Annotated in this window: 86 protein-coding genes and 1 tRNA gene (2 of these 87 running past the window's edge); 52 read left to right on the top strand and 35 right to left on the bottom strand. The window is 35.2% G+C overall.

All coding sequences use genetic code 11. The features are described from left to right. A protein-coding gene (radA, locus tag ACQ76T_RS18925; RefSeq protein ID WP_431344808.1) for a DNA repair protein RadA crosses the window boundary here: on the bottom strand, nt 1-539 show its start. 811 nt of this gene lie to the left of the window's left edge; 539 of the gene's 1,350 nt are visible here — the first part of the coding sequence; its start codon is at nt 537-539; the stop codon falls past the left edge of the window. Between the two features lie 130 nt (nt 540-669). Between radA and ACQ76T_RS18920 the strand changes: the two genes are divergently transcribed. Beyond that, nucleotides 670-1,239: a YceI family protein gene (locus tag ACQ76T_RS18920; RefSeq protein WP_431344807.1), complete on the top strand. Its 570-nt coding sequence runs from the start codon at nt 670-672 to the stop codon at nt 1,237-1,239. Nucleotides 1,240-1,333: 94 nt separating this feature from the next. Here the strand turns inward: ACQ76T_RS18920 and ACQ76T_RS18915 are convergent, their stop codons facing one another. The 6 genes from ACQ76T_RS18915 to ACQ76T_RS18890 form a co-directional block, all read right to left on the bottom strand. Next, on the bottom strand, nt 1,334-3,034 hold the full coding sequence (locus ACQ76T_RS18915) for a bifunctional alpha/beta hydrolase/class I SAM-dependent methyltransferase (RefSeq protein WP_431344806.1): 1,701 nt from the start codon (nt 3,032-3,034) through the stop codon (nt 1,334-1,336). After that, nucleotides 3,031-4,329, bottom strand: a complete 1,299-nt coding sequence (locus tag ACQ76T_RS18910; RefSeq protein ID WP_431344805.1) for a phosphatase PAP2 family protein — start codon at nt 4,327-4,329, stop codon at nt 3,031-3,033. Before ACQ76T_RS18910 ends, ACQ76T_RS18915 begins: the two co-directional genes overlap by 4 nt. Next, the gene (locus tag ACQ76T_RS18905; RefSeq protein ID WP_431344804.1) at nt 4,311-5,066 is read right to left on the bottom strand and encodes an SDR family NAD(P)-dependent oxidoreductase; all 756 of its coding nucleotides are present in this window, start codon (nt 5,064-5,066) and stop codon (nt 4,311-4,313) included. Before ACQ76T_RS18905 ends, ACQ76T_RS18910 begins: the two co-directional genes overlap by 19 nt. 226 nt (nt 5,067-5,292) lie before the next feature. Continuing rightward, nucleotides 5,293-6,333 carry a patatin-like phospholipase family protein gene (locus ACQ76T_RS18900; RefSeq protein ID WP_431344803.1) on the bottom strand — a complete coding sequence of 347 codons (1,041 nt, stop codon included), beginning with the start codon at nt 6,331-6,333 and terminating at the stop codon, nt 5,293-5,295. 4 nt (nt 6,334-6,337) lie between these two features. Continuing rightward, a complete protein-coding gene (locus ACQ76T_RS18895; protein ID WP_431344802.1) occupies nt 6,338-7,141 on the bottom strand; it encodes a phosphatidate cytidylyltransferase in 804 nt (267 codons plus the stop codon). Beyond that, on the bottom strand, nt 7,131-7,733 hold the full coding sequence (locus ACQ76T_RS18890) for a CDP-alcohol phosphatidyltransferase family protein (protein WP_431344801.1): 603 nt from the start codon (nt 7,731-7,733) through the stop codon (nt 7,131-7,133). Before ACQ76T_RS18890 ends, ACQ76T_RS18895 begins: the two co-directional genes overlap by 11 nt. Before the next feature lie 153 nt (nt 7,734-7,886). Between ACQ76T_RS18890 and ACQ76T_RS18885 the strand changes: the two genes are divergently transcribed. Together ACQ76T_RS18885 and yidC are read left to right on the top strand one after the other, a co-directional pair. Continuing rightward, nucleotides 7,887-9,494: a CTP synthase gene (locus tag ACQ76T_RS18885; RefSeq protein WP_431344800.1), complete on the top strand. Its 1,608-nt coding sequence runs from the start codon at nt 7,887-7,889 to the stop codon at nt 9,492-9,494. Between the two features lie 178 nt (nt 9,495-9,672). Continuing rightward, entirely contained in the window at nt 9,673-11,472 is a 1,800-nt protein-coding gene (gene yidC / locus ACQ76T_RS18880) for a membrane protein insertase YidC (protein WP_431344799.1), read from the top strand. Between the two features lie 170 nt (nt 11,473-11,642). Here yidC and ACQ76T_RS18875 read toward each other — a convergent pair whose 3' ends face one another. Then, nucleotides 11,643-12,227, bottom strand: coding sequence for a ribonuclease HII (locus ACQ76T_RS18875; RefSeq protein ID WP_431344798.1), 585 nt, complete (start codon nt 12,225-12,227; stop codon nt 11,643-11,645). A gap of 300 nt (nt 12,228-12,527) precedes the next feature. On the opposite strand from ACQ76T_RS18875, the gene ACQ76T_RS18870 reads away from it, so the two are divergent. The 6 genes from ACQ76T_RS18870 to argS all read left to right on the top strand — a co-directional run bounded on the left by ACQ76T_RS18870 (nt 12,528) and on the right by argS (nt 24,769). Then, the gene (locus ACQ76T_RS18870; RefSeq protein ID WP_431344797.1) at nt 12,528-15,524 is read left to right on the top strand and encodes a SusC/RagA family TonB-linked outer membrane protein; all 2,997 of its coding nucleotides are present in this window, start codon (nt 12,528-12,530) and stop codon (nt 15,522-15,524) included. A 31-nt stretch (nt 15,525-15,555) separates the two neighbouring features. Continuing rightward, nucleotides 15,556-17,199: a SusD/RagB family nutrient-binding outer membrane lipoprotein gene (locus ACQ76T_RS18865; RefSeq protein WP_431344796.1), complete on the top strand. Its 1,644-nt coding sequence runs from the start codon at nt 15,556-15,558 to the stop codon at nt 17,197-17,199. Nucleotides 17,200-17,616: 417 nt separating this feature from the next. After that, nucleotides 17,617-20,577 (top strand): SusC/RagA family TonB-linked outer membrane protein, encoded by a 2,961-nt coding sequence (locus ACQ76T_RS18860; protein ID WP_431344795.1) that lies wholly within the window; start codon nt 17,617-17,619, stop codon nt 20,575-20,577. A 5-nt stretch (nt 20,578-20,582) separates the two neighbouring features. Next, nucleotides 20,583-22,043: a SusD/RagB family nutrient-binding outer membrane lipoprotein gene (locus ACQ76T_RS18855; RefSeq protein WP_431344794.1), complete on the top strand. Its 1,461-nt coding sequence runs from the start codon at nt 20,583-20,585 to the stop codon at nt 22,041-22,043. A gap of 89 nt (nt 22,044-22,132) precedes the next feature. Next, nucleotides 22,133-22,552 (top strand): lipocalin family protein, encoded by a 420-nt coding sequence (locus tag ACQ76T_RS18850; RefSeq protein ID WP_431344793.1) that lies wholly within the window; start codon nt 22,133-22,135, stop codon nt 22,550-22,552. 132 nt (nt 22,553-22,684) lie between these two features. Next, a complete protein-coding gene (gene argS / locus ACQ76T_RS18845; protein ID WP_431344792.1) occupies nt 22,685-24,769 on the top strand; it encodes an arginine--tRNA ligase in 2,085 nt (694 codons plus the stop codon). Nucleotides 24,770-24,816: 47 nt separating this feature from the next. On the opposite strand, the gene ACQ76T_RS18840 is transcribed toward argS, so the two are convergent. The 5 genes from ACQ76T_RS18840 to ccoN all read right to left on the bottom strand — a co-directional run bounded on the left by ACQ76T_RS18840 (nt 24,817) and on the right by ccoN (nt 36,612). Beyond that, nucleotides 24,817-25,776, bottom strand: coding sequence for a YihY/virulence factor BrkB family protein (locus ACQ76T_RS18840; protein WP_431344791.1), 960 nt, complete (start codon nt 25,774-25,776; stop codon nt 24,817-24,819). Nucleotide 25,777: 1 nt separating this feature from the next. Beyond that, the gene (locus ACQ76T_RS18835) at nt 25,778-28,105 is read right to left on the bottom strand and encodes a BamA/TamA family outer membrane protein (RefSeq protein WP_431344790.1); all 2,328 of its coding nucleotides are present in this window, start codon (nt 28,103-28,105) and stop codon (nt 25,778-25,780) included. Beyond that, complete coding sequence (locus ACQ76T_RS18830) at nt 28,105-33,132, bottom strand: translocation/assembly module TamB domain-containing protein (protein ID WP_431344789.1); 5,028 nt, start codon at nt 33,130-33,132, stop codon at nt 28,105-28,107. Before ACQ76T_RS18830 ends, ACQ76T_RS18835 begins: the two co-directional genes overlap by 1 nt. Nucleotides 33,133-33,425: 293 nt before the next feature. Then, the gene (locus tag ACQ76T_RS18825) at nt 33,426-34,313 is read right to left on the bottom strand and encodes a cbb3-type cytochrome c oxidase N-terminal domain-containing protein (protein WP_431344788.1); all 888 of its coding nucleotides are present in this window, start codon (nt 34,311-34,313) and stop codon (nt 33,426-33,428) included. 19 nt (nt 34,314-34,332) lie between these two features. Beyond that, nucleotides 34,333-36,612 (bottom strand): cytochrome-c oxidase, cbb3-type subunit I, encoded by a 2,280-nt coding sequence (gene ccoN, locus ACQ76T_RS18820; protein WP_431344787.1) that lies wholly within the window; start codon nt 36,610-36,612, stop codon nt 34,333-34,335. A 183-nt stretch (nt 36,613-36,795) separates the two neighbouring features. Here ccoN and ACQ76T_RS18815 point away from each other — a divergent pair, with 183 nt between their 5' ends. From ACQ76T_RS18815 to ACQ76T_RS18725, 19 genes are all read left to right on the top strand, one after another. Then, nucleotides 36,796-37,089 carry a helix-turn-helix domain-containing protein gene (locus ACQ76T_RS18815; RefSeq protein WP_431344786.1) on the top strand — a complete coding sequence of 98 codons (294 nt, stop codon included), beginning with the start codon at nt 36,796-36,798 and terminating at the stop codon, nt 37,087-37,089. Nucleotides 37,090-37,404: 315 nt separating this feature from the next. Continuing rightward, complete coding sequence (locus ACQ76T_RS18810) at nt 37,405-40,374, top strand: sensor histidine kinase (RefSeq protein WP_431344785.1); 2,970 nt, start codon at nt 37,405-37,407, stop codon at nt 40,372-40,374. Then, entirely contained in the window at nt 40,371-40,985 is a 615-nt protein-coding gene (locus ACQ76T_RS18805) for a response regulator (RefSeq protein WP_431344784.1), read from the top strand. The genes ACQ76T_RS18810 and ACQ76T_RS18805 overlap by 4 nt, the downstream gene beginning before the upstream one ends. A gap of 175 nt (nt 40,986-41,160) precedes the next feature. Further along, a complete protein-coding gene (locus ACQ76T_RS18800; RefSeq protein WP_431344783.1) occupies nt 41,161-42,102 on the top strand; it encodes a hypothetical protein in 942 nt (313 codons plus the stop codon). Nucleotides 42,103-42,397: 295 nt separating this feature from the next. After that, the gene (locus tag ACQ76T_RS18795) at nt 42,398-43,816 is read left to right on the top strand and encodes an amino acid permease (RefSeq protein ID WP_431344782.1); all 1,419 of its coding nucleotides are present in this window, start codon (nt 42,398-42,400) and stop codon (nt 43,814-43,816) included. 175 nt (nt 43,817-43,991) lie between these two features. Continuing rightward, nucleotides 43,992-44,792: an AraC family transcriptional regulator gene (locus ACQ76T_RS18790; RefSeq protein WP_431344781.1), complete on the top strand. Its 801-nt coding sequence runs from the start codon at nt 43,992-43,994 to the stop codon at nt 44,790-44,792. Nucleotides 44,793-44,916: 124 nt separating this feature from the next. Then, nucleotides 44,917-45,513: a hypothetical protein gene (locus tag ACQ76T_RS18785; protein WP_431344780.1), complete on the top strand. Its 597-nt coding sequence runs from the start codon at nt 44,917-44,919 to the stop codon at nt 45,511-45,513. Nucleotides 45,514-45,517: 4 nt separating this feature from the next. After that, nucleotides 45,518-46,621: an agmatine deiminase family protein gene (locus ACQ76T_RS18780; RefSeq protein ID WP_431344779.1), complete on the top strand. Its 1,104-nt coding sequence runs from the start codon at nt 45,518-45,520 to the stop codon at nt 46,619-46,621. 260 nt (nt 46,622-46,881) lie between these two features. Then, a complete protein-coding gene (locus ACQ76T_RS18775; RefSeq protein ID WP_431344778.1) occupies nt 46,882-47,514 on the top strand; it encodes an HdeD family acid-resistance protein in 633 nt (210 codons plus the stop codon). A gap of 480 nt (nt 47,515-47,994) precedes the next feature. Then, nucleotides 47,995-48,924 carry a hypothetical protein gene (locus ACQ76T_RS18770; RefSeq protein ID WP_431344777.1) on the top strand — a complete coding sequence of 310 codons (930 nt, stop codon included), beginning with the start codon at nt 47,995-47,997 and terminating at the stop codon, nt 48,922-48,924. Further along, nucleotides 48,921-49,406, top strand: coding sequence for a hypothetical protein (locus ACQ76T_RS18765; RefSeq protein WP_431344776.1), 486 nt, complete (start codon nt 48,921-48,923; stop codon nt 49,404-49,406). The genes ACQ76T_RS18770 and ACQ76T_RS18765 overlap by 4 nt, the downstream gene beginning before the upstream one ends. A gap of 94 nt (nt 49,407-49,500) precedes the next feature. After that, a complete protein-coding gene (locus tag ACQ76T_RS18760; RefSeq protein WP_431344775.1) occupies nt 49,501-53,712 on the top strand; it encodes a SpvB/TcaC N-terminal domain-containing protein in 4,212 nt (1,403 codons plus the stop codon). Between the two features lie 87 nt (nt 53,713-53,799). Next, nucleotides 53,800-56,322, top strand: coding sequence for an RHS repeat-associated core domain-containing protein (locus tag ACQ76T_RS18755; RefSeq protein ID WP_431344774.1), 2,523 nt, complete (start codon nt 53,800-53,802; stop codon nt 56,320-56,322). 31 nt (nt 56,323-56,353) lie between these two features. Next, nucleotides 56,354-56,671 (top strand): Imm32 family immunity protein, encoded by a 318-nt coding sequence (locus ACQ76T_RS18750; RefSeq protein WP_431344773.1) that lies wholly within the window; start codon nt 56,354-56,356, stop codon nt 56,669-56,671. A 326-nt stretch (nt 56,672-56,997) separates the two neighbouring features. Further along, nucleotides 56,998-57,516, top strand: coding sequence for a hypothetical protein (locus ACQ76T_RS18745; protein ID WP_431344772.1), 519 nt, complete (start codon nt 56,998-57,000; stop codon nt 57,514-57,516). After that, a complete protein-coding gene (locus ACQ76T_RS18740; protein WP_431344771.1) occupies nt 57,507-58,127 on the top strand; it encodes a hypothetical protein in 621 nt (206 codons plus the stop codon). The genes ACQ76T_RS18745 and ACQ76T_RS18740 overlap by 10 nt, the downstream gene beginning before the upstream one ends. A gap of 393 nt (nt 58,128-58,520) precedes the next feature. Further along, nucleotides 58,521-58,997: a hypothetical protein gene (locus ACQ76T_RS18735; RefSeq protein WP_431344770.1), complete on the top strand. Its 477-nt coding sequence runs from the start codon at nt 58,521-58,523 to the stop codon at nt 58,995-58,997. Between the two features lie 297 nt (nt 58,998-59,294). Continuing rightward, nucleotides 59,295-59,648: an ISAon1 family transposase N-terminal region protein gene (locus ACQ76T_RS18730; protein WP_431344769.1), complete on the top strand. Its 354-nt coding sequence runs from the start codon at nt 59,295-59,297 to the stop codon at nt 59,646-59,648. 19 nt (nt 59,649-59,667) lie between these two features. Continuing rightward, nucleotides 59,668-60,618: an ISAon1 family transposase gene (locus tag ACQ76T_RS18725; protein WP_431344822.1), complete on the top strand. Its 951-nt coding sequence runs from the start codon at nt 59,668-59,670 to the stop codon at nt 60,616-60,618. Between the two features lie 134 nt (nt 60,619-60,752). Here ACQ76T_RS18725 and ACQ76T_RS18720 read toward each other — a convergent pair. Further along, nucleotides 60,753-60,823, bottom strand: a tRNA-Gln gene (locus ACQ76T_RS18720). Between the two features lie 100 nt (nt 60,824-60,923). Here ACQ76T_RS18720 and ACQ76T_RS18715 point away from each other — a divergent pair. From ACQ76T_RS18715 to ACQ76T_RS18695, 5 genes are all read left to right on the top strand, one after another. Continuing rightward, the gene (locus ACQ76T_RS18715) at nt 60,924-61,952 is read left to right on the top strand and encodes an AMP-binding protein (protein WP_431344768.1); all 1,029 of its coding nucleotides are present in this window, start codon (nt 60,924-60,926) and stop codon (nt 61,950-61,952) included. An 8-nt stretch (nt 61,953-61,960) separates the two neighbouring features. Then, the gene (gene arfB / locus ACQ76T_RS18710) at nt 61,961-62,356 is read left to right on the top strand and encodes an alternative ribosome rescue aminoacyl-tRNA hydrolase ArfB (RefSeq protein WP_431344767.1); all 396 of its coding nucleotides are present in this window, start codon (nt 61,961-61,963) and stop codon (nt 62,354-62,356) included. 47 nt (nt 62,357-62,403) lie between these two features. Then, complete coding sequence (locus tag ACQ76T_RS18705) at nt 62,404-63,051, top strand: hypothetical protein (RefSeq protein ID WP_431344766.1); 648 nt, start codon at nt 62,404-62,406, stop codon at nt 63,049-63,051. Between the two features lie 290 nt (nt 63,052-63,341). Beyond that, nucleotides 63,342-63,722, top strand: coding sequence for a GreA/GreB family elongation factor (locus ACQ76T_RS18700; protein WP_431344765.1), 381 nt, complete (start codon nt 63,342-63,344; stop codon nt 63,720-63,722). 347 nt (nt 63,723-64,069) lie between these two features. Further along, a complete protein-coding gene (locus ACQ76T_RS18695; RefSeq protein ID WP_431344764.1) occupies nt 64,070-65,044 on the top strand; it encodes a deoxyhypusine synthase family protein in 975 nt (324 codons plus the stop codon). A 275-nt stretch (nt 65,045-65,319) separates the two neighbouring features. Here ACQ76T_RS18695 and ACQ76T_RS18690 read toward each other — a convergent pair whose 3' ends face one another. Next, on the bottom strand, nt 65,320-65,466 hold the full coding sequence (locus ACQ76T_RS18690; protein ID WP_431344763.1) for a hypothetical protein: 147 nt from the start codon (nt 65,464-65,466) through the stop codon (nt 65,320-65,322). A gap of 111 nt (nt 65,467-65,577) precedes the next feature. Here ACQ76T_RS18690 and ACQ76T_RS18685 point away from each other — a divergent pair, with 111 nt between their 5' ends. Beyond that, nucleotides 65,578-65,874: an MGMT family protein gene (locus ACQ76T_RS18685; protein ID WP_422694045.1), complete on the top strand. Its 297-nt coding sequence runs from the start codon at nt 65,578-65,580 to the stop codon at nt 65,872-65,874. Between the two features lie 106 nt (nt 65,875-65,980). Then, nucleotides 65,981-66,778 (top strand): alpha/beta hydrolase, encoded by a 798-nt coding sequence (locus tag ACQ76T_RS18680; protein ID WP_431344762.1) that lies wholly within the window; start codon nt 65,981-65,983, stop codon nt 66,776-66,778. A gap of 63 nt (nt 66,779-66,841) precedes the next feature. Here ACQ76T_RS18680 and ACQ76T_RS18675 read toward each other — a convergent pair whose 3' ends face one another. Together ACQ76T_RS18675 and htpG are read right to left on the bottom strand one after the other, a co-directional pair. Further along, on the bottom strand, nt 66,842-67,255 hold the full coding sequence (locus ACQ76T_RS18675) for a helix-turn-helix transcriptional regulator (protein WP_431344761.1): 414 nt from the start codon (nt 67,253-67,255) through the stop codon (nt 66,842-66,844). 547 nt (nt 67,256-67,802) lie between these two features. After that, nucleotides 67,803-69,695 (bottom strand): molecular chaperone HtpG, encoded by a 1,893-nt coding sequence (gene htpG, locus ACQ76T_RS18670; protein ID WP_431344821.1) that lies wholly within the window; start codon nt 69,693-69,695, stop codon nt 67,803-67,805. 156 nt (nt 69,696-69,851) lie between these two features. On the opposite strand from htpG, the gene ACQ76T_RS18665 reads away from it, so the two are divergent. Both ACQ76T_RS18665 and ACQ76T_RS18660 read left to right on the top strand, forming a co-directional pair. Then, nucleotides 69,852-72,749 (top strand): prolyl oligopeptidase family serine peptidase, encoded by a 2,898-nt coding sequence (locus tag ACQ76T_RS18665; RefSeq protein WP_431344760.1) that lies wholly within the window; start codon nt 69,852-69,854, stop codon nt 72,747-72,749. Between the two features lie 142 nt (nt 72,750-72,891). Then, entirely contained in the window at nt 72,892-74,325 is a 1,434-nt protein-coding gene (locus ACQ76T_RS18660) for a hypothetical protein (protein WP_431344759.1), read from the top strand. A gap of 806 nt (nt 74,326-75,131) precedes the next feature. Here ACQ76T_RS18660 and recA read toward each other — a convergent pair. Beyond that, a complete protein-coding gene (recA, locus tag ACQ76T_RS18655) occupies nt 75,132-76,133 on the bottom strand; it encodes a recombinase RecA (RefSeq protein ID WP_422694040.1) in 1,002 nt (333 codons plus the stop codon). Nucleotides 76,134-76,470: 337 nt separating this feature from the next. Here recA and ACQ76T_RS18650 point away from each other — a divergent pair, with 337 nt between their 5' ends. Beyond that, nucleotides 76,471-77,685, top strand: a complete 1,215-nt coding sequence (locus ACQ76T_RS18650) for a hypothetical protein (RefSeq protein ID WP_431344758.1) — start codon at nt 76,471-76,473, stop codon at nt 77,683-77,685. Nucleotides 77,686-77,713: 28 nt separating this feature from the next. Here ACQ76T_RS18650 and ACQ76T_RS18645 read toward each other — a convergent pair whose 3' ends face one another. Next, nucleotides 77,714-78,898 carry an oxygenase MpaB family protein gene (locus ACQ76T_RS18645; protein WP_431344757.1) on the bottom strand — a complete coding sequence of 395 codons (1,185 nt, stop codon included), beginning with the start codon at nt 78,896-78,898 and terminating at the stop codon, nt 77,714-77,716. Between the two features lie 74 nt (nt 78,899-78,972). Then, the gene (locus tag ACQ76T_RS18640) at nt 78,973-79,773 is read right to left on the bottom strand and encodes a response regulator transcription factor (protein ID WP_431344756.1); all 801 of its coding nucleotides are present in this window, start codon (nt 79,771-79,773) and stop codon (nt 78,973-78,975) included. Between the two features lie 201 nt (nt 79,774-79,974). On the opposite strand from ACQ76T_RS18640, the gene ACQ76T_RS18635 reads away from it, so the two are divergent. Beyond that, complete coding sequence (locus ACQ76T_RS18635) at nt 79,975-81,654, top strand: hypothetical protein (protein ID WP_431344755.1); 1,680 nt, start codon at nt 79,975-79,977, stop codon at nt 81,652-81,654. A 64-nt stretch (nt 81,655-81,718) separates the two neighbouring features. On the opposite strand, the gene gap is transcribed toward ACQ76T_RS18635, so the two are convergent. The 4 genes from gap to ACQ76T_RS18615 form a co-directional block, all read right to left on the bottom strand. Beyond that, entirely contained in the window at nt 81,719-82,723 is a 1,005-nt protein-coding gene (gene gap, locus ACQ76T_RS18630) for a type I glyceraldehyde-3-phosphate dehydrogenase (RefSeq protein WP_431344754.1), read from the bottom strand. A 32-nt stretch (nt 82,724-82,755) separates the two neighbouring features. Beyond that, nucleotides 82,756-83,742, bottom strand: coding sequence for a 6-phosphofructokinase (gene pfkA, locus ACQ76T_RS18625; protein ID WP_431344753.1), 987 nt, complete (start codon nt 83,740-83,742; stop codon nt 82,756-82,758). Between the two features lie 83 nt (nt 83,743-83,825). Beyond that, a complete protein-coding gene (locus ACQ76T_RS18620) occupies nt 83,826-84,698 on the bottom strand; it encodes a DUF4846 domain-containing protein (RefSeq protein ID WP_431344752.1) in 873 nt (290 codons plus the stop codon). Between the two features lie 73 nt (nt 84,699-84,771). Continuing rightward, the gene (locus tag ACQ76T_RS18615; protein WP_431344751.1) at nt 84,772-85,110 is read right to left on the bottom strand and encodes a winged helix-turn-helix transcriptional regulator; all 339 of its coding nucleotides are present in this window, start codon (nt 85,108-85,110) and stop codon (nt 84,772-84,774) included. A 95-nt stretch (nt 85,111-85,205) separates the two neighbouring features. Between ACQ76T_RS18615 and ACQ76T_RS18610 the strand changes: the two genes are divergently transcribed. Further along, entirely contained in the window at nt 85,206-86,006 is an 801-nt protein-coding gene (locus tag ACQ76T_RS18610) for a DNA alkylation repair protein (RefSeq protein WP_431344750.1), read from the top strand. 609 nt (nt 86,007-86,615) lie between these two features. Here ACQ76T_RS18610 and ACQ76T_RS18605 read toward each other — a convergent pair. Both ACQ76T_RS18605 and ACQ76T_RS18600 read right to left on the bottom strand, forming a co-directional pair. Further along, a complete protein-coding gene (locus ACQ76T_RS18605) occupies nt 86,616-87,374 on the bottom strand; it encodes a TIGR03915 family putative DNA repair protein (RefSeq protein ID WP_431344749.1) in 759 nt (252 codons plus the stop codon). Between the two features lie 162 nt (nt 87,375-87,536). Then, a complete protein-coding gene (locus ACQ76T_RS18600; RefSeq protein ID WP_431344748.1) occupies nt 87,537-88,796 on the bottom strand; it encodes a putative DNA modification/repair radical SAM protein in 1,260 nt (419 codons plus the stop codon). Nucleotides 88,797-88,952: 156 nt separating this feature from the next. Here ACQ76T_RS18600 and ACQ76T_RS18595 point away from each other — a divergent pair, with 156 nt between their 5' ends. The 4 genes from ACQ76T_RS18595 to ACQ76T_RS18580 all read left to right on the top strand — a co-directional run bounded on the left by ACQ76T_RS18595 (nt 88,953) and on the right by ACQ76T_RS18580 (nt 93,450). Continuing rightward, nucleotides 88,953-90,281 (top strand): hydroxymethylglutaryl-CoA reductase, degradative, encoded by a 1,329-nt coding sequence (locus ACQ76T_RS18595; protein ID WP_431344747.1) that lies wholly within the window; start codon nt 88,953-88,955, stop codon nt 90,279-90,281. A 166-nt stretch (nt 90,282-90,447) separates the two neighbouring features. Then, a complete protein-coding gene (locus ACQ76T_RS18590; protein WP_431344746.1) occupies nt 90,448-91,536 on the top strand; it encodes a hypothetical protein in 1,089 nt (362 codons plus the stop codon). Nucleotide 91,537: 1 nt separating this feature from the next. Further along, nucleotides 91,538-91,924 (top strand): DUF423 domain-containing protein, encoded by a 387-nt coding sequence (locus ACQ76T_RS18585; protein WP_431344745.1) that lies wholly within the window; start codon nt 91,538-91,540, stop codon nt 91,922-91,924. Nucleotides 91,925-92,172: 248 nt separating this feature from the next. After that, entirely contained in the window at nt 92,173-93,450 is a 1,278-nt protein-coding gene (locus ACQ76T_RS18580) for a chloride channel protein (RefSeq protein WP_431344744.1), read from the top strand. An 84-nt stretch (nt 93,451-93,534) separates the two neighbouring features. Here the strand turns inward: ACQ76T_RS18580 and ACQ76T_RS18575 are convergent, their stop codons facing one another. The 3 genes from ACQ76T_RS18575 to ACQ76T_RS18565 are packed head-to-tail and all read right to left on the bottom strand — an operon-like array spanning nt 93,535 to nt 97,910. Beyond that, nucleotides 93,535-94,956, bottom strand: a complete 1,422-nt coding sequence (locus ACQ76T_RS18575; RefSeq protein ID WP_431344743.1) for a TolC family protein — start codon at nt 94,954-94,956, stop codon at nt 93,535-93,537. Beyond that, nucleotides 94,922-96,235, bottom strand: coding sequence for an HlyD family secretion protein (locus tag ACQ76T_RS18570; protein WP_431344742.1), 1,314 nt, complete (start codon nt 96,233-96,235; stop codon nt 94,922-94,924). Before ACQ76T_RS18570 ends, ACQ76T_RS18575 begins: the two co-directional genes overlap by 35 nt. A gap of 1 nt (nt 96,236) precedes the next feature. Then, complete coding sequence (locus ACQ76T_RS18565; RefSeq protein WP_431344741.1) at nt 96,237-97,910, bottom strand: peptidase domain-containing ABC transporter; 1,674 nt, start codon at nt 97,908-97,910, stop codon at nt 96,237-96,239. A 512-nt stretch (nt 97,911-98,422) separates the two neighbouring features. Between ACQ76T_RS18565 and sucC the strand changes: the two genes are divergently transcribed. Further along, nucleotides 98,423-99,613, top strand: coding sequence for an ADP-forming succinate--CoA ligase subunit beta (gene sucC, locus ACQ76T_RS18560; protein WP_431344740.1), 1,191 nt, complete (start codon nt 98,423-98,425; stop codon nt 99,611-99,613). A 462-nt stretch (nt 99,614-100,075) separates the two neighbouring features. Here the strand turns inward: sucC and ACQ76T_RS18555 are convergent, their stop codons facing one another. Next, a complete protein-coding gene (locus tag ACQ76T_RS18555) occupies nt 100,076-100,963 on the bottom strand; it encodes a mechanosensitive ion channel family protein (protein WP_431344739.1) in 888 nt (295 codons plus the stop codon). 95 nt (nt 100,964-101,058) lie between these two features. On the opposite strand from ACQ76T_RS18555, the gene ACQ76T_RS18550 reads away from it, so the two are divergent. Next, the gene (locus tag ACQ76T_RS18550) at nt 101,059-101,694 is read left to right on the top strand and encodes a peroxiredoxin (protein WP_431344738.1); all 636 of its coding nucleotides are present in this window, start codon (nt 101,059-101,061) and stop codon (nt 101,692-101,694) included. Between the two features lie 98 nt (nt 101,695-101,792). Here the strand turns inward: ACQ76T_RS18550 and ACQ76T_RS18545 are convergent, their stop codons facing one another. The 3 genes from ACQ76T_RS18545 to ACQ76T_RS18535 form a co-directional block, all read right to left on the bottom strand. After that, complete coding sequence (locus ACQ76T_RS18545) at nt 101,793-102,383, bottom strand: hypothetical protein (RefSeq protein WP_431344737.1); 591 nt, start codon at nt 102,381-102,383, stop codon at nt 101,793-101,795. 300 nt (nt 102,384-102,683) lie between these two features. Then, a complete protein-coding gene (locus ACQ76T_RS18540) occupies nt 102,684-103,199 on the bottom strand; it encodes a hypothetical protein (protein WP_431344736.1) in 516 nt (171 codons plus the stop codon). A 93-nt stretch (nt 103,200-103,292) separates the two neighbouring features. Next, on the bottom strand, nt 103,293-105,656 hold the full coding sequence (locus ACQ76T_RS18535) for a TonB-dependent siderophore receptor (protein ID WP_431344735.1): 2,364 nt from the start codon (nt 105,654-105,656) through the stop codon (nt 103,293-103,295). Nucleotides 105,657-105,840: 184 nt separating this feature from the next. Here ACQ76T_RS18535 and ACQ76T_RS18530 point away from each other — a divergent pair, with 184 nt between their 5' ends. Further along, nucleotides 105,841-106,896: a Gfo/Idh/MocA family oxidoreductase gene (locus tag ACQ76T_RS18530; protein ID WP_431344734.1), complete on the top strand. Its 1,056-nt coding sequence runs from the start codon at nt 105,841-105,843 to the stop codon at nt 106,894-106,896. A 125-nt stretch (nt 106,897-107,021) separates the two neighbouring features. On the opposite strand, the gene ACQ76T_RS18525 is transcribed toward ACQ76T_RS18530, so the two are convergent. After that, nucleotides 107,022-108,914 (bottom strand): ABC-F family ATP-binding cassette domain-containing protein, encoded by a 1,893-nt coding sequence (locus ACQ76T_RS18525; protein ID WP_431344733.1) that lies wholly within the window; start codon nt 108,912-108,914, stop codon nt 107,022-107,024. 386 nt (nt 108,915-109,300) lie between these two features. Between ACQ76T_RS18525 and ACQ76T_RS18520 the strand changes: the two genes are divergently transcribed. Together ACQ76T_RS18520 and ACQ76T_RS18515 are read left to right on the top strand one after the other, a co-directional pair. Next, complete coding sequence (locus tag ACQ76T_RS18520; protein ID WP_431344732.1) at nt 109,301-109,813, top strand: 5' nucleotidase, NT5C type; 513 nt, start codon at nt 109,301-109,303, stop codon at nt 109,811-109,813. A 133-nt stretch (nt 109,814-109,946) separates the two neighbouring features. Further along, nucleotides 109,947-111,596 carry an alpha/beta fold hydrolase gene (locus ACQ76T_RS18515; protein WP_431344731.1) on the top strand — a complete coding sequence of 550 codons (1,650 nt, stop codon included), beginning with the start codon at nt 109,947-109,949 and terminating at the stop codon, nt 111,594-111,596. 109 nt (nt 111,597-111,705) lie between these two features. Here ACQ76T_RS18515 and ACQ76T_RS18510 read toward each other — a convergent pair whose 3' ends face one another. Continuing rightward, nucleotides 111,706-112,569, bottom strand: a complete 864-nt coding sequence (locus ACQ76T_RS18510; RefSeq protein ID WP_431344730.1) for a glycoside hydrolase family 25 protein — start codon at nt 112,567-112,569, stop codon at nt 111,706-111,708. 66 nt (nt 112,570-112,635) lie between these two features. Here ACQ76T_RS18510 and ACQ76T_RS18505 point away from each other — a divergent pair, with 66 nt between their 5' ends. The 3 genes from ACQ76T_RS18505 to ACQ76T_RS18495 form a co-directional block, all read left to right on the top strand. Continuing rightward, nucleotides 112,636-113,898, top strand: coding sequence for an NAD(P)/FAD-dependent oxidoreductase (locus tag ACQ76T_RS18505; protein ID WP_431344729.1), 1,263 nt, complete (start codon nt 112,636-112,638; stop codon nt 113,896-113,898). Next, nucleotides 113,895-114,566 carry a tRNA (guanosine(37)-N1)-methyltransferase TrmD gene (trmD, locus tag ACQ76T_RS18500; protein ID WP_431344728.1) on the top strand — a complete coding sequence of 224 codons (672 nt, stop codon included), beginning with the start codon at nt 113,895-113,897 and terminating at the stop codon, nt 114,564-114,566. Before ACQ76T_RS18505 ends, trmD begins: the two co-directional genes overlap by 4 nt. A 362-nt stretch (nt 114,567-114,928) precedes the next feature. Beyond that, nucleotides 114,929-115,343: the 5' portion of an endonuclease gene (locus ACQ76T_RS18495; RefSeq protein ID WP_431344727.1), read on the top strand. 527 nt of this gene lie beyond the right edge of the window; the window shows 415 of its 942 coding nt (coding positions 1-415); it begins with the start codon at nt 114,929-114,931; the stop codon falls past the right edge of the window.

The raw sequence follows: 115,343 nt of genomic DNA, 5'->3' as shown, positions 1-115,343 counted from the left end.
CTTTCAATAAGCTGAGACTGAAGAGTCTGGATAGAATCGATAATAACGAAATCCGGTTCCAGTTTTTTAGCCTCATGAAGAATTTTCTCCAATGATGTTTCTGTATAAAGGAAGCAATTCGGATTTTGAATATCAGTCAGTCGGTCCGCTCTCATTTTAATCTGAGATGCACTTTCCTCTCCGGAAACATAAAAAACTTTTTTCTTCATTTTTAATGCAAGCTGCAGGAGAAGGGTAGATTTTCCAATACCGGGTTCTCCACCGATAAGAGTAACTGAGCCTAATACAATTCCGCCTCCCAATACACGGTTCAGTTCTTCAGAAGGTGTTTTTATTCTGGGTTCCTCACTCGTTTCCACTTCAACAATATTGATGACGTGTTGCTTGGATTTTGAAAAAGGAGGTGTTTTATGGGAAGGTTTTTCAACGACTTCTTCCACCAAAGTATTCCATTCTCCACAATTTTTACATTGCCCTAGCCATTGAGGGTATTGAGTTCCGCAGTTTTGACAGAAATATGCTGTTTTCAGTTTTGCCATACTGCGAAGTTATAAAAAAAGGAATTCTTATAAATGATACACTATTAAAAACTAACTGATGTGTATACTAGAAATATCTTTCATATCTTAGCTTTATTCAAATAAAATAGTAACGTAAAATAGAAATCCAATGAAAAAAGTATTTTTATCTTTTGTATTTGCACTTTTTAGTGTGGTAGCATTCGCTCAGGGAACCTGGGAAGTAGATCCGATGCATTCTTCCATTAATTTCAATATTAAACATATGGGAATCAATTTTGTGCAAGGGAGATTCGATAAGTTTTCGGGAAGAGTTACTAATAGCGCAGCCAATCTGGATAATTCCGATTTTAATTTTGAACTAAGCGTCCGCTCTATTAACACAGGAGTTGAGATGAGAGACAGACACCTTGTAAGTCCTGATTTTTTCGATGCTGAAAAGTTTCCGGCGATAGATTTTAAAAGTACTTCTATTACCAAGGACAAGAATAACAGCTATGTTTTAAAGGGAAAACTAACTATTAAAAATGTTGAAAAAGAAATCAGCGTACCTGTAACATTTGGAGGAATTACCAAAAATAAAGACGGAAAAGAAATAATGGGTATTCAGACCAAATTTACCATCAACCGCCTGGATTACGGAATTAAATACGATCCAACGGGTGCCGGTGTAGCAAAAGATGTTGAAATAACAGGCTATTTTGAACTAGTGAAACAATAATCTAAGAATATCAATAAAAAAGGGCTTTCAAAAAACTTGAAAGCCCTTTTTTATTGAGTGTGGATAAGCTGTTAAAAAATGGGGTATCAAAAAATTATTTATCAGCATTCACTTTTCCGGAAGAAACGGTAAAAATTCCAAAATCATCAATCAACATATGTTCTTTCTGTATGGTGTTGTGCGCCATTATTCTGTCCAGCTCTTTCTGGGAGCGTCTTCTCATGATCCAGTCTTTATTCTGGTGGTTATTCAGAACATAGGCAATCATTTTCAGTTGCGGATGCCACGGCTGCCCGGTATAAACAATAAAAGAATTTTTTTCTGAAACCGAAAGAATCCCCTGAATAGCCCTACTTGCCATTTCATTGTCCCCAAACAATTCCAAAATTCCGGATACAATGGTGATATTAGGTTCAAAGTTAAGTTTTTGATACGTGGCAGAATCAAAACAGTCGTAGTTGGTAAAGCGGATATTCTGAAACTTTTTTTCTTTGATTGCTTTTTCTCCAATCTCTATATTGGATTTTACAAATTCATTGATGACAATTTCAGCGTCAGGATGCTTTTCTTTAATATCAAATAAATAATTTCCGGTTCCGCCTGCAATATCCAGTATTTTTATTTTTCTTCCCTGTTGTTTCAGAGTTTGAATATGACGCTCCAAAAGTTGAAGAAGGTTTTGTTTTCTGATACGGATTCCTTTCCAGCCAATAGCATTAAGATAATTCTTATCCATCATTTTTCCGAAACCAAGTTTTCCTTTTGGTTCGTTTTGATATACATAATCCAACGAAGCTCCGGAATCAAAGCCATATCGTAAGCCTATTGCCATTCCGTTGCTTATTTTTCCGATTTTCCCCAAAGAGAATTTCTGCATTTTAAAATTCAGATTATTTCCTACATTGTTCTGAAGATCCTGGTATTCTTTTACCGAGAAACGATCAGGAGAAAGGCTAGGTTGTTTTGGGGTTTTATTGAAACATTGGTGAGCGAACTCAACAATTTTATCATATACTTTTTCCCTTCCGGAATCAAATAGAATTCCATGAAAGAAATTGGGTAATATTTCGTACTTCTTTAGATCCGTATCCAGCTTTTCATAAAAAAGTTTCTGTTCTTTATTGAAAACCACATGATCTTTTTCAGCAGCTAAAATTAAAGTAGGGGTGTCTACCGCTTCTGCATCTTCTACAAGACGTTTTCCGGCTTTGGCAAGATCAATCAGCAGTTCTGCATCTATTGATCTTGAAATAAGAGGATCGGTATCATAAGCTTTTTGCTGCTCAGGATCATGTGTCAGCATTTTGGCTTTTACATAGCTTTTGATGATCAGTCCTTTTTTAAGTTTGGTTCCTAAAGTGATCATTTCATTGGCCAGTGGAACGATGAGGTTGATTTTAAAAGCAGGCGCAAGCAATGCCATTCCTGCAATACCAGGTGCAAAATCATGAGCCCAGGCAGAAGCAACCACACCGCCAATACTGTTGGCCACCACAAAAATATCAGAGATCTTCACATCATACTGAGTGATAAGAAACTTGGAAAATGCATCAAGATCCCTTACATAATCCATGAAAACGGATGAGGTTTTAGTCTTTGTATGACCATGTCCCCGAAGATCAAACGCAAAAATACTATACTTTGAAAATTGAGGTGACTGTGCAATATCATGTAATCTTTCAGAATGCTCATGCCCACGGTGAATCATGATGATGGTTTTCTGATGAGGCTGATAATTCCATTCACGATAGAAAATCTCACTATTGTCAAAACTCTTAAAATGTCCGCTTTTCATATCTTAAAATTTTTTAGAAAATCCTGCAGATAAGATGGAGTGACCATATTCTTATTGATGGTTTTCATGGTGATTATTGTTTCTTCCAGAGATAAAGATAGAATATTTTTCATCACCAGAATGGCAATAACTGAACTTCTTGTGAATCCCATGGTACAGTGGATCAGGATTTTTCCATCTTTTGGAAGTGTTGTATAGTGTTTTGTGATGTCAGAAACCAGTTTTTGAGTTTCATGAATATCAAAAGTCCCTATGTCCAGAAAGGGGACGAAATGATAGCCGGGATTTTCTTTTAAAGCAGCAACTTCTTCCATTTCTGAAGACAAATCATAGATAGCAGAAGCAGTAAAGTTTTTCAAATCCTCAGAATCAGGTCTTGATGAAATATAAAGCCCATGGAAAACCTGTACAGGAACTTTATTTTTCCGAAAGAAAATCCAGGATATTCTATAGATTATAACGTAAGGGAAGTAGAATATTTTTTTGATCCATGAAATATTTCCTGCCCTGTTTTTCAGGAAGTAAATATTGTTTTTCTGATAATGAAATCCTACCAGAAAAATAATGAATGCCGGCCATAAGATGATCAATGCTAGAAAACCGATCAGTTGATTCATCAATAATGTCATCAAAATCAAAATCCATCCTGCAAAAAAATAGACGTTGGCTACATGAAAATTTCTATAAAGAATAGTATTTTTTCTAAAAGGAAAGATGATAAGACTTAAATGAGCAAGAATGCTTCCCATGACAATATCTATAATATGATGTTGATAAGTCGTTAAAGTAGAAATTCCCAAAAGGAGAAGCGCAATCATCAGAAATGCCCGAAATTTTTTCAACTCTCTGAATACCGACCAAAAGATAAAAGCATAAGCAATATGAAGTGAAGGCGCCTGATTAAAAGGTGAATCAAAGGTTTTTAAAAACTGAAAAGAATATTGTAAAAAAGGATTCTCAATTTCTGGTTTCGGCAATGAAAATCGTAAAGGAAATACTATAAAACAAAACCCGGCTGTGAGGGTGACAAAAAGTATTCTTCGGGTTAAGACAATAAGTTGTTCTTTCTCTTTACAAAGGAAAAATACAGTGCAGAAAAATAATCCGCTTGTCATATAAGGAATGATGGCCCATGGGATAAACGGGATATATTTTTCAAAAACAAAGACCAGTGATGGAACTGTTGTAAGGGTAGAAGTATACCAGGCAGCAAAGTTATAAACCATCATAAATATAATGGAGCAGAGAAGCAGAGCAAAGAACTTCTGTAGTATTGTTAATCTTTTTTCATCCATTTAGCTTTTCTGAACATAATCATATTTAACAGTGAAGAAGGAAGAAGGGACAGTGATTTCATCATCCACTTCATTTTAACAGGAAAAATAATAAGTTTTTCTCTTTTTTCAATAGCTTCGGTAATGGTGGCAGTTGCTGTTTCTATATCGGTAAGAAAAGGTTTTTTGCTTAAGTCATTTTGATTGAGCTGTCTCAGCTTCTCAGTATCTACATAACCCGGGGCAATGGTGGTCACAGAAATTCCAAAAGGTTTCAATGCTCTTCGGTAAGCATCAGCAATTTGTATGACAGAACGTTTTGTTTTGGTGTAAAGACTGGAATTTTCATATTCTAAAATTCCGGAAACGGAAGCAATCACGGCTATTTTTCCCTTTTGTTGACTTTTCATTACCTTTCTGGCAGCCTCGAAGCAGTTAGCTGTGCCTAAAATATTGGTTTGGAGCATTTCTTCAGCTTCTTCATAAGAGATTTCTCCAGCTACATCTTCGGCATAACTACCCGTGCAATTGATGAATAGGTCAAGTGTTTTTTTATCTCTAAGAAACGTCTGTAATGCAGATGAAATTGAGTTCATATCACTCACATCTGCTTGAAAAATTTCAAGATTTTTTAAATTATTGTGAGGAGCTTTATTAGAATGTCTTCCACAGATTCCGACATGATCTCCTTTCGAAAGATAATGTATGGCCAGAGAATAGCCAATACCTGAGGTTCCGCCCGCAATAAAAACGTTCATACGTGTTTCGTGATTTTCAATTGTATGTAAAAATAGATTTTAAAACTGAAAACAGGGTAAATGTTTTTAATGAACAGTTTATTTTTTTTGAAACATTAATTCAATACGAATGGGCTTTAGCTGAAATTTAAAAAATTAGGTCTTAAAACCACCCCGTCAAAAATTCTTTGAATTTTTGCCACCCCTCCAAAGGAGGGGAATTTTCACTCCTTCTGTTGAAGTATTGTTATCCGTTTTTTATACTTTTTATTGTCTGATTAAATCCGTACTGCCATTGCATCTCCATATCTTCTCTAAATTGTGGATAAGTTTTTGGGATGGAAAAATCGAGCTCAAGTTTTTTCCAGTTGATGCTTTTTTCCAGATAATGTCCTTTCAGGTCAACTTTTATACCTGTTGTATCAATTTGAAGATCAGAAATCAATTTCTCTGTTTCTAATAACCTCTCATTAGCGCTGAAACCAAAAACAGCACGAATAAGCGATTCCTCGATGGTTGTATAAATCTGTTTTTTTTCTGTAATCACTTCCTTTGCTATGTTTTTTGCCAATTCCATAGGAACCAGATCGATGACTCCACCCATGAAATACTGATGCTGAATATAAGCAGGCTGCACATAAAACATATCAGAGATGGAAGCCCTGGTACTTTCGAGCATAGAAAAATCGGACCGTATTTTGGATGCTTTTTCCACAGCACTATCTTTAAAACAATCAGAATCTGATGCTAGTTGTTCAGGTTTTAATCTCAGAGCTGTTTCAGGATCGGTAAAGATGACTTTTCTGAATAGTTTTTTATCCTTTCTTGCCTGCCCTGTTTCGTTTGGATCAAATAAAAGTTCAGAACCTATGATAAGGGTCGGAATTTCTTTCGAAAATTGAACATTTTGTAAAGAGGGAAAACATTCTGCAAGATTTTGGGGCATTTCAACAATATACCGGTTGAAAATATCTTCAATGTAAGGAGCTTTTTGGGTGGCAAATACTTTTCTTAATGAGAAAACACCTATTTCGGAAAGTTTTCTATGCCTTGTTAAAGTAGTTTGAGTAACAAATTGGTAATATTCTTCTGACTTTAAATATTCTTTCCTTGAAAAATGATCGGAAAATGCATTGATTACTGTTGCTGCAAACGATCCACCGCAGGAAGCAATGAGAAGATCCGGTTTTAAATCCAATTTTTCCAATGCCGCTAAAATACCTAAATAGATCATCAGCCTTGTTCCTCCTCCTGAGAAAATTACCGCTCTTTTAAATTTTTCATTCATGAGTTTAGCTTTTGATCAGAAGTGAAAGGGTCCAGAAAAATAAAGGTGCATTGAAGATAAGGCTGTCCATTCTATCCAGGAGTCCACCGTGGCCGGGAAGAAGATCACCGGTATCTTTTACATTTGTTTTTCTCTTTATATAAGACATGAAAAGATCTCCAAAGAAACCGGAAGTACCAAGAGCTATTCCTAAAATACTGTTGGTCAATATATCGGTTTTGAGGAGAAAGAAACCTAAAATATTGCTTACAATAACGGTAAGAAAAACACCACCGATAAAACCTTCCAGCGTCTTATTGGGACTTATCTGAGGAACGATTTTACGTTTTCCGAAGAATTTTCCCATCAAATACTGAAAAACGTCGTTCAGTTCTGTTACTACGACAAGAAAAATAATCGCATTCAGACCATTGGGAGTATTTCTTATCCAGAATAAATTTGGAAAAGAAAATAAGCAGATACATAGCCCGATAAGAGTACCATATATCTGTTTAGCGTTAAGCTTTAATAATAACAAATAGATGAGAACTGCAATGCCTATAATAGTGCTGTACAACAAGTACTCTTCAATATTGAGATAAAATATCAGATAAAACTGTGAGATTCCAATGAAAATAGATGAAATAACAGGATCAAAAGGTGTTTTAAACATTTTTGAAAATTCAAAGAATGACTGTAATCCGATCCATGAAACAAAAAGTGCCATAGCAAACGGATATGAAATTCCTGCAGCAAAAACAATAATAATGTAGATCCATGTTTTTACTCTTAAAGGAACATCTGCAAATTTATTTTCTTCAGTCTTCATGCAAAGATTTCTTAAGGCGTGTGTAAGTACTGACCAGCAAAAGAAAGATGAGAATTCCAAAAATGTAATGGGAAATTCCTGTAATACTGACTCCGAAAAATATCAATAAACCATATAATCCTACTATCAAGGCCCGGTCACTTTTACCCATCGGTCCATCGTAGCGGCGCTCTTTTCCTACCACTTTTCCTATCAACCCTGAAAATTCGTTGATAATGCTCATAAGGATGAAAATAATAATAAAGTATAGACTTTCCGGTTGAAATTTAAGAAGAGGGAAAAATATAATCACATCGGAAACAATATCACCTACTTCATTCAAAACTTCTCCCAGTTTGCTGGTTTGGTTAAACTTCCTGGCCATCATTCCATCTAAAGCATTCAGTGCCATTCTAATAAGAAGTCCTATTGGAAGGCTTAAAAAGAACCACTTTGAAATATCCGCATTCCAGAATAATAGGCCAATTCCAGCAGATAAGAGAATCGAACTTATGGTAATCTGGTTAGCTGAGATCTTATTCTTGTGTAAAAATAATAACACAGGGGTAAGAAGCTGCTGGAATTTGGGTTTTAGTTTATATACAGAAATCATAGTGGTTATCGCTTTGTTTCATTTGTTTAGATCAAATATAGATAAATTTTTTTATCAGGTTTTAAGACTGTTTGAGGGATGTTTTGGCATTTTCAAAATCTAAAAGATTGCTTTGTATTTCTTTTTCCCATAACTTTGCACAAACCTAATCTAATGAGTAAAAAGAATACAAAGTACATCTTTGTGACAGGAGGTGTAACTTCATCTTTGGGAAAAGGAATCGTGTCTGCTTCTCTGGGACTATTGTTAAAATCACGTGGTTTTAACGTTACGATCCAAAAACTTGATCCATATATCAATATTGACCCGGGAACATTGAATCCTTATGAGCACGGAGAGTGTTATGTGACTGAAGATGGTGCGGAGACGGATCTGGATTTAGGCCACTATGAGCGTTATCTTGATGCTCCTACATCCCAAAACAACAACGTTACTACAGGGAAAATCTACCAAACTGTCATTGAAAAAGAAAGAAAAGGAGACTTCCTTGGAAAAACAGTTCAGGTGATTCCTCATATTACGAACGAAATCAAACGTAGAATTAAAATCCTTTCAAAACAGAACTACGATATCATTATTACAGAGATCGGAGGAACGGTAGGAGATATCGAATCTTTACCTTACATTGAAACAGTTCGCCAGTTGAAGTGGGAGCTGGGAGAAAGCAATTCTATGGTGATTCACTTAACTCTGCTGCCTTATCTGGCTTCAAGTGGAGAATTAAAAACAAAACCATCTCAGCACTCTGTTCGTCAGTTAATGGAAAGCGGAATCATGGCAGATGTTTTAGTATGCAGAACAGAACACAAAATTCCTAAAGATCAGAGAGCAAAACTGGCTCAGTTCTGTAATGTTCCTTTGGATAATGTGATCGAATGTAAAGATCTTGAAACCATTTATGAAGTTCCAATGTATCTTCAGAAGCAAAACTTCGATGATGTAGTATTGAAAGAACTGGATCTGAAAAGTGATAAAATAGCTGACCTTAAAGACTGGAAAAGTTTCCTTAAAAAATTCCAGAATCCTAAGAAAACCGTTGAAATCGCATTGGTAGGAAAATATGTTTCTCTACAGGATTCTTATATTTCTATTGCTGAAGCATTCAAACATGCAGGAGCTGACCTTGAAACTGAAGTAAAAGTAAGATGGGTATACAGTGGTGATATTACAGAAGAGAATATTAAAGATACTTTGAAAGGAGTGAATGGTATTCTTGTAGCACCAGGTTTCGGAGACAGAGGGATTGAAGGAAAAGTGCTTACGGCAAAATATGCAAGAGAAAACAAAATTCCTATGTTGGGAATCTGTTTAGGAATGCAGATCATGACTGTTGAATTTGCAAGAAATGTTCTTGGACATACCAAAGCCAATTCAATGGAATTTGATACCGCTACTCCAGACCCTGTAATTTCTTTAATGGAAGAACAGAAAAATGTAGTAGATAAAGGAGGTACAATGCGTCTTGGAGCTTGGAAATGTTCATTAAAGAATGGTTCTAAGTTATCAGAAATTTATGGAAGCAAAAATATTTCAGAAAGACATCGTCACCGTTATGAATTCAACAGTGAGTATCTTCAGGAATTTGAAAAATATGGTTTCCTTGCAACAGGTACCAACCCTGAAACCGGATTGGTAGAAGCTCTTGAACTTCCTGATCACCCATTCTATGTTGGGGTTCAGTATCACCCAGAATATAAGAGTACAGTTGCTACACCGCATCCTTTATTCAGAGCTTTCATTAAGGCTTGCGAAAAGAAATAAGGTAAAATTTTATCATAAACGTCTACAAATAAACTCAGGCTGATTATTCTCAGCTTGAGTTTGTTATATAGTAACAGGGTAAAGCATAGAGTTTTGATAAAAAAACAGTATTTTTGTCAGCTCAAATTACGTACATCAGTACGTACATTTTAAATTTAAAATTTTAATATAAAATAAAATGCAACAAAACAACGGAATCGATAAGAAGCAAATGATTAGTTTCGCGGTTTTATGCCTGGTTCTCTTTGGGTTTATGTTCTATTTCCAGAACAAACAAACAAAAGAAGCAGAGTTGAAAGCTCAGCAGCAGAAAACGGAACAGGCAAAAAATGCTGTAAAACCAACTCAGGCCACCAATATCAATCCAAGTGTAACTCCTAATGCAATTCAAACGGCAAGTCTTGGAAACAATGAACTGAAACTTGAATTTTCAAGTCTTGGAGGGCAGGTTTCTAAAGTGGAACTTTTAAAGTATAAAGCCTATGATCACAAAACAGATCATGCTGACCAACCCCTTTATCTGATTAACAAAAACAACTCAAACTACGGTTTTCAGTTTAAGGATAAAACAGGGAAAATTATCAATACTAAAGATTTAGTTTTCTCTCCAACGGTTAATGGAAATGCTGTTACATTGACAGCTGACTATAATGGAGCTGTCATTCAGTTTATCTATACGTTACTTCCGAAATATACTCTTGATTTCAAAGTGAGAACTCAGGGGCTTTCTAAAATTACTTCAGACAACAAAGCAGACTTCATCTGGGATTATAATGTAAGAAACCTTGAAAAAGGGAGAGCTCAGGAACAGTCTCACTCAGAATTCTCTTATGCTTTCAATAATTATAAAGATTATGATTATGACGGAAGAACTACCATGGAGGAAGAAAAGGAAACCCTTAACTGGATTGGAGTAAAGCAACAGTTTTTCTCTTCAGTGATTGAAGCTAAAAACGGATTTACACAAAGTAAAGGAAACCAGGAAAACGTTGAAGAAGGAGAGTATCTAAAGAAATTCAACTACGAAGGCTTCGTTCAAATGACAGGAAGCGAGCTGAATCAGGATTTCACCTGGTATTTTATGCCATTGGATTTACCTTTATTAAAATCTTATGATAAGAATTTTGATGAAATTCTGCCATTAGGGTGGTCATTCATTGGAGCGATGAACCGTTATTTCTTTATGTGGTTGTATGGTATCATTGCAAGTTGGGGCTTATCTGCAGGTTGGGTGATTTTTGTAATGACAATCATTGTAAAGCTGATCTTATCACCAATTATGTATAAGCAGCATAAATTGAGTGCTATGATGAAGGTGATTCGTCCGGAAATTGATGAGGTAAATGCTAAGTTTAAGGATGCTGATCCAATGAAAAAGCAACAGGCAACGATGGAGGTTTACAGGAAAGCAGGCGTAAATCAAATGGCGGGATGTTTACCGGCATTGGTTCAGATTCCGATTTTCTACGCGCTATTCCGTTTCTTCCCGAACTTTATTGATTTGAGAGGACAAGGATTCTGGTTTGCAAAAGATTTAACAGCTTATGATGATTTGATTAAATTACCATTCAAAGTTCCTTTCTTGGGGGATCACTTGAGTATTTTTGCATTAGCTTGTACTGTAGTTATCTTGATTTATACTGTAATGACGTCTGGAAATATGCAACAGCCACAGCAGGAAGGAATGCCGAATATGAAAGTATTAATGTATATTTTCCCGGTTACATTCCTATTCTTCCTGAATACTTCTGCATCTGGTCTTTCATGGTATTATTTCGTATCGAATGCGATTAATATTCTGATTATCCTTGTGATTAAATACGTGATTTTGGATGAGAAGAAAATTCATGCTCAGATTCAGTCTAACAAGGAAAAGCCGAAAACAGAAGGTAAGTTCCAGAAAAAGATGAGAGAAATGATGGAGAGTGCTCAACAACAGCAGCAAGCTCAAGAACAACAAAGAAATAAAAAGAAGTAGATGATACTTTAATTATTACCATAAAAAAAGAAGCAATGATTCATTGCTTCTTTTTTTTATTTATATGTCTAGTCCTGAAATAACGATACACAAAAAGCAATCGTTATGGAAGAATAATTAAAATGTGTGTATATTAAACGTATGCAGAAAGATGAACGGGAGTGTTTCTTTTAGTCATATTTAAGTCTGAAAGATTGCCTGTGGTGCTTTGTCGGACCATGCTTTATAAGAGCTTCCTGATGCTTTTTTGTAGCATAACCAAAGTTGGTATCCCAGCCGTATTCAGGATGTTCTTCATGAAGTTCAATCATCAGTTTATCACGATAGTTTTTAGCAAGAATAGAAGCGGCGGCAATAGATAATACCTTCGAATCTCCCTTAATAATACATTGATGAGGAATATAATTATAAGGATGGAATTTGTTGCCGTCTACCAGAATAAGTTCCGGGATTATGGTTAAATTATCCAATGCACGATGCATAGCATGGATGCTGGCATTCAATATATTGTGTTCATCAATAAACGAAGGAGGAAGTTCTGCAATAGCATAGTTTTTAACATTGTCTTTGATGTAACTGTCAAGCTCCATTCGCGTTTTGAATGTCAGTTTTTTTGAATCATTAATGAGATTCTGTTTAAAATCATCATCCAAAATTACGGCAGCAGCAACAACCGGTCCGCTCAGACATCCTCTTCCTACTTCATCACATCCTGCTTCGATATAAAGATTTGACCAGTTTTTTATTAAATCCATTACGTTGTTTTATTTGCTATACAAAAATATGGAATTTTCCAATAATAGTGATTTTTAGGTATTTAATCCATTACGAAATATGTTGTAAACAGCTTTTTTGTATGTTTTTTTTATGTTAATAATTGTGAATTATATTGCTTCTTGTAAAAATCGTTTAACTTGGTTTTTATCATTTAATGGGTGTTTTTTTGTTGTTTGTTTAATATATTTAATTGTATTTATGAAAAATTAACATTTTTACTTGTGGATTTTATGAAAGTTTCACATATTTGTGACCAATAAAAAATAATCATTTTAAACATGAAGAAATTAACTACGAGTGTTATAGCTATAGTTCTGACTTCGTCCTTTGTAGTCGTGAATGCGCAAAATACACAAAGTGATACAGTAAAGACTCAGAATATACGTGAGATTGTAGTAACAGGAGCTCTTGGAATTAAGAAAAGACAAGATGCTGTTGTTACAAGTAACAAAGTTGTTGGAACTGCTGAGCTAAATCAGGCTGCGAGTCCAAACTTATCACAAGCTTTGGTGAGTAAAGTTTCAGGTTTGCAGATTAATACAACAACTAGTGGTGTTAACCCAAGTACTAAGATTCTTTTAAGAGGATTTAGATCTATCACTGGGGATACTAACCCTTTAGTAGTTATAGATGGAGTTGTATCTACCCTTACAGTTTTCAATCAACTTCCTCCAGATGTTGTGGAAAATGTTAACGTAATTAAAGGGCAGCAGGGATCTGCTTTGTATGGATCTCAGGGGAGTAATGGTGTAATTGTAGTTACAACCAAAAGAGGGTCAAAATCAGAAAAGGTTGTAGTAAACCTTAGTTCTTCTATTGAATTTACCAGTGCATATAAATTACCAATCAGACAAAAGCTGTATGGTCAAGGTTATCCAGGCGAGTCAGATTATTCTGATGTAGACTATAATGGTACGAATTGGGTTCCTTGGGAAAATACAGCATGGGGACCAGCGTATTCAGATCCAAGTATCGGAGGACAATTAGTTGAAGTGGGTTTACCTCAGGCTAATGGACAGTTTCTTAAAACAAGATATTCTGCTAAAGATAGAGGAAATAATCTTAGTACGTTTTTTAATACTGGGATTATGTATAAAAATGGATTTAATGTAAGTATGGGGGGGCAAGACTCCTACACATTTTTGTCATATGACAGGTTAGAAAATGAATTTATTATACCTGGTGATAAATTAAAAAGAAATACACTTTTCTTCAAAGGTGGAAAAAAGATTGGGAAGTTTAGAATGGATGGTACTTTAAATGTTATTGACCAATCTATACAACAGACCAATGCTAATTTATATGCTCAAATGTTGCAAACTCCTACTAATATTGATGTTAGGGATTTTAAAAATTCAGGATTTGCAGGGAATTATTCTCCATTTGTTTACAATCCGTATACATTCAGAGATAATTCAAGAGGAGCAAGTGCTCTTACGTCTGCAACAGGTATTATATCTTTGGGGTATGAATTCAATAAAAATATAAGTTTGACGTATAACGGTACGTTGTATATGATGGGGCAGGAGATTGAAAATCACGTTGATGGATTTGATGCATCTGGTGTGAGATACACAATTCCGGGTACTGATATAGACGATTTTCCATTGACATCTTTTGGGTTTAGAAGTTTGACGTCTTCCTATAACAAGACCGTTTCAAGAACGAGAAACTATTATGGAGATTTAATGTTGAATTTTAAATATGATTTGACAGATAATTTAAACATTGTTGCTAATATTGGTAATAACATTACCGATAACTATATAACAACTTCGAATGTTGGAGGAACCAATTTGAAAATCCCGGGATGGTATAATGTTCAGAATGTTCAGAATAATACGCCATGGTATGCATTGGATAATACGATTACAAGAACAAGACAAGTAGCTTTATTTGCTAATATTGATTTAGCATACAAAGATTATTTGTTCTTAAACTTAACAGGAAGAGGAGAGGAAACTTCTCGTCTTAGTGTAAGACCTACTTATACTGTTGATTTAAAGAATAAGATATATCCTTACTATTCTGCTGGAGCTTCATTCATCCCTACAAAGGCATTTGCATCTTTAACTAATAATAATATATTAAACTACTTAAAAGTTAGTGGAAGTTATACCGTTACAGGTAATGCTGTAGTAGGGGCCTACGCATTAGATGAGATTGGAGTTTTCCCAACAGGGTATCCTATGACCAACTCTTCTTATCTGTTGAATAGAAATCCTACGGATCAATTCATTAGACCTGAAGCTAATAAAACATTAGAAGGAAATATTAGTTTAGGACTTTTCAAAGACAGAATTACTATTGAAGCATCTGCTTTCCAAACAAAAACGAATGACTTGATTACTGGAAGTACCGTGTCAACAGCAACGGGTATTTCTTCATTAACAAGTAATGTGGGTAAGATTAAAAATACAGGTTTTGAAATTGATTTAGGGCTGACTCCTTTTAAATCGAAAGACTTTGAATGGAATTTAAAAGGTTCATATTCTAAGTATAAATCTTTGGTTGAAGATTTAGGTGAGGGAGTAAACGAAGTGAGTTTAGCTTCTGATGCTTATAGTATTCCTGCAGGTATATTTGCGGTTAAAGGTGAACAAATGCCTGTTATCAAAGGGGTAAGATATGAAAGAGATAATAATGGAAATATTATCGTAGACGAAAATGGTTTACCTATTACCAATTCTAAATATGAGATATTAGGAAAAGTAACTCCTGACTACATTATCGGATTTTCAACGAATATTAGATATAAGAATTTAACACTTTCGGTTACTGGAGATTATAGAACTGGAAATAGCTTTATTTCAGATACTAAAAGTTTATTAGGTTTTGCCGGAGCCTTGGAGAAATCAGCTGATCAGGAAAGAAGGCATGGATATGTTATTCCTAATTCTGTTCAATTGGTAAATGGTCAATATGTTCCAAACACAACACCTGTATTGGGAGATGGTAGTTATCAGGGAGTAGCTGATTATTTCTCAGGTAGTTATCAGACTGCAGTGGGAGAAGAGTTTGTTGTTGATGGTACAGCTTTAAAAATCAGGGAAATTGCATTATCGTATCAGATACCTAAATCTGTACTAGCAAGTACATTTGTAAGATCATTATCTGTAGGAGTGTATGCTAGAAATGCTTTTGTATGGTATGCTAAGTCCAACAGAAATTTCGCAGATCCTGAAACTTCTTCTGTGGGTGTTGGAGGTATTGCTGCTACAAGCCAGTATCCTACAACCAGAATTTTTGGGTTTAGCTTAAATGCTTCCTTCTAAATTATTTTATGTTAATTGTTAATCGAAAAAAATGAAAAAAATAAAAATCTTAGTGTCTTTTGTTGCAATGGGACTTGCATTAAGTTCTTGTGATACTTACTTAGACATCAATGAAAACCCTAATAGTATCCATCAGGAAAATTTAACACCGCAGCTTATTTTCCCAGGTGCAGTAACTCAGCTATATAGAACTCAGTCGAGAGATATGATGCAGTTTGGTAATATTATGATGAATAGCTGGGCGGGGAACTCTTATGCTTATGGAGGACCTTTTTCTTCTGAATACACTTTAGCATCTGTTAATAGCAGTTTTTATGATACAATATGGGATGGTATATATCCTATTTTAGCCAATTTTGCATATATAGAGAAGTATGCAAATGCAGATCACTCTCAGGATTACTATGTGGCTGCTGCTAAGGTAATGAAAGCTTATTATATGCAGTATATCGTTGACCTTTATGGAGATGCACCTTATTCTCAAGCTTTCCAAGGACAGACTAACCTGACTCCTAAATATGATGATGATGTTGCTATTTACAAATCTTTGATTAGTGATATGGATGAAGCAATGCTTCTTATTGCAAATGCACAATCATCAAGCAGCACTTATACACCCATAGCTTTAGGAACAACTGATATTATTTTTGCAGGTAATATGACTAAGTGGTCTAATTTTGCAAATACTGTAAAGTTAAGATTGCTGATGAGAATGTCTAATGTGACAGGAGATCTTGCAACTTACAGAAATCAGCAGTTAGCTACGGTTGCAGCAAACGGTGTCTTGAATGAAAATGTATTTGAAAAACCAGGCTATTCATCAAGCAGTGATGACTCTTTAAATCCTCTTGTTTTAAATTTATTTTATAATTCTGCAGGAGCAGAAGCGCAGAATAGAGTTTTGATGACTGCTTCTGAGCATATAGCAACAGTTTTGAATGGTAATAATACTGGAATGACTAATGCATTTTATCAGAAATTTAATGGTATTGTAGACCCTAGAAGAAGTAGAATATTTAGTTTAGTTTCATATAATGGTGCAGTGGTTGTTAGAGGAATTAGACAAGGCGCAACGCCAGGACAACCAGGAGCTCCAAATGATAGTAATGTTGTTTCCCCCTTATCTCCTTATTATGTTGGATCCACTGTAGCTACACCTAAACCAACTCTTATGGCAGCAGGAAATGCCAGAGGTGGTCTTTTAATGTCTTTAGCTGAAATTCATTTACTTAAATCCGAAGCTGCTTTAAGGTACCCAGGAATATTTACCTCCTGGAATGCTCAGCAGTCTTTTACTGATGGTATTACTGAATCAGCAACTATAATGAATGCTAATGTTCCTCTTGCAGCTATAGATGCTTACAAAACAAGTATTTCTACAAGACCAGGATTAGGTTGGACAGGTTCTACTGATCAGAAGTATGAAGCTATTATGACACAGAAGTGGATTCTTTTAACTCATTACAATCCAACGGAAATGTATATTGAGTACAATAGAATGCAGCAACAGTATCCTTACTCTCCTATGGCTACAACTTCAATTAGAGCAAATAAACCGTGGAGATTGATCTATCCAACTTCTGAATATGTAGGTAACTCAGCAAATGTTCCGAATATTTCAAGTTCTGAGGTGTTTACTAAAAACAATAAAACTCCTTTCTGGAACCAAAATTAATTTTACAGATTTTTAATATATTTTATTACCGCCTTCGGGCGGTTTTTTTTGTTTTAAAAAGTCTTTCCAAGTCGGTTTTTAGACTTCTGCAAAATATATGCTTTGCATAGGTGCTGCTTTGTTTAGAGTCTTTTTTTTTAATATAAATTTTTCACTTAATTGAGAATCAGTGTTTTATATATGGTTTTTTATGATAATGATATAGATATTATCAATGTAAATAAATGTTATTATTTCCTAAAAAAATATAGCATATAAATATTTCATTTTTGTTAAATGTGTTTATTTTAACATATTTTATTATTTATTAATCATATTTTGTTTTAAAATATTGAATAATAAATATTTTTATTGAATTTTTCTTTGTGATATTAAGAAAGTTTTACAAATTTGTACAGTCACAAAAATTAATTTGATATGAAGAAACTAACAACAGGCCTTCTTGTTGTAGTGCTGTCTTCTTCCATTGCTGTTACTAAAGCTCAGCAAAAGAATGATACACTAAAAACAAAAGAGATTGAAGGGGTGGTGGTAACCGCACTCGGAATCAAAAGAGAGAAAAAATCTCTTGGTTATGCTTCTGAAGAAGTTAAAGCTGCAGAATTAACCGGTGGAACAACCAATACCGGTAACGTAGCATCTCTTCTTTCAGGTAAGGTAGCCGGACTACAGGTAAATACGAATAACAATTTTGGCGGATCTGCCAATCTTTTGATCAGAGGATACAAATCTTTAAATGGTGGTTCTCCACTTATTGTAATCGATGGTTCGCCTGTTAATAATACAACCGTAACAACGGGAGCTCCATTCGATTATGGAAATTTCTTATCAGATATTAACCAAGAAGATATTGAATCAATAAACGTTCTAAAAGGAGCCGCAGCATCTGCTTTGTATGGAGAAAGAGGTAGTGATGGGGTTATTCTTATTGTAACAAAGAGTGGAAAAGGAAATAATGACGGAAGCTGGGGGGTTACTTTAAGTTCTGGAATTACAGCTGGCTTTATCGATAAATCTACGTTCCCTAAATACCAGTCAAAATATGGAGCAGGATATGGAGGTGAATCTTGGAATGAAGATCCTGGGCCAGGAGGATACAATTATGCTAACTTTGGAGATGATGCATCATATGGACCTGCATTTAATCCCAATTTATTGGTGTATCAATGGGATTCATTTGACCCATCTTCACCTAATTATGGAAAAGCAACACCTTGGGTAGCCGCTAAAAATGGACCTATCAAATTCTTTGAAACACCAGTCACTTATGTTAATACAGTCACCATTGAAAAAGGAAATAAAACGTCAAATCTTTCCTTATCATACTCTAATATGCTTTCCAATGGATTGATGCCTAATTCCGAATTAAGGAAAAATACAATATCAGCAAAGTTTAATCACGATTTTACAGACAAATTGCATGCTTCTGTCTTCACCACCTTAACTTTACAAGGTACAAGAGGACGTAATGAAACAGGTTATTCAGATAATATTGTTTCTGGGTTTAGACAATGGTGGGAGACCAACGTAGATGTGTATGCTTTAAGAAGTGCCTATGCTAATAATGGAAACAGTAATTTTTCTTGGAATCGGACATCAGCAACTGATGGTACTCCACAATACTGGAATAACCCTTATTTTCAAAGGTATCAGAGTTATCAATCAGATGATAGAACAAGAGTTTTTAGTTATGCACAATTAAAATATGATATTTCTAAAAACTTTGGTATCACAGGTAAGTTATCCTATGATGATTTACAGATGGTTGTTGAAGAAAGACTTATGAACGGATCATTACCTCAGGTGTTCGGAGCCTCTGGTCTTAACGTAGGTTCAGGATATGCAAGAACGAATGTTAAAAATTCGGAAATGAATTTTGATTTATTTGCTAACTATAAATTTAATATTACCCCTGATTTGAATGTAAGTGGTATTGCTGGAGGAAACGTTAGAAGAAATCTGATCGATAACATATACATGAGTACAGAAGGCGGTTTATCTAAACCGGGACTTTTTGCTATATCCAATTCAGTAAGAACTATACTTCCTCCTGATGAAAATTATGCGAAATTTTTGACTTCAAGTTTATATGCAACAGCATCTTTTGGATATAAGAACTTTTTATTTGTAGATGGTACTTTCCGTGTTGACCAATCTTCTAACCTGCCAAAAGGAAATAACAGTTACTCATATCCATCAGTAACAGGATCCCTTATCTTGTCAGAATTTGTGAAACAGCCATGGCTTAGTTTCTGGAAAGTTAGAGGGAATTATGCTGAAGTAGGATCTTCTACGACTAATTACAGATTGGCAAATACATTTAAAGCAAGAGGAGAAGGACTATTCGATCAACCTTATTTCCTTGCGAATCCTAATTTGAAACCTCAAAGATCAAAAGAAACAGAATTTGGTATGGAGGCCCAGTTCTTTAAAAATAGATTAGGGTTTGATGTGGCCATTTATAAAACTAAAACTATTGATCAAATTATCAATTTGCCGGTATCTTCTGCTACAGGGTATAGAACATTCTTAGTAAATGCTGGACAGATTGATAATAAGGGTATTGAAGTTCAATTGAATGGTACACCTTTTAAATCTGCTAATTTTACTTGGGATATTAACGTAAACTGGTCTAAGAACGAAAATAAAGTTATTTCACTAAATGGTAATTCACAGAATTATCTAATGGCTACTTATCAGAATGGTGTGTCTTTGAATGCCCGTGTTGGAGAAGCCTTTGGAGCATTGGTAGGATCAGATTATCAATATGACGCAAATGGAAACAAAATTGTAGATCCAGTTAGTGGAAATTATCTTAGAAATAATAATCAGGTTATTGGAAATATTACACCAGACTGGGTAGGAGGTGTAAGAAATAGTTTCCGTTACAAAGATTTCTCTTTTAGTTTCCTTATTGATGTTAAGCAAGGAGGAGATGTATATTCTCCGGATATGGCCTATGGTATTGCAACTGGATTATATGAAGAGACGGCTTATTACAGAGAAAGTGGTGTGGTCAATCCGGGAGTTAATCCAAATGGAAATGTGAATACTACAGTAGCAGGCGATCCAAGTTCAGCTGGAAGTGTGGACGGATATGGTGTTATGCCAAACAAGAGATTTGTATATGATGCTTCCTATGTAAAACTAAGAGAAGCGAGTATAGGATATTCTTTACCAAAATCTATTTTAGCGAATACATCTATTCGAGATGCAAAAATATCTATTGTAGGTAGAAATTTATGGATTATCCATAAAAATTTACCATATGCAGATCCGGAAGCAGGGACAGGAAATGGGTTAGCTGCAAAAGGACAGTCTATCGGCGTACTGCCTACGACTCGTGATATTGGAATAGATATAACTTTAAAATTCTAAAAAAAATGAAAAAAATATTTTTAATCATAGGCTTAGCTTCATTATCATTAACTTTTACATCATGTGAAAGAGAAATTACATCATTGAATGAAGATCCCAAGCACCCAACGGAAGTGCCTTCCGGAGTACTTTTTGCAAGTGCTGAACAGGTTTTACTTGATCAGATATTGAATGTTAATGTTAACCGTAATATCACCAGGTTTTTTACTCAGCAATGGTCAGAAACAACATATATTGACGAATCAAGATATGATATGGTTTCTCGACCTATTCCCAGAAATCATTATAATCGTATGATGGCTTCTTCTTCGGCAACAGTAAACTCTCCAGGAGTTCTTTCCGCATTAAGAGATGCTAGAAGATTTCTTGATGATGAAGGAGTAAGTGCTGTTCAGAAAAACAATAATATTGCAATGATTGAATTGGTAAATGTGTATGCATGGGCTAATTTAGTAGATACCTATGGAGATATTCCTTATTTTGGAGCTCTCAAGGCAACAGCGGAAAATCCAGGAAATTCAGAAATTCCTTATGATGATGCAAAGACAATTTATCTTGATCTGATAAAAAGAATAGATGCTGCTCTTGCTATGATTGATACCTCAGGTACAGGGTATTCCAATGACCTGATTTATAAAGGAGATATGTCAAAATGGAAAAAAATGGGAAATTCTTTGAAATTTAGAATGGCAGTTACTCTTGCTGATGTTGAACCTGCTCTTGCTAAAACATATGCTGAAGCGGCCTATTCAGGAGGTTTATTTACAGAAAAATTAGATAACTTTGGCCTACAGACTTTCCCTTCAGGTTTATTATCAAATCCTGTTTATCAGGATGTGATTCAATCTGGTAGAAATGACTTTTTACCTTCTGATGTATTGATGAACTTTATGAATGGTAAAAATGATCCAAGAAGAGCCATTTGGTTTACAACTGTGGGGGGCGCATATATTGGAGGAAAATATGCCAAGCAAAATGTTTTTGGACAATACTCTCATTTTACAAATGCTATTTCTGGTGAAAATGCCCAAGGTTTTTTATTAGACTATACAGAAATTATGTTTTTAAGAGCTGAAGCTGCACAGAGAGGATTCAATGTTGGAGGAGCCGCAGCCAGTTTATATTCTGATGCAATTCTGGCTTCTATGACGGAATATGGAGTAAATATTACCAACGCTAATGCATATGTTGCGGCTAATCCGTATGATGCTGTAAATTGGAAAAAATCAATTGGAGAACAGTCTTGGGTAGCGATGTTCAATAAAGGATTCCAGGCATGGAACTTCTCAAGAAGATTAGACTTCCCGGTATTTGTAAATCCTTCAAACTCTAGAGTAGAAGCAGTTCCAATAAGAATGCGTTATTCTGATCAGGAATATCTACTGAATGCTACTAATGTAAATGCAGCAGCAGCAAAAATCGGAGGAGATAAAGTTTCAACGAAGATCTTCTGGGATAAGTTTTAATTTGAATAATAATCCGGCTAATTATAAGAATGTTAGCTTGAGATAGAAAATACTTAATTATGAAATATTTTATTGGAATTCTTTTATTAATGGGAATCGTTTCATGTTCTAATGATGATGATAACAATAATGTTGTAACAAATGAGGTAGGTATAAATGGAACATGGAAGCCATTTAAGTACGAATTCAGAGGTAAAAATATTGCACTGAATGACTGTGAAGACAAAGGTGTTATAATGATTAATGCAGATTTCTCAGGAGCGTATGACAGGTATGAATCTGGAACTTCGGGGAACTGTAATTTATCAGACTCTTTCGTAGGAAAATGGACTTATGATAGTTTGTATAACACGCTTACAATTACCTATCTTGATGGTGGTGTTACTAAAACCATGAAAAAAGAAGTACAATCATATTCTAGTACTGAACTTAGAATTCGTGATAATAGTAAGAATCTTGATAATTCGCCTGGAAACGATGAGGCAACCTTAGTTTTCAGAAAAGAATAAATATTCTTATGTACCTATAAAACCGCCTTCGGGCGGTTTTTTTATTTCCGTATATTTGTAACTTCAAAATTCTGAGATAAGATCCTTCACCGTAGTGTTTTGTCTCTGAACATTAAAATTGAACGTAAGAAAATGAATATTAAAGATATTATAGAAGAAAAACTTTCAGAGGTTATTTTAAATGTATATCAATTAAAAGATATCAAACTGGAAGTTCAGGAAAATAAAACGGAATTTGAAGGTGACTTCACTGTTGTTACCTTTCCGTTGGTGAAACAGTTAAAGAAAAACCCAGAAAGCATCGGGGTAGAATTAGGGGAAGCATTTACTGCACAGACAGAATTGCTGGAAAGCTTTAATGTCGTTAAAGGATTTCTTAATGTTAAAGTTAGGAATCAGTTTTTTGTGGATAACTTCAGATCTGTACACAGCAACTTCGGGGTTATAGAAAAGAAAGATCAGACGGTAATGGTAGAGTATTCTTCACCGAATACCAATAAACCTTTGCATTTAGGACATATCAGAAATAATTTATTAGGATTCTCTGTTGCGCAGATTTTAAAAGAAGCGGGATATGATGTGATCAAAACACAGATTATCAACGATAGAGGAATTCATATCTGTAAGTCCATGTTGGCATGGGAGAAATTCGGGAAAGGAGAAACTCCTGAAACTACTCATACAAAAGGAGACAAGTTTGTAGGAAATTACTACGTTGAGTTTGATAAAGAATTAAAGAGACAGGTTAATATTATTTATCAAGACTTTAGAAATAATAATTTTACGACTTTCGATACCAATAAGAAGGAAGAGGTTGCCAACCTAAACGAGAAAATCAACCTTCTTGAAACAAAAAAGAAAGAATCTCTTGAGAATTTAGATTATAGTGAGGTTTCAAATCTGGATGCTCGATTTAAAGCAGAATTAGATACAGTTTTAAATGATGATTCGTTGATATCTTCTGTTCCAGGTTCAGTACAAAAATCTGCAAAAGAAGAAGAAGCTGATCTTATCAAAAAACAAACCGTTACATTTAATACAATTTTTAAAGATGTTTTAGAGATTGAAGGTAAGCTTGAAGCTGAGAAATCTAATCTTAAAGAGGTCTGCAAACCTTCTACTGAAATAATGAAGGAAGCTCAGAAAATGCTTTTAGATTGGGAAAATGGAGATGAAAAAGTAAGAAACCTTTGGGCAGAAATGAACTCATGGGTATACAAAGGCTTCAATGAAACTTACAAAAAATTAGGTGTTGATTTTGATCAGGTTCAATACGAAAGTAATACCTACATTTTAGGGAAAGATCTTATTCAGGCAGGCTTGGAGAAAGGAGTTTTGTATCAGAAAGAAGACGGATCTGTATGGTGTGACCTTACTGATGAAGGGCTTGATCAGAAATTACTACTACGTTCAGACGGTACTTCCGTATATATGACTCAGGATTTAGGAACAGCGGTTGAGCGTTTCAAACAGAATAATATTCAAAAGCTGATTTATACAGTTGGAAACGAACAGGACTATCATTTCCAGGTTTTATTTAAAATCATGAAAAAACTGGGTTACGAATGGGCAGATCAATTGTATCACCTTTCTTACGGAATGGTAGAACTTCCTGAAGGAAAAATGAAATCCCGTGAAGGAACCGTTGTTGATGCCGATGATCTAATGAAGGAAATGTATGAAACAGCAAAATCTAAAGCACAGGAACTAGGTAAACTGGAAACACTTTCCGATGAAGAGAAAGAAGCTTCTTACGAAACTGTAGGATTGGGAGCGTTGAAATATTTCATGCTGAAAGTAGATCCAAAGAAAAAAATGCTTTTCAACCCTGCTGAAAGTATCGACTTCAACGGAAATACAGGACCATTTATCCAATATACTTATGCTCGTATCCAGTCACTATTGTCAAAAGCTGGAACAGTACAGACGGAAGCTGCTGATATTACCTTAAATCAGTCAGAAAAAGAACTGACGATGCAGCTGGTGAATTTTAAAACAGTGGTGGCAAAATCTGCTGAGACGCTAAGCCCGGCTTTAGTAGCAAATTATGTATATGATCTTGTAAAAGCATACAACTCATTCTATCAGAATAACCCGATTCTGAATCATGAGGATGAAAACGTAAAACAATTCCGTTTAACTATTTCAGACCTTACCGCAAAAACGATCAAAAAATCATTGGAACTTCTGGGAATAGGAACCGTAAACAGAATGTAAAATATAAAACCTCCTGAATTTTCAGGAGGTTTTTTCGTATAAATATTTTAATTATTTGTAGAAGGTGAATCTTTATCTTGGTGCGTTCCACTTATCTGCTTCAGGCTATCTGCATATAATTTAGCTGCACTCCATCGGGCATGTTTGGAAAGAGTTACCGGATATCCTTTTTTGTAAGTATATACTTTAGTGAATTTCGCTCCAAAGAAGATCAGCATACAGGAATAATTAATCCACATCATGATCAGAATTACCGTTCCGGCAGCTCCAAAAGCTGAAGTAGGCTTTACCTGATTAAAATAAAGACTTAATAAAAACTTTCCGAGGGTAAATAATGCGGTCGTCAGGAAAGCTCCTCTCCATACCGATTTCCAGCTGATCAATACATCCGGAAGCACTTTAAACATCAAGGCAAACAAAAACATCACAAGTCCAAAACCTATGGCAAAATTGACAAGTTCAACGAGCATATAGGTTTCAAAACCAAAATACTGAGTGATGATCTGATTAAAAAGACTGATAAGCGATGATAAAATCATGGTGATCATCAGTAGAAATCCTAATATAAGAATCATTCCCAAAGAGTTTGCTCTATCCAGTAAAAATTTGAGAAGAGCTTTTTTAGGAGCGGCTTCCACATCCCAAAGCGCATTCAAAGAATGCTGAAGCTGAAAGAATAGAGTAGTAGAACCGTAAACGAGCGAGCCTACTCCTACCGCTTTCATAAAAACATTTTTTTTGTCGATAAGAGCGCCAGCCAGCATTCCTTCAATACTTTTGGCAACATCTGCGCCCATAATACCACTAATTTGAGAGCTAATTTGCCCTCTGATGGCTTCTTCTCCAAAGAAATTTCCCAATACCCAGATAATAATGATCAACAATCCAGGGATAGAAAATATAGCATAATAAGCAAGACTTGCTGAATCTTTTGATGCAGAAGAATTATTCCACTCTGTAAAGGTGTCTTTTAGAACTTCCCAGAAAAATTGAGCATTTTTAACCATATTAAAAAGGATATCCGATGGCAATATTTAATACAAGATTATCTTTTCTCCAGCTTGGGTCCCCGAAATTAATTTTATCAAAGGCCCATCTGCTCCCTTTTTCATAATAAGGAACACGTAATGGCATGGCCAGATCCAGTCGTAAAATCAGGATAGAAAAATCCAGTCTCAGACCTACTCCGGCTCCCACTGCAATTTCATTTAAAAAGTCTTTTGAAAATTTGGCGCCCGGCCTCTGAGGATCATCATGAAGAAGCCAGATATTTCCCGCATCTACAAAAACTGCTGCATTTAAAAATTTATAAAGATTAGCTCGGTATTCGGCATTTAATTCCAGTTTGACATCTCCCGACTGGTCAAAATAAGCTCCTTCTTCAATTGTTCTCGGGTCAAAACTTCCAGGTCCCAATGTTCTTGCACGGAACGCTCTGATACTGTTACTTCCCCCGGAGAAAAACTGCTTAGAGAAAGGAATGAATTCTGAGTTTCCATACGGATAAGCAATACCTCCGATAAATCTCGTTGCAAGCGATGATTTCTCAGTGAATTTATGATAGAATCTGACATCATTTTCAATCTTTGCATACTGACTGAAAGCAATTCCAAAAATATCTTTTTCTTTACCTTGTTTTACATTGGCTCCTGTAAGTAATCCTGTGATATTTCCCGCCAGATCAAGAGTTCCTTTGTAATAAAATGTATTGGTTTTTGGCTGCATTGTATTGGTATACGTGTAGGAGTAAGTAGGACCAAAAATAAGCTGTTTTGCTACAATCCTCTGCATAGCGGCATTATTCTTGGAAATAGAATCATACAAGGCTGTTACTTTAGCGGGAGAAACCAAAGTGATGTCAAGCACTTTCAGTTCATGCTCTTTCCTTACATTTTCTTTCCATACATATCCAAATGAGCCGGTAAAATTATTAAGGGTATAATATTGTGTTCTGTTCTGGAACTCATATCCCAAATTGATATTCGTTCTTGGAACAAATGCACTGGAAGAATTAAAACGGAATGGCGCTACAATTCTCGGAATCGAAAGTTGTACATTGGCACCTGCACGGAACATATTATTAGCATTTTCCGGGCCACCCATCTGAAAATCAAAAGCACCAAAGATCGCGGCTTTAAACTGTTCTGCACCACGGAAGAAGTTTCGGTGAGTCCAGTTGAGGTTAAGCTCACTTCCTGCGTAGTTGGCAGAGTTTGTTCTTCCCAACGCTTCCAGACGGAGTGACTGGATCTGTCTTGGGGTTAATAAATAATAGGCGTCAAATTTATGGTTCAGAGAATCTGAGGTGATAAATTCATTTTTGACAAACTTGAAAACTCCTAAACTGATCAGTCTGTTTAAGGTAAGATTGTGGTTGGATCGGTTATACAGATCTCCTTTTTTAAAGTAAAGCGCCCGATCAAAAATTTTCGGTTTGAATTTATGTTGTGGATCAATGACATAAATATCGTCAAACGCATATTTAGAAAGAGAATCTTTATCCATTGGAATGTTATACTTTCCGTCCTTTACATCCTGAATGTTATAGTTGGGAAATACAACCACCTTATCAATACTGAATTGCTGGGTAGAAAGATCGGGAGTATCATCCTTAAGTTTTACATTAAGCTCTACTTTATGGTTTTTACTCACTGTGCTGTCTGCCTGTACAATAATATTATCCGGGTGGAAGTAATAGAAACCTCTTTCTTTTAAACGGCTGTCTATTCTTTCACGTTCAGCTTTAATGACATCCAGATCAAAAGGCCGTCCGTTTTTGAGAAGCGTTCTTGCTGTCAGATTCTGAATTTCCTTATTGATCAATGTAGAATCTTTCTGGAATTTTACTCCATCAATAAGATATCTGGAACCAGGTCTTAAGGTGTAAACAACTTTTGCTTTCTTGTTCTTTGAGACAGTATCATAAGTTGCTCTGGCATTAAAGTATCCTTTATTTTCAGAATAGTTCTCAATAATATCTTTATTGAATTCACGATCCACATCTCCTAATAATACAGGTTTTTCACCTACTTTATATTTCAGCCAGTAATTGAATCCTTTATCTTTTTTAGGCTCTTTGGCAATATTGTAAAAATAGAGCTTGGGACGCATTCCTAAAAAGGTAGAATTGGGCTTGGGAGTGAGATTGGCTTCCAGTGCAGACTGAAGATCTTTTTTCTCTTTTTTGGAAATTGTATCATTGTCAATCTTCACTTCAGCACCGGTATAAAGCATCTGGCCTTCTTTTAGGAATCTTGTGTTGCTACAGGAAACCACAGCGGATGCAAGCCCGGAGGCCAATAGATATTTACAATATGTAGGGAATATTTTGCTCATTATTTAAATTCTACCACTTGATTGTTTTGATTCTTTTTGGTTTTCTTTTCTTTGGATTTTTGGAAGATTTCCCGGAACTTATCATAGTCTAATGTAATGATAAACCCAACTCCGGTTTCTATGATCTGCCCTTGGAGAGCCACCTGATATTCATCTTTACGATACGCTCGAAGCATATATCTTCCATCCTTAGAAAGGCTATAGTCTACAGAAACATTCCCTGCAATATTGGTCATGTTTTCATTTTGGCGGGCTTCTCCTTCCAATCCGAAGTTACTTCCTACCGTTACTTTCAGTCTGTCATTTAATAATTTTTTACTGATATCCACATTCAGATCGGTTCTTGTATTTTTTTGTCCTGTGGAGTAATCCTCTGTAGAATCCAGACCGAAGTTCAGGTCTACTCCTTTTATCAAATCGGAAGCAAGATTATTTAGCTGCTGAGAAAGTATCTTACTTACACTTTGTCTTGCCATGGTTTCCGCGGACATTCCGACAGCACTTTCAAATGGATTTTCTCCGATAAAACGATTGAGAAGAAGTAAGGCAAACACTTGCTTATTCAGTTCAGATTCCTGATTTCTAAGCTGGGCAAGCTTTGCATTCACATCATCTGTAATGGTAGATGACACAGAATTATTTTTTTCATCGGTAGTGATATCAAAGGAAAGCTGTGGTTTCAGAAGCTCACCTTTCATCTTTAATAAAGTATTGAAAGGAATTTTTTGTTTGTATTGGTTCATCTGAGAAGATGTTTTTCCACTCATCTGTTGTTCTAAAAGATCAATTGGCGGAGCTTCCGTTTTATAAACAGCGGTAATGTCCATCTGAGCCATGGTAGGTTCCCCGGTCCAGGTAATAGTACTTCCTTTCTGAATGTCGAATTTACGTTTCAGTAAACTTACCGAAAGATCATAGCTTCCTTTTTCTACCTCGTATACGCCTACCAGAGTCGTTTTTCCTGAAGGATCAATACCTCCCGTAAGTTCAGCTTCACCCTGAAGTTTCACAAAATCACCGTTTACTTTATCAATGATAATAGAAAGTTTAGCTTCCTTACTTACTTCAATGTTAACGCTTACATCCATTCCTTTGATGCGGCTTTGCGCGTTCAGGGAGTCTGCTTTAATGGTTTTATTCAAAACAACCTGATCCTGATCAACAAATTCTACAATACCGTCTCTTTCCTGTAGTGAAGGGTTAGACTGTGGCAATACAAAAGTAAAATCTGTATTATCGGCAACGCTTAATCTACCGTCTACTTTTGGCAGATCAAGATTTCCGCGGATGCGCAGACCGGCATCAATAGCCAGGATACCATACATCATGGCGTCATTTGATTTCTCAGAATTAACCACTTTAAAATCTTTGGCGTTTACATTAAGATTGAATGCAAAATCTCTATACGTTTGCGTAAGTACCTGCCCATCTATGACAAGAGCATTTCCATCTTTATCATTGATCTTGAATTTATTGAATTCAATACCACGACTGGTAAAATCTATTTCATCATTTAATTTTCTGAAGTCACTTCCTGTTTTGGCAATTTCCAACCCAGCATCATTGAATTTTACTTTTCCAGCAATATTCGGCTGAGATGTGGTTCCTGTGATTTTCAGATTTCCGGAAAGATAACCTTCTGTATTCGTGATCGCATTCATAGAGAAGCCTTGGATACTCTTCATCTGAAGCTGGTTGATCGCCATATTCATATCGAAGCTACTGGAAGAAGTGTTATAATCTCCCAGAATTTTTACATCATTATTATTTCCGGAAAGAGCAACATCAGCATTTAAAACGTTCGGTGAAGAATTGTTCACTTTTACGGCCAGATTTCCAACAGGACTTCCATAGACAATCAGGTTAGAAATATTTAAATCTGATGTAAAGGTCATTTTTTTCATAAAATCCCTTAGCTGTGCTGTTCCGTTGATGGTTCCCCTTGCCAGAACAGTATCCTTTTTGATAAGTTCTGTAATGGTTTCTATTTTAAAATCTTTCAACGAAATATTTAAAGGACTTGTTGGGCTGCTGCTTTCAGATTGAATAGCAATTTCACTCCCCGCATTAGACAGAATGAAATTCTCCGCCAGAATTCCTTTATTACTGATTTGGATTTTATTGTTTTCAGCAACATTCCAATCTGAGTAGTTCAGTTTTAAACCATTAGGTTTCAGAGATATTTCTGTAATGTCATTTAAAGATTTTGCATTCCCTGCGATAAGGAATTGGGTCGCATCTTTTTCGTCCTTAGTGGTAATGTTATAATTAATTATATTATCTGCTACATCCCCATCAATACTGATTTTATTTAATGAAAGGCTGGAACTTTTTAAGGCGGCTACATTCAGGCTATACTGCAGAGCCTGGTTTTCATTGGTAACTTTTAAAGCTCCTTTTTCAATAGTGTTTTCTCCATACAGCAATTGTGGAATCTGTCCGTCGATTTCAATTTTTTGAGAATCTGCATCATAGTTTCCAGTTAAATTGATGGTTTCAAAACTTTTCAGATCGGGAACAAATTTTCTGATCAGATCATCATTTTTAATTTTTGCAACAAAAGTGAAATGCTGTCCAGGATCAATTTTTTGCGTCTTATCGGGCTTTTGGAACTGATAATACTGATTGATAGTTTTCGTTAAAGCTCCGAAAATCTGAGTAAGCTTATATTTCCCTTTCAGTTCAACATCTGCAATTTGTGAATTGAAAACAATCTGCGTAGAATCTGTGGTGGAAGATGCTTTCAGGTTAACCTCCTGTACCGGATACACTTCTTTGGTATCCGAAAACGCAAAATCTTTTAGATTTAAATATCCATTCAGATTATTAGGATCAAGACTGGTGAAATCACCGTCAATTTTTCCTGCAATGATCATTGGTTTCTCGTAGAAGCCAAGTTTGTTGACATCGAGTTTGATCACTTCACCATTAATTTTTACCGTAGGATTTTTTTCATCATATACTCCGGAAGCCGTCAGTTGTAAATCTGCATTCGGATCTTTTGAATTTAAAATCACATGATAAGCCCCTTTGTTGATCTTACCGGTCAGATTCATATTTTGATAGCGGTATCCTTTGTAAACCGCGGAAGCTACATGTCCTTTTAAATCAGCATTGGCATTTTTAAAATCAAAGCTTTCTCCTTTTACGGCAATTTGAGCAGTAATAGGGCCAATATCTTTATTTTGAATAATTTTTCCTACTTGTATGCCCTGTAGATTTGCTTTTACATCATATAACTCATGATTTTTTTTCCGCATGTCAACTTGTGCAACAACAGCGGCATTTCCGAGGGTAGAATAAAGGTTCAGATCTGCGTTTACCACTTTAGTTGTTCCTTTTGCATTTCCTTTTATACTGAAATGAGAAGGAAGGGCAATATTGGAAGGGATTGTGTTTTTAGGAACAAGATTGAAAACAGTTTTGGCATTAGATGAAAATTCTCCGATTCTCAGATCATAATAGAGCTGAGAAGGATTCATTGCATTTTTGATTTTTCCGGAGGCTGCGACTCTCAACTGATCTAATCCGGAAACTTTAAGATCTTGAATGAAAAGATCATTAACACTTCCTTTTACGTTAGCATTTACATTAAGGATGGCATTCGGGTATTTATTGAACGGAACTGTGTTTCTTAGGGTGGGAACAAGGTTTAAAATATCAGAAAATCCAATTTTAGAATCTTTGATATTGGCCGAAATTTTTACGGCACCTAAGTTGGACGTGAGTTCATTAATAGAGTTATAATTTAAAATAACCTCATCACGCAGTAAAGTTTTTGGAGTCTGAAGATAAAGACTCTTAAGATAGGCTTCCTTTTCTGCGTATACAAAATCGGTGTTGAATTTCTGAATATCCAGACCTCTCGCTTCCTGAATTTCCGCTGAATTTACAGTTCCTGCGAAAGTATTGTTCTCCATTTTGAAACTCCTTACTTCCACATTCATTTTTGAAAAATTCAGGTGGTTGAAATCCATTCCCTGTCGGGTTGCGGCAACAGCGGTATTGTTGTAAGTTGCTTTTACATCGTTAAGAACCAGCTTCCCTAAAAGAACTTTCATCGCTTTATCTTTTTCAGATACTTTTGAAATTTCCTGTTTGTCTGATTTTTTTGGATTGGCATTTTGGGCAGGCAGATAAAGGTTGGCATCGATATCTGCGCCAGAAAGAAATACATTGTCAACAGCATAGGAATTGTTTTCAAGATCGAGCTTGTTTACCTTTGTACTGAGCTCTTTGAAAAGAACTTTTGCAAATGTTTTGGTATTATCATCCCCGTAATTGATATCAAAATTGGTAAGCTTGATTCCTCTTAGACCGATACTCATCGGTTTCTTTTTATTTAGAGAATCTACCTTTTTTTCGACTTTTTTGGAAACTTCTTCCAGAAGCCCCTGTTTTAAATTTAATTGTAATCCGTCAAGATTAATATCGTTGACAGCATAGCTGTTTTTGTTGAGATCAAAAGTTTTAACCCTGGTGTCGAATGATTTGAAATATACGTTGATATCATTCTTCGACTGCTGGTCGTTGAAAATGACCCCAACATCTTTTAAATTGATTTTATCCAGAGAAATAATGAATGGTTTGGAAGAACTTTCTTCCTTGTCACTACTGGCAAAAGCATTAAGGATGTAGTCGAAATTGAATTTGCCGTCAGGCTTTCTTATGACATGAGCACGGGCACCTTCCATTTCTACAGAAGTAATATCTGCTGTAGAGTTGATGAGCTTCAGCATATGAAGGCCTACATCAAGTTTTTTGACTGACAAAAGGGTATCTACATCCTGTCCTTTAAGATAAAGATTTTCCATGACAAGGCTGTTGGGAAATCCAATATAAACTCTTTCGAGGCTTACTTTGGTTTTGATTTTTTTCTCCAGATAGACAATGAGCTTGTCTTTAATGAAGTTTTGAACAGCAGGAAGTCTTAAGCTTAAGATCAACAGGGTAAGAAAAACCAATATTGAAATAAAGGTTATTACAATACGCCTTAAAAGTTTTGTGGTGTTGATTTTCAGTTTCAAATGCGATATGGTTTGTAACAAAGATAATAATACTATTTTATTTAGCCTTTGTTATGGTACCTTTTTGCAAATGCAAAAATCCTGCCTTGGCTGCCTTTTTATGGAATTTTAGTGTGTAGTTGTCAAGTGAATAGTTGAGTAAGACGAGCCAAGGTAAGGATTGTTATTTTTTAGAAAGCCCCCTTTATATCATTTTTTAATGTTGAAAAGGTTAGTTAGCAAAAATGAAAATTCAAATGTTAGTATGTGTAAAGGGGGCGTGGCATGGTTCTTTATGAAAAGGTTATTAGTTTTTAATTGTTTCCGTTTTCCCATTTCACCTCTTCTCCCTGTGGAGCGGCACCACCTTGTGCTACCGTAATAGGAGCGGTTTCCTGGTTGATATGATAAATATATGCTGCAATTTTTTCAGCATCTCTTCCGGTGATGGTTCCTTCTTTGATGAAAGGTCTCATGGTAGGATTATTCGGAGAACCGTTTTCGAGCATCCAGAAAACATTTTTGAATAAACTTTTTTCTTTGATGTTGATCCAATGTGTATCAGTAAGGTTGGGGCCAATACCTCCTTTCCCGGAATCTCCGTGGCAGGTTACACAATTGGTTTTGAACAGTTCCTTACCTTCTGCAATATTGTCTGCACTGTATTTTGCAGACTCAAGATTGATCTGAGGGGCTGTTTTTTCATATTCTTCAATAGAGGCAAGCATTGTTTTTGCTTCTTTGGTGTATTCTACTTCCGGATGAGCATAATCTGTGAAAGCATAAGCTGTTAAGTATACTGCACAGAAAATACATCCAAACCAGAATAGACCGATCCACCATTTCGGAAGGGAGTTGTCCAGTTCTGTGATTCCGTCGAAGCCATGATCAATAAGAATATCTTTTTCTTCAGTTACAGACTGTTTTTTAAAAGCTGAGTTCCAAAGTTTCTGATAATAGGGAACTTTTTTTTCTTCAAGATATTTTTGTTTTTCTTCATCCGGCAATCTGCTGAAACTTTCATTCTCTATCAGATCACCAATGGAATTCATGATGAAAAGAAGAATGATGGCAATCAGGATCAATGCCCAGAAAAATGGAGAAGAAAAATAATCTGAATCGCTTGCGAACATTTCAAAGGCCATAATTGTTAAACCTATTGTTGCCGCTATATATACTGAAATTGGGGTTCTCGTTTTCATTACAATACAATTTTAATGATTACTCTACGCTGGCTGTTTGTATCTGAGTGGTTTTGATGTCTGTACCTAATCTCTGAAGGTAAGCGATCATCGCTACAATTTCTCTTTGCTCAAGCGGAACATAAGCCGATCCTTTTGCCGTTTTCTCTTTGATCATCTGATCTTTTACATCCGTAGCTTCTGAGTAAATTCTTTGTACAATTGCTTTGGATTGGTTATGTGCCCATTGGTTGGCAGAATCGATCTGAGCTTTTGTATAAGGTACATCAAATGCATTTTTCATCAGTTTCATTTTATCTACCATTTGTGTACGGTCCAGCTTGTTGGTAATGAGCCAAGGAAAACGGGGCATAATGGAGCCTGCAGAAGTAATTCTTGGGTTGTACATATGCTTGAAGTGCCATGAATCCGGATTTCTTCCTCCTTCTCTGTGAAGATCTGGTCCAGTTCTTTTAGATCCCCATAAGAAAGGTCTGTCGTATACAAATTCTCCCGCTTTGGAATACTGTCCGTTTTTTCCTTCAAATCTTACTACCTCATCTCTGAAGGGTCTTATCATCTGAGAGTGGCATGAGTTACAGCCTTCACGGATATACAGGTCTCTTCCTTCAAGTTCCAATGGAGTATATGGCTTCACTGCAGTAATGGTAGGCACACTCTGTTTAAGAGATAATGTAGGTACAATTTCTACCAGTCCACCAATGGCAATGGTAATAAAAGCTAATATGGATAGCAGAGTAGGGGTTCTTTCTAACCATAAGTGTACACCTTCGCCCTCTTTTCTGGTACTGCCGATATTGGCCAATGCAGGAGCTTCAGCAGGAACTTCTTTCTGAAATGAACCGGCTTTAATTGTTTTGATAACATTGATCACCATTAAAACCGCTCCGGACAGATACAGAACTCCACCAAGGAATCTCATCTTAAAGTAAGGAATAATGGCTGTTACAGTATCTAACCAGTTTTTCCATAATAAAGTTCCGTCTGGGTTGAATTGTTTCCACATCAATCCCTGAGTAAATCCTGAAATATACATAGGAACGGCATAGAAGATGATTCCTAATGTTCCCAGCCAGAAGTGCCAGTTGGCCAGTTTTTTAGACCAAAGCGTTGTTCTCCACATAATTGGAACCAGGTAATATACCACTCCGAATGCCATGAAACCATTCCATCCAAGAGCTCCTAAATGTACGTGACCAATTACCCAATCGGTATAGTGACCAATTTTATTTAATGATTTTGTTGCTAATAACGGTCCTTCGAAAGTAGCCATACCATAGCAGGTAACAGCAACTACAAAGAATTTAAGAATAGGATTTTCTCTCACCTTGTCCCATGCTCCTCTTAAGGTAAGCAAACCATTCAGCATCCCTCCCCAAGACGGGGCAATAAGCATGATGGAAAAACCTGTTCCCACGGCCTGAGCCCAGGCTGGTAAAGCTGTATACTGCAGGTGGTGAGGCCCGGCCCAAAGGTATACGAAGATCAACGACCAGAAGTGAATAATGGATAATTTGTATGAGAATACCGGACGTTGTGCTGCTTTTGGCATAAAGTAATACATAAGACCTAATACAGGAGTGGTTAATACGAATGCCACCGCATTGTGACCATACCACCATTGTACTAATGCATCTTTTACACCTGCATATACAGAATAAGATTTCCAGCTTGTGAAAGATAAAGGAACTTCCAGATTATTGAAGATGTGAAGCATTGCAACGGCAATCCATGTTGCTAGGTAAAACCAGATGGCTACATACAAGTGTCTTACTCTTCTTTTAGCAATGGTTCCGAACATATTGATCCCGAAAATGATCCATGAGAAGGCAATCAGAATATCAATAGGCCATTCGTGTTCAGCATATTCTTTAGAAGTATTGATTCCCATCAGGAAGGTGATTACTACACTGATAATCATAATCTGCCAAGACCAGAAGTGAATCCATGAAAGGGTATCACTGTACATTCTTGTTTTTAGCAGCCTCTGCATACTGTAATAAGCACCGCAGAAGAAGGAATTACAGACAAAAGCAAAAATAACGGCGCTGGTATGAAGCATTCTGATCCTTCCAAAGCCCATCGCTCCCTGTGTGTTGATCAGTCCCTGAATATTCCCCGAAGCTAAACTTTTAATAGTAGTATCATCAGTGCCGAATAAAAATTCAGGCAGTTCAGGATAAAAAAGCATCAATGCGGCTGTAAGCCCCAGCAGAAATCCGACAAGTCCAAATGCGATAGTAGCATAGAGGAATGCTCTGACAATATTATTGTCATAATTAAATTTTTGCGTCTCCATAAATTCCAATAGTGTTTACCGAAGTGATATTTTCTCTGAAAAAGTCCTATTTTGTGGCTTTTTCTATGTTGAAAATAAATATCATGTAACGTGTATAATGTTTTGCCAAAGGTATTTATTAACTTTGTTAGAGGCTAATAGATAATCTTCTAAAATATACCGAAAACTACTAAAACAAAAACGATGAAAGTGTGTGGTCAAAATATCAGAAAAATACGTAGGAGCAGAGATCTTACGCAGGAGTATATGGCGTTTGAGATGGGGATTTCCCAAAAAGCCTATTCCGACATTGAGAATTCTAAGGTGAAGATCAACCTGGAAATCCTTACTAAAATATCAGATATTTTAGACATCAAACCTTCCGATATCTGCAGTATTTCGCATAAGTGTGGAAATGATGAATATGAAGACAAATACCAAAGCCTTCTGGAACACCTGAAAAAGAATAATATATCGATCCCAAAAGAATATTTGTAAATGAAAACAACAGCCACTCTATAAAATTGTTGTAGCTGTATACCTTCTACTTTAATCTCTATAAAATAATGACCTCTTCAATTACGGAAGGAGGTCATATTTTTTTGTGTTGGAAAAATCTTGTGTTTCTAGCAATATGCCTGATTGCAGTAGCCGGAACGGGGAACAAGTATTGGGTGTTTCAAATGTATTATAATTGATAAAGTATTAATAAATAATTATGTAAAAATAAATTCACATCATTGTGGATAAATATTTACAATAATTTTAATTTTCTACAATATATTTGCTGCTAATATAATGCTGGCCCACTGAATGAAGCTTTTATACTTTATTTCACTTTTACTTTCTCTATGCATCTACGGGCAAAGCTATACCATGCAATGGTATAATATGGATAACGGATTACCCCAGAACAGTATCAAGGATATTGTGAAAGATAAGTACGGTTTTATCTGGCTTTCTACGGAAGGTAGAATCCTTCGGTATGATGGAAGCAATTTTGTACAGTATAAAAATTTTAAATTCAAGAATTTAAGTTTTGGTGATTTTTATGGAAATATCAAAAATGATAGCATTGCAGTTTTCAATGACTCTGAAAAGAATGCTCTGCTGATTTCTCACCGACAACCTAAAAGCATTGCTTCGAATGGAATCTTTAATCCTGGTGGCTCCGGAAATAATAAAATTTATAAAAGACTCGTCAAAAATAATATCACCGTAAGATTTATCTCTTATATAAATTCTTATTTTATTCAAACCGATAAAGGATCTTATTATTTTGAAAATGATAATGTTACTTATGTGGATAATAGAAGTGGAAAGAGTTCAATAATCCCTTTGAAGCTCCCACGCAATCGATTGAAGCGACTGTTTGCCCACGGTGATCATATTTTTATTGCCGATATAGATAGTAAGAGAATCCTTCAGCTTTTTGAAGGAAAATATTCTTATATAGAGGCTCCATCAATGTATACTGATCCTGAAACCAAAATATACTGGCAGCAAATAACCGGGCAGGCATTTATGATCAGCCATGGTAAAATATACAGAAGCATTTTCTCGCAAGGGAAATTGACGCTTTCTTACATTCTGGAATATAAAGAGATAGACAAAGAGATTTCCGGAACGATGTTTTTTGATGAGGTTTCCAGGAAATTGTACGTGGGAAGTTCAATTAACGGACTTAAAATACTCAGCCTGTCAGATTTTTCTGTTTCAAAAAAGAATTTAGCTTATCAGGATGAGGTCTGCTATGCTTCTATTCCTTTTGGAAATAATTCTGTTCTTACCCAAGAAGGAATCAGATATTACAGCACAAAATCAGAAAGGGTATTTTCTGCACCACAATCTTACGATAAAAGGTATATTTTTCAGGATGATGCAGGAAATCTTGTTTACAGGGAAAATAATTCGATTCATATAAGATATAAAAATACGGAATTTGTAAAGTACGACTCTATAGCTGTTAAAGGAAAAGAAATTGATGGTCTGTATAAAAGCGGAGGTCTTTATATGGCGTCTGTAGTGGAAGGTAAAAAGTCTTATCTCTATATATTCGATCATGATGATTTTAGAAAAACTTCACGGATTATTTTCTGTCAGGATAATATAGATGCTGTTTTAAGATATAATGCAGATCTTCTTTATTTGGGAAGCAGTGACGGAATTTATGTTTTTTCTCTTTCACAGAATAAAATTGTAAAGCAGATTGGAAAAAATATTCCGGTAAAACAGATAATAAGGACCAGAGATGGACATATCTGGCTGACCACTTATGGAAGAGGAGTGTATCTGTTAAAAAATCAGAGAACAATCAAAGTTCCGACAGATAAAAATGATTTTTTGGCTAATGCCCATTACCTTCTGGAAGATAAAAACTCTAACCTATGGATCTCGTCCGACAATGGGCTATTTAAGGCCAATAAACAGCTTCTCTTACAGCAGATGGAAACTTCAAAAGGTACTTTTTCCTATTATCGGTACACCAAGCGCTATGGTTTTTTGAATAATGAATTCAACGGAAGTGCGAATCCCTGCGCTCATGCATTGGAAGACGGACAATTTGTTTTTCCTTCCATGGAAGGCTTCGTATTCTTTACTCCTGAAAATATTAAAACCTATTATCCGGGCTCTCAGGATATTTATTTGGAAAGAGCAAAAATAAAAGGACAAATGGTTCAACTGAACAATCGGCTTTTTTTAGAATGCGGTTATAAAAGTGCAGAAATTTACATAGATCTTCCTTACTATTCCGATCTGGATAATATAAATCTTCAGGCTAAGCTTGTAGATGCTGAAAATAGCTCGTGGATTAATATTAAAAATGATAAAATTTTCCGGTTAGCCAATATTGAGCCTGGTACCTATACTCTGTTGGTAAGGTATTTATCTTCAGAAAAAGGAAAATACATTTACAAAAGTATTCCCGTAGAAATAGAAGCTTATTTTTATCAGACTTTGCTGTTCAAACTTTTGATCGTGGGGATTGTCATTTTAATCGTTATCGTACTTATTCAGACCAGAACCAATTTTTTAAGATTAAAAAACAGAGTGTTGACAAATACTCTCGTTCATAAAGATAAAGAACTGCAGGAAGCCAGTACAAAGCTTAAAAATGAATCAGACTATCAGAAAAAACTGGTAGAAAGCATAAGTCATGATATTACTACGCCTGTGAAATTTATATCTCTGCTATCTCAGGAACTCAATCAGTCCGAAGATCCAAAGGTTCAGAAAAAATATTTCGACAGTATCTACAAAACTTCTGAACAGCTTTATAAATTTACATTAAGCCTTAAGGAATATACTGAACTCTACAAACAGGAAAATAGATCCTCAGAATTCTATTCCGTTTATGATCTCATTGAAACCAAAAGATTACTTTTTGAAGAAATTGCGTTGAAGAACAATACATTTATTTACAACTTTTGCGATCATCATCAGACGGTTCAGCTGAACAAAAATATTCTTCTTGCTGTTTTTCATAATATTATAGACAATGCGGTGAAAAATACATCCAATGGAGAAATTATTATCACATCCCTTTCCTCAGAATCTTATCTTGAAATCTCGGTAGCCGATACCGGAACAGGAATGTCCCATGAACAGAGAATGTATTATTCCGGACTTTTTAAGAAAAAAGAGAAAGAACATCTGATTTTTAAAAACTACGGATTAGGCCTGCATATGGTTGTTCAGCTTATGAGAAAAATTGATTCCGAAATACTTTTTCATGAAAATACACCGAAAGGAACCATCATTAAAATACGAATTAAAATATGATAAAAAAAATACTGATTGCAGATGATCATCATGTGGTAAGAATTGGAACGGCAATGATTCTGGAGAAAAATTTTGATGATTTCGAAATTCATTTTGCCGAAACATATGGTGAAGCAAAACAAAAAATAGAAACAGAAAAATTTGATTTGGTGATTCTTGATATCGAACTTCCCGGAAGCCTTCTCAAGTCTATGGTGAAAGAGATCAAGAATATTTCCGAAGAAATTTTGATTCTTATTTTTACTTCTTACAAAGAAAATATCGCCTTACAATACATTGAAGAAGGAGCTAATGGCTTTCTAAATAAACAGAGCGATCCGGAGATTTTTGTAAAAGCTGTTGAAGCCCTTTTTAAAGATGGCTTTTATTACACATCCGAAACAATAGCTTCGTTGATGAAAGGAAATGCCGGGAAAAAAACATCCGATATTTTATCAGAAAGAGAACTGCAGGTTTTTAACCTTCTGGCAAAAGGAAACGGAAATCTCGAAATTGCCAATACTCTTAATATCGAAGAATCCACAGTAGGTACTTATAAAAGAAGAATTTATCAGAAACTCAAGATTACCAACCTTGTTGAACTGCTGGAGATTTATAACGAAATGCATTAAAAAACTATACCATAATGTCATAAAACCATTACAGTTTTGTGGATAAATACGTACAGAATTCATGCTTCGAAAATTTATTTTTCGGAGTAGGTTAGTGCCAGGAAAATTTCCATTAAAAAATTACCGATCACAGGTAGCGATGGATTTCCTTTAGATTCTAAATACATATTTGTTTATGAAAAAAAAGATGCTTTTCAGTACCTTTCTTGCGGGTTTCATGAGCTGGACGGTAAATGCCCAGGTGAATAATGTGGGAATTAATACCCCAAATCCGGGGAGTACTTTAACGGTTAACGGTTCATTTGCCGCGACCTACAAAACGATGACAGCCAGCGGAACTGTTGGCAACAATGATTATTACATTGCTTATAATGGAGCCGTTGACGGGATTCTTACTTTACCACCTGCCATCAGCGGAACAGGAAACTTTGCCGGCCGTACCTATCATTTTAAAAATACAGGAACTAAAACACTCACGATTTCAGCTGGTGGCGCAGAATTGATTGATGATCAGAATACAAGCGGAACCGGAGTTTCTACCATTACCGTTCCTCCAGGATATTATGCATTTTTAGTGAGTAAAGGAACTGTTGCGGGAACTACTTGGGAGCTTGTACTGGTTTCAAGCTCAAATACGATGCCTGCGGTGAATGATACTTACCTTTTTTCTTCCGCACAGCAGAATGCCTATAAGCAGACTTGTACCGCTACGACAACACCATCATGGGTAAAGACTGAAATAAAATATAATCAGGGAATGCAGATCAATACGGCAAATGTGCTGGATCTGTCGTCGGGAAGATTCAAAGCTCCTACCGATGGATATTATATGATTTATGGTTCTGCACAATTTGACAATTCGGAAGTTTCCGGGCAGCCAAGCTTTCAATGGTGTATACTTTATTTAGTAAAAAACTTTGTAACCACTCCAAATAACCAGCTGGTACAGAATTACCATACCAATCCGGGAGTCTTTGCATCAGGAATTGTTTCCGCTGTTGTTCATTTGAATAAGGATGAGACCGTAAGTATGGCTTCAGCAGCTCAGATAAATGGAGCAGGAACAGAATATCAGGTAACAGCAACATCCATTTACGGATATAAAATAGCGAACTAACCTATCATTCTTAGTGAAAATAAACTTTATCAAACTGTTGAGGTTTTTCATTCTATCCATACCTCAGGCAGGTACTTTTTATGATAGATTTGGAGGCCCTTGGAGTGAGAATATTATTTATGCATTCCCTACAAATTAATCAATATCAATACTTTTATTACGATCAAAAAATATCTAAGCCTATATTGAATTAAAAACAGAAAAGGTCATTGCGTTGTGAATTCTCAATTTACCCCATGGAATGTGAATTTCTCTGAAAAGTTTTTATATATTTAGCGACCGAATAATTCACTCAATGAGCAACGAAAATAAAACAGAAAAAAACGAGACTTTAGTTAGAGGATTAACAAATCGACATATACAGTTAATTGCCCTTGGAGGTGCCATCGGAACCGGGTTATTCCTAGGAATTGGACCCGCAGCAGTATTGGCAGGACCATCCGTTATTTTGGGCTATGCTTTAGCGGGTATCATCGCTTTTTTTATTATGCGTCAGCTGGGTGAGATGGTAGTTCAGGAACCGGTTTCGGGAAGCTTTAGCTACTTTGCCTACAAATATTGGGGAAATTTTCCTGGTTTTGCTTCCGGTTGGAACTACTGGATTCTCTATATTCTGGTGAGTATGGCTGAACTTACAGCCATCGGACATTATATTCACTTCTGGTGGCCGGAAGTACCGCTGTGGGTTTCCAGTTTATTCTTCTTTGTGGTAATCAATGCTCTTAATCTTGCTTCAGTGAAAGTGTATGGTGAAACTGAATTCTGGTTTTCCATTATCAAAGTAGTAGCCATTATTGCCATGATCATCTTCGGAGTGTATTTGCTGATAAGTGGAACAGGAGGAGAAAAAGCAACTATTACCAATTTGTGGAATGATGGTGGTTTCTTTCCAAAAGGATTGTTCAATAAAACAGAAGGCGGTTATTCAGGATTATTTGCTGCAATGGCAATGATCATGTTCTCTTTCGGAGGATTGGAACTGATCGGAATTACGGCTGCTGAAGCTAAAAATCCGGAGAAAACTATTCCACAGGCTACCAATCAGGTGATCTACAGGATTTTAATTTTCTATGTGGGGGCATTGGTTATTTTATTTTCGCTAAGCCCATGGAGAGATATTACAGAAGGATCAAGCCCTTTTGTAATGGTTTTTCAAAATTTAAATGGCCTTGAATTCAGTGTTTTTGGAAAAGTCATTCAGTTCAATACATTGATTGCGAATGTTCTTAACTTAATTGTTCTTACCGCTGCTCTGTCAGTATACAATAGTAGTGTTTACAGTAACAGCCGTATGCTTTTCGGGTTATCTCAGCAGGGAAATGCCCCTAAATTTTTAAAGAAACTAAACAAAAATTCAGTGCCTATTAATGCTATTCTTGTATCATCATGTTTTGCAGGAATCTGTATTATCATCAACAAATTGGTACCGGAAAAAGCATTCGAATACCTTATGGCGCTTGTAGTTTCTACGTTAATTATCAACTGGCTGATGATTTGCTATACCCATTTGAAATTCAAAAAATCAATTAATAAATCAGGAACTCAGTCAAAATTCCCATCCATATTTTATCCGATATCCAATTATATCTGTATTATATTTTTGGTACTTATTCTGGCTCTGATGAGCATTACAGGAATGGAGATTCAGGTTATTTTGATCCCGGTCTGGATTGCCTTCTTATTTATCATGTATAAACTTTACAAACCAAACTAAATTATATAAAAAAGAACAATTATGTTTTTATAAAGATGAAGATCACTATGATTTTCATCTTTTTTTGTCTTTGCTTCTATAAATTATTGCTACAAATATTTTTCAGATAAGAAAGAAAAAACCGCCCGATTATTGCATTAGATGTTAAAGATAACATAGCTTTAAAATAACAGAAATGCAGGCCAGCTTCAGTGAGATCCAAAAAATCGTTGACCATATTGAAAACAATTTTGATAGGGAGATCACTGCTGACGAAATAGAACGGTTATCTCATTATTCTTACAGAAACTTTCAGCGTATCTTTTTCAAAATTTTCAACGAGACGGTTTCAGGATTTCAGAAACGGCTTAAACTTGAAAATGCCTATAAAAAACTAATCTATACCGAAAACACAATCTCTGAAATTGCATGGCAGGTTGGATATGAGAACATTCAGTCATTTTCAAAAGCCTTTAAAAAACAATTTTCCGTTTCTCCGGTAGAAGCAAGAAAACAAAAGCAGGATGTTTTCAAACAATTTATAGAAAGCGGAAACTTGAATCTGAAATTTGAGATCAAATTCAAAGATGAGGTGACGGTATATTGTAAATTTATCAAAACCAAAGACTACAATAATGCGGAAATTGATGCATTGTGGAAAGAAATAGAACCGGAAGATGAAATTTTTGAAGCAGCATACGGGATTATTCACGATCAACCTCTGATTACCGATCGTTTCCATTGCAGATATGGCGCTGCCGTAACTTGTGATCATGACTTAAAAGGATTTTTTAAAAGAGAAATTTTTGGCCGAAAATATGTGAAATTTATCCATCACGGATTGCATGAGAATATATTAGAAACTTATCGTTCATTTTATCGTTTCTGGCTTTCCGAACAGAGTCTTTTGCTTGATAATTCCGACGTTATTGAAGAATATGCAAAAACAGAAAACGGTGAAAAAGTTACTCATATTTATTTTCCACTGTATGAATAGATTGTCTTTTTAGGACAAGTTTTGTTTTTTTTAAGGTCTAATTTTGCACCAGTAAATGATAAGTAATTATTGTTTACGGAGTAAAATTTAAGAAAATAAGACAATGATAAAAAATGTATTTTCCTTGAGTTTGATACTATTTTCTTTTTGCGCGAAGTCTCAGATTTCAGTCCAGGCGTATGGTGGAAATAAAGAAACCGAACTGTTGGGAATTTATTCTAAAGATTTTAAAACCAAATGGAATTATTTTGCATCTGGTACCGTTGCATACGATTATCATTCCGGAAAAGTGAGTCCGGAAATTTACCAAAACCTTAATTATGGGATTGGAAGAAATCTGGGTGTTTCAGCAGGAGTTCACCTATCAGATCAGGATATAATGCCTTCGGTAGGATTGGCGTACGGAAAAGAAAACGATACTTTCGGAATCAGTGTTTTTCCGGCTTTTACTTACTCTACAAACGCTAAGGAATTTGGATTCGGACTGTATACTTTATTAGAATATACACCCAAAATCAATGAACGGTTGAATCTTTACACGATGCTGATTGTAGAATCAGACTTCAGTTTCAAAGAACATCAATCCAGCAGTCAGGTCATTCGCTTAGGTATCGAAAATCAAAAGAAAATGCAGTTCGGAATAGGAAGCAATATTTCTCAAACCGGAACCCACTTTGACACTGAAATTAATTTCGGTGTATTTATAGGAAAAAAATTTTAATGATATGAATAAATTATTCACCCTTACATTCATCCTTAGTTATCTAGGAATTATGGCACAAACGTATCACTTTCCCGAAGAATCCTCACGTCATGAAGGAACATGGCTTCAATGGCCTCATCATTATCAACATGGTGACACCTACCGTAAAAGAGTGGAGCAGACCTGGATTGATATGACAAAATACTTACAAGCAGGAGAAAAAGTACATATCATCGCTTATGATATTGTAGAAAAAAATAGAATCATCCATCTTTTGGAAGAAAATAAAGTTCCTTTAAAGAATGTAGATTTCAGAATTTATCCTACAGATGATGTTTGGATCAGAGATAACGGACCTATTTTCGTTAAAGACAATAAAGGAAGTGTTTTGATTGAAGATTGGGGATTCAATGGTTGGGGAGAGAAATTTGATTCCGAGAATTGTGATGAAATCCCGACACGCATTGGTAAAGATCTTGGCGTAAAAGTTATTGATCTGAATGAAGAAATGGTAAACGAAGGCGGTTCTGTAGAAACCGATGGAAAAGGAGTTCTGATGGCTTGTAAAAGTTCTGTGATCAGTCAGAAAAAAGGGTCAACAAGAAACAAGGGAATTACCCAGAAAGAAGCAGAAGAAATGTTTGAAACCTATTACGGAGTATCCAAAGTGATATGGCTGGACGGAGTTACCGGGCTGGATGTTACAGATATGCATATTGATGGCTTTATGAAGTTTATCAATCCTCAAACAATGATTACCATGAAGGAGAACGATCTTCTGGAACTTGGGTTGTCTGATAAAGATATTAATACTCTGTACAAAGCTTCCAATACTGAAGGGAAAGAATACAAAAAAATATACCTTCCGGCTACGAAAAACAAAGTAAAAACGGCATACGGAAAACAGCTTGATGAAAAAGGTTCTTACATCAACTATTATGTGGCCAATACCGTAGTTTTGGTTCCAAATTACGGAGATCCTAATGACAGTGTTGCCAATAAAATAATCCAGCAGCAATATCCTGACAGAAAAGTAGTAGGAATAGATGTAAGAAATCTATATGAAAATGGAGGAATGGTACACTGTGTTACCCAGCAGCAGCCTGCCGGAAATCTTTTGAAATAGATTTTTATAAATAAGATAATGCGAAACATCGGAAAACAAAAAAGAGATAATCTTATTCCTGTTTTTCGATGTTTTTTTATGTTGAAAATATCTACTTCCTGCATACAAATCATAGCCATCTCTGATCGTTAAATGTTTTATTTTTTGTACCTTAGTAATGGTAGTATTTCAAATTAGGGTGAAAACTATAGCCCGTTTGGAACACCCACGGACAAGCCGAATACCGTTACACAAAGTAGGCAAAATCTAAAAATACACCTATGGCTAATTTATTTCAAACCCTTACCAACACCGTAAAACATTGGTATATCCCTTTGATATTCGGAATTCTCTTCCTGATCTGTGGTTTTTACGTATTCAGTGTACCATTGGCAACGTATGTTACACTTTCTATCTTCTTTAGCGTTTCTTTTTTATTCTCAGGAATTACAGAAATATTCTTTTCCCTGCAAAACAGCAAATCTTTACAAGGCTGGGGATGGTTTCTGGTAAGCGGATTACTCACAACAGCAATAGGAGTTTACCTTATCGCAAATCCTCAAATTTCCATGACAGTCCTTCCGTTTGTTATTGGATTTACCTTATTGTTTCGTTCTTTCCAGTTACTCGGTTTTGCTTTTGATTTGAAGAGTATGAAAATAATGAGTTGGGGAAATGTTGCTCTGGCCAGCGTTGGTGGAATTATATTCTCTCTATTGCTCATATTTAACCCCATATTTACCGGAATTTCTTTGGTTACCTTAACTGGAGTTTCCTTTATTTTCATGGGAATCGCTTCCATTATGCTCGCTTTGGATCTGAGAAAAGTGAAAAATTTTCCTGGAAAAGTCAGTCAGGAATTGAAAGATAAAATAAAATCTATACAGGAGGAGATTGATGATCTTAGAAAATAAAAAATAGTGTTTCTCTATATAAAAGGCCTTTAGAAAGGTCTTTTTTTATTTAATTCTAAATTATATTTTTACATCCTTATGTTGATTAGAATTTGTTACGACAAGTTCTGTCACTTCATTGTAATACCTTTGCGCTAATAAATGATAAAACTCACATTAAAAATCATTAATATGGTTTTAACATTTATTAATAAGTGTTAAATTTGTTTTTGAAAAAACACAAATTATGAATCTTAAACTAATTCTCATACTACTACCTTGTAAAAATATAATTTTTTTTCAGGGTGTAATCTTTAACACCTAAGAAGGTGTGCAATAGAATATATCAAATAAAACAACTCCATAAAATTTAGAAAAGCCGAAAATACGTCGGGAAATCTTACATTATACTACCACGTATGTAAGATGGTAGTTTTATTATTGATTTAAAAATAAATAATTAAAAAATTTCAGTATATAAAATATAACAAAAAAAGATTATTGTCGTTGGCCTTATTGGCCTCATCTTTTGTATTTGCACAACAGCAACAAACCTTCACTGAAGTTACGGTACTCTCTTACTCTCCTACAATATTTTTGAAAAGGAGTGTTAATGACGGTGGTTTTATTAGAGGAATTCAAACTCAGAATTTTAATGGTGATAATGGGTGGTTTTTTGGAGACTTGCATGGGACTCAATGGGCGGTTTCTAAAGGGGATTATAACGATCGAAAATTTGTTGTTAATGGTAACGGAAATGTAGGAGTAGGAACTAGTGATCCACAAACAAAATTCGAAGTTGCTAAAGAAAATAGTAACAATCAAAATTTGGTGATGGCTAGATTTCTGGCTTCAGGACAATCAGGAGGAAGTAATATGATCAGTATCGGATACCATACTAATGCTAATCTGGAAGTAAACTCAGGATATACAGCTTCCGGATTCAGATATGGAAGTTATGGAGATTTTAATATTGAAAATGAAGGGCCGTCCAATGCAAATTCTGGGGCAATTAATTTTATTACCAGTAAGAAAGTTCAGATGGCTATTATGCCAAGTGGAAATGCTTTATTAAATGGTAAATTAGAAGTGAAGGAAGTAAAAGTAACTTTAACACCTACCGCAGACTTTGTTTTCGCTGAAGATTATGATCTTCCAAAATTAGAAGATATTGAAAAACATATTAAAGAGAAAAAGCATCTTCCCGAAATTGCTTCTGCTAAAGTAATGGAAAAAGAAGGGGTAAATGTTGGTGAATTTCAAATAAAATTATTACAAAAAATAGAAGAACTCACTCTTTATTCAATTGAACAAAATAAACAACTTAAACAACTTCAGAACGAAAATGAAACTTTAAAATCTCAATCTGAAGAAATTCAAGAACTGAAGAAACAAGTTCAAATACTTTTAAACAAAAAAAATAAAAAATGAAAAGAAAATTATTTTCGTTATTTTCTCTGTTAACAGGTTTTCTTGGGTTTTCACAAACTGAGGTTTACTTCAAATATGATGAAGCCGGAAATCAGATATATAGGGGGACTAATGTTGCTGGTAAAAAATCAGAAGAAATGGCTCCAAAAGAATCTAGATTGCAGGAACAGGCAAAAACAGCTGTAGTTATACAAAATACTTCTGTTATGGATGAAAAAGCATTCTGGAAACAAATAAGACTTTATCCGGTTCCGGTAAATGATTATCTTACAATTGACTGGACTGAAGAAGTAGATGGACTTATAGAATCTGTTTCTCTCTACCAGCATAGTACTGTACATTGGAAATTTCAGCAACAGAATATTCCAGCACTGAACCGTCAAGTCAAAATCAATATGACCGGATATGATTGGGGAGTTTATATTCTCCGTTTCACTTTAAAAGATGGAAGAGTCTTTGGTAGAAACGTTACGAAAAGATAGACTTAGAGGAAGGTTTTCAAAGATAAGAGCATCTGAAATTATTCTTTATTCAGGATATTCTCAAATTTATTAAACATTATTATAAACACTAAAAATGAAATTTATTTCATCATTGATACTGTCGTTGTGTTCAGTGTTGGTTTTTTCACAGACCATACTGTATCAGGCAGAAACAGTATCCCGGACGGTTCAGGATCCACAGACAGTGGTAATGGCTCAGGGATTCTATGCTAAAGCAGGGGGAGCGAATTCCTTTGTAGCAAAAATTGGTCCCACAACAGAAAATTCGGGAGGAGGACCTGCTAACTCAAATGCCGGAGCGAACAATCCAAGTGGAACAACAGCGCCGGATAAACAAAGTTTTCACGATACAAAAGGAAAAATGGAGGTTAATGGAGGTGGGCAGTTACAATTTACCTTACCCATTGCTTTACCTCCGGGAATAAAAACAGTTGCACCCCAAGTAAGTCTGATCTATACCAGTGGTGCGGGTAATGGGATTGCTGGATATGGTTGGAATCTAATGGGAATTACTTCCATTTCCAGAATGGGGCGAAACATAGACAAGGACAAAGACGTTAAAGAAATAATGATGGATTATTCTGATTATTATAGCTTTAATGGACAAAGATTGATTTTAAAATCCGGGGAATATGGTAAAAACGGTGCAGAATATGTGACCGAGAAATATTCGAATATTAAAATTAAGTCTTTAGGAACAAGAAATGGGATTCAAGGGCCTATGCTCTTCCAGGTGACCTTTGAAGATGGCTCACAGGCATGGTATGGAGATACTGTGTATGATGATCCTGGGCATTCAAATGCGGGAAGGACATCCATGGAGTACAATATAGTAAAGTGGATGGATGCACAGGGAAACTATATTACTTATGAGTATGAAATAAATTCTAATATTGCATCACAGACTGCCATAGCAGGAGGAGTGAGTAAAATTAAAACAATTAAATGGGGAGGAAATGAAAAACTCAATAAGCCTCATTTTAATGAAATTCAATTTAACTATAATATTGAGAGAACCGTAAAAGAAATTTCATATCATCAAGGGTATTATTATAATCAGGATAAACTTCTTAATGAAATTGTTGTTAAAGCTAACTCAAATATTTTTAAAAGCTATGAGATAAAGTATACCAGTAATAATACGAATTATCAATTTGTAGATAGTATTACGGAAAAGAATGCAAATGGAGAATCTGCAAACCCTGTAAAATTTGACAGAAAACCCGATAGTTCTACCATTAAAAGTTCAGAAATCTCTAATAACCTAGATTTAGACAGTAAAAATATTGCAGACTTTGATGGAGATGGATATCTAGATCTTTTAACTTATCAATCTTCAGCAGATGGCTACTATGAATGCTTACAATATGATGATTATGGGCATTGTGAAAGAGAAGGCGATTATATACAACCTACAGTAGCCGGAACCTATATTACTTATAACAATTTCTTTGGGGCAAAGAAAGTAAGGGTTTCTGATATCAATTTAGCCGGCGCTTTAGCGATTAATTCCACATTGGTTAATGATAAAATGAGACCAGTAAAGTCTCTGTATACACATAAAATAGAATCAAGTCAAATTAAATTTGATAAATATGTTCTGAATAATGAGCAGTATGTTCTGAATCAATCTAAAGCAATTCCTTCTTCGCTATATGATAAAAGTCATGAAGACCCAAGAAATAACCCGACAGATGATCTTACTGTCACAAAGTCATACGTAAGAGAATTCAGAGATATAGACGTGAACGGAGATGGGCTTTCGGAAGTTATGTTTTCGGTAGAAACAATTATGACGATTTATCCATATAATGGACCAATTGACGACCCCAATATAATAGATGGAAGCACTCCTACTATTCCGATTCATAGACCTGTAGAATCCTATACTCAGTATGATTTTTATATGCTTAATCCAAACACGTCCGTAAATGACGCATACTGGATAGGCTCCGGACCTAGAGATCTCCTTAAAGTAGGAATGACCATGGATTTTGATGGGGATGGAAAAGAAAATTTAGTTGAGGTTACAAAGAATAATATAAATAGTAATTTTTTTGTAACCGATGAAACAGGTAAATATGTCTTGAAAACCAATTATATCTCTTTTGACGGAGAATCTGCTGGTGTTGTTTTTGGTGACTTCAATGGGGATGCTAAAATGGACTTTATGGTGCCTCACAGTGCTGATACTTCCAACTGGAGATTGTACATTAACCCGGGAAAAACACTTCCTCATGGGAATAGCTCATCCGATTTTAGAATTCAGAATCTTAATAACTTTTCATATTATACTAAAGAAGTTCAGATAGTTGATAAAACTTATCAAAGACAGGTTGCTATCTGGCATTTTGCCAAAGATTTGAATGGGGATGGTAAAAGTGATCTGATTCGTTTTGAATCACAGGTTTTTAAAGCCCATAAATTTGGGAATGATCAAGACTCAAGAAGAGGTTTCAAAATTATTGAATCTACAGGCGTTGATGCAGACGGGAATATTAAGTTTGAAACAAAATATGAAGAAGATCCGTGGGGAATGTATTCTCAGATTGGAGCTCATTGGATCCCAATGAATGTGTCACTTCGCATCAATAAAGAGGAGAATATTTTTTTTGTAAAAGTAGAAAACCATGTATCCCGTTATACTTACTATGATCTAAAAAATAGAGAGAGGATATATGCGATTAATCAGGGAGGAATCAAAACTGAAATCGTATATAATGAATTGGATGCCAATGATACGGCAACAGCGAAATTTTATAAGCCGACAACAATTCAGACCTATCCATATGTTCAGGTAGAGCATATGCCTCAAAACTTTATCGTTACCCAACTTAAAGAAGAAGGAAGAAAACAAGACTTCAAATATAGAGATCTGATTGTTAACCTCCATGGTAAAGGTGTTATTGGATATAGGCAAACAGCCCGTTCTACCTGGTATGCAGACGGTTTTGAAAATACAAAAATATGGTCCGGAGCAGAAATAGATCCGCTAAATGAAGGCGTAACTCTTAAAGAATGGTCTATCAAAACCAATGATGACAATAAGATTTTCCCGGCAAATATTTCTGAAAGTAATAACGAACTTTTAAATTTTAAATCGATAAGCTATCAGAAAGATGAGCTTTTAAATGGGCAGGTAATTGCCAATACTGCAGGAGTAGAAAAATCAAAGATTGTAACTGCTCTGGTGCCAAAATCTACAGTTACAAAAGACTTTTTAACGAATACCCTTACAACAGATAGTATTGTTTACGGAGAGTATTACCTTCTTGCACAAACAATATCAAATGTTAATAATAATTATGCTGTAACAACGTCATCCTTTGACTACAATCATAACCCGTCAGCTTCTGGCTCTGATTATTTCATTGGCCGTTTAAAGTCTCAAACCAATATGGTAAAGGCATATGGAGATGTGAAATCTGCTAAAGTAGAATATACCTACGATGGTAACTTAGCTAAAACTGTAAAAACATGGAATAGAGATAATTCAGGTTATGTATTAGAAACCTATGATTATGATGGGTTTGGAAATGTTCTGAAGACAATTGCAAATAATAGCGTAGATGCACTAACCCAAACAAAAATAGCTCAATATGATCCAAAAGGAAGATTTGTAGTAAAGAAAACGGATAATCTGGGACTTGAAACAAACATTGACTATAATGATTGGGGACAGATAACCACGCAAACAGATCCATTAGGAAATACTCTTGAGAATACTTATGATAAGTGGGGGAAACTCTTAAAATCAAAAACTAATTTAGCAGGAACTACCACCTATCAATATGTAAGAGATACTCATTCTAATATCACTTTGATTCAATACGATGCTGATGGAAATATTTCAAAAAAATATACCAATAGACTGGGGCAAGACTATAAAAAAGTAACAAAAAGTTTAGGGCAGGATAAATTTGTCGCAGTTTCCTCAGCATATGATATATTAGGGAGAAAAATCCGCGAGAGTGAACCTTATTTTGATCAGGCTTCTGAAGAATTGCCAGGTGATCTCCAATGGAATGTTAATACTTACGATGACACTGTTTTTCCTACTAAGGTAACAACCACAGGCTTAGCAAAAATTAATGCTCAAGGTTTAATTACCTCCTTTGCCGGGAAAAAAATGGAATCTTTAGTATCTGGTAATACTACTTCTGTGATAGAAGTAAACGGATATGGAAGAACTACAACTAAAACAGCAGATGCATTAGGAAATGTAGTTTCTACTTCAGACAAAGGTGGAAGTATAACATTTTTATACAATGCTGCAGGTGAGTAGATTAAAGCTCAATACGCAGAGAATGTTGTTACGACTAAATATGACAACTGGGGACGTAAATCAGAATTTAATGATCCATCCAATGGATTGTACAAATATGAATACAATGGATTTGGACAACCTAAAAAAACAATCAGCCCTAAAGGGACAAAGGAATATACTTATAATAATGTAGGTCAGCTGATTAGTCAGAAAGAAATTTCGACGGTAGATAATGGTCAGGCAACTGATAAAATAATTACTTATGCTTATGATAATAAAGGAAGAGTAATCTCCAAAAATGGAACCTCCAAAGGAAAATCTTATAGTTCAAATATTTCTTTTGATCAGCAAGGAAGAGTATTGTCTTCTTCAGAAAGCAGTAATGGTAAATACTTTCTTCAGAAAGGAATTATTTATGATGATAAAGGAAGAGTTGTTGCTTATGAAAAAAGCCTTTATTCATCAGGAGTATTTACGAAGGTAAATATTGAAAATATATACAATGATTGGAATGGAGCATTGTCTCAGATAAAAGATAAAAATTCCGGGAAAATATTATGGGAAATAAAAGATGCTAATGCAAAAGGACAAGTCCTAAATGCTAAGCTAGGGGCAGCCAATATTATTAATACCTATGATAATAGCGGATTCTTAACAAGTGTGAATCATTCTTCACCAGTTAAAGCTGGAACCCTGGATTTGGGATATAGTTTTGATGGAGTGAGAAATGAGCTGAAAAGCAGAAGAACTTCAGGAGACTTCAATATTTTAGAATCGTTTAATTATGATGATAATAACAGGCTTGTAAGTTGGACAGATCCTGTTACAGGCATTACTCCTCCTAACAGAAACGTTTATGATGCTAAGGGAAGAATAATACAAAATGATCAGGTGGGAACTATGAAGTATGAAAACTCATCTAAGATCTATCAGCCTACAGGAATGACTCTGAATGCTGCCGGAACTCAAAACTATAACAATGACCTTATTCAAAGTATCGCCTATAACGAAAATAATGATCCTGTCTTTATTGATGGTGAAAAAGGAGATGTGGCTTTCCAGTATGGATTGACAAGCATGAGGCAGAGCGTTACCTATGGTGGAAATTTCGATGCTGACAAAGAGGGTAAATTCACTAAGTTCTATAGCGAAGATGGAAGTTTTGAAGTAGTAAAAGATAACACAACTGGTAAAGAAAAGCATATTCTTTATATAGGAGGATCTCCATATGAAAGTAATATTATTTATTTAAAGAACTACGAAGAATCTGGCGGTTCATATAAATTCTTGCACAAAGATTATTTAGGTAGTATCTTAGCTATTAGTGATGAAGCAGGAAATAAACTGGAGCAAAGACATTTTGATGCCTGGGGTAATTTTACTCACCTTCAGATTGGAAACGGAGCAATTATTACCGATAAAAATATAATAGACAGTACTTCGTTATTAGTAGACAGAGGATATACCAGCCATGAGCATTTTGCAGAGGTGGGAATCATCCACATGAACGGAAGATTGTATGATCCGTTACTAAGAAGATTCTTAAATGCGGATGAAAATATTCAGGATCCTACCAATACTCAGAATTATAATAAATATGGGTATGTGATGAACAATCCGTTGATGTTTAATGATCCTACAGGAGAAGAAATTGTGACTCTCTTAGGTATTTCTATGGCAGCAATTGTGAAAGCTATAATTATTGGTGCTGCTGTAGGATTGGCTGCTTATACATTAAGTCTGGCAGTAACAGGTAATTTTGACCAGTGGAACTTATTAGGAGCCTTTAAGGCAACCTTTACAGGAGCCATCTCTGGGGCTGTTACTTTTGGAATAGGAAGTTTGTTCTCCGGAGCAGGAGGATGTATAACTACTGCTTCACAGGTTCTTAAAGAATCTATTGGAAATGTAGGACTTGCTATAGTACAAGCTGGAACCCATGCTATTGCACAAGGTATATTAAGTTCTGTACAAGGAGAAGCTTTTTTAAGCTCTGCTGCATCTGGTTTCTTTGGTAGTTTAGGCGCATCAGCCTTTGGAGCCATTGCAAAAGGAGCTGCTAATACAACTGTAGGGACGGTATTCTTTGGAGCCCTTTCCGGAGGGGTTGGAGCTGAGCTTACCGGTGGGAATTTCTGGCAAGGAGTTGTGATTGGAGGAATTGTAGCTGGATTGAATCATGGGCTGCATTCTACTGACAGTCCTTTCGCTAATGATAATGGTGGAGATGATCCTGAAAATGGAAAAACGTTGAAAGATTTGAAAGAAAATGCTCCTGATCATCCTGAATATAAATCTCCAAAAGGAGGAGACAGGAAAGTTAAAAATCCAAACGGAAAAGGGTCAGGCTGGCTAGATAAAGAAGGAAGGGTATGGGTTCCCACTGATCATGGTGGAACACACGCTCCTCATTGGGACAGACAAGAACCAAAAGGTGGAGGTTATACAAATGTTTATCCAATAGTGAAACCTATTGCCATTGGCGTTACCATAGGAACAATTATATATGGAGGATTGAAATTTTTAGATGTGGCTGCTTCTAGATTGACTCCTTTATTTATGGTAACACCTCTTATGATGGAAACAGTTAATCCGAAACCAATGTTTGATTCAAAACAAACTTATTGATTTTACTATAAAATAAAAATATAAATCAAAAATGAATATTAAAATAAAAGGGAATCTAGATATTTTCGTGATACATAATACGGATGAATTCGAAGGCGAGATATCTGAATGGGATGAAGTTCTAATACATGGTGATCCGACTGGATTGAAGTCTTTTGCAAATTTATTAATTGACATTGCAAACTTTAATCAAGATACGATAGATGATAAGGAATTGCCGATTGGAGAGAGACAACATATAAAATTAAGACCAGGATTGGAACTTTCTAAAAGTTCTACCGAAGTAATAGTCGGAAGGCTGGATGCTAAAAAGACAGGAAAATACTATGATCGCTTTATTTCAAAATAATAATCTTTAAAAGATATAGACAGAGTCTTCTTAAAATAGAAAAGCTCGCCAATAGACTACCCCAAAAAAGTTAGACACTTTTTAGGGGTATTTTTTATGGGAAAATCAAAAGTATAGTTTAGAATTTAAAACAGATTGTGTTGTTAAGGTTTTACAAAGACATCATTCGCTTTCCTTAGTTGCTAAAGAATTAGGAATTAGTAGCTCTTTAGTGAAACTGTAATCTTCCCCGCTTTAGGCACACTCAAAAGTAGAGTTTTTGGTTAATAATTGATTGTTATCGCTGTTGAGATTTTGTTGCTGGTTTGAATCACGGGATGCATCCTATGGATGATCCTACAAAGAAAACTTATACGAAAAATGGTAAAACTTATGATTATGAAGGAATGCAAGAGTATTATGCTACTGTCATAGGAGAATCTTCAAATAATGTATCTGAGGCTCAGGGAATTGGTGAAGTTATTTTGAATAGATTAGATCATAAAGGAGCCGATTTAACGGGGGGATTCATTGATAATGTTGGAGGTGCAGGTCAGTATGATGCTATAGGAGGTAGTATTTATAATAAAATAATGGATATGAAGTTTTCAGATCTACTTCATATGAAATCTGATAATATTTATTATTCTCGATTTATAGGAGCATCCAAAGCACTTTCTAACTGGTGGCACTTAAAACCAGGAATTACAAACGGAGCCTACATTTGGAATGCAACTTGGCAAAAAGATAAAAGTGACATTGGTTTTAACTGGAGAGCTTACAATCGTGGAGCATATGTAATTACTGCTGAGATTGGACAAACAACATTTTTTAAATATACAAACCCCAATAAGAAATGGCCATAAAAAAAATAATCCTAATTTTTTCAGCTTATGTTTTTTTCAATAGCTGTATGATTAAAAGCAAGTATAATTTTCTTACAAAATTTGATGAAATAAATAGAAGATCCACATTATTCCTAACCAAAGATGATATAATTATCGATAGTATTCAGAATATTGGAAGCTATTATGGAAAAGATAGTATTGTTAAGCAAAACAACAACCAATGGGATTATTATTATTATGGAAGATGCGGAACGGGCTGTTCTGTGATATATTATATGAATCTAGCTCCAATTAAAGATAAAATTAAAGTAAAGCTCAATATTCTATATAAATCAAAAGAATCATATTATGAATCTCAAAATATCCAGATAAAAGAGTATGTTCCATATTTTTCCAAAAAAGGAAATTATATTTCAAAGATTGTCAAAGAAGATGGAATTGTAAAAAATAAAATTGTCAATCAAATTAATTATGATGCGAAGAGTAATATTTATTATAATAAAGTGTTTGAATATAAAAATTCAGCATATAAAGGAATTAAAGTAGACTCTCTTGAATATATATTAGTCGATGAAAATATTTGGAAATTTTATGATTCGAGTTCCAAAAAAATAAATGATTTACAATAAAACTTCCCGCCGAAAGGCGGGAAGTTTTATTTACAAAGCCAGCGCATTGGAAAGTGTTTTTTTAGTTTAATATTGTAGAGTGCCATATCGAAAATACTAAAGATAGACTCTTTTCCTTTTCGTCCAACTGCTCTATCAGTTGCACTTTTTTCACTACAGATTTATTGAAAGATCTGTCTGGAAGATATGAATCACGTTTGGAATATAATGTTACTTATAAACAAGCTCAGGCAGCAATATCTGCAGCATATAAAGATGCATAGGCTTACTATCATGTATATTTGCATAATTGTGGAGCAGTAGTTTATAAAGGTATGAAAGCTGCAGGATTTAAAAGTATTGATATATCTGTATCACCAAGTAGAATGTTTTATCAATTTAAATTTGAATATAATGGAAACTGGGTTAGCCCGTATAAAAAAGTTACTACTGAGTCTTCTAATTCTTCTAATAAGTAGCTGTAATAATAAAAAAATTAATGGAGATGATGCAAGTGGTTCAGTTGCCGAGTCTAAAAATAATAAAGTATTTTTAAAGGAATTTATTCCTCAAAACAGAATAATTGATTCTTTAGAAGATTATGCAATAGACGAATGTTGGTTGGAACAGAGATGGAATTATAAAAACAGCAACCTGGATATTAATAAACTTTCAGGCTATAGACTGGTTCTAAAGGTTAATAAGAAATCTAAAAATGTATTTATAAATTCCAATATTGATGTTAATTCACAAATAACCTCAGATTTCGGTTACGGTATTCCATTTTTAAGGATAATGGATTTAAAAGATGATCAAATTAAGGATTCTTTGTTATTGAGTTTTCATTTAAATGGAAAAAAGAAAAAGATTTTATTAATTACAGTAAAATAAAAGATTCATTCATAAAACCATCTCATTTAGAGATGGTTTTATTTTTGTTGATAATAGCTGTGTTTTTAATAAAATAAATGGTTTATAAAAAGGAAATATCTTTAGATTCTATGAACAGTGATAACGCAATTTGTATTGAATAATTAAATCGTTTGATTCATAGAAGGAGTTTGTCGAAATATTGAAAAATTCGAGGAAAGCTTGAGAGGATAGATTTTTTAGAAATAACATTCAGTATAAAAGTCGGATCAGTCTCAAAAGTTGGGGGGAACTGTTTAGTTGGCGTATCTTTGTATTATGGTAAGCGATCACGAACTTCTTAAAGTATTACTTCCGGAATTTTTAGTTGAGCACTTTGATATCATCAAATTCCAGGATCATAATGGTGAACTTCATATTTATTTTGAAGAAAAAAGCAGCATTCCTGATGAATTACAAGATAGATTATTAGAGTCTAAAGGTTTTCTGCCTGAAATTATTGTAGATGATTATCCATTAAGAGGTAAAATTGTCAAATTACATGTGAAAAGAAGAAGATGGACTGATAAGCACTCAGGTGAAATCCTACAGAGAGATTGGGGTGTTGTAGCCAAAGGAACACGCATGACCAATGACTTTGCAGGTTTCTTAAAAAAAATTAGCCGATACTAAAGCTCTTCCTCTAAAAGTTATATCCGAATTTTTCGGTATCAAAGGCAAGACTTTTCAGAGACAATACAAGAATAACCTCAGTGAATATCATAGCTGGGGGCAAAAATCTCACGCAAAGGACTGGATCATTTATCCTGAAAATCTTTCAGAATCTCTATCTCTGGATGAAGTAGCACTTTCTGATGGAGAACTTTATACGGTTCTTACCTCCAAAAGAGCCAAAGGGAGAAAAGGAAGTATTGTAGCCATTATAAAAGGGACTCAGAGTGATTTTGTCATTGCCCATCTTTTAAAAATCAGCAGAAGACTTCGTATGAAGGTGAATGAGATTAGCCTGGATATAGCAGGTTCCATGAAGCGTATTGCCAAAACATGCTTTCCTTGTGCTGCCCAGGTGATCGACCGCTTTCATGTTCAAAAACTTGCCCTGGAAGCCCTTCAGGAAATCAGGATCAAACATCGTTGGGAAGCCATTGAAATGGAAAATAACGCTCTTGCAAAAGCCTATGGAGATCAAATTCTAAAGACAGAAGTTTTTGAAAATGGAGATTCCCGGAAACAGCTTTTGGCAAGAAGCAGATATTTGCTTTACAAGAGCCGGGAGAAATGGACGCTGTCCCAGAGACAAAGAGCTTCCGTTCTTTTTACTCACTATCCTGACCTGGAAAAAGCGTATTGGCTAACTGACAGCTTAAGAAAAATCTATAATCAGCACATTACAAAATCTGTAGCTATGACTAAACTAGCTCATTGGTTTAAAAATGTGGAAGAAGCAGATTTTACCTCTTTTTCCACTTTAAGAAAGACTATAATGCAACATTACAGAGATATTCTAAATTATTTTGATAAAAGAAGCACTAATGCAGCGGCTGAATCTTTCAATGCTAAAATTAAAAACTTCAGGATGCAGCTCAGAGGCGTGAAAGACAGAACATTTTTTCTATTCAGATTAACCAAACTTTTTGCTTAGCCCCCAACTTTTGAACCTGATCCAAATAAATCTTTGCGTGACCTCCAATTTTTGCGCCTGATCCGAAAAAGTTGAATATGATAAGAAATACTTTTCGATATAAAACAAAAACCATCCTTAAAAAGGATGGTTTGTAGACTCACAGGGATTCGAACCCCAGATGACTGAACCAAAATCAGTAGTGTTACCGCTACACCATGAGTCTCTGTTTGTTTTAGTGGTGCAAATTTACAGCTTTTTTCTATATATACAAGAACTTTTTGAATTTTTTTTTAAATTTACTGTAGAATTTATTCACGGAAAATATGCTGATAGACTTCAATAATCTCAATACGAATCAATTATCATCCTATACAGGATTTCAAAACAAAGTTGAAAATTTTTTACAGGAATGGCTCTCTGACAAAGAAACAGTAAATGTTCAGACTTCCGGATCTACAGGAACTCCTAAAATTTTTGGAATAGAGAAAAAGAAAATGATCAATTCTGCCATCATGACCTGTAACTTTTTGGGATTGAAAAAAGGAGATAAAGCCCTTCTATGCCTGCCGGTAGAATACATATCGGGTAAAATGATGGTCGTGCGTTCCTGGGAAAGAAAATTACAATTGATCATCGCAGAGCCCAACCTGAAACCTGTTGAAAATTTAAATGAAGAAATAGAATTTTGTGCCATGACTCCACTTCAGGTAGAAAATTCCTTAGACAAACTTCATTGGATTAAAAATTTGATCATCGGAGGAGCCTCTGTTTCAGAAAGTCTGAAAAATAAAATCCGGGGAATGAATCTGGGGGAATCAAACCGTATTTTTGAAACATACGGAATGTCGGAAACCCTTTCTCACATTGGCTTAAAACAATTGATGCCAATCTCGGAAGACTATTTCACAGTTTTCGAAAATGTATCCATTTCTCTGGATGACAGAGGTTGCCTGAAAATCTTTGCACCCAACGTTAATGCAGAAGTATTACAGACGAATGACTTGGTGGAAATTAAAAATGATAAACAATTTAAATTTCTTGGAAGAATAGATAACGTAATCAATTCCGGAGGAGCGAAAATTTTTCCGGAAACGCTTGAAACGCTTGTAAAAAAAGAACTCTCCAATGAAGCCGTATTTATCGGTTTGCCAGACGAAACTTTGGGACAAAAACTGATATTGGTTATAGAAGTAGACGAAACAGAAGAAGTAAAAAATAAAATTTCAGAAATTCCGTTTGAAAAAAGCTTTCATAAGCCTAAAGAAATTATTTTTATCCCTGAAATTCCAAGGACACCCAACGGAAAGGTAAGCAGGATGGAACTGTATAAAAAGATAACGGAGAACTTATAATCCTAAAAATGACGAAAAATTTTTCAAAAGAACTCAGCTTTAAAACCTCCAGAAGTAGTGGGGCAGGAGGACAGAACGTTAATAAAGTGGAGACCGCTGTCACTGTACTTTGGAAAGTTGATGGATCAGAGTTTTTCAATGATGAAGAAAAGGAAATGATTCAGAACAAGCTGAAAAACAGAATCAATGCAGATGGCTTTCTTTTTTTAACAGTTTCAGAGAGCAGAACCCAATTGATGAATAAAAATAAAGCCATTGAAAAAATTATCGAAATTGTCAACAAAGCTTTAATTGTTCCTAAAAAAAGAACAGCCACCAAACCTTCACGGGCACAGAAACAGAAAAGATTAGATAGTAAAAAGAAGCTTTCTGATAAAAAAGAAAACAGACGTTTCAAGTTTTAACTTGATTCTTTCCTGGAAAATTTTATTTTTGCAAAAAAAATAAAACCATGATAAAAAAATTAATGCTCCTGGGAGCTATTTCGTATTCTTTCATTTCTTTTGCACAGGAAAAAATAACAATCGCACCAGCAGTGGGATATGCATGGAGGATCGCTCAAACACCGTCAGGATTTTCAAGAGATGAAAAAAAATATCTGCAAAAACTGAAAAACGGTGTGAATTTCGAGATTGCAGCTTATTATAACATCAAAAATATAGGAATCGGGGCTAAGTTTTCCAATTTCAGCTCTTCCAGCAGTGGAACATTAAACGGTTACGATGTTAATGGACAGAGAGTTTCTGCCTATGTAAGCACTAAAGATAACATTACTTTCTTTGGTCCTTCCGTAATGTTTTCCAATTATAATGAAGCAGCGTCAAGGCATAAGTTTGCAGCCGATGTTTCTCTGGGAGTAATCACCTATACAACCAAAACAGGATCTATAAAAGGAACAGGTTCCAACCTTGGTCTGGAAGCAGGAATTGGCTATCAGTACGCTGTTTCCAAGAACTTTCTGATCGGTCCTAAATTCGGAATTACTGCCGGTACATTAGGAAAAATGAAAATAGATGGAAGATCTTATGAACTTCCTGATGACCAGAAAGAAGGACTTACAAGAATTTCCTTAAGCGCCGCTGCCGCATTCCGTTTTTAAGTCTTATATTTGTAAGAATTAAAACAATTATATAATGACAGCAACAATCTTTTTATCGGCAGAACGCAGAGGATCAGGATTGTTGCTGTCGTTACTTTATCTCCACACAGATTCTTTTCTGAAAAGTTCTAAGGACTTTATTAATTAAGCCCTGTCAGGATTCAAGACAGGGGACTATTACAGATTTTTATTGAGCAATTGTTGCGGTTTTCTATGGAAGAAGGCTTTTTGCCTGTATTCTACATTGGATCGTTGGAATACCTGCATTTAATATTTTAAAAATTAAAAAAATGTCCAATCATATTATTGTAACCACAGGAATTTATGATGCTATAAAAGATACGATCAGAAGAAAAAAAGTAAGCATGGAGGGAGAAAAAAGACTTGCCGAAGAACTTAGAAAAGCCAAGCAGGTACTAAGAAGAGATCTCCCGGCTGATATTGTGACAGTAGAAAGAAAAGTGACTTTAAAAGATCATACACTGGATGTTGAACACGAATATATTTTTGTGTCATCCAACAAAGAAAAACTGAAAAAGAATAAACATTCCATTCTTTCCGATATTGCTTTAGCAGTAGTAGGATATAGAGTGGGTGATATTATTCACTGGCCTTTTAAAGAAGGTGAAAGAAAAATTGAAATCCTGAAAGTAGAAGCTTGGGAAGGATAAATTTCACAAAATACGATTAAGTTGAATGATTATAGAAGCGTAGCTCAGAGGAGCTGCGCTTTTTTATTGGTGTAATCTCTCTTTTATCTTATGCTGATTTTGTAAACAGTATAAAAAACTGTGAGAAAATTTAATACTAATAATCCCATCTTTGCTCAAAATCTTAGATTTTCTTGCGTCTTAAAATATTCACAAAAACATAAAAAACTTTTGCGCCCATGCGTTTTCCAACTATTTCAACTTTTCCAATTTAACAAATGATAAAAAAAGACTTCGTCTTAATACTTTCTTCAAACGCTTTGATTGCATTCCGTTTTTAAGTTTTATCTTTGCAAAAATTAAAAAAAATGAGCAAACCAATTTCTGAATTTATAGAGAAATATTACCTGCACTTCAATGCAGCTGCATTGGTAGATGCATCTAAAGGGTATGTTGCACATCTTAAAGATGGCGGGAAAATGATGATTACTTTGGCAGGAGCAATGTCTACTGCAGAGTTGGGTAAAATTCTTGCTGAAATGATCCGTCAGGGAAAAGTAGACTTTATTTCTTGTACAGGAGCTAACCTTGAAGAAGACTTAATGAACCTTGTCGCTCACTCTCACTACGAAAGAGTTCCTCACTATAGAGATTTAACAGCTCAGGATGAATGGGATCTTTTAGAAAGAGGTTTGAACAGAGTTACAGATACCTGTATTCCGGAAGAAGAAGCTTTCAGAAGATTACAGAAACATATTGTAGAAATCTGGAAAGATGCAGAAGCTAAAGGAGAAAGATATTTCCCACATGAGTTCATGTACAAAATGATCCTTTCAGGTGTATTAGAACAATACTATGAAATCCCAAGAGAAAATTCTTGGATGATTGCTGCTGCAGAAGCTAACTTGCCAATCGTAGTACCGGGATGGGAAGATTCTACAATGGGGAATATCTTTGCATCTTACTGTATCAAAGGAGAGCTTACCGCTACAACAATGAAATCAGGAATCGAATATATGACTTACCTTGCTGACTGGTATACTAAAAACTCAGCAGGAAAAGGAGTTGGATTCTTCCAGATTGGTGGAGGTATCGCAGGAGATTTCCCTATCTGTGTAGTACCAATGTTGTATCAGGATATGGAAATGCATGACATTCCTTTCTGGTCTTATTTCTGCCAGATTTCTGACTCTACAACATCTTATGGTTCTTACTCAGGAGCAGTTCCAAATGAGAAAATTACTTGGGGTAAACTTGATATCACTACACCGAAATTTATCGTTGAAAGTGATGCAACTATCTGTGCACCATTGATGTTCTCTTATATCTTAGAAAATTCTTAAGAATAAATTTCTCAAAAGAGATAAATAATACGAGCGCTTCAAATTCACTTGGAGCGCTTTTTTATTGCTATATACCTGTATTTTGGCGGGGAATTTTCAGCGAGAATTATACATAAATTAATAAACAGTATACAATTTTATCACAGACAAAATCCTTGCGTCTTATAATTTGTAGAACTTAAAATAATTTGCGACTATGCGTTTTCTAAAGGATATCTACAACCATCTGTGAACATCCGTGTAATCTGTGGTTAAAAATAAAAAACAATAGAAAACTATTCCAAAGAATTCACCAACACAAAATATCGATATGCCAGAATTCTTTTCTCAATTTTGGTTAAATGATTAGGATCTTTCTTACTCAGCTTCGGAAGAACCTTTTTATTAACTGTATTCAACAGTCTGAAGAATGATTTTTTCATACCTTTATCTTTTAATGAAACATCATTGAATATATAAGAATTCAAAAATGATGCAAAAACGATCTGTTTTAAAATTCAACTCATACAGAACCATACAAAATAATAATTATAATGGATGAAATTTTCAAACAACAGGTATATGAAGTAGCAAAGCTTATCCCTAAAGGAAGGGTATCAACGTATGGAGCCATAGCAAAAGCGGTAGGCTACCCCAACCATTCACGCCATGTAGGAAAAGCGATGGGAGGATGTCCAAAAGATGTTCCTGCTCATCGGGTAATTTCAAGTTCCGGCGTATTATCCGTTCCTGAATTTCAGCCAAAGCTAGAAGCAGAAGGAATAATCATTGAAAATTTCAGAATAAAAAACTTTAAAAAACTGTTTTGGGATCCATTGAATGAAATTTAGATCTAAGTTTTTACGATTCAGGTAAAGAATGATACGGTTCGGGTATATATTTTTTCAAATTTCTACCTTTCACAATACCTTTGGTTCATAATTAAAAACAAATATCATGAAACCAAACTCAATTCTTACCCTAGTATTTCTTTTTCTTGCTGTATTTTCAAAAGCACAAATGGATGATAAATTCTATCAGCCTAGTAAATCGATGAAGCCTTTTGAAATGAAAATTTCCGATTCTGTTAGGTTTCCGGTAGAAGATAATGTAATCACAGCTTTTATTGCAAAACCAAAACAGAAGGAGATTAAAAAGACTATTTTCTTCTTTCATGGTGCCGGAGGAAATGTAACGACATACCAATTGATTACAAAACCATTAGTAGATGCAGGATATCAGGTAGTAATGATTGATTTTAGAGGATATGGCTTATCTACAGGAAAACCAACGCATAAAAATGTAGCGGAAGACGGACAGAAGTTTTTTGAAGAACTAAGCAAAAGAAATGATATTAAAAACACAAAGATCTACTTTTATGGAGCTTCTTTAGGAAGTCAGATTGCGTCTCATCTTGCTAAAGATAATGCATCTAAAATCTCAGGGCTTATCCTGGATTGTCCAATGGCTTCTTTTACTGATATTGCCGCACATTTTGCACCTCAGTACAGAGATTTTATTTTGCAGACATTGGTCTCTCCTTATTCTGCTAAAGAAGATGTGAAGGCTTTAGGAAAGCTTCCTGTGCTTGTTATTCAGGCTAAAGACGACCATACGGTTCCTTACGAACAGGGGAAACTCGTTTATGACAATGTCTCATCCGGTACAAAAGTTTTCATTGAAACAAAAGGCGATCATTTGGAAGGAATGAAGAACAACAAAGAAGATATTCTGAAAGAAATGGATACACTATAATAAAATACTCCAGCGGCTTTGCCGCTGGAGTATTTTTATGGATAAGAATATATGATACGACGGTTATTTTTTAGCTCTCGAAGTGCTTGTACTGGTCGTATTTTTTAATTCCTCTTTGAGTCTGCTATTCTCTTCTTTTAAGAGCGCAATATAGGACTGAAGATTTTCAATGATAGCTCCAGGGATATTATCATAATTATTCTGGTTGGTAATTACTCCTGCGGAAGTAGCCCTGGCTCTATCATTAAATACAGGATGATCATAATTAATAACTATTGTAGCTTCCTCCTCTTCATAAATATCTTCCACCGGAACATTTAAGAAACGGGCAATTTTGTCCCACTCATCTCTTATGATTTTCACATCACCACTTTCTTTTCTGCTGTAGTTGGATACATCTGTTGCGATAAAATCAGCTACCTGCTGCTGAGTGTAGCCTTTTTGTTTTCTTATGACACGTAATTTTTCTTTTTGCATATCCGACATTTTACACAAAAATGGTGAAAAAGCATAATGTATACAATAAAAAATAGAAAAAAATAGGTTCTAAAGAATAAGATTAAATATAAAATGAAGCTAAGCTTGAAAACATAAGTATTATCCTATTTAATTATGGATAATTTTCTTCTTTATATAAGCTGTCTTTTTATAAAGCGGCTACTTAATTACATCTTTTTGGGGTGAGGGAGTACTGTTAAACCTTTTTTGGGTAAGAGAGTATCATTAAACCTATAAGGTTTGAATTGCTATTAGTAATTGTTAAACCATTTTGTTGTTGGATACTCAAAGGCGTTAAGAGATTAATATGTCACGGAAATTTCAATATACAAGAACATTTCAACTTCGCTCAATATGAGATTTTCAGTAAGAATAATGTATAATAAATCAACGGCACACAATTTTATGAAGATAAAATCCTGGCGCCTTAAATCAAGAGCCATGTAAAAAAAATTAGCGCCTTTGCTTTTTTCCAACCCTTTTTAAATAAAAAAAGACTGTTTCGAAAGAAACAGTCTTTTGTATATTATTTTTCAAGTTGTTTATAACTTCTTTGTATAAAATCTGTCAGGTCTTTTCCTTTCAGTAGGTTTTGTGAAAGTTTTGCCAGATCAATAGCATATTTAATCAGGCTTTCTTTTTCTTCTGTATTCTCAGTTTTTAAAATCTGATTAGACAGTTCACTGTTCGAATTCACAACCAGATTGTACATTTCCGGGAATCCTCCCATTCCGAACATACCACCTCCGCCGGTTGCCTGCATCTCTTTCATTCTTCTCATAAACTCAGGTTGAGTTATGGTAAATGGAGCATCGCTACTGTCAAGATCTTCAAGCTGAACCGTAAATTTAGAATCCTGAATAGCTTCCTCTACATTCTTTTTCAGAGCTTCTTTTTCCGTTTCATTCAGTTTTGAAATAATCGGCTCATCTTTTTTAATAAGATTATTGATGTGATCAGCATCTACTCTTGCAAATGAAATATTTTCTTTTGATGTTTCAAGCTTCTGGATAACGTGTGGCGTGATAGGAGTGTCTAATACAAGAACTTCATATCCTTTATCTTTGGCAGCCTGAATATAGCTGTGCTGTTCATCAGCATTGGTAGCGTATAGTACAACTAATTTGTTATCCTTATCAGTTTGTAAAGGCTTAATTTTTTCTACCAACTCATCCCAAAGGAAGTATTTTCCGTCTGCTGTAGGATATAATGTGAATTTATCTGCTTTTTCGGCAAATTTATCTTCAGTAACAATTCCGTACTCAATAACGACTTTAATATCATTCCACTTGGTTTCGTAATCTTCACGGTTTTCGTTGATCAGAGAAACCATTTTGTCAGCTACTTTTTTGGTGATATAAGAAGAAATCTTTTTCACCGCACCATCTGCCTGAAGGTAAGAACGGGAAACATTCAACGGAATATCCGGAGAATCAATCACCCCTCTAAGAAGCATTAGGAAGTCTGGAACAATTCCTTTTACTTCATCCGTTACAAATACCTGGTTTTGATATAACTGAATTTTATCTTTGTCAATATTCAGATTGTTGCTCAGTTTCGGGAAGAAAAGAATTCCCGTAAGGTTGAAAGGATAATCTACATTTAGATGAATATTGAATAAAGGCTCCTCAAACTGCATTGGATACAGTTCGTGGTAAAATTTCATATAATCTTCGTTATTCAGCTCACTGGGTGCGATAGTCCATGCCGGTACAGGATTGTTGATGATATTATCCACTTCCTCAGTTTCTGCAACAGCATCTTCAGCAGCATCCTCAGGTAAAGGAAGAGTATGGGTTTTAGTTCCGAATTTGATCGGAACAGGCATGAATTTATTATATTTTAATAATAGTTCACGGATCTTTCCTTCTTCTAAAAATTCTACAGAATCTTCAGCAATGTGAAGAATGATTTCCGTCCCTCTGTCGGTTTTATCAGTCGTTTCTTCAAGAGTGAATTCAGGGCTGCCATCGCAAATCCAACGTACAGCAGGCTCATCTTTGTAAGATTTTGTAAGAATTTCTACCTTTTCTGCCACCATAAATGCAGAATAGAATCCAAGACCAAAATGCCCGATGATTCCTGAATCTTTTGCAGAATCTTTATATTTTTCCAAAAACTCTTCAGCTCCCGAAAAAGCGACCTGGTTGATGTACTTTTCAACTTCTTCACCCGTCATCCCGATACCCTGATCAATGATGCGTAAAGTTTTCTGGTCTTTATCAATTTTTACTTCAAGCTTTGGATTGCCATATTCAACCTTTGCTTCTCCGATGCTTGTAAGATGTTTTAATTTTAAAGTGGCATCCGTTGCGTTGGAGATCAATTCTCTCAGGAATATTTCGTGGTCACTGTAAAGAAATTTTTTGATAAGCGGGAAAATGTTTTCCACAGATACATTAATATTTCCTTTAGTCATCATATTTTAGATTTTTTAATTTTCAGATATTTCTCAAAAAAAATACCATAAAGAGGAATGTGACAGAATGACATTTTTTGCAATGTGAAGAAGCCCATGTAATTTATGGATTTGTCAGAGAAATAGAGTACTTTTAATCCTTAAAATTTTTTGAAAATGAAGTTGAAATGTTCAGTATTTTTTCTGCTCATCATGACCTGTTTCATGTTCGGACAGAAGAAGCCTTTAGATCATTCTGTCTACGACAACTGGCAAAATATAGGAGCCAGAAAGATCTCAAATGACGGAAAATGGGTCGCTTATTCTGTAGATCCTCAGGAAGGTAATTCTAACCTTTTTTTGTATTCAGTTAAGAATAAAACCTCCAAACAGTTTGCAAGGGCAACAAAAGTGGATTTTACAAATGATTCCAGATTTGCTGTTTTTCAAATCCGCCCTTTATACAAGGATATAAAAGCGGTAAAGGATAAAAAACTTAAAAAGGATAAATTAACAAAAGACAGCATTGCGATAGTAGATTTTTTAAGTGATAAAACGGAGAAAATTCCTAATGTAAGAGGATTTAAAGTTCCTGAAAAGGAAGGGTCTTATGTTGCTTATCTTCTGGAAAATATGACCGATAAATCTTCAGATGGAGCCTCGGATAAAGAAGATGGAGAGGATAAGGATGATGATAAAAATACAAAGCCATTGCAGTTGGTTGTACGAAACCTCTTGAATGGGAAAAGTACAACCTACGATAATGTCATCCGTTATGAATTCAGTAAAAACGGGAAGCAACTTGTTTTTGTAACCAAAAAGCCCGAAGAGAAAACCGGTAAGGATAAAAAAGAAAAGAAAGATTCACTGGATCATAAACCTGCAGAAAAGAAAGATACAGATAAATCGAAGCCAAAGAAATATACGTTCCAGACTGTGCAGGTTGTAGATCTGCAAAAAGGGACGGTGACCAAAATTTCAGAAATGGAAGGCGACTTCTCGCAACTGGCATTTGATGAAGAAGGAAATCAACTGGCGTATGTAGGAACTTCTTCTGCACAGAATGATTTAGTAAAGCTATATCAGTTGTACTATTCTAATTTTAAACAGAATAAAAAAGAAATCATTGCCAATGAAAATCCTCAGATGAAAAAAGATTGGGTGATTTCTGAAAACCGACTTCCGATATTCAGCAAAAACGGGAAGCAGCTATATTTTGGTGTGGCTCCAAGACCTGTTGCAAAAGATACAGCTATGATTGCCAATGATCATGCTGTTGTAGATATCTGGAATTATAGAGATGATTATTTACAGACCGTACAGTTAAAGGATTTGAAAGGTGACCTGAAAAAATCCTATGCAGCGGTAATGCAAACAGAAAAACCGGATACCTTTAGAAATATTGACGGTATAGATCTGGATACTTTACGATTGGTCAATCAGGGAAATGCCGATTTTGCTCTTGGTATTACCAGTTTAAATAACCGTATTGCTTCACAATGGGAAGGTTCAACAAAGAAAACGTACTTCCTTATCGATAATAAAACAGGTGAAAGAACAGAGATTATTAAAGATCTGGACGGAGCTGTTGCGGTATCGCCTCTTGGAAAGTTTGTAGTAATATTTGATAGAGAAAAAGGAAAATGGTCCAGTTATAATATTAAGACAAAGCAAACCCTTCCCCTGAATAGTGAACTTACAGTTTCTTTTGTAGATGAAGAATTTGATATGCCGGATTACCCAACCCCTTATGGTATTGCATCCTGGACAGATAATGATGAATCTGTAATTATCAAAGACCGCTACGACCTCTGGGAATTTTTCCTTAATGGTTCAAAAAAACCGAGAAATATTACAAATGGATTTGGACGTAAAAATAAAATAACATTTGATACTTACGATTTAGATAAGGATATCAAAAGCTTAAACCGAAAATCGACCATCTATTTATCCGCATTTGACAATACATCCAAAGCAAACGGAATTTTCAAAACTTCTATTCAGTCCAATGCTGACCCTGTGAAAATTCAAATGGAAAATGTTTGGGGATATCGCAGCCTTCAAAAAGCAAAAAATGCTGAGGAATATACTTTAGTAAAAGAATCATATACAGATTCTCCTAATATTTTTGTGACATCAGATTTCACAGAGCAGAAAAAACTGAGCAATACCAACCACCAGCAAAGCCTTTATAATTGGGGAACAGATGAATTGGTACATTGGACGACGCCAAAAGGAAATACTTCTACCGGAATTTTATATAAGCCGGAAAATTTCGATCCAAATAAAAAATATCCTATGATTGTCTATTTCTATGAAAAGCTTTCGGATAACCTAAACCGTTATGTAGCACCGGCTCCAACGCCTTCAAGATTGAATATTTCTTATTTTGTAAGCAATGGATATCTGGTTTTCACTCCCGATATTTCTTACGTAGATGGTCTTCCTGGAGAATCTGCAATAGAATATATCAATTCCGGAGTTGAGAAATTAAAAGAAAACCAATGGGTAGATGGTTCTAAAATTGGAATTCAGGGTCAGAGTTGGGGTGGCTATCAGGTAGCCTATCTTATTGCTCATACCAATATGTACACCGCTGCATGGAGTGGAGCTCCTGTAGTAAACATGACTTCTGCATACGGAGGAATACGATGGACTTCAGGGATGAACAGACAGTTTCAGTATGAAAAATCACAAAGTAGATTAGGAAAAAACTTATGGGAAGCGCCTGAACTTTATATTAAAAATTCACCGCTTTTTGCCATTAATCAGGTGAAAACTCCAGTAGTTATTATGAGTAATGATAAAGATGGAGCCGTTCCGTGGTATCAGGGAATTGAAATGTTTACAGCATTGCGCCGCCTCGGAAAACCAGTATGGCTTCTGAATTACAATGGTGATGATCATAACCTTATGAAACGCCAGAACAGAAAGGATATTCAAATTCGTGAACAGCAGTTCTTTGATTATTACCTTAAAGGAGCTAAAGCTCCGGTTTGGATGACAAAAGGAGTTCCAGCCACCCAAAAAGGAAAAGATTGGGGATTTGAGCTGACGGATGATAAACCTAATTAAAAAACTCGGCGGAGCCTTTGGCTCCGCCGAGTTTTTTAATATACCCAACGATATACCCAAACAAAACTGACACAATGGCATTTTTTTATGATGAGGCTATTGATCACTTTTATTATATTTACCGCCAATTATAAATAACAGTATGGGAATCTTTGATTTTTTTAAGAAGAAAAATAACACACAGGAAAATGCAGCTGTTCTGGTTCAGGAATATAGAAAGCCGGAGGAGACAATTGTACAAGAAATAGTAGAGGAGTTTGTAGATGAAACACCAGAGGTGCCATTGCAGGCTGTTGAAGAACCGAAGATTAATGAGGAGTTCGAAAAAATAAAGACTTACAATGATTATATTGTGTATTCTATTGCGCTTCAGTTAAGAGGTGAATATACTCCTCTTTCTGCTTTTGAAAAAGAAAATGGAGAAGTTGAAGGATTTGCTTATATGGTGACAGAAGATGCATATGCACTTTCGCCACAAGAGGCTGTTGATAAAATGGAAGCAAAATTTGAAACTGAGCTTCAGGAAGGGAAGATAAAATCTTATATGATTTTGTATCATTCTCAGTTTGACAATAATGGAAACCATAATCCAGCTGCTCAGGAAGGCGAGTTCAAAGCAATTTCTCTTGTGTACCGTTTCAGAGGAGAAGATAAGGCGAAAACAGCACTCTCTTATATTTTCGAAAATCAAAATATAACTTATAAAGGTTTTGCAGAATTTTCTCACGAAGAAAATAATGTGATCATGAATCATCAACTGATTGATGGTAAAAATTATTTTACTAATACAGAAGGAATTGCTGCTCCTGAAATGACTAACGAAGCGGGAATTATCATCAGAAAGTCAAACATTCATAATCTTGTGAATACCTGGAGCGGAATTTTTGGTCATCAGAATTTTCAGACTAAAGATTACGGTCAATATCTTACCAATGTTTTAATGCAGTCTACAGTTTCTGATCCTTCAGGAGAAGGCAAAAGTAAAACGGAATTTGAAGATGTAAGGTTTAAAACCATCATTACCGATGAGCTTAGTACTATTATTCCGGAAGTGAAAACCGATTATACATTAGATTTTGAAACAAGATCAATCAGAGAATGGGAAAATGCTTTGAATTTACAGGCAATTGTTGCTGGTCCGGCCAGAGATACTTTTGGTGTTTGGTTCTTTGCTACAGATTATGCAGAAAATAGAAATAAATATTTAACGCAAACTCATTTTAATATCAATATCAGCGGAATTGTTTTCATTCTTGATGTTCATGAAAGTTTCGATTTACCAGATGGAACTAAAATTAGCGAAGATTTTACAACGTATGCACCGAGTAATGAGGTTCCGAACTATGCTTGTTTTGATTTTATCGCTCAGCTTGTTGATTTTAAAGAAACCGAATTGCTGGAAGATGGAAGCGTTAAAGGATATATCCTGAAATTGAAACTGATCACTCATGAAGAAAGAGAAGATTACTTCACCATTGATGCTTTTGTGAATAAAGAAAACATAAGATTTGAAACCCTTACAAAAGGAATGAAGGTTGCCGGAGCATTACAGCTTCAGGGTAAAATGGCTGAATAATTTTTAAAAATATAAAAACTCAAGAGGTTGTTCTAAGGAATGACCTCTTTTTTATTTTCTGACTAAAAGGTGAAAATTAATATAGACGCAAAGAAATAAGTGATTCGAAAATTGATTGTAAGGAAACAAAGAGTTGCGACTTTATCGCTGATGAAGCTTTGTGGTTACTATGTTCGCTTAGTAAGAATCAATAAAATTGATTCCACTCTTTGCTCTCTTAAAAATATTGTAGTATACAGATAAAACTTTGCGTTAAAAGATAAGTGCATTAAAAAATATTAGATCATCTTTCTTGTATGATTATAAAAGATAAGAGTTACTATAAACGCAAAGAAATAAGTGATTCGAAAATTGATTGTAAGGAAACAAAGAGTTGCGACTTTATCGCTGATGAAGCTTTGTGGTTACTATGTTCGCTTAGTAAGAATCAATAAAATTGATTCCACTCTTTGCTCTCTTAAAAATATTGTAGTATACAGATAAAAGCTTTGCGTTAAAAGATAAGTGCATTAAAAAATATTAGATCATCTTTCTTATATGATTATAAAAGATAAGAGTTACTATAAACGCAAAGAAATAAGTGATTCGAAAATTGATTGTAAGGAAACAAAGAGTTGCGACTTTGTCGCTGATGAAGCTTTGTGGTTACTATGTTCGCTTAGTAAGAATCAATAAAATTGATTCCACTCTTTGCTCTCTTAAAAATATGGCCGCATACAAATAAAAACTTTGCGTTAAAAGAATAGAATCATTTAGAAACAAAAAAAGGCAATCCTAAGACTGCCTTTTTTATATTTTCTGAAAAATTATTTGTTTTTCATTTCTTCCTTGATCTTGCCTTCTAACTCTTCAGAAAGATCTGGATTATCTTTTAAAACATCTTTTACAGCATCACGTCCCTGACCCAATTTAGTCTCTTCGTAGCTGAACCAAGAACCGCTTTTCTTCACAATTCCCATATCTACTGCTGTATCAAGGATCTCTCCAACTTTGGAAACTCCTTCACCATACATGATGTCGAATTCTGCCTGTTTGAAAGGAGGAGCTACTTTGTTTTTCACAATCTTCACTTTCACACGGCTACCAATAGCTTCGTCACCCTGTTTAATAGGTGCACTTGCTTTTCTGATATCAATTCTTACAGAAGCATAGAATTTAAGAGCGTTACCTCCTGTAGTTGTTTCAGGATTTCCGAACATTACACCGATTTTTTCTCTCAGCTGGTTGATGAAGATCACTGTACATTTTGTTCTTGAAATTGTAGCAGTAAGTTTTCTTAATGCCTGAGACATCAATCTCGCGTGAAGCCCCATTTTAGAGTCTCCCATTTCACCTTCAATCTCTGCTTTTGGCGTCAATGCAGCCACAGAGTCAATGACTACGATATCAATAGCTCCGGAACGGATAAGATTATCAGCAATTTCTAAAGCTTGCTCACCATTGTCAGGCTGAGAAATAATAAGATTTTCAAGATCGATTCCTAATTTTGCAGCATAAGTTCTGTCGAAAGCATGCTCTGCATCAATGAATGCTGCAATACCACCCGCTTTTTGAGCTTCAGCAATAGCGTGCAGTGTTAATGTCGTTTTACCTGAAGATTCAGGACCATATATTTCAATGATTCTTCCTTTTGGATATCCGCCTACTCCCAGAGCAATATCCAATCCTAAAGATCCGGAAGGAATGACTTCTATTGTATTGTCTACGGCATCATCTCCCAAAGTCATTACAGTTCCTTTTCCGTAGGTTTTATCTAATTTGTCAAGCACTAATGCGAGTGCTTTTTTCTTATCATCAATGTTACTCATCTCTATTAAAATAATTTCTCAAAAATACATAATTTAAATATCAAAAGCTAATATTATTTATCCCCGAAACAGGTTTTTAGAGTTAAAAAATGATAAAATTTTATGCGTGATGTTATTCATAACGAAGGAGATGCATATTGTGGTATTAAGAAATATTGGAAAAAATAAATTGAAGGGAAGAATGAAGCGGTATGCCCTTTAAATAGAAGGTTGAATGCGGGTTTTGGAGAAGTACTTTCCAGCATTTGCAAGATATTGATAAGTTCAGTGATCGTTTTACATCCATGCAATGTGAAAAAATGCTTATCTTAAAACACTCTTTTTTTAAGATCACTATATGGACAGAAAATTAAAATTATTCCTGATTAAATCTTTCGCTGTATTGGCGGTTATTCACCTGGCTTATTTTATTTACGGATATATAAAGTTGAAAAGCCTTCACGAAATTGATATTTATACAGAATTCTACAGATTCAAATTTTATGATGATGTTTCCATTTCTCATTTTTTTATATCCGGTATTTTTTTGTTTTTCTTTCTTATTTTTTTCCTTAGAAATCATGTCCAAAAAAGAAATGAACTATCAAAAACTGTGGGGATAGGGGTTGCTCTTTTACTGGTATCTTTTTTTTCTTTGACATTTTTTATCAGTTATAGTTTGGGGTTCAATGCAAAGTTGAGGACTTTATTGCCTGAAAAAGATCTTAATAAAGATAAGACACTAATTAATGTCTTACAGCCTTTTTTATATAACTATACTTCGTACAGTTCGGATAAATTGTTTAATCCCGAAAATGTTTTATACCCTAAACCTTATCCCGTGATTGAGCAAAGAGATACTCTTTTCTACGATCCGAATAATAAAGAGTATTATTCAACAGAGTACACTTATTATAGCATTGATACCCTAAAAATGCTGAGAGCCAATCATGAAAAATTAAATAATAAAGCAAAACTGGCGCTCGATTTTCTTGGGTTTGATTTCAAAGAGCTGGAAAAAAGAATGATCTCTAAAAAAGAGATAGGGGATAGTACTGAAATTATATTTAAAGGGATGGAAGTACATCCTGATTATGATGACAAAATGTGTATTTTTCTTGAAAACAAAAACCTGTTTTCTCCATTACACAAGATTCCTGAGTCTAAACAGCAGTATCAAAATGCAGTTAAAAGATATGATTTGCTTTACAAGTATAGTCAGGATTCACTCCTTAACTCATTTAAGAATCTGAATGCTCTTCTCAAAAAATACAATATAGAAACACAGATCGTTCCGAAAGATTTAACCAAAGATGTCTTCTATTACAGAGACCTTCCGAGAGAACCTCTAAATGAAATACGAAATACTTACGAAAGAGGCGACCTAAAAGATAAGTTTGAAACTCTTGACCGTTTATTCTATAAACCCAATTATCTTCACCCTTCCATCAGAGAAATTTTCTTCGGAGTTGTTATTGGGGTCTGGTTTGTTTTATTTTTATTATATCTGATCTGGAATTTCAGAAAGAAAAGACCTTCAGCAGATCATTTTGAGGGAAATCAACCCGTGTAATTTTCAGTTTATTTGAAAGGCAGCATTTTTAATGGAAATTTGAATTTTTGGTAATATTCAGATAGTCTTCCAATACCTTCATCTGATCTTTATTTCCTCTTTTTATTCTTGTCTTGCGACTTACCAAATTGTCGTAAATTTTATTGAAAATAATTTTTGAATGAGGAAAAAGGTTTCTGTTGGGAACTTCAGGAATCTGTAATCTTTTGCAAACTTCATCATCCAGTAAAAACCAGGTGCAGCAGATGTGAAGATACCTAAGGTTTTTTCTTTGAAATTCAAATTTGAGGATCGGGTTTTCAAGAGATTCATCCAACAGAGAATGTGCAAGAAGAATAGAATCTTTATCTGAAGGAGGTTGCATAGAAGTCCACAGGTAGAAATACTCTGTGGCCTGTTTTTTATCGTCAGGAAGAAGTTGTTCCGGAATTCCCAGAAGATAGCCTACGTATTTCCAAAGATGAAAAATTCCCTGTTCTTCTTCTATCGAAAATGTATTTCCCAGTTTTTTGAGACTGTGAAGAAAAACAAGACTGAACCCAATATACGTTGCCATCATATCCCATGAGTTGATCGGCTGACCCCAGTTTTCTGTATCCCAGTCTTTATAATGTTTTTTTATGGAAAGCCTTGCATAAGAATGAATCATTCGGGTTTTTATGGCAAATTCATAGCCTTTTGCATGAAGCTCCAAAGCATTGTATCGTGTAGCATTTACCCAAAAATCCAATGTTTCCGAAAGACGTTTTACCGCCCCTTTTTTCAATGCTTCTGTAACAATAAGCGGTTTGTTGAGGTAGGCATAATCATATCCTCCAATCAGACAGTAGTCTCTCAGTGAGATTAAAGAATCAAGGTTGCTTCTCATGCAGAGCTCAGCACCACTTTTAAGTAAATTATAATCCAGCCATTCGGGAACTCTTTGGGTTTGATGAAAAAGTTCTTTTATACTTTCAGGAACTGTATCTGTTTCCGAAACTCCCTTTCTGATGTATTGTTCAATTTCTCTGGAGGCTTCATGAAATTTTTTAGTAAAATAAACCTCTCTTACAACCTGATCACCAGTTTCATCCACATGATAAAAGAAAGGAGAAAATATGTCAAAGTCTTTGAAACTGACTTCAGCACCGGAAAACTCAATAAGTTGTTTTCCATTACCTTTTTCCCAAAAATCTTTAAAGTGGGGAGCGTCTTTAAACCGGGGCTGTATCATTTTTCATTCCTTTATTCATAAAAGTACAAGTTTTACGCCGAAATTCGTGGATGAGATTTGTCAGGATTAATGATCTAGAGATATCCCCACTCAAAAGTTTTTTTGATGAGTTCAGAACTGTTTTTACAGTCGGATTTTCTTAAGATATTTTTTCTGTGGGTACGAACTGTTTCTTCTGAAATAGTAAGTAGACAGGAAATTTCACATGTGGAATATCCTTTTGCAATGCAATTGATGATTTCAACTTCTCTTTTGGTAAAAATAACAGGAACTGTTTCATCAGGTTGGCTGCGTTTCATCCACTGCATCTGATGAAAATCTTCCCGTCCGTTGATTCCGGAAACCAATACCATATACGGATTTTGATGGGTGATATGTTCAATATTGGTGTGGATATTAACTGCCTGCAAAAGCCTGCCATTTTCATCTTTATAAGTATGTAAAGCCTGATGATGGAACAGATCATAATTGCCTTTTGATGTTCTCATCCTGAAACAGTAGCTGGTTTTTAGTTCCTGCTGATAATCAAAACCGTCAATTTCTTTTATTTTTTCTATAGACATTCTTTCTGCTTCCATCACAAATTCCACGTCATCAGGATGAATAAGGTCGATAATTTCTTTCAGATGTACAGGATGTTTATGGAGACCATGTATTGCTAAAATATCTTCATTGTGATTACAGATAATAGTACTGTCTGCGAAATTGATGACATAGTAATAGAATTTTCCGGGAGCAAAAATTTCTCCGATCATGTTTTCAATGGTAGGAACAGGTAGTATTCTGTTGTTATTCTGTAAAATTTCAGGATAGTCATTCCAGACCTTAATGAGGGGATGTGGTTTTTTTGCGTGAGTCACGTATTTTTTCTTCATTGGTTAATGTTTTCTTAAAAATAATAAAATTATGTTAAATAAAATCACCCTTTTGTGGTATTTCGGGTGGTAGGAAAGTATTGTACTTTTAAATAAAACTATTGACTGTACAAACTTAATTTCTGGAATATTCTGTTTAGGCAATCATTCAGCCAATTTCTGATGAAAATTCAAAAAATTTAACCTGAAAAATAAATAACCATGAAAACTAATTTATTATTGTTGCTATCTTTTCTTTGTATAGAACTAGTCTTCGCGCAACAAAGAAAACTTAGTGAAATCAGTTCTGATAAATTTAAGAACTTACAAACCTCAAAAACCAAAGCAAATTTTCTTGAAACATTAAAAAAAGAGAATAATAATGTTAAGCTGGAAAATATTATTGAAACTAATACAGGAGTATTATTTTCCAATATAAATAGTAGTAATATTTCAGAGGAAGAATTAAGCTTTGAGAAAATTTACTTTACAGATAATCGCCCTATTCTTATTAATGTAAAAGGTGAAAAGGTATTTGTCATTACTGGAGATAAAGGAAGAAGACTTCTTTTTTATGGTAAGGGAGGATTTTTCTTAACAGAAAAAGGTACTGGAATTGATGGGATTAGAAATGAGATGGAAGATGCCTTTGATAAAATAGGATATAGCTGCAGTAATAAGAAAGCGGTTCATGATAGTATTTTAGACTTTAATTTGAGAACGATTAAAAGAGCTGTAGTATTAAACTCATCAGATGATGCAACTAATAATAATGCTTTGGTTTTTACAAATGGAACAAACGATACAAAAATTAGTTTGGGAGCGAATTTTAATTATAAAGATACTTATTTTTATAATGTGGCACTTTATACCTCAAGCGCCAATACAGGTTTTTTGTATTCAAACAAAGCTTGGAAAAACGATATAGGGGCTTCATTTACTATAAATAAAATGGTTTTTTCTGCATCACAAGATTTTCTTCAATCTGATTGTGAGGATCTTGCGAAAAGGAGAGAAGAGTATAAAAACATTTTATTAGAAAAATATCAAAATTTGAAAACTGATTATAAAGCTTATGAGGTTGAATTGGCTAAGTTAAAAAGTAAAAAATATGATGATAATAATTTAGGAATCCTTGAAAGAGATAAAAAAAATGAGATCAATCGAAAAGATATAGACTCAATTACTACAAAAATGAAATTGTATAAGAAAATATTACTAAATCCTGGAAAGTTTATAGAACAACAGATGATTGCTTTCGATCGTAAAAACGATATTTTAAAAGGAAGTAAGCTACATTGGATAAAAAGCACAATAAGTGTTTCAAATCAGAATGTCCATTTAGATTCGATGAAACTGTTAACTAATAATAAGGAAATTACTAATTTCCCAAAGTTATCGATTGACTTATCTTATAATTTCAATTGGCAGTCAAAATTAAAATTGCTTAATTTCCAGGCTTTTAGTAATGTTTCAATGGGGAGTTTGCTTGATGCAAAGGTTGGTAATGAAAAACCATACTTGGTAAATAGGGACGGAGATCTTTTTATTTTTGATACGTCTGGAACACAGATAGGGAGATATAGTAACTTAAAGCGGGCGTTTTGGACTCTTCAATCTGGTATACAGTGTACCTTCTTTATGGTTAAGAATTTTGGATTTTCTGGCTTTGCTTCCCATTCTTTTGCACTCCAAACTTTAAATGATACGGAGTATCGTAATAGATATTCTTTGATGGGAGGATTAGTAATTAAAATAAACAATGAGCAGGATGTGAACAAAGCTACTCTTAGAATTTTATGTGGAGTTGAAAATGAACCCTATAAGACGAAAGTATCAGATAATTTTATGATCAAAATTACATTGGGTATACCTTTTAATCTTTATAACAAAAAAACATAACAACCAAAAAAACCTTCCCATCGGGAAGGTTTTGTATTACTTATTGCTTATCGCTCATTACTTATTATAAAGAAGCAGCGTGTACAAGCATATCAACTAACTTGTTAGAGTAACCCATTTCGTTGTCATACCAAGAAACAAGTTTCACGAAGTTAGGAGAAAGCATAATACCTGCGTCTTTGTCGAAGATAGAAGTTCTCTTATCTCCTACGAAGTCCTGAGATACTACAGCTTCTTCAGTATATCCTAAGATACCTTTCAATTCACCTTCAGAAGCAGCTTTGATTACTGAACAGATTTCTTCATAAGAAGCAGCCTTTTCAATTCTCACTGTTAAATCTACTACAGAAACGTCAACAGTTGGTACTCTGAAAGACATACCTGTTAGTTTTCCGTTTAATGAAGGAATTACTTTTCCTACTGCTTTAGCAGCACCTGTAGAAGAAGGAATGATGTTGTTCAGAGCAGCTCTACCACCTCTCCAGTCTTTCATTGAAGGACCGTCAACAGTTTTCTGAGTAGCTGTTGTAGCGTGTACAGTTGTCATTAAACCTTCTACGATTCCGAAGTTATCGTGAATTACTTTAGCCAAAGGAGCTAAACAGTTTGTCGTACAAGAAGCGTTTGATAAGATTTTGATATCATCAGTAAGTTCTTTGTGGTTTACACCCATTACGAACATTGGAGTATCATCTTTAGAAGGAGCAGAAAGAATTACTTTCTTTGCACCTGCAGTAATGTGCTTTGCAGCGCTATCTTTATCTAAGAATAAACCTGTAGATTCTACTACGTAATCTGCACCAATTTCATTCCACTTTAGGTTGCTTGGATCTTTTTCAGCAGTTACTCTGATCTTTTTCCCGTTTACAACAAGATCATTTCCTTCTACAGAAACTTCACCTGGGAAAATACCGTGTACAGAGTCATATTTTAACATGTAAGCCATGTATTCTGCATTGATTAGGTCATTGATTCCTACAACTTCAATGTTGTCTCTTTCAGTCATTGCTCTGAAAACAAGACGTCCAATTCTACCAAAACCGTTGATACCTACTTTAATTGTTGACATAATAGTTTGTTTTTATTAGATTATAAAAATAATTAGATTGCTAAAATTTCTGAAATCAGTAAAAGATCTTTATTGATTTCGTTATGTTTTTTAATGGCTTCTTCAATCGGAGTATACGTCAGATCGTTGGAACGCATACCTGCCATGACGTTGGTTTGCCCTTCCATGAGTCCTGTTACGGCACCATAGCCTAGTCTGCTTGCCAAAACCCGGTCTGCACAGCTTGGAGAACCTCCTCTCTGCATGTGTCCCAAAATAGCTACACGAATATCATAATCAGGGAATGTATGTTTTGTTTTTTCCGCAAGGTCATAAACGTTGGCTAATTTTTCACCCTCCGCTACCACAACAATACTGGATGATTTTCCTGTTTTTTCAGCATTTCTGAATTTCACAAAAAGCTCATCAACACTGTCCTTTTTTTCAGGAATTAAAATATCCAAAGCTCCGGCAGCCAATCCGCTGTTTAAAGCAATAAAACCAGCATCGCGACCCATCACTTCCACAAAGAAAACTCTGTTGTGAGAAGTTGCCGTGTCACGGATTTTATCAATAGCGTCCATTGCCGTATTTAAGGCAGTATCGTAACCGATCGTATTATCTGTTCCGAAAATATCATTATCGATCGTTCCGGGAATACCGATTACCCGGATTCCGAATTCTTCACTGAAGATTTTGGCACCCGTGAAAGTTCCATCTCCACCAATACATACCAATCCGTCTATTCCTAGCTTTACACAATTGTCGTATGCCTTCTGACGGCCTTCTTTTGTTCTGAATTCAGCGGATCTTGCAGATTTTAGAATCGTTCCACCCTGGTTGATTATATTTTTTACGGAACGTGCTCCCATTTTCAGGAAATCATTGTTGATCAAGCCATTGTAGCCTTCTCTCACTCCGTAGCATTCGATATCATAGTAATTAGCGGTTCTTACTACCGCTCTTAATGCCGCATTCATACCCGGAGAATCACCTCCTGAAGTAAGAACTGCAATCTTTTTTACAGCACTCTCTTTCATCAAGTAAAAAATTTCGAACACAAACTTACAAAAACAAGTTCAGATTATCGTAGTAACTTTCCAATAGTTTTGAATATAAATTATCAAAAGCTTCTGAAGTTTGTAAGTTTAAAAATGTACCTCGCAGTTTTCGTTTCAGGAGAAGCTACATCAAGGTCATACCATGGCGAAATATTTTTATTAAAAGGATTGGATAACAAATGGATCGATTGGGCTGGAGTAAAGCCTTCACCCAGTAAAAATAATTTTTTACCTTCCTTGTTCTGGCAGACACCGGCAATGAAAACTACGTGTCCGGGACTGCCGGGAGTAATGAGAATATCACCTGTTTTTAGATCTGAATTTTTCGTTACAGGGCTGGTTTCTTTATTCAGTGAAATCGTTCCTGCGTAGTTGAATATCAGATCAAGATAATTTCTGAAATTCTTATAAGAATCGTCAATCTCTGCTGCTTTTCTGAAATTTACGGAATTTCCACTGACAAAAGCTCTTGTTCCATTTTTATAATCATTCCAGGTAAGAAGATCTCCGCTTGTAAAATGGAATTTGATTTCGTCATATTTTTTTGCCTGATATAAATATTCGGCTCTTAGTCGGATAATGGCATCAGCACATTGTTGTAGATCTTTACTTCCTGTATCAATATCAAACACTGCTTCATGGAGATGCTGTGTAGAGATAGGGCTTCCGTCATATTTTAAAATCGGACTTCCGTAAGGCTTCAGTGTGGAATTTTCGATAAAATATCCAAAAGAGTCAGATTTTTCTTCTACCCATTGATAGTTTTGCGGAGGAGAAAACCTTCCTTTGATGGTATTTTTATCTTTAATGATCTGTACAGTGTTTTCTGAACTTAATTCATTAGTTTCATTAATATTAAGATTGGGACGCGTTTTATCATGTGTACATCCCATTAGAAAAGTGGCGGTTGCCAATCCTGAAATAATTTTTTTCATATTGCATTTGATTCAATGACAAATATGAGAATTTTTGTAAAATGTATTGAGCGTATTACATATAATAGTGTGTTTATATTTTTTCATCAGGAATCAATAGTTTTCCCCAGTCATTCAGTTGCCAGAGAATTTTAACCAATTCTTTTCCAAGTTCTGTAAGAGTGTACTCAACCCGGGGAGGAAGTTCGTGAAAAGATTGCTTGGTCAGAATTCCATCTTGTACCATTTCGGTAAGCTGCTGATTAAGCACTCTTCGGTCTACTTTTGCAATACCGCGCAGAAATTCACTCGGACGCTTTTTTCCTTCATTGATCTGCCATACAATAGGAATTTTCCATTTACCGCTAATGGTATTGACTGCAACTTCTAGTGGGCAAATTTTATTTTCTTCTGCTTTTTCCATTGTTTCCATAAAATTGACTTTTTTATCCCTATGGGTGAACAATATGCGGTATTGTTTTTGTCCGCCCACTTTCAGACTTTTGTAAAGATAATCATTAAAATACTATGACCGAAAAGCGAAAAGGAGCTCGCTCTATTAAAAATATCCCATCAGATATTCTGGAGCAGTTGAACAGAGGAGAAATACAAACGGCCAATCTTACAGAATGGCTGGCAGTAGATCAAAAGCTTTTGTTGGAAAATTTGCTTCAACAAAATGACCGCATAGAATATTTACAGGAAATTCTAAATCATGTAAACCTGTTGAAAAAGCAAACTGTGAATATCATCAACGAGGCTATTGGTTTAGGATTACTGAAGTTAGCCACTCATAATCGGGATGAAGATTTTTTGTCTCAACTTTCCTCACATCAGGCAGATCTTGTACGGTGTTGGGCTGCCTACGCTGTGGGAAGAAATAATAATCTGGATTTCCGAGAAAAATTAAATAAAATACAACATTTCGCTTCCGATTCTCACTTCGGGGTAAGAGAAATCTGTTGGATGGCTGTACGTCCTGATATTTCGAAAAATCTTACTGAAAGTATCACTTTTTTATCACAATGGACCAGCCATGAAAATGAATATATAAGACGCTTTGCCAGTGAATCCACCAGGCCAAGAGGAGTTTGGTGTGAACATATTAATGAGTTGAAGCAAAATCCCGGATTAGGGCTTGAAATTTTAGAACCACTACAATCAGATTCATCAAGATATGTTCAGGACAGTGTGGGAAACTGGCTAAATGACGCCAGTAAGTCACAACCGGAATTTGTTATAGAAATCTGCGACGAATGGTTAAAAGATAGTCCTACAAAAGAAACGCAGTATATCGTTAAAAAAGCTTTAAGAACCCTTCGTAAATAAAAGTTATCCACAATATGAGTTTTTTTAATGATTCTTATTGTGGTATTCTTTTGATAATAAAATAGTTGTGTAAGTTCCTTTGATAGGGCAGAAGTAAAAGTTTTTAACCTTACCGTATCCAAGAAAAAGTTATCCACAATATGGAAATGTAAAGTAATTTCCTTTCTATCTGTCATATATTTAATAAGTTATGAAAAGCCTTTGATAAAAGGATATACGAAGAGTATTGGATTGGATTGTGTTGAAAAAGTTATCCACAAAGTCATATTTTCATAATTTTCTGGACTCAAAAATATTTGATAATTCAATTCTCCTCTCAAACAAAATAACAGTTTCTTTTTTTCTTCAATTTTTGAATATTCATTTTTTTCTTCTTCGGAAAAGTAGAGAACTATCATTTTCAATGTTAACTATTTGTTAACTCAGAAAAGTTATCCACAATATGGAATTGTATATTACTTTTGATTGTATCTATAAGGTTATTAGGTGTTTATGGATGTTTTATTAAAAAAGGGTTGCAGAGAAATGAATTGATTGATTTGATCAAAAAAGTTATCCACAAAGTCATGTTTGGATAAAATAATTTTTTAAACTGTTCATTGTCAGTGGTTAATGTTTTTCTGTCAGATATTTCCAGTATCTTTTCGGAACATGCTGGAGATGTAGCTTTATATTCTTCCGTTCTACAATATTGGTTTTTGTAAAATACCGCTGCCAAAGCGTCTGGTAATTTTTTTCTTCATCATGAAATTTCTGCTGATATTGGTTGAGGTTGAGCTTTTCTTCAGGATAAAAGAAATCACAGGTTGCCAGATCATAAAAAATACCATAGTTTCTGCGAAGGTCATAGATCATCCATTTCTGATCTTGATATCGGTCTTTGAAATGTTTTCTTATCAAGGGAAGTACATTGAAATCTGGATCTATTTTGGCGAAGAAAACATCGTCCTGCATCTTTTCAAAGCGGACAAAAGCAGTCATTCTGTGTCTTTCTCTATCTACCGATTTGCAGATTTTTGAAATTTTTAAAATATCAGGATCAGCAAAATTTTGAAGAATATTTTCTCCAGGATGTTTAATAGATTGTCGAACAGCAGAAAGTAGTAAATTTTCCATATCAGAATCTTCAGAAAGAAAAACTTTCAATAATTGATGAATACCTTGTTTTCCTATAGTTTGCTCAAGTTTATTTAAAACTCGGTCCGATTTTTCAGTCTGTGTAATGGTTTCATGAATTTCTGCGAAAATATTCTCCTGATGAAATCGTTCCCGACTGGAAATTTCCACATCTTGATAACGGTATTCGAAAACTTCAAATATCGCAGTAAAAAGTCCATCAAAACTTCCATCATACAGTAGGGTTGTCATGTATTTGGTTTAAAATTGAGTTAGTTTGTTGTCATTCCGAATGAAATAAAATGAAGCGAAGAACTTTGTTAATTGAAGAGATTCTTCCTTCGTCAGAATGACATTTTTGTATAATAAATTTGTGATCATTGGTGAAAACACTAGTGTCATTTGTGTTTGAAGTCAGAATAAGGTCAACTGCTGGGAAAACTGATTGTGAAACTTGGAAGAACTTCCCCCCACGAGCAATTTTCTGAAGTTTTTATCCGTCAGATATTTCAGGTAAGCATTTCCCGCATTAAAATCAATAAAATATTTTGCCCGGTTGACAGCGGCGCCCAGTTTTTTCAAATGATCCATTGTTAACATCTGAAAACGCCTTGCACTTATAATTTTTTGAGCGGTCTTCACGCCAATTCCGGGGATTCTTAAAATCGTCTGATAATCTGCAGTTTGAAGGTTTACAGGAAACTCATGAAGGTTTCGTAGAGCCCAGCTTAATTTCGGATCAATTTCCAAATCAAGAAAAGGAACATTAGGGTCTAAAATTTCTTCTGCTTTAAAACCATAAAATCTCATCAGCCAATCTGATTGATACAGTCGATTCTCACGCAGCATAGGAACTTCCGTTGTTAAAGAAGGGAGTCTTTTGTCTTCCAGTACAGGAACGTAACCGGAATAATACACCCTTTTCAGATTGAAATTTTTATAAAAATGATCCGCAACTTTGATGATTTGTAAATCATTTTCATTGGTTGCTCCCACAATCATTTGCGTAGACTGACCTGCCGGAGCAAACTTGGGAACTTTCTTCAGAATTTTCTTTTCATCTTTATATTGAATAATCCCTTTCTGAATATACCGCATCGGGCTGATCATATCCTGTCTATTCTTTTCCGGAGCCAATAATTTCAACCCACTTTCTGTAGGAATCTCCAGATTTACCGATAATCGATCTGCATATAATGCCGCTTCCTGCATAAGATCATCGCTGGCACCAGGAATAGATTTCAGATGAATATATCCATTGAAATTTTCCTCCAAACGTAGTTTTTTGGCTACTCTTACAAGGCGCTCCATCGTGGTGTCTGCATTTTTGAAAATTCCTGAGCTGAGAAATAAACCTTCAATGTAATTTCTCCGGTAAAAGCTGATGGTAAGATCTACCACTTCTTCTACTGTAAAAGCAGCTCTTTTAATATCATTTGAACTTCTGGAAACACAGTAAGCACAATCATATATACAGTGATTCGTCAGTAGAATTTTAAGAAGAGATACACATCTTCCGTCTTCTGTATAGGTATGGCAAATCCCGCTTGCAGAACTGTCTCCCAAAGCACCTTTTTTATTCTTTCTGTTTCCTCCACTGGAAGAGCAGGAAACATCATATTTTGCTGCATCCGCAAGGATTTCGAGTTTTTCTTTCAGGCGTTCAAAATTCATATGAATAAAATGATTGATATTATTTGTATCGAGTTGTATTTTTATAATGTTCAAATTTAGTTCCAAAATTGATAAATGTCAACCTTTTTTCATAGAAGTTATCAACAAAAAAGAGTCTCAAAATCATTATATTTACGGCTCATTAAAGTTTATATCATGAATCATAAACCAATCGAAGGTTTTTCTAAGCTTCCAAAGCAGGGGAAAATCGAATGGCTCGTAAACGAATACCTTGAAGGAAACCAGGAATATCAAAATATATTAAAACAATATTGGAACGAAGATGCTGATCTGCAGAAACTTCATGATGAATTTTCCGAGAACACGATCTCCAATTTTTATATGCCTTATGGAATTGCACCCAACTTTTTGATTGACGGAAAATTGTTGGCACTTCCCATGGCAGTGGAAGAAAGTTCAGTAGTTGCTGCAGCTTCCAAAGCTGCTAAATTCTGGATCGATAAAGGCGGTTTTAAAACCACAATTATCAACACAGAAAAACTGGGACATACTCACTTTATTTTTAATGTGGAACCTCACAAACTATTGCATTTCTTTAATTTCAGTTTGAAGAAAAAATTATTTGAAGCCACAGAAGATATCACATCCAACATGAGAAAGCGTGGTGGTGGTATTTTAAATATCAGCCTGGTGGATAAAACTGCAGAAATGCCGAATTATTACCAATTGAAAGCAAGCTTTGATACAGTAGATTCAATGGGAGCCAACTTTATCAATTCATGTCTTGAACAGTTTGGAAAAACCTTAAAACAGGAAGTTGCTGTCAGCGAAGATTTCACGCAGGAAGAAAAGAATTCACTACAAATTGTGATGAATATTCTTTCCAACTTTACACCGGACTGCATCGTAAGAGCTGAGGTTTCCTGTAAAATGGAAGATTTAAAAGATGACAGCGGAATTTCTCCTGAAGAATTTGCTGCTAAATTCAAACAGGCCGTTACCATTGCTGAAATTGAACCTTACCGTGCCACAACGCACAACAAAGGAGTTATGAATGGAGTAGATGCGGTGGTGATTGCTACAGGAAATGACTTCAGAGCTACAGAAGCCTGCGCTCATGCCTATGCTGCAAGAGATGGACAATACCGATCTTTGACACATTGTACAACAGACAACGGAGTTTTCAGATTCTGGATTGATCTTCCTATTTCTGTAGGAGTAGTAGGAGGTTTAACAAACCTTCATCCGCTGGTAAAATTCTCACTCGCTCTCCTTGGAAAGCCTTCCGCTCAAGAATTGATGAGTATTCTTGCTGTTTCCGGTCTTGCACAGAACTTCGGAGCACTGCGTTCTTTGGTAACCACAGGAATTCAGAAAGGACATATGAAAATGCACTTACTGAATATTCTGAACCAATTGGGAGCTACCGAAGAAGAAAAACAGCACTTTGTGACGTATTTTAAAGATAAGACAGTGAGCCACCATGAGGTGATCAATGAGTTTAACAGAATGAGAGAAAACTAATGTTACAAATCATTTTGCCCATCCTATTTCTTCTTTTCGGATTCTTTTTAAAGAAAACGAATAATGAAGGGTTCAGAAGCTCCAAAAGATTTGCCAATATGTTTATCATACTGGGTATTTCTACACTGGTAGCCAAATTTATACTGATGTATATAAAATCGAAATAGTGAAAAAGTATATTTTATTTTCCATTCTGATGCCAGGTTTAAGTTTTTCACAACAGCAAAAAGTGAAAATAACCAATCTGCCGCCTAAAACAGAAGATGCTGCCTTTCCGGTTATTTCTTATTCTGAAAATCCCGGAGTGGAAAATAAGATCAATACATTTTTGCAGGTTGATCAGCTGGAATATGTTCCCGGATCAGGAGGCAATCCTTTTAAGCTGGTCTCTAGCGGTACAACTTCCTATTCAAACTATGTTTATTTTTACAGTTGGGAAAAAATAGAAACTCCTAAAAATATTCTGAGTATTGCAATGGATGGAGAAGCTTCGGGAGCCTATCCTGAAAGTTTTTTAATCTGGCAGAATTTTGATCTGAGAACAGGAAACTTCATCAATGCACAGGATCTTTTCCAGCCCAGTGCGGTTAAAATAATTGAAGGGTTACTTCAGAAAAGAGTAAAGAAAGAGATCAATGATTTTCTCATCCGGTTAAAAACGGAAAAAAATCCTTCGGAAGAAGTACAGGATCAGATTGCTATATATGAAGGATGCTTTACAGACTATTCTTTAGATGATATCAGATTTTATTTTGCAAAAGATAAGCTGAGATTTATTGCAGGGAGATGCGCCAATCATGCCATGAGAGCCCTTGATGAGCTGGATAGCCATGTTGTTGAATTTTCTTATCAGGATCTTGATAAATATTGGAGTCCTTATGCCAAAAATCTCTTGTCCGGCTCTGAAAAAGTAGACAAAACAAGCTTCAGAAATAAACTGTATAAAGGAAAAATTGACGGGAAATACCCCATTACGGTTCTGGTTACCAGATTGTATCCTGGGGAAAACAGTTCAGAAGTAAGCTCCTTTAATGCAGAATATTGGTATGATAAAAGCAAAAAACTGATCAAATGGGATGGGAAGATGAAAGGAAACCATATTTCTATTACAGAGAATGATCATTATGATGAAGGTGCAGGTAAATGGATTCCCAGAGCTTTTGTAGAAGCCAATATGAACGGAAATAAAATTATCGGAACCTGGCAGGATGATAAGACAAAAAAATATTTAACCCTAGAATTAGAAGCGTTATAACATGAAAACAATTACTTTAGTTTTTGGAGCAGTTTACGGAATGGTATCAGTTATTCTTGGTGCATTCGGAGCACATGCTTTAAAGAAGATATTAGCGGTGGAAAGACTGGAAAGTTTTGAAACGGGAGTACGATATCAGATGTATGCAGCTTTTTTCCTGCTGATCATCGGGTATATCTTAAAATTTGAAACCTCTGCAGAAAAATGGACTTCCATTTTAATGATTGCAGGAACATTGTTGTTCTCAGTAAGCATCTACTTCTTGAGTATGCAGGATTATATGGGAATGAATCTTAAATTTTTAGGCCCGATTACTCCTCTTGGAGGTCTGATGATGATCCTAAGCTGGGGAATGCTTATTTTTTATTTTGCTAAAAATAAAATCTAACAATACAAAGCCTTCAATTCTGCTCAGCATTATTCATTGAATTGAGTTATGAACCGCTGAGCAGAGTTCAGGTAAGGTAAAAAGTCCTTTGCCTTATATTTCTAACACGAAGTCCGTAAGTTATTCGGAACTATTCCTTTTTTCGTTTGCAAAGGCTATTGCACTCAGAAACAGATAAATCAATCTATTGGGTGTCATCTTATTATATCAATGACAAATGATGATCGTAATTTTAAAATGAAATTAGAATGAAAATCAACAGAAGAAGACGTTTAATACGTACATTCAATCTTTTGGATCAACCAATACGGTTCAACCCTTTTGTATTCAGCCGTACTTTTTTTATGTGGGCCGTTACAGGTCTTGTAGGTGGTATCATTGCAGGTGGATATTGGATTGTATTGGAGCATTTTACCGAATTTTTGGCTGAATTCCAAGGCTGGCAGGTGATTCCGACAATGGCTATATGTGGCCTACTGGCAGGATTAGTGATTCACTGGATCGGAGATCCGGGAGAAATTCACCTTATTGTTAATAATATCAGATTCAATAAAGGAAAACTTGATCCGAAGAATAATCCTTCCATGATATTGTCTTCTCTATTTTGTGTAGCATCGGGTGGAAGCCTTGGTCCTGAAGCTCCTCTGGTACAGGTGACAGGCTCTACAGGAACCTGGTTGGGGAAAATTTTCCGACTGAAAGGAGAAGAATTACGTTCTTTAAGCATTGCCGGGATGGCATCAGGGTTTACGGCATTATTTGGTGCTCCGTTGGGGGGAAGTCTTTTTTCTCTGGAAATTCTTCATCACAAACACGCTGTGGAATATTACAAAGCTATTATTCCAGCGTTGGTAGCCAGTTGTTTCAGTTATCTGATGTTTGCCTTGATCATTCATTTGGGAATTGGGGCAACCTGGAATCTGAAGGCCTATCATTATACAGGAGTATATGATTTTGTATACGCAACTGCTTTTGGAGTAGTGGGAACCTTATTTGGATGGATCTTTATTTTTGTTGTAAAATTTTTCAAAAAAATTTTTGAATACAGAAAATTTCCAATCTATATCAAAACATTGGTGGGGGGAATTATTCTGGGAGTGATTGCCTATAATTTTCCCATTACAAGATATTTTGGGCATAACGAAATCAATCAGCTTATCGGTGGAAACTTTGGATTAAATTTTCTGATTCTGGTGTTGATTTTTAAAATACTGGCCATTGCCATTACCGTAACTTCCGGGTGGAGAGGAGGATTTATCATTCCGTTATTTTTTGTGGGAACCACATTGGGATTGATTATTCATACTATATTTCCAAGTGTAGATACTACTTTGGCTATTGTGAGCTGTATGGCAGCCATTAATGCCTGTGTGACAAGAACTCCCATGAGCACAACAATTATTTTGGGAACGCTGACAGGATTTACTTATTTTGTTCCTATACTTTTTGCAAGTTTAACAGGATATTTCCTGGCTCCAAAAATTCCATTCATCGGATCTCAGTCAGAAAAACTGGAAGAAGAATAGTCATTTTCAATACAATAAATTCAGAGGAATTATAACGCTCAGAATAGATCAAAAAGTTCAGGTAATTCCTGAACTTTTTTATTTTTATAGGGAGAAACCTTCTTTTATCCACTTAAGTTTATTAAAGCTTTTAAGAAATTTTGTTTGAAGCGAAATAAACTTTTCCTGTGCATCAATCATTTTATTTTCCCTCGAATTGATGAGAAAAAGAGAACTTTCACCATTGCTGTATCGAATTTCTTCTGCAGTGAGTAATTTCTGATAATTCACAAGATTATTTTTTGAAAGATTGATTTGAGCATGATAATTCACCAGCTCGTTTTTATAGGTTTCAATCTTGGTATAAACTTCTCTTTTTTTAACTTGGGTATCCAGTTGATTTTGCTCTATTTTGATTTTGGCTATTTGATAATGTGCTCTTGCTTCTCTCTGAAATACTGGGATTTCAAGCTTTAAACCATATTGGAAATTATGATCAAAAAGCGGAAGATAATCAGCCTTATAATTTTCTTTGTTGAAGAAATTATAGGTAAAATCAAGTTTGGGAAGAAAACTCTGCCACTTGAGCCTGCGTTCACTTTCTAATATACGATGTTTCTGATCATAATAAAGGACAGACCAATGGGTATCTATTTTCTTTGTATCCATTTCCTGAAGAAGGAATTCAAAATCTGAATAAGCCGTATGGCCCGAAAGCTGGTTGGAGGGATAAATAAGCTGGGGCATTTCATAGATCTCCTGATTGTTTTTCCATAGAAATAGCTGAAGCTTCTGTGTATTTCTGATAAAATTGAGGTAAGCTTCTTTCTGTTGAATTTCAAAACTTTGTAACTGTGATCCGGCTTCTATAGTATCTATGGCAGGTCTTTCTCCATATTCAAAGGTTTTTTGAGTAAGAGAAAATCTTTTTTTGTTAATGTCTACCGCTTTAGATTGCAGAAGATAAATTTCAAAGCTTTGCACCCATTCCCAATAGGTGTTTTCTGCTTCAAGAAGGAGCTCATTCGTCAATACAGTTTGCTCCGCTTCAGTCATTTTTATAGCAAATTTTGCCTGATCCAATATCGCTCTTCGCTTATCATACAAAAGGTTTTTAGCTAAAGGAACTGTGATTCCCATACTATACAGTCCGCCTTTGGTATCACTGGAATTTAATTTCTCACCTTCCAGATGCTGATATCCCGCAGTAAGATCTATTCCGTACCAGGTGGGAATACCAAGTTCCAGGTTTTTCTGTTGGTAATATTGGGTTCCATCAATATTTTTTTCGCCAAGCTTTCCTCCCAGGACAGGATCAAAACCACCTCTGGCTTTGGTGACTTCAGCTTGGGCCATTTTATTCTGCAACTGGTATTTCAGGGCAAGCGGATGATAATTCTTTACCACAGCTATAAATTCCTGTGCTGAAATGGTGAGAGAATCCTGAGCTGTACTATAGTGGAAAGAAAGCAGGATCAATATCAAAAAAAACTTACTTTGTTTTCTCATATTTACCGGCTTGATCATTTTTTACTTCATAATAATCTGGGGGAAATCCATTGATATTTCTCCATAGTTCATACCAGATCGGCACATCATTAAGAATGGCTATTCCCTGTACTCCTGCTCCCATCTTAATTTTTGGGGGCCATCTTTTTTCATCTTTATCTTCAATCACGAGGGCCTTGAAAAGTCCGTTTGCACTGATGTTGCTTTCCACAGCTACTACTTTGCCAGCAAATGTTCCGTAGCTGGAGTTGGGCCACCCGGAAAATACAATCGCAGGAAAACCATCGAAAATACACATCACACGTTGTTTTTCCTTAATAAGGGGAAGGTCTACAGGTTTTACATAAATTTCTACGGCATAATCTACGGCGGTGGGAACAATTGTTCCGATATTTTCTCCATCTTTCAGCACTTCTCCAATTCCTGTTTTATTGAGCTGTACAACCTGTCCGTCCTGAGAAGCAATAATGAAATATAAGCCCTGTCTTGCTTTGTAGTTAGCCACCTGATTTTCAAGTTTGGCAATATCTCCTTCACTGCCTTCAATTTGTCCTAAATTCTGAAATCTTTCTCCTTCTATTTTGCTGAGCTTCTCAGTATAGTCTTGAATGACAGAATTCTGTTCAATACCGATATTGATAATTTCCTGACGGGTTTGAGCTGCTTTATTCTCCGAGGCTGTTTTTTTCGCAATGGCATTTTGGTAGGAAATACTTCTCTGCTGAAACTGAGTGAGTGAGACCAATCCTTCATCATACATTTTTTTCTGACGGGTAAATTGGTCTTCAGAAAGTTTTAGCTCATTGGAAACAGCTTCCAATTCGGCTTCTTCACCGGTGAGTTTATTGTTGAGCTGGCTTATTTTTATTTTCAGTTGATTAAGCTTCAGGTCTCTTGCAGACTGTAGTGCCTGAAGTTGGCTTTTCACGGTGCCTACTTTGGCTTCATAAAAACTACGTACCCCTTTTTTTGCATCCACCTGCTCCTGGGTTCTCTGTACCAAAAGAGGATCCAGATAGTCTTCTTTGATTTCGGAAAGTTGTAAAAGAGTATCACCTTTCTTTACGTAATCACCGTTTTTTACATTCCATTTAATGATCTTTCCCGGAATAGGGGAGTGAAGCTGTTGTGGACGCTGTTCCTGATAAAGAGAGGTTACATTACCTTTTACCTTGATGTTTTGAGTCCAGGGAAGAAATAAGGTAATCATTCCTCCAATGAAGATAAAGAGAAACCATCTTTTTACCCTTGATTTTTTATGAATATGATATATTTTGTCAAATGACTGTAATTCCATGTTACTGATTTTTATGAGATGTTCTTAAAGTACCGCCTTCCAGATGAATGTGCTGATCTGCATATTGCAGGAGTTCTGCATCCTGTGATACAATAATGAGGGTTGTTTTTTCTTTGATCTTCAGAAGATGCTGTATCATTTTATCCTGATATTCTTCCCGAATACCTGCAAAAGGATTTTCCAGAATGATGAGTCTTTTCTCACCCAGAAGCGCACGGAGAAGTAATATTTTCTTTTTTGAACTGAAAGTGATTTCCGGATCGGTTTCACTTACTTCGGTAAAGAAACCACTACTGAACATGCTGGAAATATTTTCTATTCCAATATTCTCAGAAAGTTCAAGAATGTCTTCTGTGTGGCTTTGGCTGTTACCCAATACAATATTTTCTTTTACCGTTCCTTGGATGATCTTCATATTTTCAAGATAAAGACCTACATGGTTTCTCAGTTGTTGCTTTTCAATATTCTTTAATGGAATTTTATCAAACAGAATCGTTCCCGAGCTGGGTTCAAAAAATCCTGTGATCATATTAAGAAGAAGTGTTTTTCCTGCTCCCAGTTTACCTGTTAATACATTGAGTGAGTTTTCCTGAATTTTAAAATTCAGATCAGAAAGAATAGGATTATGATCATTGAATGAAAAGCTTACATTTTTAAATTCAATCTCTGTCCCTTTTTCTTTTTGGGATAAAATAATTTCTCCGTTTTGTTCTTCTTTAAGTTCTGTGATTTTTGAAAGTTTTGCAAAAGACGCAATGAGGTCATAATAGCTTTCAAGGCTTACAATCAATTTTTCTACCGCAGACATAATGCTCAGAACAACAATTTCTGTGGCAATAAAAGCACCGATATTCAGCTTTTGATTGATCAGGAGATAAGTTCCAATGGCAAGCATGGCAAGCGTAATGATGACTTTAAAGGCAATAATTGTTTTATACTGAAAAACAAGTACCCTGAAGTGGGATGTTCTATGCTTAAGATATTCTACCACGCGTTCATCGGTTCCTCTTAAATGAGCATTGTTTTCAGAATGCATCTTAAATGTTTTTACTGATCCTGCAATATCTTCAATCCATGCTGCTGTATCATATTTTTTGTTACTTTCTTCAATACTGGATTTGATCCCGCTTTCCATGGTATATCTGAAAATAATAACGACAGAAATAACGACCAGGGCCCCAAATGCAAGAAACCAAGGGTGATAAAAAGAGAGTAAAAGAATTCCGAAAAAAATCTGAATAAGAGCCGTGGGAATTTCCAGTAAAATCTTTGAAATTCCTTTTTGTAAATTCTGAATATCAAAAAAGCGGTTAACCAGTTCGGGGAGGTAATATTTTCTGGTATAAGAGAGATCTACCTTGGGGATTTTATCCGCTATGGCAATGGAAAACTCTACAAATATTTTCTGCTGAATTTTTTCTATAATCTGAATGACCTTCAGCCTGAAATATCCGGCAAGCCATGTCCCGATGACCACAAAGAAGATAAGAAGATAAATAGAGGTCGTCATGGTAGCACCCATCACAAAACTTACTATAGACTGTATTCCCAAAGGGACACTTAGTAGAACCAATCCGTTGAGGACCGCATAAAAATAAATATTTGTGACGTCTTTTTTTTCTTTTGTAATGTACCGGATCAGTCTTTTGCCCTGTTCATTTGCTGTTATTTCCATTTTTCTTATTTACTGAAGTTTCCTATTCATCCGTTTTCAGATTTTCTTATCAATACCGTCGTGGCTATTGAAAAAGATAAACTGAAGATTTGTCCCTTTTAGAGTTTGTACGATAAGATGATGAGGTTCTGTTTTTTGAAAAAGAAATGATAGTTAAAATAATCAGTATCCTTTCTGGGGGGTATAAAGAAGGTCTTTTCCGACAGTAAATTTCCTCTGAAAATCTATGTAATGTATCTCTGGTATTTCGGGGCTTCAAAGATAAAGTATGAAATTTGTTAATGTTCTTATCTACATTAGAATGAGATTAAAATGTCATTAGAATATGAAGCTTGTGTTGGCGTTTTTTATGATCATTATCATATTATTCATAGATTCACCGCTTTGAATCTGAAAAGATCGATGATAAACTTAGGGAATGAGTTAAAAGTTCGATAAATTTCTTTTTAACCTTGTTCATTTTTAGTAAATTTGTCAACCTTTAAATATTAAAATAAAATAATAAAAATAATATGAATCTTCACGAGTATCAATCAAAAGAGATTTTATCAAAGTATGGAGTAGCTATCCAACGTGGTTTTGTTGCAAACAACGTAGACGAAGCTGTAGCAGCTGCTGAAAAATTGACTGCTGAAACCGGAGCACAGGCTTGGGTTGTAAAAGCGCAGATTCACGCAGGTGGTCGTGGTAAAGGTGGAGGTGTTAAGTTTTCTCCAAATATGGATAAACTTAAAGAAAACGCTCAAAACATCATCGGAATGCAGTTGGTAACGCCACAAACTTCTGCTGAAGGTAAAAAAGTACACTCTGTTTTGGTTGCAGAAGACGTTTATTATCCTGGAGAATCTGAAACTAAAGAATTTTATGTTTCTATTCTGTTAGACAGAGCTGAAGGTAAAAATACAATCGTATATTCTACTGAAGGTGGTATGGATATTGAGCACGTTGCTGAAGTAACGCCTCATTTGATCCACAACGAATTGATTGATCCTGCTATCGGTCTTCAAGGTTTCCAGGCTAGAAAAATCGCTTTCAACCTAGGTCTTGAAGGAAATGCATTCAAAGAATTTACAAAATTCATTACTTCTCTATATAATGCTTATGTAGGAATCGATGCTTCTCTTTTCGAAATCAACCCTGTGTTGAAGACTTCTGATAACAAAATTATCGCTGTAGATGCTAAAGTAACTTTGGATGGTAACTCATTATTCCGTCACAAAGATCTTGCTGAGCTTAGAGATACAAGAGAAGAAGATCCTATTGATGTAGAAGCTGGTGAAGCGGGTCTTAACTTCGTAAAACTAGATGGTAACGTTGCTTGTATGGTAAACGGTGCTGGTCTTGCAATGGCAACTATGGATATCATCAAATTATCTGGTGGTAACCCTGCTAACTTCCTAGACGTAGGTGGTACTGCTGATGCTCAGAGAGTACAAACTGCTTTCGGAATCATCTTAAGAGATCCAAACGTAAAAGCTATCTTGATCAACATCTTCGGAGGTATCGTGAGATGTGACAGAGTTGCTCAGGGAGTTGTAGATGCTTACAAAGCAATGGGTAGCCTTCCGGTTCCATTGATCGTAAGATTACAAGGAACTAACGCTGTAGAAGCTAAAAAACTAATTGACGAGTCTGGTCTTCCGGTACACTCTGCAATTACTTTAGAAGAAGCTGCTAACAAAGTAAAAGAAGTTTTAGCATAATCTAAAATTTTCAGATAAAATAAGAAACCGTTTCATTTTTGGAACGGTTTTTTTGTTTGTAAATTTAAAGGTATGAAGTTTTTTATAAGAATTTTCTTAGATTAATTCTCCCACAGATTCCACAGATTTTATCATATATGCTTCATCTGCACATCATAATCAGTCGTGAATTACATAGTATGCAGTTTTATCGAAGATAAAATCCTTGCGTTTTAAAATCTTAAAAGCAGAGGGGAAGAATAACTTACACCTTTGCGAAATCTAACCTTTATAAATGAAATTTTATTGGCAAAATAAAAGTGAGATATTAAAAATTAAAAAGAGAAAGGAAGAAAAATTATTTTTTCGGATTCCAAACCTTATAGGTTTTTAAAACCTATAAGGTTTAAATTTCTTCAATCAATCATCATAAAAAAGGCCACTTCAACATTTGAAATGGCCTTTATATTTTTGTATGTGTTTTTACTTATCCTGAAGGGTTTCCGGTAAATTCGTTTCACCGCTGGTAATACTGATACTCGTAGGAGTTACCAACTGGATTTTATCGGTATCAAAACGTTCTTTAATGCCTAAATAAGCCTTACTTCTTACCTGAGCTAGATTGGCACCTACTTTTATCCAGAATTTCACCTGAAGGTTGAAGGCTCCCTGTTTCAAATCTGTGAAAATAACTTCTACCGTGTCCAGTTTATCCACATTATCAAGATTTTTAATGACATCAAGAATTCCTTTTTGTGCTTTGCTGATATCTTCATCGGCCGGAATTTCAAAATTTAAAATAATCCTGCGCTGTGGAGAAGCGGTAATATTATAAAATGGAGCATTGAAAACAACCTGATTGGGAATATAAGCTTTCTTTCCATCATCTGTCAGGATTTTTGTGGTTAAGAAACCAATTTCCTGTACCGTTCCCGAATGAGCACCGATGGTAATATAATCTCCGACTTTATAAGCCTTATCAATTCCAATCAGCATTCCCGAGAAGATACTTGAAACAAGATCTTTCAAAGCAACCCCGGCAATAACCCCGGCAACTCCTAAACTTCCGATAAACTTCCAGAGAAAACCACTGAAGCCCATTATTTCAAGGGCAATAAATGTACCCATCAGCATAATCAAAAATCTGAAAATACTGATTAAAGTAACTAGTGAACTTTCTTTCTGACTTTTAGGGAAGAATTTATGAAATAGTTTTACAGCTCCTTTACTTAAATATTTACTGGTGATTAGAAAAAATGTAAATACTAAAATTCCAACAATCAGTTTAGGAGTAAGCGCTGCAAATGTTACATACCAACTTTCCAAAACTTTATAAACAACATCTACGTACCTGAGCCCAGTTTTCTCCATGAATAAAAATTTTAATTAAAGATATAAATTTTCATCAAAAAATTTGCCAGTTCCAAAAAGTCTACTAAATTTGTAGACTATAAAGAAAGAATATTATGTCAATCAAACTAGGAGATACAGCGCCTAACTTTCAGGCAGAGTCGTCTGTAGGTGATATTAATTTTTATAATTATCTAGGAGATTCGTGGGGAATTTTGTTTTCCCATCCTGCAGATTATACGCCGGTTTGCACTACAGAGTTAGGATATACAGCAAAATTGCAGTCGGAATTTGATGCCAGAGGAACAAAAGTGATCGCTTTAAGTGTGGATGGAGTAGAAGATCACCAAAACTGGGTGAAAGATATTAACGAGACCCAGAATACCCATGTTCTGTTTCCTATTATCGCAGATAAAGAAAGAACAGTTTCCGAGCTGTATGATTTTATTCATCCTAACGCATCAGCTACAGCTACTGTTCGCTCTTTATTAATCATAGATCCTGCAAAAAAAGTTAGACTGATTATTACCTATCCGGCCTCTACAGGAAGGAATTTTGATGAGATCCTTAGAGTGCTGGATTCTCTACAGTTGGTAGATTCTTACCAGGTAGCGACTCCTGTTAACTGGAAAGATGGTGAAGATGTTATTATTCCACCTTCAGTTTCTACAGAAGAAGCAAAAAAAATATTCCCAAAAGGAGTGACAGAAATAAAGCCGTATTTAAGATATACGCCTCAACCGAATACATGATTTATTTGATTTTTTATAGTTTAGTTTTAATTTGTACGAAAAGCGCCCCGAAAATAAATTTTCCGGGGCGCTTTCATTTTTTATAAGTATTTCAATAATTACTTAACGTCGTTAATGATTTGCTTACCTTTAGAAGTAGGTAAATAAATACTAAATCCAACATTGAACGTTAGAGTAGAAGTTAAACCTTCGCTACCAAAACCTGCAACACCGTTATATTTTACTAAACCTTCAACACCAATATTTGGAGTGATGAAGTAAGAGTATCCTGGGCCAGCTCCGAAATCTAAACCAGTAGTAGAGTTTCCTCCTTCTGTAGAAGTTCCTCCAATACCTACGTTACCTTCGAAGAACCAACGTCCGTGATGTAATAGATTGTCGATCCCTTTTTCACCTGGAGATACATAATAACGACCTAGAGCTCCTACTTTATATACAAAGTTTGTAGGTGATCCCTTCGCTACTTTATTGAATCCTAAATCAACATATCCCCCAACAGCTACGTTATCTTGAAGAAAATAAGCTGCTTTTGGTTGTAGTGAAATGTTGTATCCTCCACCAGTATTCAGGCCAAAGTTACTTGCAACAATGCTACTTCCTACCATCCAATTACCTTTTTGAATCTGAGCGTTTGCTGTGGCTGTCAGACCTGCTACGGCTAATATCCCTGTTAAAATAAGTCTTTTCATAATTTATTATTTTAATAATTAAATGTTTTATTATTCACGAATTATAGAAAAAACAATAAATGTGCCAGAATCTTAATTTTAGGTAATTTTTCTAAATTAATGTTAAGAATATGAATAACATACAATGCAATTTTTTAACATATTCACTGATGATCTTATAACGATAAAGCAAAGAAATAATAGGTTTTTGAAGCCTGAATAAATAATTGTTTTTATTTATTATTTGTTTTTTTTATCAAAATGATAATGAACGGAATATGAAATTATCTGGCAGATGACCTTTCTTCTTTTAAATTTTTGTTAAATAAACAGAAGAATGATAGAGACAATAAGACCAGCTATTGTAAACTTAATTCCTCGTTTAAAAGCTTTTGTTTTAGGATTAAACATCCAGAAACTGGAAATCACAAAGAAGAAAAGAGAAACCCCGAAAAATACGCTTAGGGGAGAAATAGCATCTTTAGACTGTGACTTGTGAAGAGAAACCATCTTATCCAATACAAACGGTAATTCCTTTTTTGAGTATAGAGCCTTTCCTGTAGCAGAGTCATAGGTTCCCTGTTTGAAGTAAAGTACTGTTCCTTCTGTTTTTTCCACTTCAAGGCCTTTCATTTTCAATTCTTTTTTCAATTGTTTTTCAGTAAGGTCTTTAGCTATAGTTTTGTCGTACTTTTTTTCATTTTTCAGAAAATCGGTGTCTCGGTAAACCAGAAGAATTCCACTTAAAGCATACACCGCCATAATCCCTGCAAGGAAATACCCCAGATAACGGTGTGTAATTCTCATGAAGCTTCTGGTGTCTTTAATCTTATCCATATCGTAGTATTTGTTTTGTTTTTAAAGTTCAAAAGTGGAAACTGCAAAAATGCAACTTCCACTTTTAATGAGAAAATGATTATATATATTATTTTACAGTCTGTAGGTCAGTGTAAAATAATAATTTCTCGGTGTTATCGGGTTCACAGAATAGTTCTCGTGAACGTTGTAGTTCACCACATCAAACAGGTTACCTACTTTACCCTGAAGAGAGAATTTTTTCCAGTCATATCCTACAGATAAACTTACCGTTGTATAATCTTTAAGATCAAACATTCTTGTTACATTGTTTCTGGAAATATTGGTAGATTTTGAATCATTCCATCCTGCAATTCTATCTCCAATGTAATAAATTCCTGCTCCAACCTTTAATCCTTTTACATAATTGGTAAATTTATAGAAAACTGAGGCATTAGCTGTCGTTGCAGGGGTTCTTACCAGTCTTTGGTTTTCAACATATCCTTTTTCAGGAGTATCGATATAGACGGAATTGTTGTAAGAGAAACCTGCTATAATGGATAGGTTTTCATTAGGATTTCCTGTAATGTCCAATTCTACCCCACGGCTTCTCATTTTTCCCGCAAGCTCTTTTAAGTTGGCATCAGGAGTGATGACATTGGTTACATTACTTACTACCGTTGTATAGAAGTAGTTCTGATAATAGTTGTTATAAATGATCTGATATAAAGTAAGGTTTACCGCAAGCGCGTTGTTCCAGAAGTTTTTCTTTGCTCCTACTTCATATTGATCAACAGTGGTAGGCTTAATTCCTTCTCTTGATAAATTGTTGATTCTGTTTAATACATCATTTGCACTTCCATTCGTATTAAGGTTGGCAAGATCACCAGAAGTATATCCTGCATTAGAAACGAAAGAGTTGGTATAAGTAGCAAATACCGATAGATTAGTATTCGGCATATAAACAATACCTACTTTTGGAGATATTGCCTGGTCAGATGTAGAGCTGTTATTTACCAATGTTTTAGACATTGCAGCGGTAGGATCAAGTATTCCTTTATTAAAGGTTTTATATCTTGTGATGATGGTAGGCATATTCTCAATATATGACCATCTTAATCCTGCCAATACTTTGAACTCTTTGGAAAGACTGATGAAGTCCTGAGCATATACTCCAATTCTTCTTGTATTGATACGGGTTTTATCAGCTGTTTGAGAGCTTGGCATAGCTCCTGCTGCCCATGTGGATGGGTTATTCATATATACTAATCCATCCGGGTTACCATTGGCTCCATATAAATAAGATGTTCCATAAAGAGAAACTTTTTTAGGATCTCTGGTAGGGTCAAAATAAGTATAAGAGTCTGAAGTAGCATAATCTGTATCTGCACCAATCAGTACTTTGTGATCAATTCTTCCAGTTTTAAATTCACCATTGATGTTCACCTGAGCAGAAGTATAATTTTGCTCGTTATACGTTCTGTTTAAAGGTCGGGTCCAGAACAGGTTGTTATTTTTATCATATCCCCACTGTATTCTTTCAGTAGAAAAATAATCTTTAGTATAATTCTGATATGATGCTACAGCATTCAAAGACCATTTCTCATTAAACTGATGATTGAAGGTGGCATTTGTAGAAACCTGCTGCACATTCTGATATTGCCAGTCTGCTCCAAGAAAAGCATTTCTTGGTAACAATGTATTCAGTTCATACGAACCATCAGGTTTGGTGATGGAACCAAGACCAAAATCCGGAGTAAAATTATTCTTAAGATAATCCGCTTCAATGATCAACTGAGATTTCGGACTGATATTGAATAAAAATGAAGGATTGAAATAATATTTTTCGGAACTTACAACATCTCTGAAACTTTCTGCATATTCATACGTTCCATTCACTCGAAAAGCAATATTCTTTGATAGAGGGCCATATACATCAACTGTTGGCTTATAAGAATTCCAGCTTCCTCCGTTCAAACCAACACTTCCTCCAAAATTAAATTTAGGTTTCTTGGTAATCATATTGATAATTCCTCCCGCAGCAGCATTACCGAACAACATTGCATTGGCGCCTTTTAAAACCTCCACTCTTTCTAAACCACTCACTTCAGGGAAAACACCACTGTTTATTCTTGTTCCGTTCTTAAAGATATTATCATTACCCAGAATGAAACCACGGCCACCAAAACTATCCTGAGAATTACCTCTTGAAGACGTTACATACATTCCGTTTACATTTTGGATAACATCACTCAGTTGTTTTGCCTGCTGTTGCTCGATAATTTCGTGCGTTACAATGGCAATAGGCTGCGGATTTTCCATTACCGTCAAATTTGATTTTGTTGATAATGGCCTGGCTTGGTTAGGATTTCCTGTTTTGTGAAGATTAATGTCTTCAATGGTTTGGGTTCTGATGGTATCTGCTTCAGCATTTTTCATCTGCGAACTTGCTGATACAGCTGCCAATAGGAGCCCTAAAGAAAGTAGTTGTCTTTTCATTGTATTTTTATGTAGAACGATTTTAAATAAGGCACAAATGTAAGTATTTGTTTAGAATAGATAAAAATAATTTAATGACTTATATCATATTGCAATAAGAAGTGTAAATGGATTGTTTCTATGCATGCTATATTTCAAAAATCACAACTTTTTTATGAATATATTTGTTGAAAAAAAAGAGAATATGCAATTGATAAAAGCAGGGCTTTGTGCCTTTGGCATGAGTGGAAAAATATTCCATGCTCCCTTTTTAAAAGAACATCCGGGGTTTTTTATTTCTGCAGTCGTGGAAAGAAGCAAAGAAGAATCTAAGGAAAAATACCCTGAAGCTGTTATTTACCGTTCTGTAGAAGAAATGCTTCAGAATTCGGATGTGGAGTTGGTTATCATTAATACGCCTGTGCAGACACATTATGAATATGCCAAAAAAGCGCTGGAAGCCGGAAAAAATATCATCGTTGAAAAACCTTTTACAGTAAACGTTTCCCAGGCAGAAGAGCTTGTGCAGCTTGCAGAAGAAAAAGGTCTTTTTTTAAGTGTATACCAAAACAGAAGATTTGACCGGGATTTTCTACAGGTACAGAAGATTTTGCAGGAGGGGAAATTAGGAAATAGTAAGGAGATCGAGATTCGTTTTGACAGATTCCGTACTACTCCAAGCGGAAAGCAGCATAAAGAAAACCCGGATGAGATAGGTTCTGGTTCTCTTCACGATCTTGGGGCACATCTTGTAGACCAGGCAGTACAGTATTTCGGATATCCTGAAAAACTTTTTGCTGACGTTTTTTCAATGAAAGGTTCTGAGTTTGCCAATGACTATTTCGAAATTCTTTTATTCTATAAAAACAATCTGAGAGTAAGACTAAAGTCGTCGGTATTCAGTAAAGAAGCGCACTATGCTTACGTGATTCATGGAGATAAAGGAAGCTTTTTACAGGAAAGAACAGATAATCAGGAAAACGAACTGGTTGCAGGAGCAATTCCTGAATATGGTACAGAATGGACACAGCCCCTTACCGGAACAGACGGAATTTTAAACTTTTTAAACGAAAACTCCGAAACCGAAAGAATGCTTACCTCAAGTAAAGCCGGAAATTATATGGATTATTACCAGCAGATCTATGAACATATTGTGTTTGGGTACGCTTTGCCATCTCCAGGAAAAGAAGTTATTCAGAATATGAAAATTATTGATGCTTCTCTGGAAAGTGCAAAAGAAGAAAAAATAATTACATTATAGAGGATAAGCTATGAATGAGTTCAAAGAGTTGTAGAGTTTGTAGGGTAAAAGAGTTGATAATCTCTAATTACGACTCCAATCAATCTTGAATTTTATACTTTGAACTCATTCATAATTTATTATTACTAAAGCATTTCCTGAAGTTCCAGCCACTTCATTTCATATTCTTCTAGCTTTTCAGAAATAGTTTCCAACTCAGCAGATAGTTTTGCAACTTTTTCGTATTCCGTTTCATTATTAAGCTGATCCATTATTTGAGCACGCTTTTGTTCAAGTTCTGGCATTTCTTTTTCTATGGTTTCCAGTTCACGCTGTTCCTTAAAAGACATTTTTCTTTTTTTAGAAACAGGTTCAGAAACTTCTTTTACTGCCACAATTTCTTTTACAGGTTCTGGTTTTGGTACTGTATTTTTTTCTAATGAATCCTCACGACTTTTAGCTTCTCTGTATTCTGAGAATGTTCCGACAAAATTTCTGATTTTTCCATCTCCTTCAAATGCAAGAACATGGCCTACGATTCTGTCCATGAAATATCTGTCGTGGGAAACAATAATCAAACTCCCTTGAAAGTTGAGTAAGAAATTTTCCAGAACAGTCAAAGTTGGAAGATCCAGATCATTGGTAGGTTCATCAAATATCAGAAAGTTTGGATTCTGATACAAAATGTACATCAGGTGGAGTCTTCTTTTCTCACCTCCCGAAAGTTTGGAAATAGGTGAGTACTGCGTTTGGTCATCAAATAAGAACAGCCTCAAAAATTGGGATGCCGAGATCGTCCTTCCGTTAGCTAAAGGGAAGTTTTCGGAAATTTCTTTGATAAAGTCAATTACCCTTTCATCTTCTTTATATTTCAGACCTTTTTGTGAAAAATATCCGAATTTGATCGTTTCTCCGGTTTCAATTTCACCGGAATCTTTTGGTTCAAGACCTTGGATGATATTCAGTAATGTAGATTTTCCGGCACCATTTTTTCCTACAATTCCTACTTTCTCACCTCTTTGAAACTGATAACTGAAATCTTTTATTAATAATTTTTCGTCATAACTTTTAGAAATATCTCGAAGTTCCAAAATTTTATTTCCGAGTCTTTTCATTTCAAAATCGAGTTCCAGAGCTTCTTTTCGAGTATCGGTTTTAGCTATTTTTTCAGTTTCGTAAAAGTCTTCTTGTCTGGACTTTGATTTTGTAGTTCTGGCTTTAGGCTGTCTTCGCATCCATTCCAGTTCTTTTCTGTAAAGATTATTAGCCTTGTCGATTGTGGAATTCATATTGTCCTCACGAATCATTTTGTTCTCAAGATAAGTCGCATACGAACCATTGTGGAAATACAGATTTTTATCTTCCATTTCCCAGATAATGTCACAAACGCTGTCAAGGAAATACCGGTCGTGAGTAACCAGAATTAATGTTATTTTGGCTTTGCTTAGATAGCTTTCAAGCCATTCAACCATTTCTACATCAAGGTGGTTGGTTGGCTCATCCATGATCAAAAGAGTATGACGGTGCTCTGCTCTTGTTTCAGTTAGCAATTTTGCTAAAGCCACACGCTTGATCTGCCCTCCGGAAAGTGTTCCCATTTTAGCTTCCAGATCTGTGATTTTCAACTGAGAGAGGATTTGTTTCATATCATTCTCCAGGTCCCAGGCTTTATGAATTTCCATTTCGGCCAGAGCTTTTTCAATGAAATCATAATCTGTAGAAAGTAATGATTTATGATAATTCTTTAAGGCCTGAATTGGCGCAGAATCAAGTGTCATCATAAATTCGTCGATAGTGAGATTAGAATCAAAATCGATTTCCTGGTCAAATAACACTACCTGAATATCTTTATTGATCATCACATTGCCACTGTCTGCAATTTCTTTCTCCATTAATATTTTAAGAAGGGTAGATTTTCCGCTTCCGTTTTTGGCGACAATGGCTATTTTGTCACCTTCATTGACATGAAAAGAGATATTTTCGAACAAAACTTTGATGCCATAAGATTTAGTAAGATTTTCTACAGAAACGTAATTCATTGGAATGTAATGGTTTGATATTGATTTTGAATTGAACCGCAAAAGTACGAAAATGTAGGCAGAAAATTTTCTGGAAGATCTGTTATAATTATTATTTAATCTGAATTGTAGATCTGTCTTTTTTATTTCTATCCAGTGGAGAGAACAGAAATTCGGAAAATGAATTGTTGAAGGGAGAAACCCTGTCAAGGTTTTAAACCTTGACAGGGTTGAAAAAACGAAACTCTTTACAAAAAGTCAAACACCTTAGTAAGATCACTTCTCCCATTTTATTTATAATTTTTTAATAGACTGTGTCCATTCTCTGAGAAAACAATTCTGTAAATTTGATAAGACTCAATACGATGAGTATATAATAAACAATACAAAAAACCTGATTTGAAGTAATGAAAAAAGTAATTGTCGACATGGACGGGGTAATGGCCGATGTGTATCACCAGCTGATAGAATTTGAAAAAAGAGATACCGGGAGAGAGATCGAGATCACTAATTTGAAAGGGAAACCAGAAATAGAATCTTTTCCCAATGGAAAAAAACACGTTAATGAACCTGGGTTTTTCAGGACTTTACCTTTAATTGAAGGAAGTCGTGAAGCTATGGAATACCTGAACAATAAGTACGAACTGTATATTGTTTCTGCAGGAATGGAATTCCCCAACAGTTTAAGAGAAAAATATGATTGGCTGAAAGAGCATTTTCCATTCATCGGCTGGGAACAGATTGTTCTTTGTGGAAGTAAAAAAGTAGTAGCCGGAGATGTAATGATTGATGATTATCCCAAAAATTTGGATCATTTTGACGGGAAAAGGCTGATCTTCACCCAACCTCATAATGAACTGATAGAAAACGAAACCTACCACAGGGTACATTCATGGGAAGAAGTGATGAATATTCTTTAAGAACTGAGTTTTTTTGATTTTATAGAAATAGGAAAAATTTTTAAAAGAACTTTAACTAAAAACAGGTCAATTTTAATACTGTTTTATGAGTATGGATGGGGCTAAATAAATAAGTTTGCATCAAACTTTTAACATGAAAAAATTAAATGCCCTATTTTTCATTTTGGGTACTGTCACTTTTAATGCACAGATTATTTCCGGGACCATTCTTTCTAAAAATGAAAATCAACCTATTTCGTATGTGAAAGTAGGAGTTGAAAAAAAAATCTTAGGAACAATCTCCGACGAAAAAGGAAAATTTTCTCTGGATCTTTCCAATCTGGACCCACAGCAGAAAATAAGAATTGAAGTTCCGGGATATGAACTGTATCAGGAGACCGTGCAGAATTTTAAAAAACACGATCAACAGAAAATATTTTTAACAGAGAAGACGAAAAATATTAAGGAAATTTCCATTAAGCCTAAGAAGCTTGTAGACAAAAACTGGGGCGTGAAAACAAAAACGAAACACGTTATTTATTTTGTTAATCCAGTAATGAATAAAACGAGTTTTTTAGGAGAAACAGCGTTGGAATTTAATGCGAAGAAACGCTCAAAAATTAAAAATATCAACCTGAATATTGCTGCTTATACTTCCAACCAGCCTGTTTTGATGCGTTACAGTATTTACAGTGAAAAAAACGGTTTTCCGGACAAGAATATTCTGGATGAAGAAATTACTGTGCAGCTTACTGAAGACATGATAAAAGACGGAACTTATACTCTGGATGTGAATAACCATAATATCTGGGTTCAGGGAAAATTCTTTGTAGGAATTCAATTCTTAAAAGATTTTGAAGGAACGATAAAAATAAGTGCAGCATTATTCAGAACAGGATTTATAAGAGAGTTTTATGGAGACTGGCAGAAAATGAGTATTGCAGCTCCTGCCATTAATATTGATGTAAAAGTGGATAAAAGCGCAAATAACGATCCGGACGAGAACGCATATTCGGACAATAACGCAGAAAGCCTGATGCCCGATGTTTCAAAGTACAATGATGCTGCAGACCAAACGGATTATGGTAAAAATTCCTCCGCGGGAGCCAGCCTTAAGCTGAAGGATGCTGAACTGTACTACGAGATTTATGGGGAAGGAGAGCCTTTGGTACTGCTTCATGGAAATTCGGGAAGTATAAAAGACTATTATCAGCAGATTCCGGTATTATCGAAGCAATTTAAAGTAATTGCCATAGATACAAGGGGACAGGGGAAAAGTACCGATACATCAAGAAAAGATTTTACCTATAAACAGTTTGCAGATGACCTGAAAGCTCTTATTGGTCACCTGAATCTTGAAAAAATAAATATTGCCGGATGGAGTGACGGAGGGAATACAGGGCTTGAGTTTGCTATGAAATATTCTGGAAACCTAAACAGATTAATAATCATCGGAGCGAATGCCTTTCCTGAAGGAGTGGATGACAGGCTTACTGAACGGTTTACTACACAGATGAAGCAACTGAATGATATAGGACCCGGAGAAACATTTAAAGAACGTAGGCTTTTAAAATTAATGCTTACAGAGCCAAACATCAGTACAAAAGATTTGAATGCAATAAAAAGCCCGGTATTAGTTATTGCCGGAGATAAAGATGTTATCAAGCCTGATCACACAGAATGGATCGCTAAGCAGATTCCCAATACAAAAATGAAGATTTATAAAGATACCACTCATATGGTTCCTTTTGAAAAAGCAGACGAATTGAATGCAGACATTATACAGTTTCTCGGCAAAAAATAATTGAATGCAGTAAAGAAGACAGAAATTGTAAGTAATTGAGCGTATTGAAATAATCATATACCTTTAAAAACTTTAGGTTTCTGTTTTTTACGGGCTTACATTCTAGTGATTAATCAAGTGTTAATCTTTTCAGAGACCAGGAGTTTCCATTATAGATATCCAGATCAACCTTGGCATTGATTCCATGAACGATTCCGTTTTCCGTAAACTGCCAGAAATCCCACTGATCATCTGGAGTAGGGGAAGGGACGTCGTTGTAATTGGCTAGCCATAAAGGGTATCCATCAAACTCACCTTTCAGAAAATCGTTATAATAATGATAGTAGGTGTAGATGATAGGTTTTACACCATAAGTGTCTTCCACAATTTTGCACCATATTTTCAGGTCTTCAACCAGTTTTTTATTGGTTTTCCGTTTAGGTACTTTTTCAATATCCAAAATAGGCGGCAGATCACCGCTTTCCAGTTTTACATTGGCCAGAAAATTATTCGCCTGAATCACAGGATCTTCATCAGCTCTGTAAAAATGATAAGCTCCACGGATCAGATCATGCTTTTTAGCGCTTTCCCAGAATTCATCAAAATGTTTATCTGCGCTTCGGTTTCCCATGGTAGCACGCATAACCACAAATTCTAACGGAATTGTTTTATTTCCAATACTCAGGCTATCCCATTTTATATCTTCTTTATTCTGATAATGAGAAACATCAAAACCATAGGTTTTATCAAGATTGCTGCTGAGAATTCTTTGGATCCGTAAGGCTTCCTTTTCACTGTTATGAAGCTTTTTATGTTTGAATTTATTAAAGTATAGCGCATAATAATAGCTTACAGACTGTTTCAGGTAAAAGCCGGTTCCCACTAAAGCTATTGCCAGTATTACCAATATTACCCATCTTCGGAAAAAATACTTCTTCCGTCTGTTCTTGTGAACTTGTTTGGCAGTTTTTTTGGTGTACTTTCGTGGTGTCATAAAGTTTTGCAAAACTAACTTTTTTCACTACTAAATGCTAAAATAAAATCAGTAAATTTGTGTATTATGGAAACACGCGAAAAAATCATCATTATAGGAGGAGGATTTGCGGGGCTGCAACTTGCAAAAACGTTGAATAACAAGAACAAAAAGGTTATTGTTCTGGATCGGATGAACCACCATATGTTTCAGCCGCTCTTTTACCAGGTAGCCTCAGGAAGGATAGAGCCTTCCAATATTTCTTTCCCCTTCAGGAAAATTTTTCAGCAATCCAGAAACACACAGTTCAGGATGACGGACGTCAGAGAAATAGATCCTGTACACAATAAGGTGATTACCGATGAAGCAGAATTTACCTACGATAAACTCATCATCGCAACTGGCTGTAAAACTAATTTTTTCGGAAACAAAGAACTGGAGGGAAAAGCCTTCGGAATGAAAAATACTCAGGAAGCCATCAGCATCAGAAATCATGTGTTGACGACCTTCGAAAAACTGATTATTGAAAAAAGCCGCAGTGATGACGGAAACTGGAATATCGTAATCGTAGGAAGCGGACCAACCGGTGTAGAACTTGCAGGAGCTTTTGCCGAAATGAAAAAAGATATTCTGCCAAGAGATTACCCATACATGAACTTCGACCATCTGAAAATCATTCTGGTAAGTTCCACGGAAAAGCCTTTGGCTGTTATGAGCCCGGAAGCTCAGGATAAATCGGAAAAGTATCTCAAAGACCTCGGTGTTACTTTTATGAGTGGTGAAGTGGTAACAGAATACGATGGTGATAAGGTTCATCTGAAAAGCGGAAAAGAAATCCCTTCCAATAACGTGATCTGGGCAGCCGGAGTTACCGGAAATGTGGTGGCAGGTTTTCCTGAAGAAAAATTGATAAGAAACAGATACATCGTAGACCGATACAATAAAGTACAAGGCTATGATAATATTTATGCCATCGGAGATATTGCCTATATGGAAACCCCAAAATATCCACAAGGCCATCCGCAGGTAGCAAACGTAGCCATTAATCAGGCTAAAAATTTAGGTAAAAACCTTTTAAAGAAAAATCACAGCGAATGGAAAGAATATGAGTATGAAGACAAAGGTTCTCTGGCTACCATAGGAAAGCACAGAGCTGTTGTAGATCTGCCATTCATAAAATTTCAGGGATTTCTTGCCTGGTATTTCTGGATGTTTCTCCATTTAATGCTAATTTTGAGCGTTCGAAATAAGCTGGCTATATTCTTCAACTGGATGTGGAGCTATATAAACAAAGATTCTTCTTTAAGATTAATTATTATACCTACTAAGAAAAACGGAACATTACAATGAGAATTGACATAATAAGCGTGCTTCCTGAACTGATGGAAAGTCCGTTTAAAACTTCTATTTTGAAAAGAGCGATGGATAAAGGACTGGCAGAAGTGCATTTTCACCATCTGAGAGATTGGGCAATCAATAAACATAGACAGATTGATGATGAACCTTATGGAGGAGGTGCCGGTATGGTGATGATGGTTGAACCTCTGGATAAGTGTATTTCCGAGCTTAAATCTCAAAGAAATTATGATGAAGTGATCTATCTGACACCAGATGGAGTTACTCTGAATCAAAAAATCGCCAACTCTCTTTCCATAAAAAATAATCTGATCTTTCTTTGTGGCCACTACAAAGGAATAGATCAACGTGTACGAGATCTTCACATTACAAAAGAAATTTCGATCGGAGACTATGTTCTTACAGGAGGAGAACTGGCTGCTTGTGTTCTTGCAGATTCTATTATCAGACTTCTTCCAGGAGTTTTAAATGATGAACAGAGTGCTTTAACCGACAGTTTTCAGGATGATCTTCTTTCTCCTCCTATTTATACAAGACCTGAAAGTTATAAAGGTTTAGAGGTGCCAAAAATCCTTCTCAGTGGCAATTTTGGTAAGATTGAAGAGTGGCGCCATGACGAAGCTGTAAGGATTACTAAGGAAAAACGACCGGATTTACTTTAATAACGTTCGAATGCCTATTTGTGCATTATTTTCAGTTAATTCAATTGAAAACGGAATAATTTTTGCATTATATTAAAATAAAAAGAAAAAAATTAACTTTCTTAGTTTAGGGTGAAAATTTTATTAGTTTTTTTTCTGAATTTTAAGATTTTTATATTTTGAATTTTTTATTAAAATATAACAAAAATTGAAAAATTAATTTGTGATAAATGAATTTGTTGGTGTTTTTTCATTACTTTTGACCTATTCGTTGTTGTATATTTATTTTTACGTAATGAAGGCATTCAATGGAATTTAAAAAAATAATAGCAGATTACATTCGAAAGACAAAGAGTTGACTAATTTAAAAAGTATAGTAATTAATGTTGAAGGAACTATTCTCTTTTTATAATGTTGAAAATTTATTTTTACCTGATCCTACACCTGTACATAAATTAGATCCTACCAGGTCAGGTTTAAGAAATTGGGATGAAAAGAGATATAAAAATAAACTTTTTAAGATTTCTCATGTTTTTCAACTGATGAAGGAAGAAAACGGTGTATTGCCGTTTATGATCGGATTATCGGAAGTTTCCGGAAGGCAAGTTCTGGAAGATCTTGTGGAAATGGAACCTTTTCATTCAGAATATGGAATTGTACATTACAACTCTATGGATGAAAGAAAAGTAGACGTGGCCATGCTATATGATAAAAACAAAGTAGAGGTGATGGATTCTGAAACCATTACTTTCTTTTTTGAAATAATAAATAAAAAAACAGGAATTTACGACACAACCA

This window comes from Chryseobacterium sp. JK1 (assembly GCF_050632815.1).
Lineage (GTDB): Bacteria > Bacteroidota > Bacteroidia > Flavobacteriales > Weeksellaceae > Chryseobacterium.
The sequence above is the reverse complement of the archived record's forward strand: the minus strand, read 5'-3'. Positions and strand labels throughout refer to the sequence as shown.

What these genes read in the sequence shown, in the direction of transcription:
- ACQ76T_RS18920 (WP_431344807.1), top strand. Translation starts at nt 670, where the DNA reads ATGAAAAAAGTATTTTTATCTTTTGTATTTGCACTTTTTAGTGTGGTA.
- ACQ76T_RS18915 (WP_431344806.1), bottom strand. Translation starts at nt 3,034, where the DNA reads ATGAAAAGCGGACATTTTAAGAGTTTTGACAATAGTGAGATTTTCTAT.
- ACQ76T_RS18910 (WP_431344805.1), bottom strand. Translation starts at nt 4,329, where the DNA reads ATGGATGAAAAAAGATTAACAATACTACAGAAGTTCTTTGCTCTGCTT.
- ACQ76T_RS18905 (WP_431344804.1), bottom strand. Translation starts at nt 5,066, where the DNA reads ATGAACGTTTTTATTGCGGGCGGAACCTCAGGTATTGGCTATTCTCTG.
- ACQ76T_RS18900 (WP_431344803.1), bottom strand. Translation starts at nt 6,333, where the DNA reads ATGAATGAAAAATTTAAAAGAGCGGTAATTTTCTCAGGAGGAGGAACA.
- ACQ76T_RS18895 (WP_431344802.1), bottom strand. Translation starts at nt 7,141, where the DNA reads ATGAAGACTGAAGAAAATAAATTTGCAGATGTTCCTTTAAGAGTAAAA.
- ACQ76T_RS18890 (WP_431344801.1), bottom strand. Translation starts at nt 7,733, where the DNA reads ATGATTTCTGTATATAAACTAAAACCCAAATTCCAGCAGCTTCTTACC.
- ACQ76T_RS18885 (WP_431344800.1), top strand. Translation starts at nt 7,887, where the DNA reads ATGAGTAAAAAGAATACAAAGTACATCTTTGTGACAGGAGGTGTAACT.
- yidC (WP_431344799.1), top strand. Translation starts at nt 9,673, where the DNA reads ATGCAACAAAACAACGGAATCGATAAGAAGCAAATGATTAGTTTCGCG.
- ACQ76T_RS18875 (WP_431344798.1), bottom strand. Translation starts at nt 12,227, where the DNA reads ATGGATTTAATAAAAAACTGGTCAAATCTTTATATCGAAGCAGGATGT.
- ACQ76T_RS18870 (WP_431344797.1), top strand. Translation starts at nt 12,528, where the DNA reads ATGAAGAAATTAACTACGAGTGTTATAGCTATAGTTCTGACTTCGTCC.
- ACQ76T_RS18865 (WP_431344796.1), top strand. Translation starts at nt 15,556, where the DNA reads ATGAAAAAAATAAAAATCTTAGTGTCTTTTGTTGCAATGGGACTTGCA.
- ACQ76T_RS18860 (WP_431344795.1), top strand. Translation starts at nt 17,617, where the DNA reads ATGAAGAAACTAACAACAGGCCTTCTTGTTGTAGTGCTGTCTTCTTCC.
- ACQ76T_RS18855 (WP_431344794.1), top strand. Translation starts at nt 20,583, where the DNA reads ATGAAAAAAATATTTTTAATCATAGGCTTAGCTTCATTATCATTAACT.
- ACQ76T_RS18850 (WP_431344793.1), top strand. Translation starts at nt 22,133, where the DNA reads ATGGGAATCGTTTCATGTTCTAATGATGATGATAACAATAATGTTGTA.
- argS (WP_431344792.1), top strand. Translation starts at nt 22,685, where the DNA reads ATGAATATTAAAGATATTATAGAAGAAAAACTTTCAGAGGTTATTTTA.
- ACQ76T_RS18840 (WP_431344791.1), bottom strand. Translation starts at nt 25,776, where the DNA reads ATGGTTAAAAATGCTCAATTTTTCTGGGAAGTTCTAAAAGACACCTTT.
- ACQ76T_RS18835 (WP_431344790.1), bottom strand. Translation starts at nt 28,105, where the DNA reads ATGAGCAAAATATTCCCTACATATTGTAAATATCTATTGGCCTCCGGG.
- ACQ76T_RS18825 (WP_431344788.1), bottom strand. Translation starts at nt 34,313, where the DNA reads ATGAAAACGAGAACCCCAATTTCAGTATATATAGCGGCAACAATAGGT.
- ccoN (WP_431344787.1), bottom strand. Translation starts at nt 36,612, where the DNA reads ATGGAGACGCAAAAATTTAATTATGACAATAATATTGTCAGAGCATTC.
- ACQ76T_RS18815 (WP_431344786.1), top strand. Translation starts at nt 36,796, where the DNA reads ATGAAAGTGTGTGGTCAAAATATCAGAAAAATACGTAGGAGCAGAGAT.
- ACQ76T_RS18810 (WP_431344785.1), top strand. Translation starts at nt 37,405, where the DNA reads ATGAAGCTTTTATACTTTATTTCACTTTTACTTTCTCTATGCATCTAC.
- ACQ76T_RS18805 (WP_431344784.1), top strand. Translation starts at nt 40,371, where the DNA reads ATGATAAAAAAAATACTGATTGCAGATGATCATCATGTGGTAAGAATT.
- ACQ76T_RS18800 (WP_431344783.1), top strand. Translation starts at nt 41,161, where the DNA reads ATGAAAAAAAAGATGCTTTTCAGTACCTTTCTTGCGGGTTTCATGAGC.
- ACQ76T_RS18795 (WP_431344782.1), top strand. Translation starts at nt 42,398, where the DNA reads ATGAGCAACGAAAATAAAACAGAAAAAAACGAGACTTTAGTTAGAGGA.
- ACQ76T_RS18790 (WP_431344781.1), top strand. Translation starts at nt 43,992, where the DNA reads ATGCAGGCCAGCTTCAGTGAGATCCAAAAAATCGTTGACCATATTGAA.
- ACQ76T_RS18780 (WP_431344779.1), top strand. Translation starts at nt 45,518, where the DNA reads ATGAATAAATTATTCACCCTTACATTCATCCTTAGTTATCTAGGAATT.
- ACQ76T_RS18775 (WP_431344778.1), top strand. Translation starts at nt 46,882, where the DNA reads ATGGCTAATTTATTTCAAACCCTTACCAACACCGTAAAACATTGGTAT.
- ACQ76T_RS18765 (WP_431344776.1), top strand. Translation starts at nt 48,921, where the DNA reads ATGAAAAGAAAATTATTTTCGTTATTTTCTCTGTTAACAGGTTTTCTT.
- ACQ76T_RS18760 (WP_431344775.1), top strand. Translation starts at nt 49,501, where the DNA reads ATGAAATTTATTTCATCATTGATACTGTCGTTGTGTTCAGTGTTGGTT.
- ACQ76T_RS18750 (WP_431344773.1), top strand. Translation starts at nt 56,354, where the DNA reads ATGAATATTAAAATAAAAGGGAATCTAGATATTTTCGTGATACATAAT.
- ACQ76T_RS18745 (WP_431344772.1), top strand. Translation starts at nt 56,998, where the DNA reads ATGGATGATCCTACAAAGAAAACTTATACGAAAAATGGTAAAACTTAT.
- ACQ76T_RS18740 (WP_431344771.1), top strand. Translation starts at nt 57,507, where the DNA reads ATGGCCATAAAAAAAATAATCCTAATTTTTTCAGCTTATGTTTTTTTC.
- ACQ76T_RS18735 (WP_431344770.1), top strand. Translation starts at nt 58,521, where the DNA reads ATGGAAACTGGGTTAGCCCGTATAAAAAAGTTACTACTGAGTCTTCTA.
- ACQ76T_RS18730 (WP_431344769.1), top strand. Translation starts at nt 59,295, where the DNA reads ATGGTAAGCGATCACGAACTTCTTAAAGTATTACTTCCGGAATTTTTA.
- ACQ76T_RS18715 (WP_431344768.1), top strand. Translation starts at nt 60,924, where the DNA reads ATGCTGATAGACTTCAATAATCTCAATACGAATCAATTATCATCCTAT.
- arfB (WP_431344767.1), top strand. Translation starts at nt 61,961, where the DNA reads ATGACGAAAAATTTTTCAAAAGAACTCAGCTTTAAAACCTCCAGAAGT.
- ACQ76T_RS18705 (WP_431344766.1), top strand. Translation starts at nt 62,404, where the DNA reads ATGATAAAAAAATTAATGCTCCTGGGAGCTATTTCGTATTCTTTCATT.
- ACQ76T_RS18700 (WP_431344765.1), top strand. Translation starts at nt 63,342, where the DNA reads ATGTCCAATCATATTATTGTAACCACAGGAATTTATGATGCTATAAAA.
- ACQ76T_RS18695 (WP_431344764.1), top strand. Translation starts at nt 64,070, where the DNA reads ATGAGCAAACCAATTTCTGAATTTATAGAGAAATATTACCTGCACTTC.
- ACQ76T_RS18690 (WP_431344763.1), bottom strand. Translation starts at nt 65,466, where the DNA reads ATGAAAAAATCATTCTTCAGACTGTTGAATACAGTTAATAAAAAGGTT.
- ACQ76T_RS18685 (WP_422694045.1), top strand. Translation starts at nt 65,578, where the DNA reads ATGGATGAAATTTTCAAACAACAGGTATATGAAGTAGCAAAGCTTATC.
- ACQ76T_RS18680 (WP_431344762.1), top strand. Translation starts at nt 65,981, where the DNA reads ATGAAACCAAACTCAATTCTTACCCTAGTATTTCTTTTTCTTGCTGTA.
- ACQ76T_RS18675 (WP_431344761.1), bottom strand. Translation starts at nt 67,255, where the DNA reads ATGCAAAAAGAAAAATTACGTGTCATAAGAAAACAAAAAGGCTACACT.
- htpG (WP_431344821.1), bottom strand. Translation starts at nt 69,695, where the DNA reads ATGACTAAAGGAAATATTAATGTATCTGTGGAAAACATTTTCCCGCTT.
- ACQ76T_RS18665 (WP_431344760.1), top strand. Translation starts at nt 69,852, where the DNA reads ATGAAGTTGAAATGTTCAGTATTTTTTCTGCTCATCATGACCTGTTTC.
- ACQ76T_RS18660 (WP_431344759.1), top strand. Translation starts at nt 72,892, where the DNA reads ATGGGAATCTTTGATTTTTTTAAGAAGAAAAATAACACACAGGAAAAT.
- recA (WP_422694040.1), bottom strand. Translation starts at nt 76,133, where the DNA reads ATGAGTAACATTGATGATAAGAAAAAAGCACTCGCATTAGTGCTTGAC.
- ACQ76T_RS18650 (WP_431344758.1), top strand. Translation starts at nt 76,471, where the DNA reads ATGGACAGAAAATTAAAATTATTCCTGATTAAATCTTTCGCTGTATTG.
- ACQ76T_RS18645 (WP_431344757.1), bottom strand. Translation starts at nt 78,898, where the DNA reads ATGATACAGCCCCGGTTTAAAGACGCTCCCCACTTTAAAGATTTTTGG.
- ACQ76T_RS18640 (WP_431344756.1), bottom strand. Translation starts at nt 79,773, where the DNA reads ATGAAGAAAAAATACGTGACTCACGCAAAAAAACCACATCCCCTCATT.
- ACQ76T_RS18635 (WP_431344755.1), top strand. Translation starts at nt 79,975, where the DNA reads ATGAAAACTAATTTATTATTGTTGCTATCTTTTCTTTGTATAGAACTA.
- gap (WP_431344754.1), bottom strand. Translation starts at nt 82,723, where the DNA reads ATGTCAACAATTAAAGTAGGTATCAACGGTTTTGGTAGAATTGGACGT.
- pfkA (WP_431344753.1), bottom strand. Translation starts at nt 83,742, where the DNA reads ATGAAAGAGAGTGCTGTAAAAAAGATTGCAGTTCTTACTTCAGGAGGT.
- ACQ76T_RS18620 (WP_431344752.1), bottom strand. Translation starts at nt 84,698, where the DNA reads ATGAAAAAAATTATTTCAGGATTGGCAACCGCCACTTTTCTAATGGGA.
- ACQ76T_RS18615 (WP_431344751.1), bottom strand. Translation starts at nt 85,110, where the DNA reads ATGGAAACAATGGAAAAAGCAGAAGAAAATAAAATTTGCCCACTAGAA.
- ACQ76T_RS18610 (WP_431344750.1), top strand. Translation starts at nt 85,206, where the DNA reads ATGACCGAAAAGCGAAAAGGAGCTCGCTCTATTAAAAATATCCCATCA.
- ACQ76T_RS18605 (WP_431344749.1), bottom strand. Translation starts at nt 87,374, where the DNA reads ATGACAACCCTACTGTATGATGGAAGTTTTGATGGACTTTTTACTGCG.
- ACQ76T_RS18600 (WP_431344748.1), bottom strand. Translation starts at nt 88,796, where the DNA reads ATGAATTTTGAACGCCTGAAAGAAAAACTCGAAATCCTTGCGGATGCA.
- ACQ76T_RS18595 (WP_431344747.1), top strand. Translation starts at nt 88,953, where the DNA reads ATGAATCATAAACCAATCGAAGGTTTTTCTAAGCTTCCAAAGCAGGGG.
- ACQ76T_RS18585 (WP_431344745.1), top strand. Translation starts at nt 91,538, where the DNA reads ATGAAAACAATTACTTTAGTTTTTGGAGCAGTTTACGGAATGGTATCA.
- ACQ76T_RS18580 (WP_431344744.1), top strand. Translation starts at nt 92,173, where the DNA reads ATGAAAATCAACAGAAGAAGACGTTTAATACGTACATTCAATCTTTTG.
- ACQ76T_RS18575 (WP_431344743.1), bottom strand. Translation starts at nt 94,956, where the DNA reads ATGATCAAGCCGGTAAATATGAGAAAACAAAGTAAGTTTTTTTTGATA.
- ACQ76T_RS18570 (WP_431344742.1), bottom strand. Translation starts at nt 96,235, where the DNA reads ATGGAATTACAGTCATTTGACAAAATATATCATATTCATAAAAAATCA.
- ACQ76T_RS18565 (WP_431344741.1), bottom strand. Translation starts at nt 97,910, where the DNA reads ATGGAAATAACAGCAAATGAACAGGGCAAAAGACTGATCCGGTACATT.
- sucC (WP_431344740.1), top strand. Translation starts at nt 98,423, where the DNA reads ATGAATCTTCACGAGTATCAATCAAAAGAGATTTTATCAAAGTATGGA.
- ACQ76T_RS18555 (WP_431344739.1), bottom strand. Translation starts at nt 100,963, where the DNA reads ATGGAGAAAACTGGGCTCAGGTACGTAGATGTTGTTTATAAAGTTTTG.
- ACQ76T_RS18550 (WP_431344738.1), top strand. Translation starts at nt 101,059, where the DNA reads ATGTCAATCAAACTAGGAGATACAGCGCCTAACTTTCAGGCAGAGTCG.
- ACQ76T_RS18545 (WP_431344737.1), bottom strand. Translation starts at nt 102,383, where the DNA reads ATGAAAAGACTTATTTTAACAGGGATATTAGCCGTAGCAGGTCTGACA.
- ACQ76T_RS18540 (WP_431344736.1), bottom strand. Translation starts at nt 103,199, where the DNA reads ATGGATAAGATTAAAGACACCAGAAGCTTCATGAGAATTACACACCGT.
- ACQ76T_RS18535 (WP_431344735.1), bottom strand. Translation starts at nt 105,656, where the DNA reads ATGAAAAGACAACTACTTTCTTTAGGGCTCCTATTGGCAGCTGTATCA.
- ACQ76T_RS18530 (WP_431344734.1), top strand. Translation starts at nt 105,841, where the DNA reads ATGCAATTGATAAAAGCAGGGCTTTGTGCCTTTGGCATGAGTGGAAAA.
- ACQ76T_RS18525 (WP_431344733.1), bottom strand. Translation starts at nt 108,914, where the DNA reads ATGAATTACGTTTCTGTAGAAAATCTTACTAAATCTTATGGCATCAAA.
- ACQ76T_RS18520 (WP_431344732.1), top strand. Translation starts at nt 109,301, where the DNA reads ATGAAAAAAGTAATTGTCGACATGGACGGGGTAATGGCCGATGTGTAT.
- ACQ76T_RS18515 (WP_431344731.1), top strand. Translation starts at nt 109,947, where the DNA reads ATGAAAAAATTAAATGCCCTATTTTTCATTTTGGGTACTGTCACTTTT.
- ACQ76T_RS18510 (WP_431344730.1), bottom strand. Translation starts at nt 112,569, where the DNA reads ATGACACCACGAAAGTACACCAAAAAAACTGCCAAACAAGTTCACAAG.
- ACQ76T_RS18505 (WP_431344729.1), top strand. Translation starts at nt 112,636, where the DNA reads ATGGAAACACGCGAAAAAATCATCATTATAGGAGGAGGATTTGCGGGG.
- trmD (WP_431344728.1), top strand. Translation starts at nt 113,895, where the DNA reads ATGAGAATTGACATAATAAGCGTGCTTCCTGAACTGATGGAAAGTCCG.